Origin of the sequence: Klebsiella sp. HN106, from assembly GCF_051209435.1 — a bacterium.
Taxonomy (GTDB): domain Bacteria; phylum Pseudomonadota; class Gammaproteobacteria; order Enterobacterales; family Enterobacteriaceae; genus Klebsiella; species Klebsiella oxytoca.
In genome coordinates, this window is record NZ_JBLURD010000007.1 from 171,955 (window position 1) to 278,743 (window position 106,789).

Below are 106,789 nucleotides of genomic sequence, written 5' to 3' on the forward strand. Positions count from 1 at the left end.
GCGTATTCACCGGGGGCGCTAAACCAGGCGCGGGTTTCGGCTTTATCCGTCGCGCAGATATGGGCCTGCGCGTTGCCGCCGTTGCTCCAGCTCACCTTAACGTTGCCATCCGGCATCCCGTCATCGCGCCAGCTCGCGCTGAGCTGCACGCCCTGGTCCTGGCTGGTGGTGAGCGTTTCCACCAGTGTGACTTCCGGCGCCTGATTCGCCTGGGTGTGCTTCACGCTAATCACGTTCGAAGGCGATGAACTGCCGCTCTCGTTTTTAGCAATGACGCGGTAATAGTACGTATTCCCCAGTTGCAGACTGCGATAGTCATCGCGGAACAGATCCATTGTCTGCGGGTTCCACTCGTTTACGCCGTCCGAAATATCGCGCCCCACGATCTTCCACGGTCCGGATGCCGAATCGGCGCGCTCGACATCATAAGCGCGCCCTACCGCCGCCCCCAGCCAGTTGATCGCAAACGGTGAATCCGTCGCCCGCAACTTCGGCGCATCCGGCTTCGGCAGCGGCGGCGCTTTCTCCTGCCCGTTCATCTGCGCCGCGGCGGTCCGCACCAGATCGACCACCTCCATCTCCTGATTGGCTTTACCGTCGACCGGGAAGCCCGGCAAATGGTAGCTGTAGTGGCCGGTGGACTCTTTATGCCAGTAGAAACCGCCATCGTGACGATGACCGCGGAAGCCCCAGATTAAACCGCCCGCCGCCTGCGCGCCGTTGACTTCGCTATGGACGATCGACTGCATAATGGCGTTAAGCTGCTGCGCATCCAGCAGGCCAAATTCGCCCACCATGTAGACTTTCTTACCCGCGGCCGCCGTCAGGTCTTTTTTCACCTGATCGGGATGGTTGTTATCGGCATTGGTGTAGTAGTGGTTGCTGACGATATCGACATGGGGATCGTTAAGCGCAAACGCATTAATTTTCTTATAGGTGCCATCTACCACCAGCTGATGCGGCGCCCACTTTTTGATCCATGCGGCGGTCTGCTGAAGGAACGCCGCGTTGGTGTCTTCCAGCTCGTTGCCGGTCTCCCAGGCCATAATCGCTTTTTCGTCATAGTAAGGGCGCCCGGTCACGCTGTTGGTACGGGTGATAACCTGACGAATCACGTCCAGATAGGCCTTGAAGGTTTTACTGTCGGTACGGTAAAAATCCTCCGGCTTTTCGTGGTAGAACGCCGCCAGCTGCTCGCGACCGCCCCACCACCACCAGTGATCGATAAACGGCAGAATCAGGCGCAGACCCTGTTTGTCCGCCTCGGCGATCATGTTGTCGTACACCCGCATCGCCTTTTCGTTCAGGCGCGGCATGCCGTCGGCGGTTTCCGGGGCCAGAATATGGGTTTCGCGACCGCAGGCCTCGTCAAACGTCTGCTGCACCGAGAGCACGTATACCCGCTGCGCCCTGGCGCCGGTTTGCACCAGCGCTTTAATCCAGTTTTCCTGTTCCTCCGCCGTCGGCCAGCGGAAGTATTGCCCCCAGCCGCGCGAGTCGGCTTTACAGGTGCCGCGCGCGTCGTCTTCAATACGATGCAGCTCCGGCGCATGAATGCCCGCAAAGCGGAACACCTTGTCGCCATCTTTTAACGTCGCGCCGTCGCGGGTAATAAAGTGTTCAAAGTGCGACTGCTCCGCGGCCATCGCGCCTGCGCTTCCCAGCGCCGAAAGCAGCGCGACGAGCATCAGTTTTTTCACCGGCTTAATCATCGTATCTCTCCTCAGAACCAGACTTCGGCCTGCACGCCGAAGTTCAGCGTATCGGTGTCGCCGCTGCGCGAGTAGCTACCAGCGGAAAGGGTATTGGTGCTCCAGTCGTAGTTGCCGTCCAGCGCGTCGGAGACCCCCTTATCCCACTTCGCGTAAGTGACGAAGAAGCGCAGCTGCGGGCGCGTCCAGAAGCCGGAATCAAAGGTCAGGGTCGGCGCGATGGTCACTTTAGTCAGGCCGCCTTTGCCTTTGCCGTCCACGCCTTTGTAGTTTTTATCGTCGAGATATTCGTAGCCCAGCTCGTACTGCATGGCGAAGTTTTTGGTGATCTGCTGATACGGGCGGATCCCCGCCACCCAGCTGGTGCGCCCCCAGCCTTCGGCGTCTTCCGTCCACCAGCGGTAGTTTTTGTCTTTCTGATAGTAGGCAAACGTGGAGATTTCCCAGTCGCCGAGCGAGGCCATGTTATCCAGCACCACGCGCCAGGACTGGGTATCGTCGAGGTTTGCCCAGCCCCAGCCGTTTTTACCCAGCGAGTCTCCCGCCGCCAGGCCGCGTCCGTACTGGAAGACCACGCGAGAGTAGCCGCCGGTCAGGCCGTAGAAGCCGTCAAAGTTGTAAACGCCGGTCACGCCGTAGCCTTTTTCCGCCGAGGTCGGGTGCTTCTCGTTGCGGTTCATGTGGTGGCCAATCAGCTCAAGATCGAAGCCGGTGCCGCCGATCTTTTTCAGCCACAGGTTGAGCGAGTAGTCATCCGGATAGCCCTGATCGCCTTTGTCGACCGGGTAGGCTTTGGTTTCGTCCGTCGGCGAGAAGGCGTAAACCCCGGCATCGAAGCGCGCGAAGCCAAGATCCATATTGTCGAAGCCGCCGCCGGTGCCGTTGTACTGAATGTACTCCCAGTCAAACTGATGGCTGGAGGTGTTGGAGCTGCTGTAGCGCTTACCGGCCCAGAAGGTCATCTCCGGGGCAAAGTCGAGGTTGGACAGTTCGGCAAAACCTTCGCGGAACTGCACATCATGCCCGTCGTCGTCCTGACAGTTCCAGTCAGAGGTACATTTTGACTGATGGGTGATGTTGGCCTGGACTTTTGCCACCACGCCGCTGTCCGAGGTTAACGTCACCGTTGGGATCAGTTCGATCTTGGTATCTTCTTCGTTGCCCAGACGCCACTTGCCGTCCGGCATCAGGCCAACGGAGTCAGCGCGATTGCCGTCGGCGTTGGCAAGGATCCCTGAACGGATATAGCCATGCAGCATAAAATCGTACTTCGGATCGGCGCTGGCGCAGTCGCTCATCACCGCAAGGGCAAGTAAAGACAGAGGTATTGAATGATTTAGCCTGATCATTTTTTATCCTTGGTTATTTTTTTATTAACACTGCCTGAGAACGGGAGGAAATTTACGGATCAAAAAAGGAAATGTACATCCACAAACGGAAAGCGCTTTCCGTAATTGCCGGATGAGTTCACAAATTTAACGATAGCGGGCAAATATTCGTGATGGAGTTCACATATTCTGGCAGAAATAAAAAAGCCCGCGCAGGGCGGGCTGGGGCAGACAGGCGAAAAGCTTAGCGTTCAGCGTCGGCAAGCTGGCGTTCGTAGACCTTAAAGAACGGGCGATAGAGCATCCAGGCGTTAAAAATAGCGAACAGGCACATGCATAAGTTTTTCCAGCTACCGTTGGCTGACCACGCCGCGCCGAGCGGCGCCGGCATCGACCACGGCAGCATCGCCACCGCCCGGTCGAGAATCCCCAAATGGGTTAAATACCAGGCGATACAGGCATTTATCAGCGGCACAAAAATAAACGGCAGCAGAAAAACCGGGTTCATGATAATCGGAAAGCCGAACAATATCGGCTCATTAATGTTAAACAGCGAGGGAAGCAGGCCAATTTTCCCGACGCTTTTCAACTGCCGGGAACGGCTGCGCATCGCCATAAAAACCAGCGGCAGCGTCGAGCCGATACCGCCGATTAGCAGGTAGAAATCCCAGAATCCCTGCAGGTAAATATGCGGTAACGTGGCGGAACCGGCGGCCAGCGCCTGTTGGTTTTCAAACAGATAGGTCATCCAGAACGGGTTCATAATCCCGGTGATAATTAGCGCGCCGTGAATACCGACAAACCAAAGCAGGTTGCAGATAAATAACGATATTAAAACCGCGGTTAGGGTATCGGAGGCCACCACCAGCGGCCGCACCGCTTCGCTAATCAGCTCCGGTAAAATGCGCCCGGTGCTTTGCAACAGCAGCGCGTTAATGACGCTAATAGAGAGCATCACCACCAGCAGCGGAATCAGTAGCTGAAAGCCGTTACGGGTCATCACCGGTACCTCTTCCGGCAGGCGGATGCACCAGCCTTTCTTATAGAAAAAGCGTACAATTTCAATGGAGTAAGTACTCGATATCAGCGCGGTAAAAATCCCCATTCCGCCAAGAAAAATATTGGTCGCGCCGTTGTCGCGAAAGCCGATAAACAGCAAAAACGCCAGGCAGCCGGTCAGCCCGCAGAGCCGCTCCGGTAGCCGGTACTGCTTGGCAAGACTGGCGCTGGCGCCGAAGGCCACAATCAGCGCCACCAGCCCGATAGTCAGTTCAAAAGTCGGCAGCAGAATAGGCCGCAGCTGGAAATAGAACTGGCCAAAGGCCGATGCGCCGTCGATGGAAACGGGCGGAAACAAAATCGGCACCAGCAAACTTCCGACGATCACAAACGGCATCGCCAGCGCAAAGCTGTCGCGCATCGCCGTAATGTGGTTATTGCGCGTCAGAACGTTGGCCAGCGGTGCCAGCCGCTGCTCGATGATATCGACGGCAACATTCATTAACTGAATGTTCATAATCCTGCCTTTCAGAAGAGAGTAGTCGCCAGGATGATCGCGCACTCCTGTGTAAAGTAAAAGCCCGTCATAGGTGATCGTGGTCACAATAAATAAATCCACAAACGGAAAGCGCTTTCCGTTTTATATCCGTTGTGACTATAGTCGGCGCATCCCACTCATCAGGAGCGATATATGAAAAAGATAATGTTGTGCTGTTCCGCGGGCATGTCCACCAGCCTGCTGGTGAAAAAAATGATCGCCGAGGCCGAGCAGCGCGGGTTGCCGGTAGAGATCAACGCCTTTGGCGTCGCGGAGTTCGATCAACAGGTCGGCCATTACCAGGTGGTCCTGCTGGGGCCGCAGGTGAAATACATGCAGAAAGATCTGCAAAAACAGGCTGATAAATACGGGATCCGCGTGGAACCCATCAACATGATGGATTACGGCATGCAGAAAGGCGGCGCCGTGCTGGATTTCGCGCTTTCCCTTATCGATAACAAAAATTAAGGAAAGATCATGAGCTCTCTGTACGCGAAGCTGATCGCCGTGATTGAACAGAAGATCACGCCTATGGCGGGGGCGATCGGCCAGCAAAAATACGTCACCTCCATCCGCGACGGTTTCATTACCGCCCTGCCCTTTATGATCGTTGGCTCGTTTTTGCTGGTGTTTATCTTCCCCCCGTTCTCCCCGGATACGACGTGGGGCTTTGCCCGCGCCTGGCTGCAATTTTCGCTCGATCATCGCGATGCGCTGATGCTGCCGTTTAACTTCAGCATGGGGGTGATGACGCTGTTTATCGCCGTCGGGATCGCCGCCAGCCTGGCGAAGCACCATAACCTGGACTCGCTGACCGCCGGGATGCTGTCGCTGATGTCGTTTCTGCTGGTGGCCGCGCCGCTGAAAGATGGCCAGATCTCTACCGCCTACTTCTCCGGCCAGGGGATCTTTACCGCAATTCTGGTGGCGATTTACTCTACCGAGCTGTACGCCTTTCTCAAACGCCATAACATTACGATCCGTCTACCGCCTGAAGTTCCGGCGGGCGTGGCGCGCTCGTTCGAGATCCTGATCCCGGTGCTGGCGATCGTGCTGACGCTGCATCCGCTGAACCTGTTTATCGAAGCGCAGCTGGGCATGATCATCCCGGAAGCGATCATGTCGCTGGTGAAACCGCTGGTGGCGGCGTCCGATACCCTACCGGCGATCCTGCTGTCGGTACTGGTGTGCCAGGTGCTGTGGTTTGCCGGCATTCACGGGGCGCTGATCGTCACCGGGATTATGAATCCGTTCTGGATGGCGAATCTGTCGATCAACCAGGCGGCGATGGCCGCAGGCACCGCGATTCCACATATCTATGTCCAGGGCTTCTGGGATCACTATCTGCTGATCGGCGGCGTCGGCTCCACCCTGCCGCTGGCGCTGATGCTGCTGCGCAGCAAGGCCGTGCATCTGCGGACGATTGGCCGGATGGGCGTGGTGCCGGGCGTATTTAACATCAACGAACCGATTCTGTTCGGCGCGCCGATCATCATGAACCCGCTGTTCTTCCTGCCGTTCGTGCTGGTGCCGATGGTCAACGCGACCTTGGCCTACTTTGCGCTGAAGCTGGACCTGGTCAGCCGCGTGGTGTCGATGACGCCGTGGACGACGCCGGCCCCTATCGGCGCCTCCTGGGCGGCAAACTGGAGCTTTAGCCCGGTGATCATGTGCCTGATTTGTATGGCGACGGCGATGGTGATGTATCTGCCGTTCCTCAAAGCCTACGAAAAACAGCTGCTGGAGCAGGAGCACGCTAACGCCGCCGCCCAGGCTGAAGGCGCGCCGCAGTCCGCATAATTCATACTATTCAGAGGTTTGTCATGGAATTAGAAGAACAGGTGATGGGTATTATCATCAACGCCGGGCAGTCGCGCAGCCTGTGCTACGAAGCGCTGAGCTGCGCTAAAGCGGGAGACTTCGCCGCCGCCGATGAAAAAATGAAAGAAGCGGCGCATTTTGCCCGCGAAGCGCATCGGGTACAGACCCAGCTGATTGAAGCCGACGAAGGCGAGGGTAAAACCAAAATGACCCTGGTGATGGTTCACGCTCAGGATCATCTGATGACCTCGATTCTGGCGAAAGAGCTGATCGGCGAACTGATCGCCATTTACCGCTCGCGGCCGCTGCACGCGTAGGGCTCCCCTCTCCAGGGGAGAGAAGAAAACCGGCCTGCATCGCGGATGACGTAGCCCGGGTAAGGCGTTGACGCCGCAACCCGGGAAAACGGTAAATGCTCATGTCACCTGGCTGACTTCCCGGCTCGCGCTGCGCTTAGCCGGGTTACCCGGACTGCACGCGTAGCGCCCTCCCGGAGAAAACCGGCTGGCATCGCGGATAACGTCGCGGCCCGGGAAACCGTCGACCACGATTAAGGATAACTATGCTACATCTGGGTTTAGACATTGGCGGCACCAAAATGGAAGCCGTCCTGCTCAACGCGGCGGGCGAATGCGTCTATCGCCAGCGCCGTCCGACGCATAAAGAGAGCTATCAGGCGTTTATGCAGCAACTGCTCGGGCTGATTGCGACCGTCAGCGACTGGAGCGAACGGCCGTTTACTATCGGCATCGGCCTGCCGGGGGCTATCGACCCGCAAAGCGGCCTGATTAAAAACTGTAACTGTCTGGTGCTCAACGGCCACGACCTGCGTCATGACCTGATGCGGGAACTTGGTCAACCGGTATGGATGGCGAACGATGCCGACTGCTTCACCCTCTCTGAAGCGGTGGACGGCGCGGGCGCGGGGGCAACGACCGTATTCGGCGTTATTATCGGTACCGGCTGCGGCGGCGGCATCGCGGTGAACCAACGGCTACTCAGCGGGCCTAACGCCATCGTTGGCGAGTGGGGACACAATCCTCTGCCGGGCTATTGCCCCGAGCGCGACGGTCCGGCGCAGCCCTGCTACTGTGGCAAAGAGAACTGCATCGAAAGCTTTATTTCCGGCACCGGCTTTGCCCGCCGCTACGGCGAACAGGCGCCTGCGGAAGCGATTATCGCCGCCGCGCAAAACGGCGAACCGCAGGCGCTGGCCCACTGGTGGCATTTTATTGACGCTTTCGCCCGCAGCCTGGCCTCGGTAATCAATATCCTCGATCCGCAGGTGATTGTGTTGGGCGGCGGGCTCTCCAACGTCGGGCAAATCTACGAGCAGCTGCCGTCGGCCATCGTCCCGTATCTCTTTTCCGACAGCTGCCGAACGCAGATCAAAAAGGCGCGCTTCGGCGACGCCAGCGGCGTGCGCGGCGCGGCCTGGCTGCCGGTTCTGGCCGCTGCTGAAGGCCCCCGCCGGTAGACACTTTTTTCAGCAGGTATGCTAAGCTAGGCGAAAATATTCACACAGAAAAAGCCATGCCAACCATTGATGATGTTTCAAGATTAGCGAATGTCTCCCGAGCGACGGTATCCCGCGTGCTGACCGGCACCCGGGGCGTGCGCGAAGAGAGCCGGGAAGCGGTGCTGCGCGCGGTAGAAGAACTTAACTACCGCCCGAGCTTTGCCGCGCAAAACCTCGCCAGTCAAACATCCAATCACGTGGGGCTGGTGATCCCGGCAAACGATGAAAGCAGCGGCGCGCGCCTGCTGCCGATGCTTTCATTAGCGCTTAAGGGGCTGAATAAGAACCTGATTGTTCAGTACGTCACGGATGCGGCGGAACAGGCGGCGGTCGTCGATGATCTACAGCGTCAGTGCGTGGCGGTAGTGGTACTCGGCGCCGTCCCGGCGGATGCGCCGCGCAACGTGATCTCTTTTGACCGTTTCAGCATTGCCGGGGTCAATAATCAGGGCTATGACTACGCTTTTGCTACCGAAAGCGCCTGCCGCTACGTGATCGGCAAAGGCCATCGCAATATCGCTCTGCTTATTGATAGCGACAGCGATGACGCCAGCCGCCAGATGCTCGAAGGCTATCGCAACGTCCTGCAAAACTACTCCATCCCTTTTAACCGGCAGCTGATGCTGGCGGCCAACGACAACGTTGAACAGGCGCTGCTGACGCTGATCAACAGCTTCAGCAAATACTCGGTGATTATCGTGAAACGCGACCGCTACGCCGCCGAAGCGATGCGCCTGCTGCGCGAATTCAACATCGCCGTACCGCAGGAGGTTTCGCTGCTGAGCCTGGAGGATTCTCCCCTCGCCTCGCTGCTGAATCCGCCGCTGACCTGTATCTCCTGGCCGCTGGAGCAGCTGATGGAGAACTGCCTGCAGCGTATCCGCAACCTGATTGACGAGCGCCCCGCCTTCTCTCCCGAAGGGCGCACGCTGGCGGGCCGCCTGATCCCCCGCCAGTCGGTGGCCGATCTCTCCTGATTTTAGCGCCCGGCCCTTTGGCCGGGCCTTTTCCGCACGCGCCGCTGGTTTCAACGCTAATCATTCGCCTCACATCTAAATAAGAATTATTTTCATTTATAAATAGCTTATGCTATATAACATAGCAATGGCTATAAATGATGATTAATTAACCGCAACGTTGTGAGGGACCTTATGCTGCACCTGCCACCTTTGAAGCATCTGATGTTTGCCGCGACTCTGGCGCTGCTGGCCGTCGCCCCCGTCCAGGCCAAAGAGAAATTTAAAGTGATTACCACCTTCACGGTGATCGCCGACATGGCGCAAAACGTCGCGGGCGACGCCGCCGACGTCAGCTCCATCACCAAACCGGGGGCCGAGATCCATGAATATCAGCCGACCCCCGGGGATATCAAACGCGCGCAGGGCGCGCAGCTCATCCTCGCCAACGGCCTGAATCTTGAACTGTGGTTCGCCCGCTTCTATCAGCACTTAAACGGCGTACCGGAAGTGGTGGTCAGTAACGGCATTCAGCCGATGGGCATCAGCGAAGGGCCGTATAACGGCAAACCCAACCCGCACGCGTGGATGTCGGCGGACAACGCGCTGATCTATGTCGATAATATTCGCGACGCGCTGGTGAAATACGATCCTGCAAACGCCAACGCCTATCGCCACAACGCCGAAGCATACAAAGAGAAGATCCGTCAGACCATGGCGCCGCTGAAGGCGGAACTGGCGAAGCTGCCGCAGGATAAGCGCTGGCTGGTGACCAGCGAGGGCGCGTTTTCTTACCTGGCCCGCGATAACGGCCTGCAGGAGCGCTATCTGTGGCCGATCAACGCCGACCAGCAGGGTACCCCGCAGCAGGTGCGCAAAACCATCGACACCATGAAGAAAGAGCGCATCCCGACCATTTTTAGCGAAAGCACCATTTCCGATAAACCGGCGCGTCAGGTGGCCCGGGAAGCCGGCGCCCACTACGGCGGCGTCCTGTACGTCGACTCCCTGAGTACCGCCGATGGCCCGGTGCCGACCTACCTCGACCTGCTGCGCGTTACGACCCAAACCATCGTCCAGGGCATCAACGACGGACTAAGGAAACAGGCATGAGCCATGAGCAGCCGGGCCTCGCGGTCAACAACGTCAGCGTCACCTACCGCAACGGCCACACCGCGCTGCGCGATGCCTCGTTCTGCGTCCCGCGCAGCTCTATCGCCGCGCTGGTCGGCGTGAACGGCTCGGGAAAATCGACGCTGTTTAAAGCGCTGATGGGCTTTGTGCGCGTCGGAAAGGGCGATATTGCGATTCTCGGTCAGCCGGTTAATCGCGCTCTGCGGCAGAATCTCGTCGCCTACGTTCCGCAGGCGGAAGAGGTGGACTGGTCCTTCCCGGTACTGGTGGAGGATGTGGTAATGATGGGGCGCTACGGCCATATGGGCTGGCTACGGCGGGCCAAACCGCGTGACCATGAGATTGTCGACGCCGCCCTGGCGCGGGTCGGCATGAGCGAGTACCGCCATCGTCAGATCGGCGAACTCTCCGGCGGCCAGAAAAAACGCGTCTTTCTGGCCCGCGCTATCGCTCAGCAGGGAAAAGTCATCCTGCTGGATGAACCCTTTACCGGCGTCGACGTGCAGACCGAAGCGCGCATCATCGAGCTGCTGCGGGAATTGCGCGACGAAGGCTGCACCATGCTGGTTTCCACTCACAACCTCGGTTCGGTAAGCGAATTCTGCGACTACACGGTGATGGTCAAAGGTACCGTGCTGGCCAGCGGCCCGACGGAAAGCACCTTTACCGCTGAAAACCTCGAGCTGGCGTTTAGCGGCGTGCTGCGCCACGTGGTGCTGAGCGGCGCGGAAGAGCGGATTATTACCGACGATGAGCGGCCATTTATCAGCCGCCGGGCGGCGGGGGGCGAAAGATGAGCTGGCTGCTGGAGCCGTTTAGTTATCACTATATGCTGAATGCGATGTGGGTTTCGGCCCTGGTAGGCGGGGTGTGCGCATTTCTCTCTTGCTACTTGATGCTCAAAGGCTGGTCGCTGATTGGCGACGCCCTCTCCCACTCCATTGTCCCCGGCGTGGCGGGCGCTTATATGCTCGGTCTGCCCTTTGCGCTGGGGGCGTTTCTTTCCGGCGGGCTGGCCGCGGGCAGCATGCTGTTTCTTAACCAGCGCTCGAAGCTGAAGGAAGACGCGATTATCGGCCTGATCTTCTCCTCTTTTTTCGGTATTGGCCTGTTTATGATGTCGCTGAATCCGACCTCGGTGAATATCCAGACCATTATTCTCGGCAATATTCTGGCAATTGCCCCGGAGGATATTATTCAGCTGGCGGCGATTGGCTTTATTTCGATGGCGATTCTGCTGCTGAAGTGGAAAGACCTGATGGTGACCTTTTTCGATGAAAGCCACGCTCGTTCGATTGGCCTCAACACCAGCGGGTTAAAGCTGCTGTTCTTTACCCTGCTGGCGGCCTGTACCGTGGCGGCGCTGCAAACCGTCGGCGCGTTTCTGGTGATTTGTCTGGTAGTGACGCCCGGTGCCACCGCCTGGCTGTTGACCGATCGCTTCCCGCGCTTGCTGGCGATTGCCGTTGCGATTGGCAGCCTGACCAGCTTTTTCGGCGCCTGGCTGAGCTACTATCTGGACGGGGCGACCGGCGGGATTATCGTCGTCGCCCAGACGCTGCTGTTTTTAGCCGCTTTTGTTTTCGCGCCGAAGCACGGCCTGCTCGCCAGCCGTCGCCGCGCCAGGGAGGCCTCATGCTGAGCGCGCTGCTTGAACCTTTTCAGTTCTCCTTTATGGTCAACGCCATGCTGGTGTCGACGATCGTTGCCGTTCCCTGCGCGCTGCTGTCGGTCTTTTTGGTGCTCAAAGGCTGGGCGCTGATGGGCGATGCCATGAGCCACGCGATTTTTCCGGGGGTAGTGGTAGCGTATATCCTCGGTATCCCCTTCGCCATCGGCGCGTTTATCGCCGGGTTATTCTGCGCCATCGCCACCGGCTATCTCGACGATAACAGCCGCATTAAACGCGATACGATCATGGGCATCGTGTTTTCCGGGATGTTTGGCGCGGGCCTGGTGCTGTACGTGTCGATTCAGTCGGAGGTGCATCTCGATCATATTCTGTTTGGCGATATGCTGGGAATTTGCGCCGGCGATATTGCGCAAACGTCGCTGATCGCACTGGGAATAGCACTGATTATCGGGTTTAAGTGGCGTGATTTTCTGCTGCACGCCTTTGACCCGCAGCAAGCGAAGGCCAGCGGATTGCACTGCGGGCTGCTGCATTATGGGCTACTGTGCATGATTGCGCTGACCATCGTGGCGACGCTGAAAGCGGTGGGGATCATTTTGTCGATTTCGCTGCTGATAGCGCCGGGGGCGATCGCTCTGCTGCTGACGCGACGTTTTGTCAGCGCCCTGCTGCTGGCGGTGGCGATAGCGTTAAGCTGTTCGCTGGGCGGCGTGTGGCTGTCGTTTTATCTCGACAGCGCCCCGGCGCCGACCATTGTGGTGCTGTTTACCGTCCTGTTCGTTATCGCGTTTGTCTGGACGTCGGTTCGCGATAGTCAGACCACAGCCCGTTCCGGCGAGGCCCCGGATCGCGGCTGACGCCTTATCCGGCCTACCTCTCCCGTAGGACGTAGCCCGGACAGATGCGCAGCATCGCCTCCGGGGAAAATTCGCCATTTTTTAGGCCAGCGAGGCCCCGGATCGCGGCTGACGCCTTATCCGGGCTACAGACCGCACGAATTGTAGCCCGGCTAAGCGCAGCGCAAGCCGGGGAGTTTATTGCGGCTTTTTGGGTCGATACTTTTCCGGTAACTCCGGCACCGGGCGTTTATCATCGATCAGGTGGCGAATCGTCAGGATCGGATGCCGCCAGAGCATCCTCGGCCCCGCCCAGCGCATAATCTGCTTCATCTCTTCGCGTTTCGCGGGCTGATAGCAGTGCACCGGGCACTGCTTGCAGGCCGGCTTTTCTTCGCCAAATACGCACCTATCCAGCCGCTTGTCGGCATAGGCGTTGAGCGCCTGATAGTGTTCGGTATCGTCACGGGCCTCCGGGCAGCGGCGCTGGTAGAGCGCGATCATGCTGCTAATGGTCTTTTTTTCCCGCGCAATACGTTTGCCCGCCATCGCCTGTTCCTCCCGAAAAAGATGTATTCATAATACACATTCAGAGAGGGCGATGCAGCCCCATACTCCCTGAGGATTATGCCGGCTTGTCCAGGTGCCCCAGCGGTTTTTCCGGGAAGCATACATCGCGTACCCGGCGCTTGAGCTCCGCCGCATCGGGGAAACCTCCGTCCTGCTTGCGCTCCCAGATTTGCACATCATCAACGGCGACCACGAAGATCCCGCCGGTCCCCGGCACCAGCGTGACCGAAGCGATGTCGGTGCTAAAGCTGTGCAGCAGCTCCTGGGCCATCCAGCTGGCGCGCAGCATCCAGTTGCACTGAGAACAGTAGGTGATGGTAATCGCGGCTTTGTGGCTCATCGGCTTCTCGCTGTCAGTAAAAGGGCAAATTGTAAACAACTTGCAGATTAATTGAAGAATACATGATTATTTTGTTGCAAACGATAATACCTATCATTACCATTCGCAATCAACAAGCATGGAGAAAAAACGTCCAGTAACGGAATAACGGGACACACCTGCACTCTGGAAGTAACGCGTGAGCCAATACTAATAATTATCAAGGCGTGGCTACTATGTATAACTCCACTCAATCAACAGCATGGTTCAAGAAAAGCCTGCTGGTGACTTCTTTGCTTACAGCAATTTATCAGACTTCCGCCGGGGCGGCTGATACCACCGCGAAAATCACCAGCAGCGCATCGACTGATGACAGCTCGGAACGGATGACCGTTACCGCGCCGGCGCCGTTGCTGAAAGCGGGCAGCGAACATTCGATCAGCGCTCAGGAGCTGCAGGATAAAGGGGCCAACGACTTTGGCTCGATCATGCGCTACGAGCCGCTGATTAGCGCCACCGGCGCCAGCGGCGGTTCCGGCAACGGCAAAAGCGGCTTCGACCGCGGCGGCTATACCGGCTACAATATTCGCGGCATGGAGAGCAACCGCGTCGGGATCGACGTCGACGGCATTGCCCAGCCGAACGCCACCGGACGCAGCTACGCCAGCCGCGCGGGCCTCAATACCTTCGGTATGGGTCGCGACTATATTGACCCCTATATGTACGGCAGCATTGATATTCAGTCCGGGGCGACATCAACAGAAACCGCCAACAGCGCCATCGGCGGCAACGTCTCTTTCCGTCCGAAATCTGCGGATGACTATCTGCATCCGGGCAAAACCAGCGCCTTCGGCTACCGCAGCGGCTACGACTCATCCGATCGCAGCTGGCACAACGGCGTCACCGTTGCCGGCGGCGACGAGACCCTGCGCGGGATCTTCGTCTACAGCCGTCGCGACGGTCAGGAGACGGAAAATAACAGCGGGACCGTTGATTCCTATCCGGCAAACTGGCACTCGGACGCCTTTATGGCCTCCGGGATCTGGCAGCCGAATGACGAGCATAAGTTCACCAGCACCTTCGATTATTACCATAAAACGAACCACACCCATTACGACGCCTGGGACTCCAGCGGCAACAGCGTTATCGGCACGTCAAACCAGACCAGTCAGACCCGTCGCTGGGGCCTGAGTCTGAAAGATGACTGGACGCCGATGAATGATTATATCGACAGCGTATCGACTAAAGTCTACTACCAGCATACCGAGGCCCACGACTGGACCTATATGCCCGACAGCATCACCCGCGCGATGCAAACGGTGAGCTCCGACTATGACACCGACACCTGGGGTATTCAGAGCGCGCTGGCGAAATCGATAGGCCGCCACGATCTGAGCGCCGGTTTTAACGCCAGCACGACGAAAACCCAGCGGCCGTTAACCCAGTCGCCAACCCCGAGCGCTTATAGCCAGATTATGCAGCCGGACGCCGATAGCCGCGGCTATATCGTCGCCGGCTTCCTGCAGGACAAAATTAACTTCGATCTCGACGGCCATAACTTTGCGGTTATCCCGGGCATTCGTGTGATGCATCAGTCGACCAAACCGGAAAACGTCTCCGATTTGGCCAACAACAGCAGCGTACTGACCGGTTCCGACGTGTCAAATCTGTACGGTAAGAACGCTGATACCCAGGCGCTGCCGTCGCTGGTCTTGCAGTACGATATCACTCCGCGCCTGATGACTTATCTGCAGTATCAGCGCGGCGCGCAGTTCCCTAACGCCAGCCAGCTGTACGGTTCCTGGAACCTCGGCTCCAGCTACGCCGGACGCGCCCAGTATGCGCTGATCGGCAACACCGATTTGAAAACCGAAACCAGCGATAACGTTGAGTGGGGGATGAAAGGCGAAGTGACGGAAGGCATCACCATGCGCACCGCGCTGTTCTACAACACCTATAAGAACTTTATCGCCTATACCCGCTACACCCGCGCCAATAATCCGCTGCAGTTCGCCAGCGTTCCGTCGAACATCTACACCATTTACCAGGCGGAAAACCGCGATAAAGCCTATATCTACGGCGGCGAAATCAGCGCTAAATTCAACTTTGGCACCTGGTTTGAAGAGGTTAACGGCCTGAGCGCCACTCTCGCTTACGGTTATAGCGAGGGGCAATCGAAATCCAGCTACAGCGGCGACAAGTACGTTGACCTCGATAGCGTCGCGCCAATGAAGGCTATCGTCGGCGTGGCGTGGGACGATCCGGCAAAAGTGTATGGCACCGCGCTGACCGCCACCTTTGTTAAGGGCAAGCGCGCCACCGCCACCAACCGTGAAAGCTATACCAACACCGGTTCCGCCATTACCGATTCGACCAACGAATATATGCGCGTTCCGGGCTACGGCATGCTGGACTGGACCGCGTACTGGCAGGTCGCGAAGAACGTGCGCCTGAACGGCGGCGTTTACAACATTACCGATCGTAAATACTGGGATTATCTGAGCAGCCGCAATATCGAAACGGCGACGAATCAGGACGCCAACGACAGAGCGCTGGCGGTGATGCCTGGCCGTACCTGGCAGTTGGGCGTGAACGTCGATTTCTGACCGGCCAATAATAAGAAACCTGCTCCCCGGCCGCGCGCCGGGGAAACTCATCGTAGAGAAGGATGTGAATTATGCAAAACACCCAACCGCAACATGCCCCGCTGTGGCAACGCTACCTGACCACGAAAGCGCAATCTTCCGCGAAATACGCCCGCGATATCGCCGCCGAAATGGGGATTAGCGAAGCGGAGCTAACCGAAGCCCGCCTGGGCTACGACGCCGTACGTCTGCAGAACGACGCCCGCGCCATCCTGACGGCACTGGAAGCCGTGGGGGAAACCAAATGCATCTGTCGCAACGAATACGCGGTGCATGAACAGGTCGGCGAATTTACCCATCAGCATTTAAGCGGCCACGCCGGACTGGTGCTAAATCCGCGCGCCCTCGACCTGCGCCTGTTTCTGAGCCAGTGGGCCAGCGCTTTTCGCCTGAACGACAACGGCCGCCAGAGCATCCAGTTCTTTGATCCGCACGGCGACGCGCTGCTCAAGGTTTACACCACTGAAAATACCGACATGGCGGCCTGGGATGCGCTGATTGTCGCGCAGACGCAGCAATCGCCTGCCCCGCTGGCGATTCGCCCGGCCGATCCGCTGAAATTTGCCGACTCCGCCGACGGCGAGGCGCTGGAAAACGAATGGCGCGCCATGACCGACGTCCACCAGTTCTTCGGCCTGCTGAGAAAATATAACCTGTCGCGCCAGCAGGCTTTCCGCCTGGTCAGCGACGACCTCGCCTGCCGCATTGACAACCAGACGCTGCCGGGCCTGCTGGAAACCATCCGCCAGGACGGCAACGAGATCATGATTTTTGTCGGCAACCGCGGCTGCGTGCAGATCTTCACCGGCGCGCTGGAAAAAGTCGCTCCGATGCGCGGCTGGCTGAATATCTTCAACACCGCTTTTACCCTGCATCTGCGCGAGGAGAGCGTGGATGAAATCTGGGTGACCCGCAAACCGACCTCTGACGGCCACGTCACCAGCGTCGAGCTGTTCGCCAAAGATGGCACGCAGATCGCACAGCTGTTCGGTCAACGCAGCGAAGGCCATCCGGAGCAGGCGCAGTGGCGTGCGCAGGTCGATCGTTTGACTACCGAAGGACTCATCGCATGAAGCGCTGGCTGATATTGCTTGCGGCGTTCCCGCTGTTGGCCAGCGCCGCCGCCGAGCGCATTGTGTCACTCGGCGGAGACGTCACGGAGGTGGTTTACGCCCTCAACGCCCAGCGGCAGCTGGTGGCGAAAGACAGCACCAGCACCTGGCCTGCCGCCGCGCAGAGCCTGCCGGATGTGGGTTATATCCGCCAGCTGAATGCCGAGGGCATCCTCTCCCTGCGCCCGACGCTGGTGCTGGCCAGCGCCCAGGCGCAGCCCTCGCTGGTGCTGAAAAAGGTGGCAGAGAATAAGGTTAAGGTCGTCAACGTGCCGGGCGGCTACGACCTTCCGGCAATCGAAGCAAAAATTGACGTGATTGCCGACGCCCTCGGTAAGCAGAGCGAAGGAAAAGCTCTGCGCCACAAGCTTCTTCAGCAGATCGCGCAAATTCCTTCCCAGCCTGTAAACAAGCGGGTGCTGTTTATCCTCAGCCACGGCGGCATGAATACCATGGTGGCCGGGAAACAAACCGCAGCGGATGGGGCAATCAGGGCGGCCGGGTTAGAGAATGCCATGCAGAGCTTCGACCATTATCGCAGCATGTCGCAGGAGGGCGTTATCGCCAGTAAACCGGACCTGGTGGTGATCTCCGCCGATGGGCTGAAAGGCATGGGCGGCGAAGCCGGGCTCTGGAAACTGCCGGGACTGGCGCAGACGCCAGCGGGGCGCAATAAGCAGGTGCTGGTGATAGATGATATGGCCCTGCTCGGCTTTGGCCCGCGTACCCCGCAGGCGGTGCTCGCGTTACGGCAAAAAGCGGAGCATCTGCCCTGATGCGCACCCACCCTGCCCGTCATCTGTGGTTAATGACGCTGCTGCTGATTGTCCTGACGCTGCTCGCCACGACCCTGGGCGCAATGCGCCTGCCATTAGCCAGCCTGTTGCCCTCCGGCGATGAAATCCTGAGGAGTATTTGGCTGACCATTCGTTTGCCGCGAGTGCTGCTGGCGCTGCTGGTCGGCGCCGCGCTGGCGCTTTCCGGCTGCGTGATGCAGGGGCTGTTTCGCAACCCTCTCGCCGACCCCGGGCTGCTAGGCATTAGTAGCGGCGCGGCGCTGGCGGTCGCCTGCTGGCTGGTACTGCCCCTGTCGGTGCCGGCGCTCGTGGCGCTGTACGCCCCGATGCTGGCGGCGTTTATCGGCAGCATGGCGGTGATGGTGGTAATTTTTATTCTCAGCCGGGCGGGCGACGCCTCGCTTTCGCGCCTGCTGCTGGTCGGCATCGCCATTAATGCCCTGTGCGGCGCGCTGGTCGGGGTACTTTCGTGGATCAGCAATGATACCCAGCTGCGCCAGCTTTCCCTCTGGGGGATGGGCAGCCTCGGGCAAGCGGAATGGTCGACGCTGCTGGTGGCCGCCACGCTGATGATCCCGGCCTCGCTGGTGGTGTGGGCGATGGCTTCGCGGCTCAACCTGCTGCAGCTGGGCGATGAAGAGGCGCACTATCTCGGCGTCAACGTTCGCGCCCTGCAGCGGCTGCTGCTGCTGTGCAGCGCATTGCTGGTGGCGTCGGCGGTGGCCATCAGCGGCATTATCGGTTTTATCGGACTGGTGGTGCCGCATTTGATGCGGATGTGGCTGGGGCCGGACCACCGCGGCCTGGTCCCCGGTTCGCTACTGTGCGGCGCAATGTTGCTGCTGCTGGCCGACACGCTGGCGCGCACCGTTGCCGCTCCCGCCGAGATGCCGGTCGGGCTGTTGACCAGCGTACTCGGCGCGCCGTGGTTTCTGTGGCTGATTTTTCGTCGGGAGAAAGGGGCTCATGGATAACCGCTATAGCGCGCGTTCGCTTTCGCTGCGTCTGGGTAACCGGCTGATTATTCATGATGTTTCGCTCCAGCTTTGCGGCGGCGAGATGACGGCATTGATTGGCCCCAACGGCGCCGGTAAATCGACCCTGCTGCGCCTGTTGACCGGTTATTTAACGCCCGACGAGGGCGAACGGGTGGTGGAAGGCCGACCGCTGGAGAGCTGGTCGGCAGAAACGCTTTCGCGCCGCCGGGCGGTGATGCTGCAACGCACCCAGTTGCACGCAGACTGGCCGATAGAAACGATTATCGCTATGGGGCGCTCGCCGTGGGGCGGCGCGATAAACCAGGAGATGATCTGCCTGGTAATGAAAGAGACCGGGTGCGATCATCTGGCCGGAAGACGCTACCCTACCCTCTCCGGCGGCGAGCAGCAGCGGGTGCAGCTGGCCCGCTGCCTGGCGCAGCTTTGGCGCGACGGCGCCCCCGAGGGCTGGCTGTTCCTTGATGAACCCACTTCGGCGCTGGATCTCTATTACCAGCAGCACCTGCTGCGCCTGCTCAAACGCCTGACCCGCAGCCGCCGCCTGCACGTCTGCGTGGTACTGCACGATCTGAACCTCGCAGCGCTATGGGCCGATCGGATTCTGCTGCTGCATCAGGGGAAACTGGTGGCTCAGGGCACGCCGCAGGAGGTGATCCAGCAGCCGATTATCAGCCGCTGGTACGGCGCGGAGGTCAGCACGGGCAAACATCCCGATGCGGCCGTTCCGCAGGTGTATCTGGCGCCGTGAGCTGAGGAAATGATTGTGCCGGGCGTAGGCTAACGCTCTGCCCGTCCTGTGAAAACGTTCCTTGATAAACAACGAAGCCGATACCTTTACCGGCTTCGTTGTGATTGGCAAATTAGAAGATCTGCCGATAGAGCGCTTTAATCTCTTCCAGATTGGTATCGCGCGGGTTGCCGCCGGTACACACGTCCGCCAGGGCCGCGGCGGCCAGAGCATCAATATCTTCTTCTTTCATTCCCACGTCGCGCAGGCGCGCCGGAATATTGACGTCGCGATTCAGCTGCGCCACCGCCTCAATTGCCGCGGCACGCGCTTCGGCAATCGGCAGGGTTGCCGCCGACTTGTTACCAAGCGCAACCGCGATGTCGCGATACTTCTCGCCGGTAAATTCGGCGTTATAAGCCATAATATGCGGCAGCAGCACCGCATTAGCCACACCGTGCGGCGTGCCGTAAAAAGCGCCCAGCGGATGAGCCATACCATGAACCAGCCCCAGACCGACGTTGGAGAAACCCATCCCGGCAATATATTGCCCCAGCGCCATCCCTTCCGCGCCCTGCGCGTCGCCCTGTACGGAAGCGCGCAGCGAGCGGCCAATCACCTCGATGGCCTTCAGATGCAGCATGTCGGTTAATTCCCATGCGCCTTTAGTGATATAGCCTTCAATGGCGTGGGTCAGGGCATCAACGCCGGTGGCCGCCTTCAGGCTGGCAGGCATGCTGCTCATCATTTCGGCGTCGATGATCGCTACCACCGGGATATCATGCGGGTCGTAGCAAACAAACTTGCGGCGATTCTGTACGTCAGTTATTACGTAGTTGATGGTGACTTCCGCCGCGGTACCGGCGGTCGTTGGGATGGCAATCATCGGTACGGCGGCGTTTTTCGTATCCGCCCCGCCTTCGAGACTGCGAACGTCGGCAAATTCGGGGTTATTAATGATAATGCCTATTGCCTTACAGGTATCCTGCGGCGAGCCGCCGCCGATCGCGATCAGGTAGTCGGCGCCTGACTGTTTAAACGCCTCTACGCCCTGCTGCACAACCTCAATCGTGGGATTCGGGACCACTTCATCAAAGACGCTGTAGGGCAATCCGGCGCCGTCGAGGATAGCGAACACCCTGGTTGCTACATCAAAACGAATAAGATCCTTATCCGTGACCACCAGCGCTTTTTTGAAGCCGCGTTTTTTAACTTCATCTACGATACAACGAATCGAACCTGGGCCAAAATAAGAGGTTTCGTTTAAAATCATTCTGTAAGCCATTTGTGCTCCCTCAATTCGAGTGTTTGATAACCATAATATTTAGCCCTACAGTAACGTGACTGACGCAGCCATTTTATTATTTCATATCAAATAACACCCTAATTGCTCTGCACGTTGGCGCAGTAAATTCACGTATCGGTCATATACAACAAAGTGAGTCCAGTATATTGGACATCAGCGACTCCCTGCGCTTAATCGAGTGATAAGCTTCGCCCCTCAATATAAGCAGCAACCAACCACTATTCTCAGATAAATATTATTGAACTGGATCACATTATTTTGTTTTCTATGATCAACATCGCTTCCCGGGAAAATAGATATTTTATCAGCAAGTGCCAAAACAGGAATGAGGACGCCACTCAACCGAAGTACATAAAGAAGAGCCAGGATCGGGATTTTCATTTTTCTACCTTTGCTACCGGCATCCTTAGCTCATTGCGCTCTGTCGTTATGCTCATCTGACAACCCGGCCGCCAATTTAACATATCAGAAACAAGCGTGTCATTTCATCAACAAAAAAAGCCCTCCTGCGATCATCGTCCTTCGCTCAAATGACCCTCTAAGAATTATCTATCATCGCTGATAAAAATTTATCACCCTCTGAATAGCGAAATGACTTGTTACGAGTAAGAAAAAAATATCAGCATTAAGAACTTTCTCTATTATTTGCGAGATATCGACTCTCAAAAAACCTTAAAAAAAACAAAAAACGCCTAAGATTTCTATATTTATTGCAAACATCACAGCCTCTTGTTAGTATGACCTTTAGTCAATATGTTTATTATAAAAATACCACTTATGATGTTTGTTAACCTTTATTCTGATCACCTGACCATACTTCTCTAACGGCAGTAGTAAATGTCTGACCTTATATATTGACATTTCGCACCTGTCCGCTAACTCACGAGTAAGTAACCCCTCAGGCTCATGTTCTTTCAATACATAAAGAATATACTCCTGCTCTGGTACGTTCACCCCGGAGAATTTATTGATGCCCATTGTGGTCATCAATGTTCTTAAACTCTCAACTGCGGTTAGCGAACCATGATGTGAATCTGGCGTACTGGGTGAAATTGCAATCTTCATGAGTCAGCTCCTTCTGTCATTCAGTGCTTGGGAGTATGGGATGACCCCATAAAAACGGCAACATTAACTTTAAATTTCAACTTAAACAGTACATTTATCTGAAATTCACTTTTTTTTATGATAAAAAACCTGATATAAAGAGTGAATTTTTAATTCCGTGTGGAGATAAAAATGCGGTTCGATATAGAGGGATTTATTACATTTGATACTGAGGAGGCCTCTCTGGTCAATCTCTTGACCGGCGATTGTATTGAACTCTCCGCCACTTCGACTCGCCTTCTTACTAGTCTGTTGCAATACCGGGGGGATATTATTTCGCGGGTTGATATTTTCCAGACGGTGTTTGAAAAATATGGCGCGAGGCCATCTAATAGTAATCTTAATCAGTACATCTCAACGCTGCGTCGCAGCCTTGCGGATCTGGGTATTGAAAAGAATGTGATTATTACGGTACCGCGAATTGGCTTTAAAATTTCTGAGGATGTCATTATCACTACCGACAATGATTACTCTTCCTCTATCACACTGCCAACCCTTTCTCCACAGCTGCCTGAGCGTAACTTGCTGCAACAACATTGCAAAGCGGCGATGTTACTGATCGCGTTCGCAGCAGTCGCGATGCTGCTCTCTTATTTTTTTATCTATAAAAAACAAACAGCTAAGCTCATGTTCACCCAAGATAAATGCACTATTTATGGTTCCGAAGCTATCCCGGTGACAGAAATACTCAGGAATAAAAAGCTCTTTACCTCGGGGCTGGACTGTTCCACGCCAAAGAAAATCTACTTCTTTAACCGACAAATGAATCAGGAGCAGGGATTAGGTATTTACATGGATATCTTCATGCTTGAGTGCGACATTAAAGACCAGCAATGCCATAGTTATTACTATAAGGAAATAAAAAATGCGTAAATATGCCTTGATATTTTCCGCCTGTTCGTTCGCGCTGATACTATTTTCAACCCTGTACCTAAACTTCAGTTCTGAGGACTCATTTTCCTGTGAATCACGCTACGATTTGACGGAGAATATAAATGAGAACATTCTTCGCTCCCAAGGATTGCTATCCGCAGAACTTTTCAAAAACCATCTTTTAATCAATCTGGAGGGTTTACTCACCAGCAATGGCGATAAATATATCGTCTCACGCACTATCGCCATCACATTAAAAAGAAACATCGTTCCCAGCCATCTTTTTTATATAAAAGACTCGCAAGTCATTCGCCACCACGCTGATAATACGCCAGAAGATATTGCGCAAAAAAATCTCTTTGGAAGCCGAACTAATGATAAAATCATCTATATAAATCACGTCAATGATGATACTATTTTGTTAGGCACCCAAAAGTTTCCACAATATGGTTGTCGCCGTCAGAAAACCATCATTGATTGAGATTCATCTCATTAATTTTAATTAAAACGATATCATGACGATACATTTACTTCCGACATTAGCCAGCATCGCCAATATCATTGATATGATTAACCCCCGGCTGAACCTGCACCATGTCAGAACGGCGTTTATCGCATCACATCTGGCTAATTTAGTGGAGTTCTCTCCGGCCCAGCGGCGTAAAACCATTCTGGCGGCGCTAATTCACGATGTCGGTGGGTTAAATGAAAAATCACGTCTTGAGCCGCTAAATTACATCGATAACGAGCATAACAACCACGCGCTTATCGGCAGCGAATTGCTTAGCCGCATCCCGTTGTTTCGTCCTCTTAACAGGATTGTTCGCTATCATCACACCCACTGGCGCAACGGTCTTGGACATTATATTGAAGGAGAACTGGTCCCCGAAGAGAGTCACCTGCTGTTCTTCGCCGACCGGCTGGATGTACTTTATTGCCAGCACCGTACCAGTCATATCGCATTTTTAAGCAAAAAGCTGGTCGACATCGTCGCCGCCGGGGCGAATATTCTCTATAAACAAGAGTACGTCCAGGCGTTCAGAACGCTTTCCGCCGATGAACATTTCTGGTCAGTCATGGCCTCCACCGACTATCGCGATTACATCAAAGCGATTCCTGGCGTGCATAACGATACCATCTCTTTACATAACCTCCGCGATATTGCTGAACTGGTCTCTTTTATTGTCGATCAGTTCAGCCAGCAGACGCCGTGGCACTCCGCGGCCGTCGGCCATATTGCCGGCTATCTGGCGACCACCATGGAAATGAGCGCGACGCAAACGCTAAAAGTTGAGATTGGCGGATTGCTGCATAATATCTCCTGCCTGGATCATAGCCCGCCGCCAGCGAGATCCGCTTCGCCAGGCAGAGCAGAAGCCTCTCTCTATAGTATTGAAGGAATTGATGATATTACTGAATGGATAGCCATGCAAAATCGTAATGCGTCCTCTAAATGGCACGCTGAATCGCTACAAACGGAAGCCCTGCTCATTACGGTTAGTCGACTGCTGGTCCATGCCCTGAGCGGGCCGAAGGGAGAAGAAAAATCGCTGGCCCAGTTAATTAAAAATAACCCGGGAAATGAAATTCCCTCGTTTATGCTGTCGCCTATCGCGCAGCACGCTTCACAAATTATTCAGATCTATCGCGCAACTGCGGGAGAAATAAAAGAGCTGGTGAATCGCGTTGAGCAACTCACCAGCTCCGCGTAAAGAGCCACCCCGCCTGAACGTCCTCAGGCGCTTAATCCGCCGTCCAGAATCAGAGTTTGTCCGGTCATATATTCACTCCCCTCGCCGATTAAAAACGCCACGGCCTTCAGTACATCATCCGTTTCGCCCAATCTGCGCAGAGGTATCGACTGGCGCATCTCTTTCAATTTTTGCGCGGGTATCTCTTCCAGCATCTCCGTGCGGATCAGGCCCGGCGCCAGGCAGTTTACCCGAATGCCGAAGCGCCCGATCTCCAGCGCCAGCGAACGCGCAATGCCGCTCATCGCCGCTTTACTCGCCGCATACGCCGTCTGCCCGACGTTACCCTTGAAGGCGCTGACCGACGACATCATCACGATGGAGCCGCGCCGCTGCATCAACATCGCCGGCAGCAGAACCCGGTTCCAGTTCATCATTGAGATAACGTTGGTGTCCAGCACCTCGCGCCATAGCGCGGCGTTCTGGTGAATATGCAGGCCATCGCGAGCCATTCCGGCATTGTGAATAATTGCCTCCGGTGCGCCCCGCTCGGCCAGCAGCGCCTGAGCAAGTTCTTCAACCCGCGACTCGTCGTTGCCGTCGCAGGCGTATCCTTGCACCTGATACGATGAATTTTCACACTCCGCCAGAGTGGCGTTAATCGCCGCTTCATTGCGCCCGGTAAACACCACGTTCCCGTTTTGCGCCAGGCCGGCGACCAGCGCCCGGCCTATCCCCCGGCTGCCGCCGGTAATCAGCACCCATTTTTGCGCCATATCAGCTGCCTGACTCTTTGCTGATGTGCTGACACAGTTCACCCAGCGTGATCCCCGGATTTTGAATAAACCAGTCCGCTTCCAGGGTAATATTGAATTCACGTTTTGCCAGCACCATCAGCTCGACGTAGTCCAGACTATCTAACTTTAAGCGAACCAGCGGCGTATTCTCATCCACCTCATCCGGCTCCAGGTCCTTGGCGTCACAAATCATTTCACACACTTTTTGCAGAACTTCATCATAGGGAATCATAAATTATCCTTAATTATCAATTGGTAACTGGGCCAACTTTTAGCGTAATCACATTCGTTATGACCTGATCATCCAGCTGCGCCGCCGCTGCAATACGCACCAGCGCGCCCTGCTCAGCCTGGCCGACCACCAATGAAGGCAACAGCCAGAGCGACAGCGAGTCGGGTTGGACCGGCGTCCCTTTGCCTGCCAGATGAGCATCAAAAACCACTTCCTGATGGGTTTGCAGCACCGGGTAGCGGGAAAAAATTTGCTGCAGCGAGGTTTCCCCCGGTCCGAGCAGGGCGGCAATATTCTCCTGGCGCAGCAGCGCCTCATCGCAAATCAGCTGACGGAACAGCAGCGCATCAAGGAACTGCCACTGCGCCAGGTCGGGCCAGGCGCGGTTGAAATGGGATTGCAGCGCGAGCAGCGTCGTGGGCGCCAGTTTGCTGGGCTGCTTACCCTCCAGCGATTCCGGCTCAGCCGCCAGGCTCATCTGGCATGACAAACAGATTTCGCCATTCTGCGGGTGGCTAACCGATGCGGCGGAGAGAATCCGCTTTTTCGCCGTCCCGGGCGTTAACAGCCAGTCGGTATCGCACCATAGCGGCCTGCGCAGGCGGACCTGGCATTTTACGTATCCCTCCGGGCGGCACAGCCGCGATTGGACATCGCGCTTCACGTCCAGCAGCGCGCGCATTCCGTGGACGCTCAGCTGCCCCGCCCCCATCGCGCGCGCTGCCGCGTAGTCGAAGTGAATGGGGTTTTCATCGCCGGAAAACGCCGCCCACTGCTGCGCATCGGCAAGGGTGTAGCGCAGCAGCGTCACGCGTGTTTCTCCAGTACCAGCGCGGCGTTCGCGCCGCCGAAACCAAAGCTCAGATTCAGCGCCCGACGGATCTCTCCCTGACGATGCCCTTCGGCGATATAGTCGAGATCGCACTGCGGATCGGGCTGCGTCAGATGCGCCGTCGCCGGCATGATCCCCGCCGCCATCGCCTGCAGGCAAACAATGGTCTCGAAGCTCCCCGCGGCGGCGATCAGATGTCCGGAGTAGGCTTTGGTACTGGAGACCGGGATCCGGTACGCCTCGTCGCCGAGCGCTTTTTTCAGCGACTGCGTTTCATTCATATCGTTGAGCGGTGTGGAGGTGCCGTGAGCGTTGATATAATCGAGATCGGCAGGCTGCAGGCCCGCGTCGCGCAGCGCCCAGCGGATAGTCTGTTCACGGGCCACGCAGTCTTCGGCCGGTGAGGTAAAATCCACCGCGTCGGAGAAATTGGCATAACCGGTGACCTCCGCGAGGATTGTCGCGCCCCGCGCCAGGGCGCTTTCGCGCTCTTCCAGGCACAGCACCGCGCCGCCTTCAGAAAGGACAAACCCGCTGCGCTGCAGGCTGAACGGGCAGCTGGCCCGCTCCGGCGATGACGATTCCCTGCTCAACGCGCCAAGCACATCGATATTCCAGATAGCGCAAACGCTGTTTAACGACTCCCCGGCCCCGGCGAGCATCATGCTGGCCCGGCCAAAGCGAATCGCATCATAGGCCTCGCCAATGGCGATAGTGCCGGTGGCGCAGGCGGCGACCGGAGTATTTTGATAACCGCGCAGATTCCACAGCTGACTACAGGCCGCGGTGGTCACGTTCGGCATCGAAAAGAAGCAGCTGAAGGGCGAAGAGACGCCCGTTTTCTCAAACTCCGGTACCGCCAGATAGCTTTCATCCAGCCCTGCCCAGCCGGAGCCGATAATGGCGCCACACCTCAGCGGGTCATAAGCATCGGTGGGTGGTTCGCCAGCAAAGGCCATCGCCACCGCCTCCCGCGCGGCGGCCAGCGCCAGGCGAGCGTGACGCGGCAGACGCCGACGAATAGCGGCGGGAACCCCCTTGAGGCTGGGTTCATTCTCTACCTGACCGATAAAATGGGTGTGGATGCCGTTAGCGGAGAGATCCACATAGCGGTAACCGCGTCGATAATCCATGATCGCCTGCCAGCTTTCGGCAGCGCTATCGCCAAGGGGAGTCACCGCGCCATAGCCGGTTATCACCACGCGATAAGGGGGTTTACTGTGACTCATTCTGGGAAATCCTCTGTTGCGGGTTATTGCCTCCCTGCGCCAGCCAAAGCTGCAAAGTGGCATAAAGATAGTCGTACTGGTTCTGCGCCAGGCTGTTCTGTACGTCGAGCAGCGCGTCCTGTGCGTTCAGCAGGGTCTGGTAGTCCACCGCGCCCGCCCGATAGCGGCTTTCGGTGAGCGTCAGGCGCCGCTGGCCCAGCTGCAGCGATTGCAGCAGGCGCACGCGCTGCTCGTCGGCGTTAAGCCGCTTTTCCATCGCATCGTCCACCTCCGACAGCGCGGTGTAGGCCGTACGGCGGAAGTTCACCGCCTCCTGCTGCACCTTTACGCTGGCCTGCTCCACGGTAAGCTGTACCGTGTTCCACTGGATAAAGGGCGCGCCGACGCTGCTTCCGACGGTACGCAGCGGGTCGTTAAACCACTGGTGAAAGATCTGGCTGCCGGCGCTCAGCGTCCCCTGCAGCGAGAGCGTGGGATAAAAGCTCAGCCGCGCCGCATCGGAACCCGCCAGCGCCGCGCGCAGCCGCGACTCCGCCGCCTGCAGATCGGGCCGGCTGGCGAGCGCGGCCAGCGGCGTGGCGCTGGCAATGGCGACACGCTGATGGACGTCAAGCGCCGGTGCTTCATCGCTATGCTGCGCGGGGGGCCTGTTGAGCAGCAGCGCCAGCGCGTTGCGGGAGATCGCCCGCTGCTGTTTCAGGCTTAGCAGCTGATTCTGGCGACTGATGACCGTCTGCCGGGACTGCAGAACGTCAAGCAGCCCTACTTTCCCCGCCCGCTGCCAGGACTCAATCTGCGCCAGCGTCTGCCTGGCGATATCCAGGCTGGCGGCCTGATAAGCCATTTGCTGATTCAGCAGCGCGATATTCCAGTAGAGCTGCGCGGTAGTATCAATCGTCGACAGGATCGTCGCCCGATAGTCCTGTTCGCTGGCAATCGCCTCCCACTCGCTCTGTTCACGAACCCGCGCCAGCTTGCCCCACAGATCCAGCTCATAGCTCAGGGATAACGAGGCGCTATAGCTCTCCTGCGAACCTCCGCTATTGAGCGGCTTTGAGTTACTGCCGGCGCCGTTTAGCGTCGCGTCGGGAGAGATATTGGTTCGGGCCAGCCCGGCGGAAATGCGCGCCTGCCGAAGGGTTAAGGCGGCAGCGGCCAGATCGTTATTGCTTTCCAGAACCTGCCCCATCACCCGCGACAGACGTTCATCGCCGAAACGGTCCCACCAGCGACCCGCTTTCTCCGACGCAAGCTCGGCGCTTTGCCCTTCCGTTCGCTGCCAGTTCTCCGGCACCGACAGCAGCGGCCGCTGATAATCGCTGCGGGTCAAATTTCCACAGCCCGTCAGCAATACAATTAACGATAATAAAGTCAGCGATCTCATTCGCGGGCCAGCGCCTCCGTCGGGTTTAGCCGCGCCGCACGACGCGCCGGGAAATAGCCGAACGTCAGGCCTATCAGGGCGGAAAAGCCGCAGGCCATCGCCACCGGCAGCCAGGTAAAGACCATGGAAAACTCCTGCGTCAACAGGGCAAACAGGTTACCGGCGGCCCATGAGCCCAGCACTCCCGTTAAGCCGCCGAGCGCGCAGATCATCACCGCCTCAATTAAAAACTGATGCATGATGTCAGTAGGGCGGGCGCCGACCGATAGCCGAATGCCAATCTCATGAGTGCGTTCGGTAACGGAAACCAGCATGATATTCATCACCCCCACGCCGCCGACCAGCAGCGAGATGGCAGCAATAGCGGTGATCAGTAGCGACATGGAGTCGGAGGTTTTTTGCAGCGCTTTGGCGAGCTGCTCATCGGTCTGGACAAAGAAATCTTTTTTGCCGTGCTCGCGGATAAGGTGCCTTTCCGCGCGCCGCGCTGCTTCCTGCGGCGACAGCGTTTCCTGGAAGCGCAGCGTCAGCGCCTCCAGCGGCTTATCGCCGGAAATCCGCTGCAATAGCGAACTATAGGGGATCCACGCCGACATAAACCCGCTGACCACCTTTGGCCCGGGCTTGCTGGCAATGCCGATTACCCGCCACGGCGCGCCGGCAATCTGCACAATTTTACCCAGCGGATCTTCATTGCCGGGAAACAGCGTCTCCCTGCTGGTTTCATCCAGTACCAGCACCGGTTCGCGATCCTCGACATCGCGGCGGGTAAAACCGTTGCCCTGAATAAAACGAATCCCCTGCAGCGAAAAGTAGTCTGCGGAAACGCCGGAAAGAATTATCGAAGAATCAAAGCCCTGACGTACCGCGGTGGTCATGCTGGAAACAATCGGCGATACCCCCAGAACCCAGGGCTGCCTGCCGAGGCTGGCGATATCATCCAGCGACAGCGCCCGCTCCATATCCGGACGCTTGCTGCCCCAGCCGGTACCCGGGCGGATTTCAAGCGTGGTATTTCCGAGCTTACCAATCTCGTTCATGATGCTCTGCCGGGCGCCTTCCCCCACCGCCATGGAGGAGACCACGGACGAAATGCCGATGATTATCCCCAGCATCGACAGAAAGGCGCGCATCCGATGTCCCAGTAAGGAACGCCAGGCCATCCGCACCGACTCTCCGATACTGCGCGACAGCGAGGCCCGACCATTATCCTGTACTGCGGGAAGGCGCTGAATGCCGCGATTATCACGAACGCCGTGGGTACTGTCGGCAACCACCTGTCCGTCGCTGATCTCGACGATCCGCTGCGCCTGCCGCGCCACCTCGCGATCGTGAGTCACGATGATGACCGTGTGCCCGTCGGCGTTCAGCTGGTGCAGAACATCCATTAGCGCCCGACCGCTGACGCTATCCAACGCCCCGGTGGGCTCATCGGCGAGAATAATCTGCGCGCCGTTGATTAACGCCCGGCAGACGCTGACCCGCTGCTGCTGGCCGCCGGAAAGCTGAGCGGGTTTGTGCTGTAACCGCGCATCAATGCCCAGCTTTTCAGCCAGTAGCGCAATGCGCGCCTGGCGTTCAGCGGCGGGCATCGCGGTATAGAGCGCGGGGATGGCGATATTCTCTTCCGCCGTCAGATAAGGCATCAGGTGGTAGCGCTGAAAAATAAACCCCAGCCAGCGGCTGCGCAGCTCGGCCAGCGCCGCGCTATCCGCCCGGTGAGTGGGGATCCCGTTGATATAAACCTCGCCGCTGCTGGGCTTATCCAGGCAACCAATAATGTTCATCAACGTCGATTTACCCGAGCCGGAAGCGCCCATAATCGCCACCATTTCGCCGGGCATAATGGTCAGAGAGACGGATTTTAGTACCGGAATAATCTGCGTCCCGGCGGTAAAATGACGCGTGACATTGTTCAGCACGATCAGCGGCTCAGCCATCACACAGACCCCGCGTCCTGCGGGATCACCACCCGCTCATCGGGCCGTAATCCTTCCAGCACCTGCGCGTACTGACGATCGTTAATCCCGATACGGACGGTGCGCTCCTCGCTACCGTTCGCCGTTTGCACCATCACAATGTAACGCTCATCACCGAGCGAACGCCCCAGCGCGGCGACCGGCACGCGCAGCGCGTCTTTTACCTGCGCGATACGGATAAACACCTGGGCGGTCATTGAGGTTTTCAGCAAGCGCTGGTGGTTATCGACTTCGAAGGTACCGTTATAGTAAATGGCGCTGCTCTGCTGATTACCGGCAGAAGCTCCGCCGTTTTGTTCCTCCAGCGCCTCCTGCGGCGCGGGCTGGACGTAGCCCAGCTCCCCTTCATAGCGCGTCTGCGGATCGGCGATGACGTAAAACCACAGCGGCTGACCGGGATGGATTTTCTGAATATCGGCTTCGGAAATGCGCGTTTGCACCTGCATTTTATCGAGGTCGGCAAGCACCAGAATCGTCGGCGCGATTTGTGAGGAGACGATGGTTTGCCCCTCACGGGTGACGATGCCCAGCACTTCACCATCCACAGGAGCAAGGATGCGGGTGTAGCCGAGGTTGGCGTTGGCGGTCTGCACGCTCATTTCCGCCTGTACGATCTGCGCTTCGTTAACCGCAATCTGCTGGACCTGCGCGCTATACTGCGCCTGCGCCTGCTCAAGATCGCTACTCACTCCCGAACCATCGCGCTGCATCGCCTGCTCGCGCGCCAGCGCTTTGCGGTACTGTACCAGCGTGGCCTCGGAAGCCAGCTTTTGCGCCCTGGCGCTGGCCAGCTGCGCGGTGGCGTTGCGTAAATCGGAAAGCTGCAGCGTCGGGTCAATTTCGGCTAACAGCTGCCCCTTACGTACCCGCTCGCCCTGGCGCACGTACAGCTTACGTAGCTGGCCGCTGACCTGTGCGCCGACGCTCACCTGGACGGCAGGTTTAATAGTCCCGCTCGCCAGCACTACTTTTTCGATATCCCCGCGATCGAGCGCAACGGTGTAGAGCGACTCGGCCTGGGCCGGAAGCGAGCGCTGATAAAAAACGGCGGCGATAATGGCCAGGATCGCGACCAGCGCAAGTAGCCACGCTTTACGGCGGCGTAAAAATTGTCGCCTCATTGGCCCGGCGCTCCCTGTGCGATATCGCGCAGCTCGCCTTCATCCAGACGATATACCCGCGTGAAGTGATGCAGAATGGGCGCACTGTGGGTTACCACGATCAGCGTTTTGCCCTGTTCACGACAGTGCTGGCACAGCGCGGCGATCACCGTTTCCGCGGTTTCGTCATCAAGATTGGCGGTCGGTTCATCGCAGAGCAAAATAGGCCGGGCGCTGTAGAGCGCCCGCGCCAGCATCAGCCGCTGACGCTGGCCTAAAGAGAGCGCCGAATGGCTCTCGCGGATCAGCGCCTCCATGCCTCCCGGCAGCGCCTGAACGACCGGCCCCAGCGCCATTTTATCGACCAGCGCCTCCACTCGCCCGCGATCGCTGTCGCTGTACCACGGGTCAAACAGGGTGATGTTTTGCAGCACCGAGGCGTTAAACAAAATATCTTCCTGGCTCTGCAGCCATACCTGCGAGGCCAGCTGGCGGGCGGTCGCCTCTTCACCGTCCAGCAGAATGCGCCCATGCTGTGCGGTAAAAAGCCCGGCCATCAGCCGTAGCAGGGTACTTTTTCCGGCGCCGGAATCGCCGACAATCGCCACCCGATCGCCGGGTTCCAGCCGGAGATCAACGGCATTCAGCACCGGGCTTTGCGGAGCGTAATGAAAGCTCACTGCCTCAAACGCCAGCTGTGGAACCGCCTCCCCACGCAGCGGAGATAACTGAGGAGTTGCAGGTTCCTCACGGGTAAACAGGCCCTGCGCGCGGGTATCAATCACGTGCAGCTGCGATTTACGGATCACGGCATAGAATATCCGCGTGACGTAAGAGGTAAAAATCTGCCGTAAAAAGCTATAGGCAAAAAAGTCGCCCAGCGAGATAAGCTTTGCGCTCACCAGCGGCAGCACCACCAGCATAAAGACCACCATCTCGAGGCTGCCGGTGAGCTGATACAGACCTTCTTTTACCTGCTGGTAAACTTTCTGCCGCTGAAGGCAGGTGAAAAGGTCGTGTGACAAACGGGCAAACTGCGCTTTGCGCTGCGTTTCCAGTCCGGCAGTTTTAATGGTTAACACCCCCTGAAGGGTTTCCATGAAAAAGTCATTCAGCGTCGCGCTTTTCAACTGCAGCTGCTGCGTATACCAGCGGTCGCGGAATATCGCCCAGACGCTGATCAGCCCCATCACGACAATGCCCGCAGCGGAAATGAGCGCCAGCACCGGTGAGATCCAGAACATAATGCCGATAGCGATAACGCAGATTATCCAGTCCGAGCGGAGTCCGTTATCCAGCTCGATTTTTTGCAGCATCCCTCCCTGCCAGGCAATAAAGCGGCTGAAAACATCCCCCGGCGCGCGTTTTTCAAAAAAACGCAGCGGATTATTCAGCAAGCGGGAAAAACCGATATCGCTCTTGAGGAGGACAAAGCGGCGGATAAAGCGCTCGCTAATCACCCTCACCCCCAGCGCTAACAGCGTGGATATGACAAAAGCGAGGATGAACCATAAATAAGGAAACTGCGTATTCTGAACGTCTGAGAAGGCCTGGTTTATCGCCCGACTGACCATCGTCGGCATTAAAAACAGCGTTAGCGATACCAGGAAGGTTAATAGCATCAGTTTATAGATACCCGGTACCGCCGCGGTCTCCTTCAGGCTCATCGCGCGCGGCATCTCCTGCTGCGCCCCGGCAATAACCGGATCCGGACTGGCGATCGCGCCGGGAGATTCTTCGAGGATCAGCGCATAGCCGCTAATCTCTTTTTTTAATGCCGAGAAAGGCAGCCACTGCTGGCCAATCGCCGGATTCATCACGCAAACGTAATCCCCTTTGCGCCAGGCGAGCAGGACATAGTGGCTGGCGCCATAGTGCAGAATGGACGGGAACGGCAGCGCATGAAGTTCATCGTGGTCAAACAACACCGGCGCGGTGGCAATGCCGACCTGTTGCAGGATAACGGATAGATCGCTCAACGATGTCCCATGATCGGATGCGGGGAAAATTTCCCGCAATGCCGGGAGAGAACACGGAATATTCTGGGTCTGCGCCAGCATCGCAATACAGGAGAGGCCGCATTCATTGGTCTCTTCCTGGAAAACCATATCAGGGATAATCTTTTTCATGATGATGCATCAGTGATTAATAAAATAGAGCGAATGGCTGTGCCACAAAAGCCAGTCCTGCGGATAGTCACGCAGGGTGTTTTCAATCATCGTCGGTAGCTGTGCCGCGACCTCTTTTGGTCTCAGCGGAGAATAGATCTTTATTTTTATCCCCTGCTGATAATAGAGGTGATAAAAAACCACCTGCGCCGATACGATGCGAGAAAATCGCTGTACGCCGCTATGTAATTTCGCCGGGCGGCCAAAGAGTCGGCAGCTTATTTTCCCGGACTGCGCTTCATGGGTCTGCACGGTGTAATCGGCAGGAATGTCGGGGAAAATAATCATATTTTCCCGCCCTTCCGATACATTGGTCATTAACGCCATAAGCTCGCTGGCCAGCGACGTATTATCCTGGTGGATTGAGCAGTAAGAGAGCGCGACGCCGCCCATTTTTCGGCTGGCGACGGTGTAGCTTTCCGCGCTGGAGGAGACCACCACGCTGGCTTTTCCCGGCGTCACGCCGGCCCCGACCATCGCCGCTAAAATATCGGAAACGCAGTGCAGCGGCGCGAGGACGACCGGCGTCTTTTGCGCCACCAGAGGCGCGACAACGGCATCAAGCTCTCGCGTGCACGCCTGCATCTGGGCCAGCGTAGCCGGATGCTGTCCCCAGGTCGCGCCCATTTCAAGCAACTGACGGCGCATGGCTATCCATGCGGCATCGATTCGCCCGTCGGCGCCCGTCAGGCAGCGGTAGTTTTGCGTCGCCACGGCGGTACGGCCGCGGTAGTGTCGGCCCAATAACCGTAGCCGACATAGCGCGCGAATCGCTATCAACAGCAGCGGCATGGGGGTGAAACGCATGATCCTGCGCACCGCCTTTTGGCCATAGCCGGTAAAAGGCCGGTAGCGCCAGCTCAGCTGCGCGAACCATTTTCTTACGCTGAAAACGCTCCAGACGATGAGAAAACGCGTCACGCTTACTCCTTGTCCTGCGTTAACAGCTGGCGCATATAGTCAGCAAATTCAGGGAACTGGCGATCCTTCGCAACCACGTATTTTTTATTAACAATAAACAACGGCGTCGCATTAATGTCGTAGAGTTCGGTAATTTTCGCCATATATTCCAGGCGCTCGGCAACGGCCTGACTTTGGCGTATCTGATGGTATTTCTCGACATCGATATCATTTTTTTTCAGCCAGCCATTAAGCGCGTCATCATCCGCTAAATTAATACCGCGGGTCAGCACGGCGTTAAAAGCCCGATCGCGCATCTGGCGCTCAAGGCCCATCACCTCCAGCGTGGCGAAAACCGGCGCATAAATGGCCAGGCCGTTTCTTTCGGCCGTAATATGGATAACGTCAAAGGCGCTATCCGCCGGTAACGTGGCGGCGAATTTTTCAATCTCTTCTTCGTTCGACGCGCAGTAGTGACAGCCGTAGGACATCACTTCAATGATGCTTTTCTCATTCTTGATTGGGCTACTGGCAACGGTGGCGCTGTCAATTTCTCGCAGGGCCGAAGGCTGACTGCTATCCAGCGAAAACGTATTAAAAACAAAAATGTGATAGCACAGCACGGTAATTAGCGACGAAATTAACGCCACCAGAAATGTATAGCCAACAGCGGTAATAGGTTTTATCTTCATTTGATACCAGGCTCGCGAATACGGCAGAGAAATACATGGAGGGTTCCCCCTCCATGTACCGCATCAGAAATTACTGACGGATGCTATTCGGTACAACACACATACCGTCAGGCGCATCTTTGGAGGTCACGGTTGAGTTACCGTGCTTATCCGTACAGGTAGTCACTTGTTTACAGGTAGAGATACCGCCAACAACCACCGTCTCGTAAGAGCTGGTGCAAGTTTCCTTGCAGGTCCCGCCAATGATTGTTGATGCTTCAATCATGCTTAATTTTTTCATTTGTTAGATCCTTAACTATTTATATTGAAATGTATTTTCTTACACTTACCTACTGGCTTAAATACCTGCCAGTAATTCTTGCGATGTCATCGCTGGTACGTTATTAAACGCAGGGGGTAGCCACGATGCATTTGAAAATATTAAACAGTTCCACGTTATTTTTTACGTTTAATTTTTTCATCAGCCCGCGTTTACAGCGGCTCAATCGACGAACATCAATTTTTTGCTCAGAGGAAATTTGTGACAGCGTTTTCCCTTTGAATATTTCTTCCATTAACCACCAGTCATCGCTGGAGATGCTGTTGTTAAAATCCCTGGCTAGCCATTTCTGTCGAGTATAATTAATTAAGGATCGACTGAAGAAAATTTTCTTCGCCACCATGGCATCAGCGCTTTCGATAAATTTAAAAAAATTATCCAGCGATTCATTCTTTAATAGCCAGCTCGCTTCCGGCAGCAAAGAATGCAACGCAAAAAACAGAGAGATATTATTTTCTCCCAATAAAATTACCAGCTGCTGATTTTCCCGGCAGTAATACTCTTTAATGGTGTAGAGCGCATTAAAACGCTCATCCGGCAAACTGTCGACATCGCAGAGGATCCAGCGCAGTTCATCTTTTTGCTTTGGCTGACGCAGGGTATTGATCAGTTGTGAGAATTGGTCAAGCCTTGAGAAAGCGCAGTCGTCTTCATGCGCGGCCAGATCGGCCACCACCGAACGCACGCCTTCCGCGAAAAAGATGTTTTTATCGTAGAGAAAGAAATGACGGCTCATAGTTAATCATCCTTGATCTAATCTACTGGTAATTTATGGTGTAATTCGCAGTTGCCTGGAAGGCCCCGGTTTGCAAAGTTTTGTTACTCAAGGCATCCGGTTCCCCTTCCACAAAAGCTTTAAAATTTAACTGCATGGTGGCATTGGAAATGGCAACCGCGGTCGTTGGCGTATTTAGTGAAATCGCCGTACCATCATTCTCTTCAAAACCAATGCCAATACCGCTGGCGGAGTTAGGCGCTATCGGCGTTATCGCCAGACGGTCGCTCATATTGGCATTTTCCGTTCCGCTAAAGGTTACGGTAACGGAATTAAACACATCAGTACTGCAATCCTTAAGCTCAATCACAAAAGCTTTAGGTTGGGATTTTCTCTCCGCATAGAGCGTACGAGTGGAAATTTCGCCAAAATCTACGGCGATATTTTTTGACGAGGGAACGATACTGCAACCATGGGCAACGACGGTTCCCTTGAAGTTTAAATCGCCGCCGATCAGCTCCCCGATAGCCTGTGCCGGGGTGGCCGCCGATAGCGAACCTATGAGTACCATTGATGCGATAAATTGACGCATGCTGTCCCCTTACTGAAACTCAGCGACCACGGTGGCCGATGCCTGGAAATCCCCTTCGAGAACGTTGGTTCCTGCATTCGCAATCGGCGCGGCCGTCAGATTCCAGGTTCCCTGGTTATTGGTAAAACCCGGGACGTCATAAAACCTATTCGCCGCAACTAAATTGCCGCCCGAATCCTTGAGGATAATGCCAAGATTTGAGCGATCGACGGCGCCAGTCGTGCCTAAATAATCGCTATTAAAGCTGGCGGTATTGGCCTGCTGGATCCCCAGGCGAATATTCAGATTACCGGTTGCAAAGCTTCCCCCTTCGCATTTCACCTGGATTGGCACAGACTGGCTGTAGTTGTTGCCATTAAGCAGGGAACCCGCGCTGGGGATAGTATTGAAATCAACGGTGATCGGTGAGCCCGAATTGACAACACATTTATCCGGGACGGTAATCACCCCGGAATTAATTGAGATAATCGACATCGGCGTAGTGCCCATCCCTGCGCTGTAATTCCCCAGACGCCCATAAAGCTTTGCGATTTCTGTACCCAGCAGGTTCACGCCGTTGACAATCGGCTTGGTAATCATAAACGTTACCCGCCCCTGGGCGCCGGACTCAAAGTTATTAAACTGGGTGGTTGGCGGAACGCATTTGTTCTGATACGCTCCGTTCGTTTCATTATTAAAAGGAACGGCAAAATAATCCATCCGTTCACCGCGGATATAAATCTCTATTTTTACATCCATATAATCATTGAGTTTTAAATACCCTGGTGTACTTCCCTGCTGCAGTATTGATGCGGTAGCCGAGTAATATATAGCCTGATTTTCCATCGGAATCGTACAGCTGGCAACCCCAGAATATTGTCCACCCAGGGAAAAGACATAAGGAATGGTTGCTCCGGGGCTATTATTGGTAATATCCTGATTGGCCACGTCAATATTATACATTTTAGGCCCGCCGACCGGGGTAATTTCCCCTTCAACCGCCGCACCGACGTTCAGGGAATATAAACCGCCGCAGAGTAAAATAGTGACGCAAGATTTCCGCCCGATAACCCGCTTCGCCATCAGAGATACTCCATTTTTAAACGCAGCAGTCCGCTAAAATTACCCGCAGTCACGTTACGCGCGGTCGACTCCAGCACGGCAATAAACGTCAGGCTGCTGTCGCCGGTTTTCACAATAAACGGCGGCTGCGTTTGGTTAATATCCAGCGCCCGCTCTTTGATATCCAGCAGGCGAATACCGGCGCCAGAAATACTGCCGGTCAGGCGCAGCAGCTGGCGATTGTGCTCATCGGACTCGCCGATAAAGGTCAGCTGTACCGCCTGCTCGCCGGTGGTGTAGAGGTGCTTGCTATTGCCCGTCGTTCTTGATGCGATGCTGTCCCGCGCCTGCGATGCGCCCTTCAGACAATCCCTGAGCTCGACGCGAACCAGCACCGGCTGGCTGCGGTCGCCTGCCTGATGAAAACGACGGGCGCTAATTTCACCCATCTCAATTATCTGCAGACGGCTCTGCGGCGCCAGCACGCAAGGTGAGGCATAGACGGAGCCGTTGAATATGACGTTACCGCCATCTTCCCCCTGATGATCCCGGTTATAGTGCTGCGGCTGTAGCGGAATATCAGCCTCGGCCAACGCGGGCATACTGATACCGAATACAAACAGTGCTAAAAGCGATAAACGCGTTTTCATCATCAGGTTCCTCTTTAATTACCCTTGCTGCGATGGCGGCAGAGCTTTACAGGTATTTCCTTCACAGCGATATTTCAGTTCGGGATGACCGCCATAGTCATTCACATACATCATGGCAAACTCTCGCACGCCGCCATCGGTGACGCTGAATTCCAGGCTGGACTTCGGCGCAACCATGATCCCCGGGAATTTGGTGATTTTTTCACCCTTCACGCGGGATAAGCCAATGATGGTGATGTAATAGGGCGTCGGATTTTGCGCGGTCATCTTATTTCCGCTCTTTTGGAAGACGACCTGGTCCTGCCATATCTCGCTTTTGCTTTTGGGAATAATGGCGGTCGGGCGGAAAAATAATTTAATCCGCGACTGCATGGCTAACTGCAGGACATTAGCTTTATCCGGCTTGGGCGGAATTTCGCGTACGCTTAAATAAAACAGGCTTTCGCGATCCTGTGGTAATTGGTTAATCCCATCCGTTTTGGTGACCCGCGCCACCCCTTTTTGCCCGCCGTTGATACGCTGTAAAGGCGGTAGCACCACCAGCGGAGAGGTAATCTTATTGCCCTTGCTGTCCTCGACCCAGGATTGCGCCAGAAACGGAATATCCGGACTGGTGTTGGTTAAATTGGCGCTCGCCGAGCTGTCTTTACCGGTGATAATCAGCCGAGTGCGGTCCAGCGAAACGCCTGCCTGAGCGGTACCGCTTACCGCCGCCAGCATCAGAGCGCCCATCCAGCAGAGTTTGTTGCTTGTTATGCTCATTTTTGACCTTTTATTACTGTCACTGTCATTTACACGGCAATAGCGCGGCTGTCGCACGACGCTCTATGGTGGGCGGGATAGCGATCTGACACTGCTTCTTCCCGCCCCAAACGACGCTTAGCAGCTCCTGAGGATTAACCCCTGCCAGCCATCCCTGCCCGCCTTCCATAATCATGGATACGCTTACGCCATCGTCGTTAATCACCTCAGCGCCGAACGGCGGATAGGTGCCATCAGCCAGCCGAATAATGCCCATCATTTTTTCGCCCTTCGCCATGCCAAAGGTCTGATAGCCAATGGCGCCTTCGGTCAGCGTGGCGGTGCTGATAGCTTTTGCTGGTTCGATGGATTCCGACATCGCATCCACGTCGACTCGGGTGTCAAAGCTGTTGTAGCTCACGATGTCCGGAATAACGGCGATGCCGAAATTATTGGTTCTTGATTTACCGTCATTAAGCGGAACGTCGCCGATACCGTTGGTATTCACCATAACGCGGGCCGTATTGAGCGTCGCACCGCTGTTGTGGAGCGCCGCGCCGTGCCGTGTGGCGGTGAATCCGCCGCGCAGCGTGCTGCTCAGGGAGAGATAGTTATCCTGCTGATAGCTGGCGTTACTGTTGATTTCGGCATACTGCGAGCGGCGCTGATAATAGCCGTCGACGTTGGCATAACCGCTCTGGCTCGCTCCCGCACGCAGCCGCCACAGGTTGTTATAGTCGCTGCTATCGGTATACGAGAGCATCGGGCTGGTTTTACCGTTATTGGTCTGCACGTCCAGGCCGCTCCATTTACTATCGCCAACCGGAATAGAAAGTGAGAGAGCAATAGAGTCGTCCTTCCGACCTTCATAATCAGAACGATAGGCCGAAATATTGGTGGTGATCCCGCGAATATTACCGACGTTAAACGAGCGTCCTAACGAGATGCCGTAGCGATCCTGGCTGCTTCTGTTCCAGTAATTCTGGTGGGTATAGGTCAGAAAGACGGTTGTCGCCTTACCTGGCTCATCAGCCCAGAAAGTTTTATTACCGGTGATGGTATAAACTTCTTTTTCACGGCCAAGACTGTCGTACCCCTCATAACGCTCGTTGAGATACTGCGAGAAAGAACGGAAGTCCTCCTGCGAGAAGCGATATCCGGCGAAGGTAATTGAACTGTTATATTCGTCGAAGGTTTTCGCATAGCTCAGCTTAAACGAGGTTCCTTTCAGTCGCTTTTGGTTCGACTGCTGACTGTAAGATTCCGTGGCATCCAGCGAGAGCGCGCCGAAGACGCTGAGATCGCGACCGATACCGGCGGAAACCGCGGTATATTCGGCCCCTGCGCTCTGCAACCCGCCGTAGAGCGACCAGGCATTGGTGATCCCCCAGGAGAAATCACCGGAAGCGAAACCTGGCCCCTGAATTTTATGGCTATAGCGGGACGGCGCACCGATAGCGACGTTGTAGCGCACGTAGCCTGGACGCGTAAGATAAGGAATATTGGCAGTGTTAACCTGGAATGTGGAGATGGAGCCGTCCTGCTCTTCCACCTGAACATCCAGCGTACCGCGCACCGAGCTCCGTAAATCCTGAATATTAAACGGCCCGGCAGGCACCGTCGTTTCATAAATGATGCGTCCGCTCTGCTTCACCGTCACCTTAGCGTTGGTCTTTGCCAGACCGCGGATTTCCGGCGCGTAGCCCTGCAGGTTTGGCGGCAGTTGACGCTCATCGCTGGCGAGATTCAGCCCGGTAAAACGAACGGTGTCGAAAACCTGCGAATCAAGATAGATCTCCCCTGCCGTCAGTTTTGCCGCCATCATCGGCAGCGGACGATAGGCGTAGAACTGATTCATATCGAAATCAAATTGATGCGTCGCGCTGTAGTAGCTGGTCTGATATTCGCCGCGTACGCGCCAGCCGCCGAGGTTGAAGCCTGTCTGGCCATATCCGCTCAGGGTGCTGTAATCCTTGTGCATATCAAGCTGGCGGGTATATTGGCCGGTGAGGCTATAGTCGAGCAAAAATCCGCCGATCCCCTGGTCCCAGCGCTCAGGCGGCGTCCAGTTTGGATCGTTATATTTCATCCACGCTTGCGGAATGGTGATATCCAGCACCCCGGCGTAGTTACTGAGCGTGGCGCCCGGAAGGCTGAGGAGGTCATAACAATCGGCAAACGGCTGCGCGACCTTCTGCTGGGCTTCTTCTTTTAATGCCAATCTTGCAAGAATTTCGCCGTTAATGCAGGCCTGAGTATGCTTCTCGTCTTTGGAAGCCAGATAGCGAACCTTTTGCTGCCCTACAGCCTGACCATTTATTTTAATGTCTAATAAGTACTCGCCCGGTGGCACATAGTTGTCGGTGGCGAAACGCGTTAAATCGATATTGTCGCGGTCGGCGGCATCCAAGACGTCGGTGTTGAATTCCACATCAGTGGAGGCGCAAGCCACAGAAGCACAGCAGAAAAAAAGGATCTGAGAGAGGATTATTTTTATTTTTAGTTCTGCTGACATGACTATTCATCCCGAATCATTCAGTAAAATATCGTGCGCGACAAACAAGCTACAACAGCAATAGCTGGCTTATTTCTAGTTGTAATCCATAAAGAAACGAGTAACGGCGTAAAAATCTCCAGCCTTAATATGTTGCTGAACCGGAACCAACGAAGCGGTAAATTTCAGCGTATTATTCTCATCACTCAGAAGATACCCGGAAGAGGGTTCTCCAAAAGTTAAAATCTCCCCGTGGCGATCGCGAATCTGTATCCCAAAGCCTTTTCCCTCGCCATCCGGAATTAATACCGTCGGGTCTTGCGACGAAGCATTTCCGGTAAAGGTGATGGTGGCATAGGCACCGGGCGTTGATGGATTTTCGCTACCGAAAGAGGCGCAGCCGACTAAGCGCACCAGAAAAGGTCGGATCAGCTTACCTTCCTGGTCCATATTAATATCGCGAGCCGAGATATTACCGAAATCCACCCACAGTTCGCGCGAGTTGGGATCGATATCGCAGGCGGCAGCAACCAGCTCCCCCGAAAGCGCCAACTGTCCGGGCGTAAAATTAGTACTCAAAGCATGTCCGGAGAAGAGTAATACCGATACGAATAACGCCATCAGTCTCTTTTTCTCTGTATCCTTAACCATACTCAGAATTCCATATTATCTGGCACCCATTCCAATATCGCGGGGAGAAGTCTCCCCGCGAGCGATAATTCAAAATCGATTATTGATAATCGATAGTGAAGTTGATCGTTGACTGGAATGCACCCGCGGTAACGGTAGTGGTAGAACCGCTCGCAGCAGCTTCCGCTTTCAGGAAGGCCACGAAAGGAATGGTGTTGGTGCCATCAACCAGAGTGACCGGAGTCGTCTGCGCGCCCCAGGTCACAGTCTGGCTAGCGCTGTCTTTCAGGCCGATACCCGCGCCGGATGCGGTACCAGAAGTGAATGCAGCCAGAGTAGGATCGTTCGGGTTAACCGAAGTCGGGGTGTAGGAAACAACGGCGCTGCTAGCGATGGTGGTGTCGCAGTACTGCAGTTCGATGCTTTTAGCTTCAGTTGCCTGACCACCGCCCTGCAGCAGGGAAACTGGAACCTGACCAAAATCAACGGTTACCGGGCTGGACGACGGGGCCAAACCACAAGCAGTGTTCACCAGTTCACCCTGAAGCTCGATAACCCCGTTGGTTGTATCAGCAGCCAGAGCAGACATAGAGCCGAGAGCAGCAGTTAATGCCACAGCCATAGCAACTTTATTCAGTTTCATAGAAAATTCCTGCGTTATAAATTTTTATCCTAAAGAGTAAGGAGCTATAAAATTGCTGCGGTATATTCTCACAACAATCTGCAGCCCTCCGCATCACCGAAAAATCCGTTTCAATAATTAGACTATTAATTAATATTAATAATTTAATTAAATCCAGATCCCCTGGTCGGCAAAAATACTAACAAATCATTTTTGGGGTAAAAAGAAATACATTTAGCAGGGAATTAAAAAAAGATTTAACCTCGCGAACAATCCCGCGTTAGAAATTTAACTCGCAGAACACTGAGATATATCCTAAAAACAAATTACGCCAGGTAATTAATAAATTATAGATGCCATGAATTCACCGTAAAATAATTTTAACATAGATCACAATTTTTTAACAAAGAAGTTATCAGCTCTTTCTGCGGGTCATACGCAGACACAACCGGAGAATCTTTCCGCACCACGCCGTTGCCGCTTCTTGTTTTCCTGGCCAGAAGACTCCGTTATCATGCGGCTCATGAGTCAATGAAAAGAAAAGCACAATTTCACGGGAACCAATGAGCCGCAGCGTGACGTCATGAAAACAATAAAATCCGCTAACTCATTAAAACTTAAGTAAATGGACATCAAAACTGATGAGTACACTAGAGAATCTTGACGCCCATACGCCCATGATGCAGCAGTATCTCAAGCTGAAAGCCCAGCATCCGGAGATCCTGCTGTTTTACCGGATGGGTGATTTTTACGAACTCTTCTATGACGATGCGAAACGCGCATCGCAGCTGCTTGATATCTCGCTGACCAAACGCGGCGCTTCCGCAGGCGAACCGATTCCGATGGCCGGGATCCCGCATCATGCGGTGGAGAACTATCTCGCCAAGCTGGTTAATCAGGGGGAGTCGGTGGCCATTTGCGAACAGATTGGCGATCCGGCGACCACTAAAGGGCCGGTTGAACGCAAAGTCGTTCGCATTGTGACCCCCGGAACTATCAGCGATGAAGCGCTGCTGCAGGAACGTCAGGATAATCTGCTGGCCGCCATCTGGCAGGATAGTAAAGGTTTTGGCTACGCCACCCTCGATATTAGCTCCGGACGTTTTCGCCTGAGCGAACCCGCTGACCGCGAGACGATGGCGGCGGAGCTCCAGCGCACCAATCCCGCCGAACTGCTGTACGCGGAAGACTTTGCCGAATCCTCGTTGATTGAGGGGCGCCGAGGCTTGCGCCGTCGTCCGCTGTGGGAATTCGAAATCGACACCGCGCGCCAGCAGCTCAATCTCCAGTTCGGTACGCGCGATCTGGTCGGATTCGGCGTTGAAAACGCCCCGCGCGGCCTGTGTGCCGCCGGCTGCCTGCTGCAATACGTCAAAGACACCCAGCGTACGTCATTGCCGCACATCCGTTCCATCACCATGGAACGCCAGCAGGACAGCATCATTATGGATGCCGCTACTCGCCGCAACCTGGAGATAACCCAGAACCTGGCCGGCGGCTTTGATAATACTCTGGCTTCGGTACTCGACTGCACCGTCACTCCGATGGGCAGCCGTATGCTTAAGCGCTGGCTGCATATGCCGGCGCGCGACACCGCAGTACTGGTAGAGCGCCAGCAGACCATTGGCGCGCTGCAGGAGCATTACACTGAACTGCAGCCGATACTCCGTCAGGTTGGCGACCTTGAACGTATACTGGCTCGCCTGGCGCTGCGCACCGCTCGTCCACGAGATTTAGCCCGTATGCGTCACGCATTCCAGCAGCTGCCTGCGCTGCGTGCGATGCTGGCAGACGTCGACTGCGCGCCGGTACAGCGGCTTCGCGAGAAAATGGGCGAGTTTAACGAACTACGCGACCTGCTTGAACGGGCGATTATCGATGCGCCGCCGGTGCTGGTTCGCGACGGCGGCGTTATCGCCCCCGGCTACAACGCGGAGCTGGATGAGTGGCGTGGTCTGGCCGATGGCGCGACCGATTACCTCGACAAGCTGGAAATTCGCGAGCGCGAGCGTCTGGGGCTGGATACGCTGAAGGTCGGCTACAACGCCGTTCACGGCTACTACATCCAGATTAGCCGCGGTCAGAGCCAGCATGCGCCGATCCATTACGTCCGTCGCCAGACCCTTAAGAACGCCGAGCGCTATATTATTCCTGAGCTGAAGGAGTATGAAGATAAGGTTCTGACCTCCAAAGGGAAAGCGCTGGCGCTGGAAAAGCAGCTGTACGATGAGCTTTTCGATTTACTGCTACCGCATCTTGGCGACCTGCAGCAGAGCGCCAGCGCGCTGGCGGAGCTCGATGTGCTGGTGAACCTTGCCGAGCGCGCCGAGACCCTCAACTACTGCTGCCCGACCTTCAGCGATAAACCGGGCATTCGTATTAGCGAAGGCCGCCATCCGGTGGTTGAGCAGGTACTGAAAGAGCCTTTTATCGCTAACCCTCTGCACCTCGCTCCGCAGCGGAGAATGTTGATTATCACCGGCCCGAATATGGGCGGTAAAAGTACCTATATGCGTCAGACCGCGCTGATCGCCCTGCTGGCGTATATCGGCAGCTACGTTCCGGCGGATAAAGTCGAAATCGGCCCTATCGATCGTATTTTCACCCGTGTCGGTGCGGCGGATGACCTGGCCAGCGGCCGCTCAACCTTTATGGTAGAGATGACCGAAACCGCCAATATTCTGCATAACGCCACCGAGCATAGTCTGGTGCTGATGGATGAAATCGGTCGTGGCACCTCGACCTACGATGGCCTGTCGCTGGCGTGGGCCTGCGCGGAAAATCTGGCGAATAAGATCAAGGCCTTGACCCTGTTTGCCACCCACTACTTCGAGCTAACCCAGCTGCCGGAGAAAATGGAAGGCGTGGCCAACGTCCATCTTGATGCGCTGGAGCACGGCGATACCATTGCCTTTATGCACAGCGTGCAGGATGGTGCGGCGAGTAAGAGCTATGGCCTGGCGGTTGCCGCGCTGGCCGGTGTGCCGAAAGAGGTGATTAAACGCGCGCGGCAGAAGCTGCGCGAACTGGAGAGCATCGCGCCGAGCGCTGCCGCCACGCAGGTGGACGGTACCCAGATGTCGCTGCTTTCTGCTCCGGAAGAGACCTCGCCCGCGGTTGAAGCGCTGGAGAATCTTGACCCGGACTCGCTGACTCCGCGCCAGGCGCTGGAGTGGCTCTATCGTCTGAAAAGCCTGGTGTAGTTCCTTTTAAAGTGAAAAAACGGCAGCACTTTGCGGTGCTGCCGTTTTAACAAATGCAAACTGGGTGCGAGAGGATGCATCCTGACAACCAATACGCGGGGTTGCCCCCGCGCTGATGCTATTTCTTCGATTCGTAAGCGAGAACAGCTTTAAACTCCATACTACGCTCTTTAATACTGAGTTCGCACAGCGAGCTGCGCACCAAAAGCGTAAATCCCAGTACCGTAATACACAGTACGACGATTGCCACAAGGGCATATTTTGTCAGCATGTCTTGCCTCCCTGCAAAGAAGAGACTAACATCTGAATTGTTCAGGTTCATCCGTCAGCCTCAGTTGATAGAAATATCTCCTGGGGCTTTCGTCTATCTGAATCCTTGTCAATGCTCAAAGCCAGATAGCCTCAAGCACCCGCCGCTATTCTATATTTCCCCGGCCGCAAAACTTATCGGTAATTTATCAAACCCGTTGATTTTATTATAAACTGGAAGAAGGCTCGCAAACGTATCTGCTCTATCAACCATTTTGACATTTGAAAGATTAATTAATAAATATTTTGCATTGATTAACCAAACAAATAAAAAAGGCCCGACTGAGCGGGCCCGTTTATTTTATCGTTTATCTTCCGCCAGCAGCGGCGGAATACTCGGCACCATCGGCGATTCATCAATATCCTTCTGCGTCATGCGAAACGCTTCCGGATAATGTTCGCGGCTGGTGCGGCGTAGCGGTTCAGTATCGCGCCAGGTATAGAAACAGTGCTGGCACTGAAATACCGTCCAGACATCTTTTACCGGCGATTTTGCCAGCACTTCAATATGTTCATCGGCGCAACGTGGACAAATCATCTTTTCCTCCTTATTTACGGTTGGCCAGCATGGCGGTCAGTTTTTCAGCCCAGGCTTTGGTTTCAGGAAGATCCTGTACCGGCTGGCTGTAGTGGCCGCGGAGATCCGGCGCAACCGGCGTGGTGGCGTCGATAATTAATTTGTCGGTAATTCCCGCCGGGCTGGAGCCGGGATCAAGCTCAAGTACCGACATATTCGGTAACTGCACCAGGTCCCCCGCCGGGTTGACCTTTGAAGAGAGCGCCCACATCACCTGCGGCAGGTTGAACGGATCCACATCTTCATCAACCATAATCACCATCTTCACGTAGCCCAGGCCGTGCGGGGTGGTCATCGCGCGCAGGCCAACCGCGCGGGCAAAGCCGCCGTAGCGTTTTTTGGTGGAGATAATCGCCAGCAGGCCGTGGGTGTACATTGCGTTGACCGCCTGCACTTCGGGGAATTCGGCCTTCAGCTGCTGATACAGCGGCACGCAGGTGGCCGGGCCCATCAGGTAGTCAATTTCGGTCCACGGCATACCAAGATAGAGCGACTCAAAAATCGGTTTGCTACGGTATGAAACCTTATCGATACGCACCACCGTCATATTACGGCCGCCAGAATAGTGGCCGGTAAATTCACCGAACGGACCTTCGATTTCACGCTTGCGGCTCTCAATCACCCCTTCGAGGATGACCTCTGAGCCCCACGGCACGTCAAAGCCGGTCAGCGGCGCGGTGGCGATAGGGTACGGGCTTTCCCGCAGCGCGCCCGCCATCTCATATTCCGACTGATCGTATTTCAATGGCGTAGCGCCCATCAGAGTAATAATCGGATCGTTGCCCAGGGTAATGGCGATCGGCAGATCTTCACCGCGCTCTTCCGCTTTGTGCAGATGTAAGGCGATATCATGCATGGGCACCGGCTGGAGGCCGAGCTTACGTTTACCCTTCACCTCCATACGGTAAATGCCGACGTTTTGCTTGCCAAAATTATCCGGGTCGAGGGGATCGCGCGAAACCACGCAGGCTTTGTCGAGATAAAAACCACCGTCGCCGTCGTTAAGACGGAACAAGGGCAGAATATCAAACAGATTAATGTCTTCACCGTCGACGCTATTTTCCGCCCACGCCGGATTTGCCCGCCGCTCCGGCGTTACCGGAAACTTATCCCAACGGCGAATAAACTCGTCGATCTGCTTTTTCACCGGCGTATTCGGCGGCAAGCCCAGCGAGATAGCGTGGTTCTGCCAGGAACCGATAGTATTCATTGCTACGCGAGCATCGGTAAATCCGCGAATATTATCGAACCAAAGCGCCGGCGCGCCATCGCCGATGCGTCCGGTGGCGTTCGCCGCGGCGGCCAGATCCGGTTCCGCGTTAACCTCTTCGCTAATTTTCAGCAGTTGCCCCTGGTCGTCCAGCGCCTGCAAAAAGCTGCGCAAATCATCAAAAGCCATTATTCATTCTCCTGTGAAACATTCTCTACCGCCCGTAACCCGCTCCAGCGGCGCGCTTTGTGATACTCCAGACCGAACTGATCCAGCACTCGCGTGACAACGTGGTCCGTGACGTCCTCAATGGTTTTAGGATGGTTGTAATAAGCGGGCATGGGCGGCACCATTGCCACCCCCATGCGTGACAGGGCCAGCATGTTTTCCAGATGGATGGTGCTTAACGGCATTTCGCGCGGTACCAGTACCAGCTTACGCCCCTCTTTCAGCACCACGTCCGCGGCCCGGCCAACCAGCCCCTCGGCATAACCGGCACGAATACCCGCCAGCGTTTTCATACTGCAGGGAATAACAATCATGCCGTCGGTGCGAAATGAACCTGATGAGATGACGGCGGCCTGATCCGCCGGGCTATGGGAGAAATCGGCCAGTGCGGCGACTTCACGGGCGCTGTAAGGCGTTTCCAGCTCAATGGTCGTTTTGGCCCACTTTGACATCACCAGATGCGTTTCCACTTCCGGCATCTCACGCAGCGCTTTAAGCAGCGCAACCCCCAACGGAGCGCCTGTCGCTCCGGTCATCCCAACAATTAGCTTCATCATCGCCTCATATTTTGTTCGTATACGAACGTTTTTATTAAAGCTACTCTTGTAGGGCTATCCATGCAAGTTCGTTCGTATACGGCCGCATTTTTAATCAAAAAAGGAAAAATGCTAAATCCCCGTGCGAACGGCTATCATAGAATCGACGGTTTGATTACGGAGTTGTCATGGAGTTAAGAAACGAGGCGTTCCACCTGTTGCGCCAGCTTTTTCAGCAGCACACCGCTCGCTGGCAGCACGAACTGCCGGACCTGACCAAACCGCAGTATGCGGTAATGCGTTCAATTGCCGAGCATCCCGGCATCGAACAGGTGACGTTAACGGAAGCGGCGGTCAGCACCAAAGCGACGCTGGCGGAAATGCTGAGCCGTATGGAAAGCCGGGGGTTGGTTCGTCGCGAACACGATCCGGCGGACAAACGCCGGCGGTTTGTCTATTTAACCGCCGAAGGCGAAGCGCTTCTGGCAAGCTCTATGCCGCTGGGTAACGCCGTTGATGAAGAGTTTTTAGGCCGTCTCAGTGATGAAGAGCGCCGCCAGTTTTCGCAACTCATCCATAAGCTGATGGCGCAAGAGCAAGAGCGTTAACCCAAACGCTCGCGGAGAAAATCAATAAACGCCCGAACCCTGGCGGGAACATGCTGCGCGTCCGGATAAACCGCATACACTCCCTGAGACGGGAAGCGGAATTCCGGCATAATCCGCACGAGGGCGTTATCCGCCAGCGCAGCGGCCGCCAGCCATTCGGGGAGCAGCGCGACGCCGCTCCCCGCCAGCGCAAAAGCCATCAGCGCGCTGGCGCTATCCGCCGATATCCGTGGTGCCTTTTTAATTTCAAACGGGATACACCGTTCCTGCGGCCCGCTGAGCTGCCAGCGCAGCGGCGTCGTCAAACGTTCATGAATAATCCACGCGGAATGGGCCAGATCCTCTAGCGTCTTCACCGGATGCTGCGCCAGCCACGCCGGAGAGGCGACTGGTACGATAGCAAAGCGCGAGATCAGCGCCGCGCGGTAACGTGAATCCGCCAGCGTCCCGAGACGAATCGCCACATCAACACGATCTGAGATTAAATCCGCGTGGTGAGAAGAAGAAACGTGCCGCACGCGGAGCGCTGGATGCGGCAGGCTGAACGACGCCAGCGCCGGAACAATCACCTGGGCACCATATTCTGCCGTGGTCGCGACCCGCAGTTCGCCGCTCAATCCCACATGGCTGCCCCGGACGTCGTCCTGCAGATTTTCCGCTGCCTTCAGCAGCGCGAGGCCACGCTGATAAAACAGCGACCCGGCTTCAGTCAGCGTAAGCCGTCGGGTCGATCGCAACAGCAGCGTAACGCCCAGCTCGCTCTCCAGCTGCCTGACGTTAAAACTGACCACGGCCTTGGTTTGCCCGAGGGCCGCCGCCGCCGCGGTAAAACTGCCGCTCTCCACCACCGCCACAAACATGGTCATCCGCTGCAGGTTCAACATCATATCGCTCATTGTCAAAAAATTTCAGACAGTATATATCCGAATGTCGCGTTTATTCGCCCTGATGCTGAGGTTTACAGTAGCGGCCTTCATGGGGAGAGTAATCAATGACGTATCGCATCAAGGTCGCAACCCTTTTTCTGCTGGGTTTCTTTCTCGACTTAATCAATATGTTTATCGCCAGCGTCGCTTTTCCGGCGATGAGCCGGACGCTGCACGCGTCGCCAGGCGAACTGGCGTGGGTCAGCAATGGCTATATTGCAGGACTCACCCTGGTGCTGCCGTTTAGCGCCAGGCTCAGCCAGCGGTTTGGCGCCCGACGGGTGTTTCTGCTTTCGCTCAGCCTGTTTAGCATCGGCGCGCTGGCAACAGGGATGGCCGACTCATTGCTAAATCTGGTTCTGTGGCGCGTCCTGCAGGGAATGGGCGGTGGACTGTTGATTCCAATAGGTCAGGCATTAACCTGGCAGCAGTTTAAGACTCACGAGCGGGCAAAGCTCTCTGCCGCGGTGATGCTGGTCGGGCTGCTGGCGCCGGCGTGCTCCCCGGCGCTGGGAGGTCTTCTGGTGCAATCACTTAGCTGGCGCTGGGTCTTCCTTGCCAGCCTGCCGATAGCCCTTCTGACGTTAGCGCTGGCAGCGTTGTGGCTAAAAGAAGAGAGAAGCGTTGTGCGAGCGGGAGGTTTATTACCGCTCGCTTTACTGCGTGACCCGCTGCTGCGTTTTTCTATGCTGGTGTATCTCTGCGTGCCGGGGACGTTTATCGGAATTAACGTCGTCGGGATGTTTTATTTGCAAAGCGTAACGGGGTTGTCACCCTCCGCTATCGGCGCCCTGATGCTGCCCTGGTCACTGGCCTCTTTCGTGGCGATCGTCACGACCGGTCGCTATTTTAATCGTCTCGGCCCCCGCCCTCTGATTGCGGCCGGCTGCCTGCTTCAGGCCGCCGGGATCGTCGCGCTGGCCAGCGTTAATTCACCAACCGCCAGCAGCACGCTGATCGCGGCATTTGTCTTAATGGGCGCAGGCGGCAGTCTGTGCAGCAGTACGGCCCAAAGCAGCGCGTTTCTTAATGTGGCTAACTGCGATATGCCGGACGCCAGCGCGCTGTGGAACCTCAATCGTCAGCTGAGTTTCCTGATTGGCGCTGCGCTGCTGGCGGGGTTATTGAGCGCATTTTTGCTTTACTGGCCAGCACCGCAGGCCTGGCGTGGCGTGTTTATCGCCGCCGCTATTTTTACGCTGCTGCCGCTGCTGCGCTGCCTTAGATTTGATAACCGGGCGATAATCATGCGCCTGCACGGTAAAACGGAGAACAAATGAGTCGCTATATTGAAGAAGTCATTGCCGCCCATGTGGCCATTGAAGCCTGGCTGAATCAGGGAACTGGCAGCATCGAAGGGTTAATGCAGCGCTTCAGCGCGGAATTTACCATGATCCCGATTAACGGGACACGCATGGACCAGCAGGCGGTCAGCGCTTTTTTCAAGGGGCTCGCGCCAGCCGCCCCGGCTTAAAAATCGTCATTGATAGCGCCGCGATGCTTGCCGAATGGCACGATGGGGCCGCGGTGATATATCGGGAAACGCACGTTTTACCCGGCAAAGCGGATACGGCGCGCTGGTCAACGGCGCTTTTCCGCCAGCAGGAGGGGGAGATAAGCTGGCTGCATCTCCACGAAACGGCCCGGATATAGAGAGCAGACGCTGAAAAAGAAAAAGGCCCAATCGAAAAACGATTGAGCCTTTTTAACGAAAGGTGTCTTACTCGCGGAACAGCGCTTCGATGTTCAGCCCCTGGCTTTGCAGAATCTCCCGCAGACGGCGGAGACCTTCAACCTGGATCTGACGCACGCGTTCGCGGGTCAGGCCAATTTCACGGCCAACATCCTCAAGCGTCGCGGCTTCATAGCCCAGCAGGCCAAAGCGACGAGCCAGCACTTCACGCTGCTTGGCGTTCAGTTCGAACAGCCATTTGACGATGCTTTGTTTCATATCATCGTCCTGCGTGGTGTCTTCCGGGCCGTTGTCTTTTTCATCGGCCAGGATGTCCAGCAGCGCTTTTTCCGAGTCGCCACCCAGCGGAGTATCCACTGAGGTAATGCGCTCGTTCAGACGCAGCATGCGGCTTACGTCATCAACTGGCTTATCCAGCTGTTCGGCTATCTCTTCGGCGCTCGGCTCGTGGTCCAGCTTGTGGGACAACTCGCGCGCGGTACGCAGATAGACGTTCAGCTCTTTGACGATGTGGATAGGTAAACGAATGGTACGGGTTTGGTTCATAATTGCCCGTTCAATCGTTTGGCGAATCCACCAGGTCGCGTAAGTTGAAAAACGGAACCCACGTTCCGGGTCAAACTTCTCAACTGCGCGAATCAGCCCCAGGTTACCTTCTTCAATCAGGTCCAGCAGAGCCAGACCACGATTGCCGTAACGGCGGGCAATCTTGACAACCAGACGCAGGTTACTTTCGATCATCCTGCGGCGTGATGCAACGTCACCACGCAGCGCGCGACGGGCAAAATAAACCTCTTCTTCGGCAGTCAGCAGTGGGGAATAACCAATCTCTCCGAGATAAAGCTGCGTCGCATCAAGCACCCGTTGGGTTGCTCCCTGCGAAAGAAGCTCTTCCTCAGCCAGATCGCTATCACTGGGTTCCTCTTCAACTAAGGCTTTCTCGTCAAAAACCTCGACTCCGTTCTCATCAAATTCCGCGTCTTCATTTAAATCATGAACTTTCAGCGTATTCTGACTCATAAAGATGGCTCCTACCCGTGATCCCTGAGCAAAGCACTTTGGCTAAATATCACTCGAAGGACGCCCGGACGATAACCTTTATGCCCCGTTAAAGAAGACATCGTTGCCGCCCTGGCGCCTTTCTTAGCAATACTGAGCTATCCGTACTTTGCCAAATTATCGCTGCGGTAAATACTGCAGCGGGTTGACGGATTTCCCCTTGTAACGAATTTCAAAATGCAATCGTGTCGAACTAGTACCTGTGCTACCCATGGTAGCGATCTTCTGCCCCGCCTTGATATCTTGTTGCTCTTTTACGAGCATCGTATCGTTATGGGCGTAGGCGCTCAGGTAATCATCGTTATGTTTGATGATAATAAGATTACCGTAACCGCGCAGTGCGTTACCGGCATAGACGACGCGCCCATCTGCGGTCGCGACAATAGCCTGTCCTTTACTGCCTGCAATATCAATACCTTTATTGCCACCTTCGGCCCCACTAAAGTTCTCGATAACCTTGCCATCAGTCGGCCAGCGCCATGAAGAGATCGGCGAACTGGTAGACGTACTGCTTGCAGTCGATTGGGTGGTGCTGACAGCTGGAGCCGTAACTGGCGCGACGGTTGTCGTCGTCGCGGGCTTGTTGTTCGGCAACATCTTATTAGCACTCTGTTCACCTGAAGATTCAGAATACGTAATAGTTGGTTGTGACGCAACTACCGCGGTGGATTTTTGTGCAGAATTTGCGCTCAACATTCCACCATTACTGGCCTTCACGCTCGCCTGGGCAACAGGATTATCACCGGTAATCGGCTGGCCGGATGCATTGCCAACCTGTAACGTCTGACCGACGTTCAAAGCGTACGGTGCCGGGATATTATTGCGCTGCGCCAGGTCGCGGAAATCGTTCCCGGTAACCCACGCAATGTAGAATAGCGTGTCGCCGCGTTTAACAGTATAGGTGCTGCCGCCGGTATAGCTACCTTTCGGAATATCCCCATACTTACGGTTGTAGACGATTTTGCCGTTTACCGTTTGCACAGGCTCCTGAGCCATCGGCTGGATCTGCACAGGCTGCGTCTGTACCGGCTGAGTTTGTACCGGACGAGCCTGCGGCGCGGTATTGGTCGGAGGCGTAATCAGCATCCCGGAATTGGTGCCCGAAGACGAAGCCCCGCCAGCCGTGCTGACCGGCGCAGGCGGATTGTTGGAACTGCTGCAGCCTGCCAGCCAGAGTGACACCAGTGACAAAGCCGCAATGCGGCTTAAGGTAAATTTTGGGCTTCCCGCGCTCATTTATCCCCCAGGAATATGTTAACTACCAATATCTTGCTCACCGGACGGTGCCCGGCCAGGACACGAAAAATGCGTCCACCCTATGCCTAAATGCAGGCAAAAAAACCTGGAATAATCCGGTTCAGGCCAGCTCCCCTTTAACGAGGGGAACAAAGCGCACGGCCTCGACGGTGTCAATGACAAACTCATTGCCGCGTCGACGGATGCGCTTTAAAAACTGGTGCTCTTCGCCTACCGGCAGCACCAGCACGCCGCCATCGTCTAATTGCGCCAGCAGTGCGGCCGGGATTTCCGGCGGCGCTGCGGTCACAATAATCGCGTCAAACGGCGCGCGTGCCTGCCAACCCTGCCATCCATCACCGTGACGGGTTGAAACATTATGTAAATCAAGTTGTTTCAGACGACGGCGCGCGTGCCACTGCAGGCTCTTAATACGCTCGACCGAGCAAACGTGGTGCACGAGGTGCGCCAGAATTGCCGTCTGATAACCAGAGCCGGTGCCGATTTCCAGCACCCTTGACTCCGGCGTAAGCGTCAGAAGCTCGGTCATCCTCGCCACCATATAGGGCTGCGAAATAGTTTGCCCCTGGCCAATCGGCAATGCCGTGTTTTCCCACGCCTTATGTTCAAAGGCTTCATCAACAAACTTTTCTCGCGGCACCTGCGCGATAGCGTCCAGCACGCGCTCGTCGACAATGCCCTGAGTGCGAAGCTGATTGAGAAGACTTTCAACACGTTTGCTTACCATTGTGTATCAACCCCAACGCGATCGAGCCAGCCGCTAACCACCTCATGCGCGCTGTGGGCGGTTAAATCGACATGGAGCGGCGTGACCGAGACATAGCCTTCATCCACCGCGGCAAAGTCGGTATCCGGACCGGCGTCGTACTTTTCCCCCGGAGGACCGATCCAGTACAGCGTATTGCCGCGCGGATCTTTCTGCGGAATGACCTGATCGGAAGGATGGCGGCTGCCGCAGCGGGTAACGCGAATACCTTTTATCTGATCAAGCGGAAGATCCGGCACGTTGATATTGAGAATGCGCCCGGTACGCAGCGGTTCGCGGCTTAATGCCCGGAGAATCGAGCTGGTGACCGCAGCGGCGGTCTCATAGTGTTGGTAGCCGTTTAGCGAAACGGCCAGCGCCGGAAAGCCCAGATGACGGCCTTCCATGGCGGCGGCAACGGTGCCGGAATAGATGACGTCGTCGCCAAGGTTGGGCCCGGCGTTAATGCCGGAGACCACAATATCCGGACGCGGCCGCATCAGGGCGTTGACGCCGAGGTAGACACAGTCCGTCGGCGTGCCCATTTGCACGGCGATATCGCCGTTGTCGAAAGTGAAAGTGCGTAGCGAAGACTCCAGCGTCAGGGAATTCGACGCCCCGCTGCGGTTACGATCGGGTGCAACTATCTGAACCTCAGCGAATTCCCGTAAGGCCTTCGCCAGGGTCTGAATGCCCGGCGCGTGGATCCCGTCATCGTTACTCAGCAATATTCGCATAGTCACCCGTTGTATTGATAAGCTCCCTTACTACGCTGGTGGCGAAGCTGCCTGCGGGCAGCCAGAAACGCAGTTCAACGGTAACGTCATCCCACCAGTTCCAGCTCATCTGCTGGGGATAAAGCAGCATCGCCCGGCGTGCGGCCTCTACTTTTTCACGCACCAGCAGCGTCTGTAGCTGCGTCTCTTCAACGACGGCCGCCTGTTCGGCGGCCAGCGCGTCCCGCTGGCTGCCCCAGTCGCCGCTACCTACAAGCGCAGCGGTAATCATCAGTTCGCGATTATTTACCCGCGCCTGGAGCTCCGTCAGTTCTTCAGAGGTCGCAACGAACCAGCTTCCGCGCCCCGCTAATTGTAGCGCATCGCCATCAACAACCTGATTAAATTCCGGTTTTTTTAATCTAATACCAACCTGTTGATTAAACAATGCGCTGCGGGCCGCCGACAAACAAAAACTGCGTTTATTGCGATCGCGCACCGGCGCGCCGCTCTCGGCCCAGCGCAGCGCCCCCAGCAGGTTACTGCCGCCGATACCGAAGCGCTGGGCGCCAAAATAGTTGGGTACGCCATGCTCAGCAATCGCCTGTAAACGCGTTTCGACATCGTCGCGATCGCTGATTTCGCGCAGCACCAGCGTAAACTGGTTCCCCTTCAGCGCCCCGAGGCGCAGCTTGCGCTTATGGCGCGCGTACTCCAGTACCTGACAGCCTTCAAGCTGGAATTTGCTCAGGTCGGGCATCTCTTTGCCCGGCACTCGGGCGCACAGCCACTGTTCAGTCACCGCATGTTTGTCTTTCTGCCCGGCAAAGCTCACTTCGCGCGCATGAATTTTAAGGAATTTGGCCAACGCGTCAGCGACAAAACGGGTATTGCAGCCGTTTTTCAGAATACGCACCAGCACATGTTCGCCTTCGCCATCGGGCGCAAAGCCGAGATCCTCAACCACCACAAAGTCTTCCGGATTGGCTTTTAGCAGCCCCTGGCTCAGCGGTTTTCCATGCAGATAAGTGAGTTCGTCAAAAGCGATCATTTCTCAGCCTTACGCAGCAGCGCCACCGCTTCACAGGCGATGCCTTCGCCACGGCCGGTAAAGCCCAGCTTTTCAGTGGTGGTGGCTTTGACGTTAACATCGTCCATATGGCAGCCGAGGTCTTCAGCAATAAAGATGCGCATCTGGGGAATATGCGGCAGCATTTTCGGCGCCTGGGCGATGATGGTGACGTCAACGTTGCCAAGGGTAAAGCCTTTTGCCTGGATGCGCCGCCACGCTTCGCGCAGCAGTTCGCGGCTATCGGCCCCCTTAAAGGCCGGGTCGGTATCCGGGAACAGCTTGCCGATGTCGCCCAGCGCCGCCGCGCCCAACAGCGCATCGGTCAGCGCGTGCAGCGCGACGTCGCCGTCGGAATGCGCCAGCAGCCCTTTTTCATAAGGTACGCGCACGCCGCCGATGATGATGGGGCCTTCACCGCCAAAAGCGTGTACGTCAAAACCGTGTCCAATTCGCATTAAGCCTTCTCCTGGTGTCGGGAACGGGTAAGGTAAAATTCGGCCAGCGCCAGGTCTTCCGGGCGCGTCACTTTAATATTATCAGCTCGTCCGGCGACCAGCTCAGGATGAAAGCCGCAGTACTCCAGCGCCGAGGCTTCATCGGTGATGGTCGCCCCTTCATTAAGCGCCCGCGTCAGGCAATCAACAAGCAGTTCGCGAGGGAAAAATTGTGGCGTCAGCGCATGCCATAAATCGTTGCGTTCGACGGTATGGGCAATAGCCGCCCTGCCCGGCTCCGCGCGTTTCATGGTATCGCGAACCGGGGCGGCCAGAATGCCGCCCGTTCGGCTGGTCTCACAGAGTTGAAGCAGGCGGCTGAGATCGTCCTGGTGCAGGCAGGGGCGCGCAGCATCGTGTACCAGCACCCAATCGGCCTCGCTAAGAGCCTTCAGGCCCGCAAGGACGGAGTCCGCACGTTCTGTACCGCCATCAACAACGGTGATCTGAGGATGATTCGCCAACGGCAGCTGGCTAAAGCGCTCGTCTCCCGGGCTGACGGCAATCACCACCCGCTGTATACGCGCGTTTGCCAACAGCGCGGCGACCGCGTGTTCGAGAATCGTTTTGTTACCGATAGAGAGATATTGTTTCGGGCATTCCGTTTGCATGCGGCGGCCAAAACCGGCTGCCGGCACCACGGCGCAAACGCCCGGAAAAGTGGCTGCCATGTTGTAATCCTGGGCCTGTTTATCGATTATTCTGCTGTTGCCCCGCGGCCTGGTTGCGTTTCGACGCATCCGGCACCAGACGATAAAACGTTTCGCCCGGGCGGGTCATACTGAGTTCATTGCGCGCGCGCTCTTCGATAGCTTCCTGGCCGCCGTTGAGATCGTCAATTTCGGCGAACAGCTGATCGTTGCGTGCTTTTAATTTAGCGTTAGTTGCCTGCTGCGCGGAGACATCGTCATTAACCCGGCTATAGTCATGCAGACCATTTTTGCCGAACCACAGCGAGTACTGTAGCCAGACCAGCAAAGCCAATAACAGCAGCGTTAGTTTACCCATCCTGCCCCCTGAAAAACGGCATCATCATCCCATAACTCGCCCGAGTTCTCTACTCTGGCGCGCGGACGACGCCGCGTAACGCGGGGACTGTACCACATTTTTACCGTTGATACCCAGGCCAGATTCATTCGTGAAAAGACTACCCCAGTAGCCAGAGGAACAGCAGACCGAACATCAGCCCGACGGTCAGAATCGTCGCGCAGACGCTGTACTGAAGTTTGCCGTCCAGCAGCGAATGCAGCGCAATGCCAACCACAACGGCAACCGGCATCAGCGCCAGGAAGAACGGCCAGGTGTAGAGGAGAAAAAATAGCGTGTTACTGCCATAGATCAGGAAGGGAATACCCAGCGCCAGCAGCCATGAAATAAAGCCCACGGCCGCCCCCGACAGAGACCACGTGGTCTCGTCGCTGGCGGCCGGCGGCGGTTCTGAACGAATAATACTGAGGTTCTGGGTATTGCGCATATCGAATCCTGTTGACCTGGCGACCGGCATCATTCGCTGATACCGCCGCCGTTTCAGGATCTGATAATATCGCTCTGTCGTAGCAGGTCTAATAGTTGGTGCACCAAATTTGTTACCAATTGTTCACCGTCGAGGTGAATTTCTGCCCTCTCCGGGGATTCATACACTGAATCGATCCCGGTAAAGTTGCGCAATTCCCCGGCCCGCGCCTTCTTGTACAGGCCCTTCGGATCCCGCGCTTCGCAGATCGCTAACGGCGTATCGACAAATACTTCGATAAAGCGCCCTTCCCCTATACGTTCGCGCACCATTTGTCGCTCTGCGCGATGCGGAGATATAAACGCCGTCAATACAACCAGCCCGGCATCGACCATCAGCTTCGCCACTTCCCCCACGCGGCGAATGTTTTCTTTGCGGTCGTCGTCGCTGAAGCCAAGATCGCTGCACAGGCCGTGACGCACATTATCGCCATCCAGTAACCAGGTGCTCACGCCGAGCCGATGCAGCTCCTCTTCCAGCGCGCCGGCAATGGTTGATTTTCCCGAACCGGAAAGTCCCGTAAACCAGACCACTGCGCCTTTATGCCCATGCAGCGCTTCTCGATCTTTACGTGTTACCTTATGGTCATGCCAGACGACGTTTTCGTCATGTCGGGCCATTACTTGCCTCCCAGCAGGTCGCGAGCGTCCCAGTGCGGGAAGTGCTTGCGAATAAGCTGGTTCAGCTCAAGCTCAAACGCGCTGCACTGTGAAGCGCTCGCCTGAACCCGTTCATGGGGTTCATGAACCATACCTGCGCCAACGGTGACGTTGGTCAAACGGTCGATAAAGATCAGGCCCCCGGTAACCGGGTTATCCTGGTATTTATCCAGCACCAGCGGCTCGTCAAAAGTGAGATCGATCAGCCCGATGCCGTTCAGGGGCAGCGTTTCCACTTCGCGCTGGGTCAGGTTGTTGATATCCACCTGGTAGCGAACGCTATCAACGCGGGCGCGAGTTTTCTTACCGGCGATTTTAATGTCGTAGCTTTGGCCCGGGGTCAGCGCCTGCTCCGCCATCCATACAACATCAATGCTGGCGCTTTGTACTGCGGGCAGAGAAACTGCCGCATCGACCAGCAGATCGCCACGGCTGATATCAATTTCATCCTTCAGCACGAGGGTGATCGCTTCCCCGGCCGCCGCTTCTGGCAGATCGCCGTCGAAGGTGACGATGCGCGCAACGGTGGATTCCACTCCGGACGGGAGCACCTTAAGACGCTGCCCTACCCTCACGCTACCGGAGGCCACCGTCCCGGAAAATCCGCGGAAGTCGAGGTTCGGGCGGTTAACGTACTGTACCGGGAAGCGCAGCGGCTGGCTTTCCACCACGCGCTGAATCTCAACGGTTTCCAGCACTTCCAGCAGCGTCGGACCGCTGTACCACGGCATTTTCTCACTCTGGCTGGCGACGTTGTCCCCTTCCAGGGCAGAAAGCGGAACAAAGCGAATGTCGAGATCGCCAGGCAGCTGCTCCGCAAAGGTCAGATACGCTTCGCGGATGGTGTTGAAAGTCTCTTCGCTAAACTCGACGAGATCCATTTTGTTCACCGCCACCACCAGGTGTTTGATCCCCAGCAGTGTCGAAATAAAGCTGTGACGACGGGTTTGATCGAGCACGCCTTTGCGGGCGTCGATCAGCAGGATCGCCAGTTCGCAGGTTGATGCACCGGTCGCCATATTACGGGTGTACTGCTCGTGCCCCGGCGTATCGGCGATAATAAACTTGCGCTTCTCGGTAGAGAAATAGCGATAGGCGACGTCGATGGTGATGCCCTGCTCGCGCTCGGCCTGCAGGCCATCCACCAGCAGCGCCAGATCCAATTTTTCGCCCTGCGTACCGTGACGTTTGCTGTCATTATGCAGAGATGAGAGCTGATCTTCGTAAATCTGTCGGGTATCGTGCAGCAATCGACCAATCAGCGTGCTTTTACCGTCATCAACGCTGCCGCAGGTCAGAAAGCGCAGCAGGCTTTTGTGCTGCTGGGCGTGCAGATAGGCTTCTACGCCGCCTTCATCAGCAATTTGTTGTGCAATCGTAGTGTTCATGGCGGCTCCTTAGAAATAACCCTGACGTTTCTTCAGCTCCATGGAGCCTGCCTGGTCGCGGTCAATCACGCGCCCCTGTCGTTCGCTGGTGGTCGACACCAGCATCTCTTCGATGATCTCCGGCAGCGTTTGCGCATTGGACTCCACCGCGCCGGTCAGCGGCCAGCAGCCAAGGGTACGGAAGCGCACCATCTGTTTTTTGATCATCTCGCCGGGCTGCAGATTAATGCGATCGTCATCGATCATCATCAGCATCCCGTCGCGCTCCAGCACCGGACGCTCTGCCGCCAGGTACAGCGGAACAATTTCAATATTTTCCAGATAGATGTACTGCCAGATATCCAGCTCGGTCCAGTTGGAGAGCGGGAACACGCGGATGCTTTCACCTTTGTTAATCTGGCCGTTATAGTTGTGCCACAGTTCCGGGCGCTGGTTTTTTGGGTCCCAGCGATGGAAGCGGTCGCGGAAGGAGTAAATACGCTCCTTGGCGCGAGATTTCTCTTCATCGCGACGCGCGCCGCCGAACGCGGCATCGAAGCCGTATTTGTTCAGCGCCTGCTTAAGGCCTTCGGTTTTCATGATATCGGTATGTTTGGCGCTGCCGTGAACGAACGGGTTAATCCCCATCGCCACCCCTTCCGGATTTTTATGCACCAGCAGTTCGCAGCCGTAGGCTTTAGCGGTACGGTCGCGGAACTCATACATTTCGCGGAATTTCCAGCCGGTATCAACGTGCAGCAGCGGGAACGGCAGAGTTCCTGGATAAAACGCTTTACGCGCCAGATGCAGCATTACGCTGGAGTCTTTACCGATGGAGTACATCATCACCGGGTTAGAGAATTCGGCGGCCACCTCACGAATAATATGGATGCTTTCCGCCTCCAGTTGCCGCAGGTGAGTAAGTCGTTTTTGGTCCATAACCGTTCCTTAAGCCAGATTTACTACAGAAGCCTTAAAGGCGTCTGAGGATGAGGTGTGTTGAAACCAGGCAAGCTGATGATGTAATCGCACCACTTCGCCCACTACCAGCAGCGCGGGCATCGGGGCATCTTTCGCCAGGTTTTCGAGTTGTTGTAATGTGCCGGTCCGGGTTTGCTGATCAGCGCGAGTACCCCGCGAGATCACCGCCACCGGGGTGTCGCCCGCGCGACCGTTAGCGATCAGCTGAGCGCTGATTTCCGCCGCTTTCAGGCTGCCCATATAAATCGCCAGGGTCTGGCCGCTTTGCGCCAGCCGAGTCCAGTTGAGCGGGGAGTTTTCCGCACCGAAGTGCCCGGTAATAAAAGTTGCGCTTTGCGCGTAATCGCGGTGGGTCAGCGGGATCCCGGCATAAGCCGTGGCGCCAGCCGCTGCCGTCACGCCCGGGACAACCTGAAACGGAATACCGGCTTCAGCCGCAGCCTGCAGCTCTTCGCCGCCGCGCCCGAAAATAAACGGGTCGCCGCCTTTCAGGCGAATCACCGTATTGCCCGCTTTCGCCGCCTCTACCAGCATGCGGTTAATGTCCTGCTGCGGTACGGAGACGCCGACGGCGCTTTTGCCCACGCAGATTGTCTCCGCGTCGCGACGCACCAGCTCGCGGACTTCCGGCGTGACCAGATTGTCGTAAAACACCACATCCGCCTGCTGGATAGCCTGCAGGCCGCGCAGGGTCAGCAGTCCGGCATCGCCAGGCCCCGCGCCGACGAGGATAATTTCACCGAGCCGCTTTTCCGGCTGTCGGAGCTCATCTTCCAGCGCCTTTTCCGCTTCGGCTTTATTGCCCGCCAGCATCAGGCTGGCAAAGCGGCCGGTAAACACGCGTTCCCAAAAACGACGGCGTTCGGCAGTGGTTTTCAGATGGGTTTTAATATGATGACGCCAGTAGCTCGCCGTTTCGGCCAGCCGCCCCAGGTTGGTGGGCAGCAGCGCTTCGATTTTTTCGCGCAAAATTCGCGACAGCACCGGCGCTTTGCCGCTGGAAGAGATAGCCACCAGCAGCGGAGAACGATCGACGATTGACGGGAAAACAAACGAGCACAGCGCCTGATTATCAACCACGTTGACCAGCCGGTAGCGCGCGTTGGCCGCGGCATAAACGCGCAGGTTCAGCGCGTCATCTTCGGTAGCGGCAATCACCAGGAATACGTTATCAAGCTGCTGCTCTTCAAATTCGGTGGCCCGCCACTGAATTTCCTGACGCTCAACCTTGCCGGCAAGTTCCGGAATTAGCGCGTCGGCGACAATCTGTACCTTCGCTTCAGCACGCAGCAGAAAGGTGATCTTGCGCGCGGCAATCTCGCCGCCGCCGATCACCAGTACGGGTCTCTCTTTCACTTCGGCAAATATCGGCAAGTATTCCACTGCGCAACAACTCTCTTACAATCAGCAATAGAGCGACTATAGGGTGCGGTTTAGAGCAAATGAAATTACGAAATGGAATGAGTTGTGACTCAAAAGAATAACGGCCTGGAAAAGCTAATATCAAAAAGTGCTTAACACGCGGTTTTTCCACCATTTAAGAGCGATTGAAATTGTTTAACCCCGATCACAGTTTCATACTACGCGGGTGAAATTGTTTTAAGTGCTAAAGGACCCCCCTATGTTTTCCGCATTGTGCCGTCGCCTGCTTCCCCTGGCGTTGAGCGCAGGTTTTGTCTTCACCGCCGCCCCGGCAATAAGCGCTCTGGGCGACACCACCAATGCTCAGGCTCGTCACATCGCTACCTTTTTTCCCGGAAGAATGACCGGTTCGCCCGCCGAGATGCTGTCGGCTGATTATTTGCGTCAGCAGTTCACGCAAATGGGCTACGAGAGCGATATTCGCAGTTTTAATACCCGATACATTTACACCAACAACGATAATCGCAAAAACTGGCAAAACGTCACCGGCAGCACGGTTATCGCCGCGCATGAGGGGAAAGATCGCCAGCAAATCATCATCATGGCCCATCTAGATACCTACGCGCCGCAGACCGATGCCGACATAGAAAATAACCTCGGCGGCCTGACGCTGCAGGGCATCGATGATAACGCCCTCGGTCTGGGGGTCATGCTGGAACTTGCTGAGCAGTTAAAGAATATCCCTACGCGTTATGGTATTCGCTTCGTCGCCACCAGCGGTGAAGAAGAGGGTCGTCTGGGTGCGCAGAATATGCTTAAGCGTATGAGCGACGCGGAGAAGAAAAATACCCTATTGGTCATTAACCTCGATAATCTGGTGGTGGGCGATAAGCTCTATTTTAATAGCGGCCGCAGCACGCCATCCTCGGTGCGCAAGCTCACCCGCGACCGGGCGCTGGCTATCGCTCGTAGTAAAGGTATTAGCGCCGCCAGCAATCCTGGCCTGAATCCTGACTATCCAAAAGGGACCGGCTGCTGTAATGATGCCAGCGTATTTGACGAAGCCGGGATCCCGGTATTAACCGTCGAAGCCACCAACTGGTCTCTGGGACGCAAAGATGGCTACCAGCAGCGCGCCAAATCTCGTTCGTTCCCGGACGGTACCAGCTGGCACAACGTTCAGCTGGATAACCAGCAGTATATTGATAAAGCCCTGCCGGGCCGTATTGCTCAGCGCAGCCGCGATGTGATGAGGGTTATGCTGCCGCTGGTGAAAGAGCTGGCGAAGGCGGAGAAGAGACCCGCCTCAAAATAGACTAACGATAAAATGCGGCAACAAGGACTGTCGCCATGATGCTTTAATACCGTTGTTCCTGCTACTGGCTGTCAGCATGCGCTCCATCGCCGACAGCCAGGTCTATATCTGGGGAGCTGAAAAAACGCTGCCCCGAACCTGTTCAGATAACAAATACGCCACCACTGACCTCTCACCTCTGTCAAATTACACCTGAGGTGAATGGAGTATTTCGGAGTCCCATAAGGCGTTGAGCGCATTTGCGATGCGCTCGCGCCTGGCCGTTTCCGTTGCCTGCTGGCGCTGTTTAACCAGGGGTTTAAGCTGCGCGATAAACTCATGCGTGGGCGCTGGCAGACTGCTTTCGTCAACGGGAATTTCTTGCCCGGTATCACGGTTAAAGACCTTTACACCGTAGGTTGGCACATGAGCAAAAATGGCCTTATCCTGCAGCGCCTCGCTAATACCTGACATCGTTTGCCCATCAAAGCGCAGCTGGACGGCCTTGCTCCACTTATCGCCAAAATAGATCATTCTGGATAAAAAGTAGCTGCCAAAAGGCTCTCTGACGCCGCTTTCCGAGTGCATAAACCAGGCCCGGGAATCATGGATATAGTTATCATACAGAGTGATCAGCCCGCTGATTTTATCGTTCTGCTCTCGTTTCAACAGGCACGGCTCAATATGCTGACGGAATCTGTACTCGCCCGCCTGCTTAAATCGCAGATATTCATAGGCTTCATTCTGATGGGTATAAAAGTAGGCCGCCTGGGCGAGCAGTGGATCCAGTATCTGTAGATTTGCCGCCGTCGTGCTTATCTCCCATGAAAAGCCGGTTTCGGCACTTGCGGCAATAGTGCAGGTGGCCGAATCGATCGCCCCCTGCGCTTTCTGCTTCATCGCCGGTTTAAACAGCGCCTGGGGGCGAGCTTTACGCATGTAGTCCGCCGCAAACTCGGTGGCGGCTTCCCAAAGCTGACCGCGGGCGTTGTTGGCATCGAACAACGGTTGCCCAACAAGCTCCGGGCCAGGGAACCAATTTTCATCGCCCCTGTGTCTGGACGCCTCTTTATTACGCGCCTGCGCTATCGCCTCAGCTTTGCATTGCAAAAGCGACCACTCACGGGCAAGGGCGCGCTGCGCCTGTTGGCTGAACCCTGCCGCATACGGCTGGGCGGTAATCTCCGGGTGCTGGGCCGCATGCTGGAAGAAGGGCTGCGACGTGAGATTTATTGGCGATGTCCTGGGTGAAGCAAAACGTGCGATACGCCAGCCGGTCATCCAGATCATTTCCGCTTCCAGCATCTCTTCCAGACAGACTGACTCAAAACGAAACGGCGCGTAGATAGCATCGTCAGACAGCGGATCCTCCTGCTGATTGTCAAGGGAGAGGGTCGATCGCCAGTTGTTAAAGGTGTCTACCAGTCCGGGATAAAAATCAAATTCCCCAACTGAAGCAAAACTCATTTCCCGAAAGATATACATTTGCCTGAAATCCGGGTGCAACAGGGCAAAAACATCAGGATGAAACGACAGCGGCGCCCCGGCATCCATCGCGGCAGCATACATATCATGCAGAGTAATTTGCGATAACAGATCGCCCGCACCGCCCCGGCCCTTGCCCTGATCCCCACAGGGGTATCCCCCGCCAACGTCGGAGTGCATACCGGGGTAGACCACTTCCTGAGTCTGGGATAAATAGCTGCCAGCGGCGGTACGGATGGAGTCCAGCGAAAATGCCTGACGCTGCTCGTGAGCAGCCACCAGATGATAGCAGCGCTTGATTAACCCTGACTGCGTCAGCGGCTGCGTCTGCTCCGCCCAGCCGTTGTGACCGGTAAAGCCCGGAACCACATTGGCAATTCCCACTGCCGGCACGGTATCAAAGAGGCCTAAAAATTCCACCGAAACCTTCACGCCGAGCAGCGTTCCTGCCGGGAAACCGAGTAGTCCTTCGGCCAGCGCTTCATCCAGCCAGCTGACAAAAGCGCGGGCTTCTGCCGCGCCGCGGGAAAAACCGTACACAAACAGCTTTATCGCTGCCGTCTTGCACTGCGCGCGCACGAATTTTTCCTGCACCAGCCTTAAGAGTTGTTCAAACATACGCAGCCGCATCCGCATCTGACCAGGCATTGTCTTCCGCGAGTCCAGATAGGCCTGGTTTACTTTTTCACGGTTGTAAGACATCGCCGCGCTGCCAGCGAATAACCCCAGTTCCACAGCCGCCGAAGTGCTGGAGCTGTTCATCGCCTGAACCGCCCTTTTCATTATGCCGTTGCCGAGGAAATTTTTTGTCACGGTATGGTTCAGGGCATTACAAAGCTGCACCATCCCCCAGTTGATACGGTCCTCGCCGCCGACAGCAAACTGCAGTCCCGACGAATAATAGTCATAGGTACCAATCTGCGGAAAAGGCGTACCAACGCCGGGAATATAGAAGGCGTAAAATCCACGCTCATTTGCCATGAGATCATCAGGCGCGCAGGCACGGTATAGTTTTGCCACGTTCGACGGGTGCGGCGGCATGCAGGCGGTATCTTTTAGCGCATTATTATTGGTACCGTCAAAAAACAGGCTGATATGCAGGCTCTTACAGCAGGGGCTGCTTTTTTGCCGGCGGGACTCCTGGCGAAATAATGCCTCCTCCCTGTCGATTTTGATTATATTGGCGTTGACCTGCCGCTGGCTTAAAAGCAACCGGCCCTCTTTCGGAAAAGCGGGAGGAACCCAGCACGGATCGCCCGTAGTGGTAAGCTGATGATTGCCAAAATGTTTCTTAAAAGATTCGGTTATTGGGGACATTGGGCAGGCTCCGACTGACGGTAGGGATCTTTTATCGGGTGATCAGGATGGGTCGGCCCGTGGCAGGTGGCCGTTACTTTAATCTGCTGACAGGGCAAGAAATGCACCTGCAGGCCGCAGGAATCTTCATATTCGGGAATAGTGGCCACCGCTTTATAGTGGCGATAATTTGCTTCATGATCTTTCGCATAATCACGAAATTCTTTTGTTCCCATTGGGGGCATATTTTTGGGAAACGGGACAGGATCCACCTCCCACTCCACTACCACCTGCATATTGGGCCGCCATTTTTCCGGCAGCGATATACAGCAGGTAAACCCCCCGGCGTGTCCCCGGTAGCCGTTGACGGAGAACCAGTTGATATTCGTGCCTGCCATATGGTTATAGCCCAGCAGATTAGCCGCTACGTAGCTGCTCTTCCCGCTGCCGCGCGGTGCTTCTTTTTCTGCCGGATCACAGCCCAGCAGTAAAAAACATAACAGCGGCACTGCTTTAACTATTCCCTGCATAGTATGAACTCCGTTTCATGTCACACTGAAGGCGCAGCCTCTGCTGCGGTTGATAACGCCCAGCTCACAACAATAAAATCATGGCGTTTCTGGCGGGCACTGGCCAGGCTCCGGCAGATCGAAAGGTTCTTTAATCGGGTGGTCAGGATGAGTCGGCCCGTGGCAGGTGGCCGTTACTTTAATCTGCTGACAGGGCAAGAAATGCACCTGCAGGCCGCAGGAATCTTCATATTCGGGAATAGTGGCCACCGCTTTATAATGGCGATAGTTAGCCCTGTGTTTTTCTATATATTCATCATACTTAGGGTCGCTGAATCTGGGGATATCCTTCGGAAACGGGTCAGGATCCACCTCCCACTCCACTGCCACCTGCATATTGGGCCGCCATTTTTCCGGCAGCGATATGCAGCAGGTAACCCCCCCGGCGTGTCCCCGGTAGCCGTTGACGGAGAACCAGTTGATATTCGTGCCTGCCATATGGTTATAGCCCAGCAGATTAGCCGCCACGTAGCTGGTCTTCCCGCTGCCGCGCGGTGCTTCTTTTTCTGCCGGATCACAGCCCAGCAGTAAAAAACATAACAGCGGCACTGCTTTAACTATTCCCTGCATAGTATGAACTCCGTTTCATGTCACACTGAAGGCGCAGCCTCTGCTGCGGTTGATAACGCCCAGCTCACAACAATAAAATCATGGCGTTTCTGGCGGGCACTGGCCAGGCTCCGGCAGATCGAAAGGTTCTTTAATCGGGTGGTCAGGATGAGTCGGCCCGTGGCAGGTGGCCGTTACTTTAATCTGCTGACAGGGCAAGAAATGCACCTGCAGGCCGCAGGAATCTTCATATTCGGGAATAGTGGCCACCGCTTTATACTGACGAAAGGTAGCCTTATATTTTTCCATATAATGTTTATAGTTTGGATCATCGAAGTGGGGGAGATCCTTCGGAAACGGGTTAGGGTTAACCTCCCACTCCACTGCCACCTGCATATTGGGCCGCCATTTTTCCGGCAGCGATATGCAGCAGGTAAACCCCCCGGCGTGCCCCCGATAGCCGTTGACGGAGAACCAGTTGATATTCGTGCCTGCCATATGGTTATAGCCCAACAGATTAGCCGCCACGTAGCTGCTCTTCCCGCTGCCGCGCGGTGCTTCTTTTTCTGCCGGATCACAGCCCAGCAGTAAAAAACATAACAGCGGCACTGCTTTAACTATTTCCTGCATAGTACGAACTCCGTTTCATGTCATACCTATCCCGTGTGTATCCTTTACCGTCTCCACGGCTTACATCCGCCAGAAAAGATCCTTCTGCCATTGCAGAAGCGCCAGTCATAATTGCGCTTGCTGGCCAACCTGCAGGTGAGAAAGGGCATTTACTGTCCCTCTGGCAGGGCTGCGTACCCTTCTCTGGCCAATGAAAGCACGCCACGACAATCCACGTAACCGATCCGGTGGGTTTTGTTAGTACGATTCGAAAAAATCTTTAGATATGCCCGGAAAGCTCATCCCTGACAGTATCCACCCCGCCGCCGAAAATAACATGCGCAGCAAACGTTTTACGCAATAACCAGAGAGCAAATAGCTCGGAAAAACCGGATGCAGATGGTAAATCAATAAAACGCGCGCAGGCATTGTATGCCGCTGGAAATGCGTCTGGAACCAAAACGCAGTGACGGTAGAGCGAACTGCAGAAGCGGTGATAGTTGTAGCGTGATGGTTCAGGTAAATCATATTTATATCCATTTCCTGTGAGGCAGCCATACGATCTGCCTGGGTAGTCGATATCGCACTGCGTTCCATTTTTAATAATCAGTAACCTTTCCGCGCTATTCTTAAGTTTCTCGTTTATGTTTTCGACGGCCCAATTTTTCCTGGTTCACTCGTAAATAATCATTAATTTATCGCGTATGATGAGAGAACATTCCTTCTTAATCCCTTCAATTTACGCAGAAAATTGTTCTGTCGTTTGCTTTTCTGATGTCTTCTCGGTTGAGGGAAAGTGCTGCTTTCTTGAGAACAGGCAGTTCCCGGTTCATCTACCAGAATGCCGCAAAAAAGTTTGAAAATTCTTTGATATTTACTGATAAGGTTTGTTCTGAAAGAAACTGCATCAGATAGTGTGTCGAATGCAAACTCGTCCGTACCAGATTGCTGAATGAAATGTTCATCTTCGAGATATATACATCGTTTACCGGCACTTTTGGCGTAACAGCGTTCAATTAACCCTTCAAGGGAGATATAATAATTGTCTTTTGTAACTATTTCCTTTTCAAAGAACATGACGCTACCTTGCGCTTTATTTAAGATAAATATCCCCAGCAGACATAAATACAGAGAGGCATAAGCAAGGCGTTCAGAAAAACATTACGGTATTCATATGGTGCAAGAAAATGTGAAATTTATTCGTTCTGTATTCGCCCTGAAGGAAAAAATATAAATATAATTCGTAGTCTGTGTCAAGCCGGGAAGAAACAAGAAATTAGCGCGTAGCGGATAATTATTAGATAAGCTCGTAATAAAACATGAATCACTTACGTTGTTCATCCATGCCGGCTACACAACTAACAATAAGAATATATGAATCAATAATGAATTCATAAAATGAGATTCTTAGTTGCAGCAAAACCCAGGAAAGCCCAGGCTTGTGTTGAACACGGGCCGCAGAAAATTGAGTCGAATCCCGGCAGCTTATCTTTCGGCCTTCCCATGCCAGTTTCAGCACCCGGTTGTGTTGAAGGAGCTACGGTTATGCCTAAAATACGGTGCTGCTCAGCCGATTAAGCGATCGCAGCACCATCTTACTGTTGATTTTTCGGGATGGCAGAAGCCAGGAGCGTGATGGCCATCATGCCCTGGCCACCGCTAAACAGAGCTCTGCTATTTTACCCCGCTTTTATGGGAATACGCAGGGCAGCGCCGGGACTCATATTAACCTTCGTGCAACCCGCACTCTCTTTTCAGGCCAAAGAAGCGCGTTTCTTCCTCCGCCATCCCCGGCTCCCATTTGCGCGTGGTGTGGGTATCTCCTACCGACAAATAGCCCTGATCCCAAAGCGGATGATATTTCAGGCCGTGCTTTTGCAGATACTGGTAAACCGTGCGGTTATCCCAGTCGATGATCGGCAGCACCTTAAACACGCCACGCTGGATCGCCAGCACCGGTAAGTGGGCGCGACTGCCGGATTGCTCGCGGCGCAGGCCCGCAAACCAGGTTTGCGCGTTCAGCTCTTGCAGTGCCCGGTTCATCGGCTCAACCTTGTTGATGTCATTATATTTTTCAATGCCCTCAACGCCCTGCTCCCACAGTTTACCGTAGCGCGCTTCCTGCCAGGCGGAGCTCTCCTTCGCCCGATAGACCTTCAGGTTCAGGTTGAGTTTGTCCGTTAACTCATCGATAAACTGGTAGGTTTCGGGGAACAGATAGCCGGTATCGGTCAGAATAACCGGGATATCCGGGCGCACCTGATTGACCAGATGCAGGCTCACCGCCGCCTGAATACCAAAGCTCGAAGAGAGCACGTATTCCCCCGGCAGGTTTTCCAGCGCCCACGCAACGCGCGCTTCCGCGCTCAGCTTTTCCAGCTGACTATTGGTTTCCGCTAGCTGTAAAACGCGATCGACCTTCGGTAATGCGTTCAGCGCGTTTAAATCGAGTACGGACATAAGAACCTCATTTGCCTGTTTTTACCGGGGGCCCTGCGTTTACCCGGTCGACAAGACCCGCAGGCCCGGTAAGCGAAACGCCACCGGGCAGCGGGATGTTATTCCCAGAAATCCCGGGCTGGATCGAGCACCGGACGAATAATGCCCGCACGCACCGTAAAGTCGCCGAAGCCTTCACCCGCTTCTCGCTCTTTCGCCCAGCGCCCTACCAGTTCGTCGATTGAGTCGAGAATTTCCGACTCGGTAATGTTTTCCCGGTACATGCGCGGAATCCGCGTCCCGCTACGGTTGCCGCCAAGGTGCAGGTTGTAGCGGCCCGGCGCTTTACCCACCAGGCCCACTTCCGCCAGCATCGCGCGACCGCAGCCGTTCGGGCAACCGGTGACGCGGGTAACGATATGCTCGTCGCCAACGCCATGTTTGCTCATCACCGCCTCGACTTTATCGATGAATGACGGGAGGAAGCGCTCGGCTTCCGCCATCGCCAGCGGGCAGGTCGGGAATGAGACGCAAGCCATCGAATTTTCGCGCTGCGGCGTAACGGCGTTCATCAGGCCGTGCTCGCGGGCCAGCTTCTCGATCTTCGCCTTCTGATCTTCCGGTACGCTGGCAATAATCAGATTCTGATTTGCCGTAATACGGAATTCGCCCTTATGGATCTTCGCGATCTTCAGCAGACCCGTTTTCAGCGGGCGGCCCGGATAATCAAGGATACGTCCGTTTTCAATAAACAGCGTCAGATGCCAGTTATTGTCGATACCTTTCACCCAGCCGATACGATCGCCGCGGCCGGTGAACTCGTATGGACGAATCGGTTCAAACTTGATGCCCGCCCGACGCTCCACTTCTGCTTTAAAGGTCTCAACGCCAACGCGCTCCAGGGTGTATTTGGTTTTCGCATTTTTACGGTCGGTACGGTTGCCCCAGTCGCGCTGGGTCGTCACCACCGCTTCCGCTACCGCCAGGGTATGCTCCAGCGGCAGATAGCCAAACTCGCTCGCCGTACGAGCGTAGGTTTTCTTATTGCCGTGCTCAATCGATAAACCGCCGCCCACCAGCAGATTAAAGCCCACCAGCTTGCCGTTTTCAGCAATAGCCACGAAGTTCATATCGTTCGCGTGCAGATCGATATCGTTCTGCGGCGGGATCACCACGGTCGTTTTGAACTTACGCGGCAGATAGGTCTGGCCGAGGATCGGTTCTTCATCGGTGGTGGCAACTTTCTTTTGATCCAGCCAGATCTCAGCATAGGCGCGAGTGCGCGGCAGCAGGTGCTCGGAGATCTTCTTCGCCCATTCATAAGCTTCGGCGTGCAGCTGAGACTCGTTCGGGTTGGACGTACAGAGCACGTTACGGTTCATGTCATTAGCGGTGGCCAACGCATCCAGTCCGACCGAATGCAGCATCTGGTGCACCGGCTTGACGTTCTTCTTCAGAATGCCGTGAAACTGGAAGGTCTGACGGTTGGTCAGACGGATACTGCCGTAGATGGTGTTATCGGCGGCGAATTTATCGATCGCCTGCCACTGTTTGGTGGTGATCACCCCGCCCGGCAGGCGGCAGCGCAGCAGCATCGCGTGACGCGGCTCCAGCTTCTGCGCCGCACGTTCGGCGCGGATATCGCGGTCATCCTGCTGATACATACCGTGAAAACGGATCAGCAGAAAGTTATCGCCTTTAAAACCGCCGGTCAGGCCGTCATTCAAATCTTCCGCAATGGTGCCGCGCAGGTAGTTGCTTTCGAGCTTCATGCGCTCGGCGTCAGTCAGTTTACCTTCGACCACCAGCGGGCCTGGATGTTTTTCGCTCATTAGTAGACATCTCGCTGATAACGGCGCTCTACGCGCAGCTCACTTAAAAATTCGTCCGCCGCTTCGGCGTCCATCGCGCCGTATTCGGCAATCACTTCCAGTAACGTCTGCTCAACGTCTTTTGCCATACGATTGGCATCGCCGCAGACATAAATATGGGCACCGTCGTTAATCCAGCGCCACAGTTCGGCTCCCTGCTCGCGCAGTTTGTCCTGAACGTAGACTTTTTGTTGTTGATCGCGGGACCAGGCCAGGTCGATGCGGCTCAGCACGCCTTCTTTGACGTAGCTCTGCCACTCCACCTGATAGAGGAAATCTTCAGTAAAGTGCGGGTTGCCGAAGAACAGCCAGTTCTTACCCTCTGCGCCTTCCGCCGCGCGCTGCTGCATAAACGCGCGGAAAGGCGCGATGCCGGTACCGGGACCAATCATGATCACCGGCGTTTCCGGGTTCGCAGGCAAACGGAAGTTATCGTTATGCTCGATAAAAACGCGAACTTCGCCGTCTTCTTCGACGCGGTCGGCCAGGAAACTGGAAGCGCCGCCGGCACGAGCGCGACCTTCAATATCATAACGCACTACGCCAACGGTGACGTGGACTTCGCTTTCCACTTCCGCCTGCGAAGAGGCGATCGAGTACAGCCGCGGCGTCAACGGGCGCAGCAGGTCAACCAGCGCCTGGGCATCCAGCTGCGCCGGCGAGAAACGCACCATGTCGACGATCGGCGTGGTTGCGGCGTAGTGCTGGAGCTGTGCCTTATCGCCCACCAGCGGCAGTAAAGACTCGCTGCGGGTTAAGGTGGCGTAGTTTTCCACGATATTGCCGGTGTTGACCGTCAGCTCAAAATGCCATTCCAGCGCTTCAGCAAGCGGTAGCGTTTTGCCGTCGACCGTGACCGGTTCCGTACCTGTTAGCCAGAGCAGCTCCACCAGCTCCTTCACCAGCGCCGGATCGTTCTGATACCAGACACCCAGCGCATCGCCCGGCTGATAGCGCAGGCCGGAGTCGCCGAGGTCGATTTCAATATGGCGCACATCCTTTTCTGAATCACGGCCGGTGATTTTCTGATTCACCGCCAGCGTCGCAGTCAGCGGCGCCTCTTTGGTATACGGGCTGGTGTGGATTTCATTCACCGCCCCGCTGGTCACCAGCTGAGACGGAGAAGCAGCAGGCGCGCGCGCTTTCAGCACCTCAACCACGCGGGCGCGCCATTCGGCAGCGGCGGTCTGATACTCCACATCAGCGTCAACCCGATCCAGCAGGCGTTCACCGCCCAGCTCGGCCAGCTTGTTATCAAAATCCTTGCCGGACTGGCAGAAGAATTCATAGGAGGTATCGCCGAGGCCAAACACGGCAAATGCCGTATCGGTCAGCTTGGGCGCTTTCTTCGAGAACAGGAACTTATGCAGTGCGACGGCTTCTTCCGGCGGCTCACCTTCGCCTTGTGTTGACGTCACGACGACCAGCAGTTTTTCGGTGGCAATTTGTTTAAATTTATAGTCGCCTGCGTTAATCAGCTTCACATTCAGCTGCGCCGCCTGTAGATCGTCACGCAGCGCTTCAGCGATGCGGCGGGCATTGCCGGTTTGCGAGGCCGAAATCAGCGTGATGGACGGCACTTCAGCCGCCTGGGCTGGCGCAACAACCGCCGCGCCGGGCTGCTGATTCAGCATCCCCCAAAAATAGCCGGAAACCCAGGCTAGCTGGGTAGGCGTGAAGTCAGTCGTGGCCGCCTGAAGGCGCGCCATTTGCTCCGGACTCAGCGGTAGCAAATTGGAAGGTGGGGCCTGTGTCGTCATGCGTCGTTATGTTCCAGTAAGCAAAGCTGTGATTCACGCCCTGTCAACGTGATAAAACAGAAGAGAATAGAAGGTTAACGGCGCAGATAGTAACAATTAAAGAAGGGATGGAAATAACAAATAACCAAATGGACTAACCTGTTTTAGTTATAGTTATTAACAACAAAATCGATTAAATAAGTTGCTGTAATATAAAGATATAATTCCCATAAACCGCATGGATATGTCCATTTTGTGTTCAGGACCGTTTTAGTTAATGATAAAAAATGTACTTTCCGGTACCCTACGGCGGTTTTTTTGCCATATTGAGAATAAAAGATGTCCACCACGCTGTTTAAAGATTTCACTTTCGAAGCCGCTCACCGCCTGCCGCACGTACCGGAAGGCCATAAGTGCGGACGCCTGCACGGTCACTCTTTTATGGTGCGCCTGGAGATTACCGGTGAAGTCGATCCCCATACCGGGTGGATCATGGATTTCGCCGAGCTGAAAGCCGCATTCAAACCCACCTACGATCGCCTGGATCACTACTATCTGAACGATATTCCGGGACTTTCCAATCCTACCAGCGAAGTCCTGGCAAAATGGATCTGGGAGCAGATGAAGCCTTTGGTTCCGCTACTCAGCGCGGTGATGATCAAAGAAACCTGCACGGCGGGCTGCGTCTATCGCGGCGAGTGATCCCTTTCGCCATCGCGTAGGTCGCCTGTTAGCGGCGCGATGGCCTTTTCGCCTCTCGCCGTTTCTCGCCTCGCATGGGCTAGTTCGCGGCTAGCGCACCAGATAACCGCCATCTACCGCCAGGATATGGCCATTCACGTAATCCGAGGCCCGGCTGGCCAGGAAGACGACTGCGCCCATCAGATCCTGCGCCTCACCCCAACGGCCGGCCGGAATATGCGCCAGGACGCGCCTGTTTTCCTTAGGCGTGTTGCGGACGATCGCCGTCATGTCGGTCTCATAATAGCCGGGGGCAATACCGTTAACCTGAATGTTATATGGACCGAGCTCTTCACAATAGGCTTTGGTTAACCCCGCGAGGGCATGTTTGGTTGCTGCATAAGCCGGCGACCAGCTGCCGCCTAAATAAGAAAACACCGAACAGATATTGATAATTTTGCCACAGCGGCGGGGAACCATTATTTTCGCCGCCTCATGGCTGAGCTCGAAAGCCGCCGTCAGGTTGGTCTCAATCATCGGGTCCCAGTCGGCGCGGCCAAAGCGCAGGACCTTATTCAAACGGCAAATACCGGCATTGTTCACCAGGATATCGACCGTGCCGAAACGCTGGCAGCAGGCGGCGATAATGCGCTGCGGCATGCCGTTGTCGGTAATATTCGCCAGCATGAACTCCACTTCAGCGCCCTGCTGCTCAATGCGTTCACGGGTTTGCGCATTATCGACGCGTCGTCCGGGAATAAACAGATTGGCTCCCGCCGTGGCCAGAGCAAGGGCAAGAGCCTGCCCCAGTCCGCTATTCCCCCCGGTGACAATGGCGGTTTTCCCTTTGAGGGAGAAGAACTCCATAGAAAAAGCATGGGATGGCTCAATTGGCTGCATGTTTAACTCGATCCTTAAGTCAACATATCGACAGCGCGCCGGGGCGGCTGATGTACGAATCGATTATACCACCGCAGGTATGAGCGAGAATCTTAACTAGTACGCTGAAGCGAGGGGGCTTGATGAATTCATATATGAATAAAGTGCTTGCCGGACAGCTATCAGCCAGCCCGGCAAAAAAGAAGGGATCAGGCGATGTTCAGATACTTATGCGTCTGCATAGATAAACGCCAGTTGCGCGCGATGCAGGTTTCGATGCACAGGCGCGTCGCGTCCTCTTTCTGGCTAATTGGCTGCAGCGCGATGATGCGCGGCTTGTCGTCAGCCAGCGTCTCCAGCAGTTCATCGAGCGCTTCGATATCGCGCACGCGTCCAACAGGATGTTTTATTTCATCAGCTCGCTGCAGCGCCTGAGAAAGGACATCATAGCCGCCGCGCATATTCACCTTCGGCGATACCGTCACCCAGGTATGAGGCGTACAGCGAACTTCGTGAGTGCCGCTGGTTTCAATCTGGCAGCTAAAGCCGTTTTGCTCCAGCAGCAAGGTCAGCGGCGTTAAATCATGAATACAGGGTTCGCCGCCGGTAATCACCACGTGACGAGCAGTCCAGCCCTGACGCCCGATGATGGCCAGCAGATCTTCGCTACTTGCCGGGCCCCATTTATCGCTCTCTTTGGTTTTTGCCAGAATGCTGAACAGAGAGACTTCTCGATCGGCAAGTTTATCCCAGGTATGTTTGGTATCGCACCATGCGCAACCAACCGGGCATCCCTGTAAACGAATAAAAATGGCGGGAACGCCGGTGAAGTAACCTTCGCCTTGCAAGGTCTGGAACATCTCGTTAATCGGGTACTGCATAATCATCTCTGTATTGGGTTAAGAGCGCGCATTATCGCAGATTTACTCGCGCAGATCTTGTCCTGCGCTGCGCCGCGAGGTGGGTAAGCCTAATCCTTATTGATAAACGTCCGTCAGTTGGTCGATATCCCTATCCAGGGGCGGCTGATTTAACTAGCCTGATAATAATAAGGCTACTATTAAGCGGCATAGCTGAAATTTTGGTGTAACAAAACATGTATCACCCTGAAAGCCAAAAATAAAATAACAAATTTAAAAATAATAAATTTCAATGATGTACAAATGGATACACGAAATAATGAATTTATTGCCATAGCGAAGGGTCAAATTCGATCCACGACGTAAAAAAAACCTTAAAATAACCTTAATAAACCGTACGTTATGATCTTCACCCATTTAATATCCGTTTAATTTTTTGCGCCTAGAATCCAGTCCACCAACCATAATGAGACTGCATTCATGAATACATTATTAATTACTGGCACGACCGGATTTCTCGGTGGAGCAGTGTTAGAAAGCATTCTGAATAAAAAGAATGCGCCTAATCTATTACTGTTAGTTCGTGCAGATAATAGTGTAGCTGCCGTAGAGCGGGTAAAGGAAAATCTGCGAAAATTCAATATTAGCGAAGAGAGACTAACGGCCCTGACGCCAGGCAACATTCTGCTGGGGGATCTGGCCAATCCGCAGCCCTTTCTCGACGACCCGCGCCTGAATCAGGTTACCCACGTGCTCAACTGCGCTGCCGTCGCCTCATTTGGTAACAACCCGCTTATCTGGAAGGTCAACGTCGAAGGTACGCTGCAGTTTGCCCGGCGGATGGCTCAGGTCAGCCGCCTTGAGCGCTTTCTGCACGTCGGCACCGCGATGTCCTGCTCGCCAGATCCCGATTCTCTGGTAGCGGAAAGCACAGCGTTTCGTGAACGCGCTGCGCATCTGGTCGAGTACACGCACTCTAAATCAATGATTGAGCGTCTCATGCGGCAGGAATGCTCAACCCTACCGCTGGCGATCGCCCGTCCCTCTATTGTTGTTGGCCACACTCATCACGGCTGTCAGCCCTCCAGCAGTATTTTCTGGGTATTCAGCATGGGGCTGATGCTGCAAAAATTTATGTGTTCGATGGAAGACCGCATTGATGTGATCCCCGTCGATTACTGTGCCGATGCGCTGCTGATGCTGCTTGTCAGCCCGCTGGCGCGCGGAGAAGTGGTGCATATTTCTGCGGGGGAAGAAAACAGCGTAAGGTTTGCGGATATCGATAACGCAATGGCCTCCGCCCTCGAACAGGCGCCGGTCGGCGATAAATACGCGCAGGTCAGCTATGAAACGCTGGTCAAAATGCGTCGTGAGCTGAAGGCTATTTTTGGCCCCTGCAACGAACGGCTGATGCTAAAAGCCATGCGCCTTTACGGCGCCTTCGCCACGCTCAACGTACGATTCAGCAACGACAAGCTGCTCAGCATGGGTATGCCAAAACCGCCGCGCTTTACCGATTACATTGACCGCTGCGTACAGACCACGCGCGGGCTTTCTATCCCGCAGCAAATGGCGGTAGATTTTAAGTAGCCACTTTTGTAGAGATAAAAAAAGCCAGCCCGTAGGCTGGCTTTTTCATATCAGATTAAGACAGGCTTATGCCTGACCTTTGATCTCTTTACGACCGTTGTACGGCGCTTTTTCACCCAGCGCTTCTTCGATACGAATCAGCTGGTTGTATTTAGCAACGCGGTCAGAACGGCTCATAGAACCAGTTTTGATCTGGCCTGCAGCGGTACCAACAGCCAGGTCAGCAATGGTAGCGTCTTCAGTTTCGCCAGAACGGTGAGAGATAACGGCAGTGTAGCCAGCGTCTTTCGCCATTTTGATCGCAGCCAGAGTTTCGGTCAGAGAACCGATCTGGTTGAATTTGATCAGGATGGAGTTAACGATGCCTTTCTCGATACCTTCTTTCAGGATCTTGGTGTTGGTTACGAACAGATCGTCACCAACCAGCTGGATTTTGTCGCCCAGTACTTTAGTCTGGTATGCGAAACCGTCCCAATCAGATTCGTCCAGACCGTCTTCGATAGAAACGATCGGGTACTGTTTGGTCAGCTCTTCCAGGAAGTGAGTGAACTCTTCTGAAGTGAACGCTTTGTTGCCTTCGCCGGCCAGAACGTATTTACCGTCTTTGTAGAATTCAGAAGCCGCGCAGTCCATCGCCAGAGTGATGTCTTTGCCCAGCTCGTAGCCAGCGGCTTTAACGGCTTCAGCGATAACAGCCAGCGCTTCAGCGTTGGAACCCAGGTTCGGCGCGTAGCCACCTTCGTCACCAACAGCAGTGTTCATGCCTTTAGCTTTCAGAACTTTAGCCAGGTTGTGGAACACTTCAGAACCCATACGTACGGCTTCTTTCAGGGATTTAGCGCCTACCGGCTGAATCATAAATTCCTGGATGTCGACGTTGTTGTCAGCGTGCTCGCCGCCGTTGATGATGTTCATCATCGGAACCGGCATGGAGTATTTGCCCGGAGTGCCGTTCAGCTCAGCGATGTGCTCGTACAGCGGCTGACCTTTAGAAGCAGCGGCAGCTTTGGCGTTAGCCAGAGAGACGGCCAGGATAGCGTTCGCACCGAAGTTAGATTTGTTTTCAGTACCGTCCAGGTCGATCATGATTTTGTCGATGCCAGCCTGATCTTTGGCATCTTTGCCCAGGATTGCCTGAGCGATCGGGCCGTTTACCGCAGCAACAGCTTTCAGTACGCCTTTACCCATGAAACGGGACTTGTCGCCATCGCGCAGTTCCAGCGCTTCGCGGGAGCCAGTAGAAGCACCTGACGGAGCAGCTGCCATACCGACGAAACCACCTTCCAGGTGTACTTCGGCTTCAACAGTCGGGTTACCACGGGAGTCGATGATTTCACGACCGATGACTTTAACGATTTTGGACATTAGGTTTTCCTCAGTACAAGTTAAACTAAAACTCCAGACAAACAATGCACCCGGATGGGTGCATTGCCGTTCTAACTCTTTTACTTCGCCTGACGCTTCTGGTACTCGCCAGCGGCTTTCACAAAGCCAGCAAACAGCGGGTGACCATCACGCGGCGTCGAAGTAAACTCCGGATGGAACTGACAGGCGACGAACCACGGATGGTTAGGCACCTCGATGATCTCGACCAACTGATCATCCCCGGAACGGCCCGCAATGCGCAGGCCCGCATTTTCAATCGGCTTCAACAGCATGTTGTTGACTTCGTAGCGGTGACGATGGCGCTCAGTAATGGTTGGTTCGCCATACAGCTGGCGCACCAGGCTATCTTCAGCCAGCTGGCACTGCTGTGCGCCGAGGCGCATCGTGCCGCCGAGATCGCTCTTATCAGAGCGAACTTCGACATTACCGTCTTCATCACGCCATTCGGTAATCAGGGCCACGACCGGGTACTTACAGTCTGGCACAAATTCCGTTGAGTTGGCGTTTTCCATCCCCGCTACGTTGCGCGCAAACTCAATCAGCGCAACCTGCATACCCAGGCAAATACCCAGATATGGAATGTTGTTTTCACGCGCATAGCGCGCGGTAGCGATCTTACCTTCGACGCCGCGATAGCCGAAGCCGCCAGGAATCAGGATAGCGTCTAAATTCTTCAGAATTTCGACGCCGCGCGTTTCCACATCCTGCGAATCAATCAGCTTGATATTGACGGTAACGCGATTTTTCAGACCGCCGTGTTTCAGCGCTTCAATCACTGATTTATAGGCATCCGGCAGTTCAATGTACTTGCCGACCATACCGATAGTGACTTCGCCTGCCGGGTTCGCTTCTTCGTAGATAACCTGTTCCCATTCGGCCAGGTTCGCTTCCGGACAGTTTAAGCTGAATCGTTTACAAATATAATCGTCCAGCCCCTGAGATTTCAACAGGCCCGGAATTTTATAAATGGAATCGACGTCTTTCATCGAAATAACGGCTTTTTCTGGCACATTGCAGAACAAAGCAATTTTGGCGCGTTCGTTCGCCGGAATGGCGCGATCGGAGCGGCAAACCAGAATGTCTGGCTGAATACCGATGGAGAGCAGCTCTTTTACGGAGTGCTGGGTCGGTTTGGTTTTGACTTCGCCCGCGGCGGCCATGTACGGCACCAGGGTCAAATGCATAAACAGGGCGTTTTCACGACCGATATCCACCGCCAGCTGCCGAATCGCTTCAAGGAACGGCAGCGACTCGATATCGCCTACGGTACCGCCGATTTCAACCAGCACCACATCATGACCTTCGCCGCCCGCCAGCACGCGCTCTTTAATCGCGTTGGTGATGTGCGGGATCACCTGCACGGTCGCGCCCAGATAGTCGCCACGACGCTCTTTGCGCAGGACATCAGAGTAGATACGGCCGGTGGTGAAGTTGTTGCGACGAGTCATCTTGGTGCGAATGAAGCGCTCGTAGTGACCTAAGTCCAGATCGGTTTCAGCGCCGTCTTCGGTAACGAACACTTCCCCGTGTTGGATTGGGCTCATGGTACCCGGATCGACGTTGATGTACGGATCCAGTTTCATCATGGTCACGTTAAGCCCACGGGCTTCAAGAATGGCTGCGAGGGAAGCTGCGGCAATGCCTTTACCCAGAGAGGATACGACCCCGCCGGTCACAAAAATATAGTTCGTTGTCATGCTGAACCTGAGAAGTTAGGTTTAAAAGACGATGGAATAACCAGGACGGGAAAGCAGTATACCCGATCATGACTGACGCCACAAACTTTCATTATCCCTCCTTTTCATCAGGCCCACACAAACGCGGGGAGTGAGAAAATAGCCGCTTTTGGCGAAATGTTTTTGACGTAAATCAAGCGCTTGTTATTTAAAAAATCACACAAATAGCGCTTGATCACGAAAACTCTTTAGAGATCAGTTTCCTGGCGTTTTACTTCCTGCCACACCTGCTCCATAGTATCGAGGTCGACGCCGGTCATTTCCAGGCCGCGCGCGGCGACAATCCGCTCAACTTCACGGAAGCGACGTTCAAATTTGAGATTGGCTTTTTGCAACGCAACCTCGGCTTTGACGCCTAAATGGCGGGATAAATTGACCGTTGCAAACAGCAGGTCGCCAACTTCCTCCTCCAGTTTAGCTTCATCCACCACGGCCTGCTGCGCTTCATGCATCACTTCATCTATTTCTTCATGAACTTTATCCAGCACCGGTCCGAGAGAGGTCCAGTCAAAACCCACCGCCGAGCAGCGTTTTTGGATTTTATGCGCGCGCATCAACGCCGGAAGGCTATGCGGAATATCGTCCAGCGCGGAGTGCTGGGACTTTTCCGCTCGCTCAGCGCTTTTGATCTGCTCCCAGCGGGCCAGCGCTTCGCTGCTGCTACCGGCGGAGGCATCGCCGAAAATATGCGGGTGGCGGCGCTCAAGCTTGTCGCTGATAGCGGCGCAGATATCGCTGAAATCAAAGCGCCCCTCTTCCTGCGCCATTTGAGCGTAGAAGACAACCTGGAACAGCAGATCGCCCAACTCGCCGCGTAAATCGTCAAAATCTTCGCGGGAGATGGCGTCGAGCACTTCATAGGTTTCTTCAAGCGTATAGGGAGCGATGGTGGCAAACGTCTGCTCTTTGTCCCACGGACAGCCGTTTTCCGGATCGCGTAGCCGCTGCATAATGCCGAGCAGCCGTTCCATCTCATTATTTGCCTTCATAGTTATTGATCCTGCACTTTTCATCATTTCAGTCACGCCATTCGCGTTTCGGTTTTGGCAAGCCGCCGCGTATTACAAAAACATAAACTATGCCGTGCAGCACGATAAATACCAACGCCAGCATGCGCACCGGGTCGTCAATATAGCGGATTTGCGACGAAAGCATGTTAAAAGGAAACTCCCCTTTCACCGTCACGCAAAGCTGCACAAACATGGCAAGGGCATTTACAGCGCGGCATATCAGGTGTGAACTCAAGGATCCGTCTGGCGAATAAACGATAAAAAACAGCCAGATTTGCACAGCGATCAGCGTGAGGGATGAGAGGAGATAAAGAATAAAGAAACTTAAGCTCAAATCCATTGAAGCCTATCCAGTAAGCCAGCACCCGTCGGGGAGCTCCATGGCTATCAGGGTAAAAACGCAGCTGTTAGCTGAGCTGCGTTTTTACCGTTTTCCTTTTAACCGCCGTGCAGGCGACGGGCGTCGATGACGTCCGGAACCTGATTCAGCTTGCCAAGTACCCGGCCCAGAACCTGCAGGTTGTAGATCTCAATGGTCATATCGATGGTTGCCATCTGCTGCTTCGTATCGCTGCGGCTGGCAACGCCCAGCACGTTGACCTTCTCATTGGCGAGAATAGTAGTGATATCGCGCAGCAGGCCGCTACGATCGTTGGCCTGGACCCGCACCACCAGCGAGTAGCCCGCCGAGTAGCTCTCTCCCCACACTGCGTCAACGATGCGCTCCGGAGCATGAGACTGTAGCTCCGCGAGCTGATCGCAATCCGCCCGGTGCACCGAGATCCCTCGGCCCTGGGTGATAAAGCCCACAATCTCGTCGCCGGGGATCGGCTGGCAGCAGCGCGCAATGTGGTGCATCAGATTGCCGACGCCTTCCACCACCACGCGACCATTGTCTTTGCTGCGATTCTGCGGAGTATAGGTTTTCTGCTGCAGCTGCTTAAGTGCTGCCGCATCCTGCTCCGCCGCGCTGGGCTTATTAAACTGCGCCTGCAGGAAATTAACCATCTGGTTGAGGCGAATATCGCCGCCGCCAATCGCCGCCAGCAGTTCGTCCTGCTCATTAAAGTTGTAGCGCGGCAGCAGATACTTTTCCGCATCCTTCAGGCTGATGCCCAGATGCTCCAGCTCATCATCGAGGATCTGCCGTCCGGCAAGAATATTCTTGTCGCGATCCTGCTTGCGGAACCAGGCATGAATTTTAGAACGCCCGCGGCTGGTAGTGACGTAGCCAAGGTTCGGATTCAGCCAGTCACGGCTTGGGTTAGGCTGCTTTTGAGTGATGATTTCAATCTGGTCGCCCATCTGCAGCTGATAGGTGAACGGCACAATACGTCCGCTGATTTTCGCCCCGATGCAGCGGTGACCGACATCGCTGTGAATATGGTAGGCAAAATCGAGCGGAGTCGAACCCGAAGGTAAATCCACTACGTCACCCTTCGGCGTAAAGACATAAACCCGGTCGTCAAAGACCTGGCTACGCACTTCATCCAGCATCTCGCCGGAATCGGCCATCTCTTCCTGCCAGGCGATCAGTTTACGCAGCCATGCAATGCGATCTTCATAGCCGCGTCCGCCGCTGGCCCCCGCGCTGGCGCCCTCTTTGTACTTCCAGTGCGCAGCCACGCCCAGCTCGGCATCTTCATGCATCTGGCGGGTACGGATCTGAATTTCGATCGTCTTGCCGCCGGGACCAAGCACGACGGTATGAATGGACTGGTAGCCATTGGGCTTAGGGTTGGCGACGTAATCATCAAACTCATCCGGCAGATGGCGGTAGTGAGTATGCACTATCCCCAGCGCGGCATAGCAGTCCTGCAGGCGCTCGGCGACAATCCGCACCGCCCGCACGTCAAACAGCTCGTCGAAAGCGAGATGTTTTTTCTGCATTTTGCGCCAGATGCTATAGATATGCTTAGGACGACCGTAAACCTCAGCCTTGACGCCCTCGGTTTTCATTTCCGTGCGTAAGTGGCTGACGAACTCGTCAATGTAATGTTCACGATCGATGCGCCGCTCGTGCAACAGCTTAGCGATGCGTTTATATTCCGCCGGGTGCAGATAGCGGAAGCAGTAATCTTCAAGCTCCCACTTAAGCTGGCCGATCCCCAGACGGTTGGCCAGCGGCGCGTAAATATTGGTGCACTCTTTCGCCGCCAGCACGCGCTCATCTTCCGGCGCATCTTTCACTTCACGCAGATGGGCAATACGCTCGGCGATTTTAATCACCACGCAGCGGAAGTCATCAACCATCGCCAGCAGCATGCGGCGAATGTTGTCCACCTGTTCAGAGGAGACCGAATCCGTATGGGTGGCTTTAAGCTGACGTATCGCGGCCATATCCCGCACGCCGTGGATCAGGGTGACGACGGATTTCCCGACGCTCTCCTGCATGATTTCTTCGCTGACGACGTTGCCATCCGCCAGCGGGAATAGCATCGCCGCTCGCAGCGTATCGATGTCCATACTGAGCATGGAGAGAATTTCTACCATCTCCACGCCGCGCCATAGCAGGAGATCGGCCTGCGGGTGTCCCTGCGTTTTCTCTCGACAATAATCCCAGGTTTCGGCTAAGCGTTCACACGACTGCTGGCTGGAAATTCCCAGACTCGCGATCCATTTCTTCGGGTCAAATTCACCAGCTTTATTTAAATGTGCACTTCTTACCGCAACCATTGTCCTCTCCTTAAGGGACCGCCTGCCGAAGTCGGCAAGCCTCAACTTTTACACTTCATCCTTCAAACCGCATCAACGTTGGCGTTCGTCTTTTATCTCAGTCGCCTGCGCCTGTGGATGCCGCTGCACTGCGATTTGAATGATTCTTGTGCTCAAACAACACCATTGATTCCAGATGACCGGTATGCGGGAACATATCCAGCATCGCCAGGCGTTGAATGGTATATCCCGCCTGCAATAAAACGTCGCTATCGCGCGCCAGAGTCGCCGGATTACAAGAAACATACACCACCCGACGCGGCGCTAATTTTATTATATGTAACATAACGCCCGCCGCACCGGCGCGCGCCGGGTCGAGCAGAACTTTATCAAAACCGTGCTTCGCCCACGCCTGGCGGGTGACGTCCTCTTCAAGATTTTCATGAAAGAACGTCACATTATGCAACGCGTTCAGCGCCGCGTTTTCTTGCCCCTTCGCCACCAGCGCCGGAACACCTTCAACCCCCACGACCTGCGCCGCGCGCTTTGCCAGCGGCAGGGTAAAGTTGCCCATGCCGCAAAAGAGATCCAGCACGCGATCCTGAGGCTGGATATCCAGCCATTCCAGCGCCGTATGCACCATGAGCTGGTTTACGCCGTCGTTGACCTGAATAAAGTCGCGCGGACTGAACACTAAGCGTAGACCGTCGGACGTATACCAGGGCGCTTCCCCGCGAATCTGTTCCAGTATCTCGCTTTGCGGGGCGAGATACAGTGAAAGACCGTGAGATTGCGAAAAACGTTCCAGCTTTTCTTTATCTGCAGCCGGAAGGGCCGCGGTATGGCGTAAAACCATCAGCGGGCCGTTGTCAGCCTGCACCAGCTCCACGTGGCCAAGCTGACGCAGCGATTGCAATCCGCTGAGACATTCTCGTACCGCGGGCAGTAGCGCACCAAGAGTGGGCACCAAAACAGGGCACTGCACCACATCAACAATTTCGCTGGAGTTGGCCTTCCGGAAGCCTATCTGTAATTGTTGGGTCTTTGGCTGATAATTCAAGCTCAGACGCGCCCGACGGCGATAGCCCCACGGCGAAGCGGCTATAATGTCATCAACCTCGCGCTTCATTAACCGCGCGAGGGCGGCGCGTTTGCTCTGCTGCTGCAGCTCAACGCTGGCGTGCTGCTGCTGACATCCGCCGCAGATACCAAAATGCGGACAGCGCGGCGCCTGCCGCTGCGGGCTGTCGCTAAGACGGCGTTTAACCTGCGCGCGGGCATACTGTTTTTTATCCTCGACCAGGACCACTTCGGCCTGCTCTTGCGGTAATAAACCGCTAACAAACAGCGCCTTACCCTGGTGACGCGCAACGCCCTGCCCAAAGGGATCAAGGTCATTTACTGTAACGGTTATGATCTGGCGCGTCGTCACACGCCGTTTTGCAGAGTAGAATTGCGCCATCGTAGAGATTTGTCTCAATTAAATATACTGACTCTATACACGAGTTCTTTCAGGGTGAGCCAGCGTAACCAATGCCTCAGCAGCCTGTAAGGATGATGTATATATTCTCCCATAATGGAACCGCATGACCAACTACAGCCTTCGTGCCCGCATGATGATTCTTATTCTGGCGCCAACCGTTCTGATCGGTCTGCTGCTCAGTATATTCTTCGTCGCACACCGCTATAACGACCTACAGCGCCAGCTGGAAGATGCCGGAGCCAGTATCATCGAACCGCTGGCGGTCTCCAGTGAATATGGCATGAATTTGCAAAACCGCGAGTCAATCGGGCAGCTGATCAGCGTGCTGCATCGCCGCCATTCCGATATTGTGCGCGCCATTTCCATCTATGACTCGCACAACAGGCTGTTTGTCACCTCCAACTTTCAGCTCGATCCCGGCGAACTTCAGCTACCAAAAGGGGCGCCTTTTCCCCGCCGTTTAAGCGTGATTCGTCACGGCGATTTGATGATTTTGCGCACCCCAATTATTTCAGAAAGCTATTCACCGGATGAATCACCGGGAAGCGATGCCAAGATGCCGGACAATATGCTGGGCTACGTGGCGCTGGAGCTGGATCTCAAATCGGTGCGGCTGCAGCAGTACAAAGAGATCTTCATCTCCAGCGTGATGATGCTGTTCTGCATCGGCATCGCGCTGATCTTCGGCTGGCGACTGATGCGCGACGTGACCGGGCCGATTCGCAACATGGTGAATACCGTTGACCGCATCCGCCGGGGCCAGCTTGATAGCCGCGTGGAAGGTTTTATGCTCGGCGAACTGGATATGCTGAAAAACGGGATCAACTCCATGGCGATGTCGTTGGCGGCGTATCATGAAGAGATGCAGCATAACGTCGATCAGGCCACCTCCGACCTGCGTGAAACGCTTGAACAGATGGAAATCCAGAACGTTGAGCTGGACCTGGCGAAAAAACGCGCGCAGGAAGCGGCGCGAATCAAATCCGAATTCCTCGCCAATATGTCCCACGAGCTGCGCACTCCGCTTAACGGCGTCATTGGCTTTACCCGCCTGACGCTGAAAACCGATTTAAATACCACCCAACGCGATCATCTGACCACCATTGAGCGTTCAGCGAACAATCTGCTGGCCATCATTAATGATGTTCTGGACTTCTCTAAGCTCGAAGCCGGGAAGCTCATTCTGGAGAGCATTCCGTTCCTGCTGCGAAATTCGCTCGACGAGGTGGTCACGCTGTTGGCGCATTCGGCGCACGATAAGGGGCTGGAGCTGACCCTGAACATCAAAAACGATGTGCCGGATAACGTGATTGGCGACCCGCTGCGCCTGCAGCAAATTATTACTAACCTGATGGGCAACGCCATTAAGTTCACCGAACATGGCAACATTGACGTGCTGGTGGAACAGCGGGCTATAAGCAATTCAAGAGTGCAAATCGAAGTTCAGATCCACGATACCGGCATCGGTATTCCCGAGCGCGACCAGTCGCGTCTGTTTCAGGCTTTCCGCCAGGCAGACGCCAGTATTTCCCGTCGCCACGGCGGAACCGGGCTGGGTCTGGTTATCACCCAGCGGCTGGTAAAAGAGATGGGTGGCGATATTTCCTTCCATAGCCAGCCTAATCGCGGCTCGACGTTCTGGTTCCATATCAGCCTCGATCTCAACCCTAACGCGGTACCCGACAGCGTACCGACCCAATGTCTGGCGGGTAAAAAGCTGGCCTACATTGAGGCTAACGCAGCGGCGGCGCAGTGCACCATGGAGCTGCTGGCGACAACGCCGCTGGAGGTGGTCTACAGTCCGACGATGACTGCCCTACCGGATGCCCATTACGATATCCTGCTGGCGGGCATTCCGGTGTCGATACGCGATCTGAACCAGCATCGCGATAAGCTGGCCAGAGCCCGTAAGCTTGCCGATCATCTGCTGCTGGCGCTACCGTGCCACGCCCAGGTGAGCGCCGAAACGCTTAAACACGACGGTATCGCAGCCTGTCTGCTTAAGCCCCTGACCTCAACGCGCTTGCTTCCGGCGCTGACGGCCACATGCCAGACCCAGCCGACGCTCCTGCTGCCGCGCTCCGGTAGTACAAAGCTGCCCATGACGGTAATGGCCGTCGATGACAATCCGGCGAATCTTAAGCTCATCGGCGCTCTGCTTGAAGATTTAGTCCAGCATGTCATCCTCTGCGACAGCGGCCAGAACGCCGTTGAACGAGCCAGAGAAATGCAGCAAGATCTGATTCTGATGGATATTCAAATGCCGGAAATGGACGGCATCCGCGCCTGCGAATTGATCCATCAGCTCCCTCATCAACAGCAAACGCCGGTGATCGCCGTGACGGCCCATGCTCTGGAAGGGCAGCGAGAGAAATTGCTCAGCGCGGGGATGAACGACTATCTGGCGAAGCCCATTGAGGAAGATAAGCTCTACAATCTGCTGCTGCGCTACCAGCCGGGACAGGCCGCTGCGCCGCAGGCCGCGGCGGAGCCGGTTGACCTACCGGTTAACCATGACATCACCCTCGACTGGCAGCTGGCGCTACGCCAGGCGGCGATGAAACCGGATCTGGCGCGGGAAATGCTGCAGATGCTGCTCGCTTTTATGCCGGAAGTGCGTAACAAGGTGGAAGAACAGCTGGTGGGAGAGCAGCCGGAAGGCCTGCTGGATCTTATTCATAAGCTGCACGGCAGCTGTAGCTACAGCGGCGTGCCGCGCCTGAAGAAACTCTGCCACACTCTCGAGAGCCAGCTGCGCGCGGGCACCGCCGCCGAGGAGCTGGAGCCGGAGCTTCTGGAACTGCTGGATGAAATGGACAACGTCGCGCGGGAAGCCTGTAAGCTGCAGGGAATCTAAAACGCCTGCCCCGGCTCGCGCACTGCGACCGGGGGAGAATCTATAATACCTGGCCCATTTTCAGCACAGCGGCGACGTTTCTCGCCGTCATGCGCACATTTTCGGCGGCATTTTCCAGCGCCTCATCCAGGGTGCAAATGGAATAAATAACGCTGAATACCGCATCCAGCCCGTGCTCATGGACTACGCCGACGTCCGCCGTCAGGCTCCCGGCAATCGCGATAACCGGCAGATTATAGCGTTTTGCCACCCGCGCCACGCCAACCGGCACTTTGCCGTGAATCGTCTGGCTGTCGATGCGCCCTTCGCCGGTGATCACCAGATCCGCATCCGCCACGATATCGGCAAGATGCAAAGCGTCGGTCACGATCTCAATGCCCGGCCGCAGCTTAGCCCCGCAAAAGGCATACAGGCCCGCGCCCATGCCGCCCGCCGCGCCGCCGCCTTCAAGATGCAACACATTAAGCTCTAAGTCGCGATGGATAATCTCAGCAAAATGGGCCAGCGCCTTATCGAGGCTGGCGATCATCTCCGCCGTCGCCCCTTTCTGCGGGCCAAATACTGCCGTCGCGCCCTGCGGGCCCGTCAGCGGATTGGTGACATCGCAAGCGACGTCAATGCGGCATCCGGCGAGGCGCTTATCTAACTCGCTCACGTCGATGCGCGCGAGGCTCTCCAGCGCTTGTCCGCCGGCGCCAATCTGCTGGTTATCCCGGGTCAGCAGTTTCGCCCCCAGCGCCTGCACCATCCCGGCGCCGCCATCGTTAGTCGCGCTGCCGCCGATGCCGATAATAATTTGCCTGACGCCCGCGTCCAGCGCATGGCGAATCAGCTCGCCGGTACCCCATGAAGTCGTCAGAAGAGGGTTACGTCGCGCCGGCGGTACGCTCTCCAGACCGCTTGCCGCCGCCATTTCAATAAACGCGCACTGCTTATCGCCCGAAAGACCAAAAAAAGCCTCTACGGGCTCGCCGAGCGGACCGGTGACGGTGACCGCTATCCGGCATCCCTGGGTCGCGGCAACCATGGCTTCAACGGTTCCTTCGCCACCGTCGGCGACCGGCAGTTTGACGTACTCCGCATCGGAATAAACTTCCCGAAAACCTTGCTCTATCGCGGTTGCAACATCCAGCGCACTCAGGCTCTCCTTGTATGAATCCGGTGCGATCACTATCTTCATATGCTGTCCTTAAAATGAACGATTACCCGACGCCGTGCAGGAAACCGGCCCCCGAAGGGACCGGCATCTCCTTAGCGCACCATGCACGGACGCTTGTTATCAAACGTCCAGTTCGGGATCAAATACTGCATTCCCATCGCATCATCGCGCGCGCCCAGACCGTGTTTCTGATACAGCTCATGGGCTTTCATCACCTGATCCATATCGAGCTCCACGCCCAGCCCCGGTTTCGCCGGTACCTGTACCATCCCGCCTTTAATTTCAAACGGTTCTTTGGTCAGGCGCTGGTTGCCTTCCTGCCAGATCCAGTGCGTATCAATAGCGGTAATTTTACCCGGCGCGGCTGCCGCCACGTGGGTAAACATCGCCAGCGAGATATCAAAGTGGTTGTTAGAGTGCGAGCCCCAGGTCAGGCCGAACTCGTGGCACATCTGCGCCACGCGGACGGAGCCCTGCATGGTCCAGAAGTGCGGATCCGCCAGCGGAATATCCACGGATTGCAGCGACAGCGTGTGGCCCATCTGACGCCAGTCGGTCGCGATCATATTGGTCGCCGTCGGCAGTCCGGTGGCGCGGCGGAACTCCGCCATCACTTCACGCCCGGAGAAGCCCTGCTCGGCGCCGCACGGATCTTCCGCATAGGCCAGAGATCCTTTCAGGTATTTACCAATTTTGATCGCTTCATCCAGCGACCACGCGCCGTTCGGATCGAGGGTCACGCGCGCCTGCGGGAAGCGCTTAGCCAGCGCGACGATAGACTCCGCTTCCTCTTCCCCGGCCAGTACGCCGCCTTTCAGTTTAAAATCGTTAAAACCATATTTCTCATATGCGGCTTCCGCCAGACGCACCACCGTATCCGGGGTCATCGCCTCATCATGACGCAGGCGATACCAGTCGCACGGGTCATCCGGCTGGCTCTGATAAGGCAGCGGTGTAGCTTTACGATTGCCGACGAAGAACAGATAGCCCAGCATTTCCACTTCGCTGCGCTGCTGTCCATCGCCCAGCAGAGACGCCACGTTCACGCCCAGATGCTGGCCCAGCAGGTCAAGCATCGCCGCTTCGATCCCGGTCACTACGTGAATTGTGGTACGCAGATCGAAGGTCTGCAAACCGCGTCCGCCGGCATCCCGATCGGCGAAAGTATTGCGTACGGCGGTCAGCACGTTTTTATATTCACCCAGCGTTTTACCGACCACCAGCGGGATCGCGTCCTCAAGGGTGGTGCGGATTTTCTCTCCGCCGGGAATTTCGCCGACGCCGGTATGGCCGGAATTATCTTTGATTACCACGATATTACGCGTGAAGAACGGGGCGTGCGCGCCGCTCAGGTTCATCAGCATGCTGTCGTGACCCGCGACCGGAATGACCTGCATAGAAGAAACAACGGGGGTCGAAAATTGTGCGCTCATAATTTAGTCCTTATTCAAATCAGTGACGGCCGAAAACGGGGCGTTTACGGTCAAAAGTCCATCCGGGGATCAGGTACTGCATTGGGCCTGCGTCATTACGCGCGCCGCCGGGCAGCTTTTTATACGCCTCATGCGCTTTCTGCACCTGCTCCCAGTCCAGCTCGACGCCGAGTCCAGGCGCGTCCGGAACAGCAATTTTTCCGTGCTTAATCTCCAGCGGATTCTTGGTCAGGCGGCAATCTCCCTCCTGCCAAATCCAGTGGGTATCGATGGCCGTGGGGTTGCCCGGCGCCGCTGCGCCGACGTGGGTGAACATGGCCAGTGAAATATCAAAGTGGTTATTGGAATGGCAGCCCCAGGTCAGGCCCCAGTCATCGCACAGCTGCGCCACGCGCACCGCGCCGGAAAGGGTCCAGAAGTGCGGATCGGCCAGCGGAATATCCACGGCATTCAGCATCACCGCGTGGCCCATTTCGCGCCAGTTAGTGGCGATCATATTGGTTGCCACCGGCAGACCGGTGGCGCGGCGAAACTCCGCCATCACTTCACGGCCAGAAAAGCCCTGTTCGGCGCCGCAGGGGTCTTCCGCGTAGGTCAGCACCTCGTTCAGCCCTTTACACAGGGCGATGGCTTCATCCAGCAGCCAGGCGCCGTTGGGATCAACCGTAATACGCGCATCGGGAAAACGCTTTTTCAACGCGCGGGCGGTTTCGATCTCCTGCTCGCCGGGCAGCACGCCGCCTTTCAGTTTAAAATCTTTAAAGCCGTAGCGGTCCTGTGAGGCCTCCGCCAGGCGCACCACCGCCTCGCTGTTCAGCGCTTCCTGATGGCGTAGACGATACCACTCATGGTTGCCCGGCGTGCTTTCCAGATAGGGCAGATCGGTTTTGGTGCGATCGCCCACGTAGAACAGATAGCCCAGCACGGTCACCTCATCGCGCTGCTTGCCCGGCCCCAGCAGCTCGCAAACCGGCACGTTGAGCGCCTTGCCCAGCAGATCCAGCAGCGCAGCCTCCAGCGCCGCCACCGCGTTCACCCGCAGCTCGAATGTCCAGGCGCCTTTACCAAAAGTATCAAAGTCCGCGGCCTGGTTGCCTTTATGCACCTGCTGAACCACTTTGTTCAGGCGGGCGACTTCCTGGCCTAATACCGTCGGGATGGCATCCACCAGCGTCTGATAAATCACTTCGCCGCCCGGTGCTTCGCCGACCCCGGTATTGCCGGCGTTATCGGTCAGCACCACAATATTGCGGGTAAAGTACGCATTATGCGCGCCGCCGATGTTAAGCAGCATACTGTCCTGCCCGGCCACCGGGATAACCTTCATATCGGTGATAATAGGGCTCGATTGCGTTGTCATGATGATTTTCCTGCGACAGGTTTCAGTTCGATACGTTTAATATCGCCCACCAGTACCAGATAGCTCAGCACCGCCACCAGCGCATGAACGCCCACATAAATCAGCGCGCCGTTAAACGAACCGGTGGTGCCAACGATGTAGCCGATAGCAATGGGCGTCACGATACCGGAGATATTGCCGAACATGTTGAACAGACCGCCGCTCAGGCCGCTGATCTCTTTCGGCGCCGTATCCGCCATAACCGCCCAGCCCAGCGCACCGATGCCTTTACCGAAGAAGGCCAGCGCCATGAAGCCGATAATCATCCACTCCACGTTGACGTAGTTACAGAACACCATCACCATCGACAGCAGCATCCCCATGACGATAGGCGTTTTACGTGCGATGTTCAGCGAGCCGGTACGACGCATCAGCCAGTCGGAAATAATCCCGCCGAGAACCCCGCCCGCGAAACCGCAGATCGCCGGAACCGACGCGACAAAACCGGCCTTCAGGATCGACATGCCGCGCGCCTGCACCAGATAAACCGGGAACCAGGTGATAAAGAAATAGGTCAAAGCGTTAATGCAGTACTGGCCGATATAGACGCCAATCATCATGCGAGAACCCAGCAGCTGCTTGATTTGCCCCCATTTTACGCTAAACGGCACCTTAGCTTTGGCCGCCGCCTGATCCATATTGATCAGCGCGCCGCCTGCGGCGATGTAATCGAGCTCTTTTTGGTTTACACCCGGATGCTGGTTAGGTTCATGAATCACCTTCAGCCAGACAAAGCTGATGATAATGCCGAGACCGCCCATAAAGAAGAACACGTGCGACCAGCCCACCTCATGCGTCAGCCAACCCATGATCGGCGCAAAAATAACGGTGGCAAAATATTGCGCGGAGTTAAAGATAGCCACCGCCGTGCCCCTCTCCTGCGCCGGGAACCACGCCGCGACGATCCGGCTGTTGCCGGGGAAGGAAGGCGCTTCGGCCAGGCCGACAAGAAAACGCAGGGTGAACAGCGCGACGATAATGCCGAAGCCGCTAAAAATATCGACGAAACCCTGCAGCAGGGTAAACATGGACCAGATAAAAATGGACCAGAAGTAGACGCGTTTAGAACCGAAGCGGTCAAGCAGCCAGCCGCCCGGGATCTGGCCGATCACGTAGGCCCAGGAGAACGCGGAAAAGACGTAGCCCATGCCAACGGCATCAAGACCAATATCTTTGGCCATCTCCGAACCGGCAATGGATAAGGTGGCGCGGTCGCCGTAGTTGAAGGATGTGACGATAAACAACATCACCACTATCCAGTAGCGAGCATTGGTGCGCTTTTCCGCGCCGCCTGCCGCCTGACTTAATGAACTCATTGTTGCACTCCTGAATCATAGCGTTAGCTACGTTCATTCTGAACAGCACAACCTGTAGGGTACTCAGAATGACGTGTTAGTGTTTTTCATAATTTTCGTTATATCTGGCACTGCATTTTTAACTGGCAGGAAAAGTATAAAAAGAGGGGCTGACGGGCTCACCGTGCAAATACACAGCTTTCGCCGCCTGAGTAAATCTGATTTATGGCTTATGCCTAATGAGATGGGGGATGGTTCACGGAAATGAAAAGCCGCGCCCGTTCATAGACGCAAAGCGCGGTGCAAAAGACAGGAGTGTGAATCAACTCTCTTGACCCCGTGAAATAGCCCGGTAAAGACCATGGCATTACACAGGTTTTAAGGCAAATGCCCGAAGCCGTGCGCCTGAAGAATTGCTACGATGATTTTGGCCGTTTATCTGGCCACTGGCATTTAACATCAGTAAAGAAAGGGGCGCCCTCTAGTGTAGGGAGAGGGCGAAACTTTTAGGAGCTGTGCCGCCAGGGTATTAGCCAAACAGTCTGAGCACCGCCCGAGGGCAAAATGGCAAACAAAATAGCCCTGATGGAATTAGGTTGTTAATCAAGCAGCGACGCCCACTGCGCTACCCATGGGTTAGCAACGCTTTCAGGTTCCGGATCTTCGCTGGCATCGATCGTCAGCATATCGCCAACGCGCGTGCCGCCCTGTTCCTGCAATAACGCATCAAACTTCAAACCGCCGCCGCAGAAGTTAGCGTAGGTGCTATCGCCCAGGGCAATAATTCCATAGCGCAAATGCGGCTGATACATATCTTTGATGCCTTCGTATAAAGGCACAATGCTGTCCGGTAAATCGCCCTGCCCGGTGGTCGATGTCACCACCAGCGCATATTTTCCGGTATACGACTCCCAGTCTTTGACTTCGGGATCTTCAAAGACTTTCGCCTGATGCCCCAGTCCGCTCAAAATAGCCTGCGCCTCTTCGGCGACCAGGAGCGAATTTCCATACATCGTACCGACAAAAATTCCGACTTCTGCCATGACTATCTCCCTGAAGTGACCTGTATCTCTTCATCCTGACCGCAGTCGTCGGCAAACTCAACCCTTTCATTTAACGGGAGAAGGCCGCGCCAGCCAAACTGCGACAGCGCGCGCATCCAGACGTCGTCAAGGCCAGCGCGAATAACCAGCGGTACACCGGTAAAAGGATGCGTTAACGATAGCTGGCTGGCATGAAGCATTAGCCGATCGCAGCCAAAGTGTTCGGCCGCGCTGCGATTCTGCCGCAGATCGCCGTGTTTACTGTCGCCGATAATCGGATGGCGAAGATGGGCAAGATGACGGCGCAGCTGGTGCTTACGTCCGGTTTTCGGTTCCAGCTCCACCAGGCTATAGCGGGTGGTAGGATAACGTCCGGTCGCCACCGGCATTTCTATCGTCGCCAGGCCGCGATAATGGGTGACCGCCGGCTGCGGATCTTTATTTTCGCGGGCGAACTTATCGGCAATTTTATCCAGCTCCTCAACCAGAGGATAATCAAGCTCCGCTTCTTCGCTCAACCAGCCGCGGGCTATCGCATGATAGCGTTTCTGCATTTGATGCTGCTCGAACTGCTGCGACAACAGTCTTCCCGCTTCGCTCGACAGTCCCATTAGCAGCACGCCGGAAGTCGGCCTGTCGAGGCGGTGAGCGGTGAACACGTGCTGGCCTATCTGGTCGCGCACGGTCTGCATCACCACCACTTTTTCATCACGATCCAGCCAGCTACGATGCACCAGCCAGCCCGAAGGCTTGTTCACCGCTACCAGCCACGGGTCCTGATATAAAATCTCCAGCATCAGGCGTCGCCGCCGGCAAACAGCGCATCCAGCAGAAGCAGCTCGGTAAGCACCCGCTCGCGCACGGGATGAGCATTATCCAGGGCCATCTCATAGTAGGGGGCAACGGCGAAATTTTGCGGCAGCGGCATGCCGCTTTCCAGAAGCTGATGCATGCGCGGTATTAATACCCACTGCAGCCATTCAAGCGGCTCCATGGTGTCGAGGCAAAACGGCTGTTCGCTGGCAAACGCGCGGCTGTCGGGAGCGCTATCCTGCCAGTGTTCCGTTTCGCGCAGCAGCGCTTCAATGGCGAGCAGGCGCTCGCGCACGCGATGGTCAAGAGTCATGGGAAACCTCGATGAGTTGAAAACCGGCGCAGAATAGCAAATTCAGAAGAGAAATAAAAAAAGGGAGCACTGTATAAACAGTGCTCCCGGTTCGTTTTGCAGCAATCCAGCTACATTGGTGCTCCCTGCTCGTCCTTGAAAACTTTTCCTGAGGTCTCCTGACCATGTTCATCCGTAAACTGTTGCATCCTGCTTTCACACCACCCCGATGTGAAATAACTCATCCGTAAGTCTATCCCGATCTTCCTGATCCACCGGGCATCCTGACCGGCTCTCTTTCTCCTTCCTGGAGGTGTCCTTTACGCAATCCTACGCTATCCTGTGCTTCATCCTGAAGCCTGTCCTTGCGACGCCGTCCTGGCGGGTCCTCTCGAAGCGTCATCATCCTGATGTTCACTTCATTTATCGACTCCCTGTCGACGTGTATAGAATCCCTGATTCCGCCCCGTCTTACAACCCTTGTTAAGACAATATCTTAAGATTTATCGTCTTCATGATGAATCATAAAACCATTAACCATTTGAAATTAATGTATTTTATTGAAATAGTATTTGCAGGGGATCGCCTCAAATGATGACGATCTCTTACAGGTCTTGTAAGAGATCTCTCACAAAAGCTCAGGAACTTTAGATTACAGAACGGGCTTAAGGGAATTAAGGAAACTCGCAAGCGAGGGAGAAAGGGTCGTACGTTTACGGGTCCCGAGCGTTTCTTTGATCACTTCGCCGCTCATATTACAGACCGAAATGACGTCCAGTTCGCTGTCCAGCGTGGCGATAAACAGCGTGGGAGACAGCTTCAAACGCTTTTGCACCAGCAGATGGCCAATCAGATTTTCCTGCACCCGCTGGAAGTCGTCCGGACTCCAGGTTTGCAGCAGCGTCATGCTCTCATCGGCAAAACGTGCCTGCATATCGCCGGCAAACTGAGTGGTATAATAAGCATGAAGCGGTTGTTGTACCACAATCTCCAGCGCCCGTTCAACCGCGTTAATGTTTTGTTCTAAAGAAAACGGCTGCGGCTGCCAGAAAACGCCATCATCATCCGTGGCGCTGATGCACGGCGACGGAATGCCGTAAAGCTCTTCGCTACGCGGCAGGCTGGAGCGCTGCTGCTGCCACGCCTCACAATAACGTTGGGTAAATGCTTGTAGCGCTTCTGCGGTTTGCTGATCCACCGGTTTCTCTCTTCACGTTAGACAGGATACACTTGGCATATAGTGTAACCGCTTTAACTATGGTGAAACATGTCTTCTTACGATAACCACCAGGCGCTCGCCGGCCTGACGCTCGGTAAATCAACCGATTACCGCGATACTTACGACGCCAGCCTGCTTCAGGGCGTACCGCGCAGCCTGAACCGCGATCCGCTGGGCCTGCACGCCGATAGCCTGCCGTTTCACGGCGCCGATATCTGGACGCTGTATGAACTCTCCTGGCTGAATGCGAAAGGCCTGCCGCAGGTTGCCGTGGGCCACGTTGAGCTCAGCGACACGACCGTGAATCTGGTGGAATCAAAAAGCTTTAAGCTCTATCTCAATAGCTTTAACCAGACGCGTTTTGCCGACTGGCAGGAGGTCGAGGCGACGCTGGCGCGCGATCTCAGCGCCTGTGCGCAAGGGGAAGTCAAGGTGTCGCTGTATCGCCTCGATGAACTCGAAGGCCAGCCGGTGGCGCATCTGCACGGCACCTGTATTGACGATCAGGATATTGAAATTGATAACTATCAGTTCAGCGCTGATTACCTGCAGGATGCCGCTGGCGGTAAAGTGGTTGAAGAGACGCTGGTCAGCCATTTACTGAAATCCAACTGCCTGATTACCCACCAGCCCGACTGGGGTTCGGTACAGATCCGCTATCGCGGGGCAAAAATCGATCGCGAAAAGCTGCTGCGCTATCTGGTTTCGTTCCGCCATCACAACGAATTCCACGAACAGTGCGTAGAGCGCATCTTCAGCGATATTCAGCGTTTCTGCCAGCCGGAAGCCCTTTCCGTTTATGCGCGCTATACGCGGCGCGGCGGCCTGGACATCAACCCGTGGCGCAGCAACACCGATTTTGTTCCGGCCATCGGCCGCCTCGCTCGCCAATAGTAAACATTTTCACAATTTGCGTGCGTTAACCCGCGCGCAAGGTTGTGAAAACGCCATCAGCAGGGCTATTGTAATCACAGGAAGACGATAATCGTCCTGTAAGGAGTTCACTTGATTACACATGTTAGCCCGCTTGGTTCAATGGATATGCTGTCGCAGCTGGAAGTGGATATGCTTAAACGCACCGCCAGCAGTGACCTGTATCAACTCTTTCGTAACTGCTCGCTTGCTGTGCTCAACTCGGGGAGCCTGACCGATAACAGCAAGGAGCTCCTGTCTCGTTTTGAAAACTTCGATATTAACGTGCTGCGTCGCGAACGCGGCGTGAAGCTGGAACTGATTAACCCGCCGGAAGATGCTTTCGTTGACGGGCGTATTATCCGTTCCCTGCAGGCCAACCTGTTTGCCGTACTGCGCGATATCCTGTTTGTCTACGGCCAGATCCATAACACCGTCCGCTTCCCGAATCTCGATCTTGAAAGCTCGGTGCATATCACCAACCTGGTGTTCTCTATTTTGCGCAACGCCCGCGCCCTGCACGTCGGCGAAGCGCCAAATATGATTGTCTGCTGGGGCGGCCACTCGATTAACGAAAACGAATATCTCTACGCTCGCCGCGTCGGCACTCAGCTGGGCCTGCGTGAGCTGAATATCTGTACCGGCTGCGGGCCGGGCGCCATGGAAGCGCCGATGAAAGGCGCAGCCGTCGGCCACGCGCAGCAGCGCTACAGAGACAGCCGCTTTATCGGCATGACCGAGCCGTCCATTATCGCCGCCGAGCCGCCTAACCCGCTGGTCAACGAGCTGATCATCATGCCGGATATCGAGAAACGTCTGGAAGCCTTCGTGCGCATCGCTCACGGCATTATCATCTTCCCGGGCGGCGTAGGTACAGCGGAAGAGCTGCTCTATCTGCTGGGCATTTTGATGCATCCGTCGAACAAGTCGCAGGTTCTGCCGCTGATTCTTACCGGGCCAAAAGAGAGCGCCGATTATTTCCGCGTGCTGGATGAGTTTATCGTCCATACGCTGGGCGAATCCGCCCGTCGCCACTATCGCATTATCGTTGACGACGCCGCTGAAGTAGCCCGCCAGATGAAAAAAGCAATGCCGATGGTGAAAGAGAATCGTCGCGAGACCGGCGATGCTTACAGCTTCAACTGGTCGATGCGCATTGCTCCGGATCTGCAGATGCCGTTCGATCCTACCCATGAGAATATGGCCAATCTCAAACTCTATCCGGACCAGCCGGTAGAAGTGCTGGCAGCGGATCTCCGCCGCGCCTTCTCCGGTATCGTCGCTGGTAACGTCAAAGAGGTGGGCATCCAGGCTATCGAAAAATTCGGTCCGTATAAAATTCACGGCGACCCGGCAATGATGCGCCGCATGGACGATCTGCTGCAGGGCTTCGTCGCTCAGCATCGTATGAAGCTGCCGGGCGGCACCGCCTATATCCCCTGCTACGAAATCTGTTCCTGAGTTCTCTTCTGTTCTTCTCCCGGGCAGCGGTTCGCGCTCTGCCCGGGCAACGCTTCCTCGCCAGGCCACAGTACTGCTGCCTCGCTCATCACTCAGCGCGTATTATTTCCAAATGATTCATTTACTTTGTGAATTTTCCAGATGCATTTTTACAAAGCCAATCGTTTGCGTTTCCAAATACAGCAATAAATATCACCAGGAAAAACGCCTTTTAACGTAAAAATGTCGATAACATCGCATTTTTACAGTAAAAACCTCGTTATTACGTCACACCACTATTATCTCATATGCTGAAAATGATAGCCTCCGCGCCACAATTCTCTGGCTGATCACCAGAAACAGGCTGTTGGACTAAAAATACGCACATTAAAAGTGGATTATTGCATTTGGGATCGCGATCACTGATGCATTCACCATATAAATGTATCTTCCCGCACCAATTGTTACGGAGAAAATGCCTAAAAAACCGTACACAAACGAATTTCATATTATTTAGTCGTTTTTTTTCATTAGATTTTGTTGCTTCCTCCAGGAGATACAGATGGAAACCACTCAAACCAGCACCATCGTTACGGATGCTACCCGTAGCGGTTGGCGTAAGACGGACACCATGTGGATGCTGGGCCTGTACGGCACGGCTATCGGCGCGGGCGTACTGTTCCTGCCGATCAACGCCGGCGTCGGCGGTATGATCCCGCTGATCATCATGGCGATTCTGGCCTTTCCGATGACCTTCTTCGCCCACCGCGGAATGACCCGTTTCGTGCTGTCCGGTAAGAACCCGGGCGAAGACATCACCGAAGTCGTCGAGGAGCACTTCGGCGTCGGCGCAGGTAAACTGATTACCCTGCTTTACTTTTTCGCCATCTACCCGATTCTGCTGGTATACAGCGTGGCGATCACCAATACCGTCGAAAGCTTTATGGCGCACCAGTTGCACATAACGCCGCCGCCGCGCGCCATTCTTTCCCTGATTCTGATTGTCGGCATGATGACTATCGTGCGCTTCGGCGAGCAGATGATCGTCAAAGCGATGAGCGTGCTGGTATTCCCGTTCGTGGTCGCGCTGATGATTCTGGCTCTGTACCTGATCCCGCAGTGGAACGGCGCGGCGCTGGAAACCCTCTCCCTGAGTAGCGCTACCGCCACCGGCAACGGCCTGTGGATGACCCTGTGGCTGGCAATACCGGTGATGGTATTCTCTTTTAACCACTCGCCGATCATCTCCTCCTTCGCCGTTGCTAAACGCGAAGAGTACGGCGAAGGCGCTGAGAAAAAATGCTCCAGCATTCTGGCCCGCGCGCACATTATGATGGTGCTGACCGTTATGTTCTTCGTCTTCAGCTGCGTACTGAGCCTCTCCCCGGCGGATCTGGCGGCGGCAAAAGAGCAGAACATCTCGATTCTGTCTTACCTGGCGAACCACTTTAACGCGCCAATCATCGCCTGGATGGCGCCGATCATCGCGATGATCGCCATCACTAAATCCTTCCTCGGCCACTATCTGGGCGCTCGCGAAGGCTTTAACGGCATGGTGATTAAATCCCTGCGCGGTAAAGGCAAGTCCATCGAAATCAACAAACTGAACAAAATCACTGCCCTGTTCATGCTGGTCACCACCTGGATTGTGGCAACGCTGAACCCAAGCATCCTCGGGATGATCGAAACCCTGGGCGGCCCGATCATTGCGATGATTCTGTTCCTGATGCCGATGTACGCCATTCAGAAAGTCCCGGCTATGCGCAAATACAGCGGCCACGTCAGCAACGTTTTCGTGGTGATTATGGGCCTGATTGCTATCTCCGCGATTTTCTACTCTCTGTTTAGCTAATATCCCCGCGCCGCCTGACGGCGGCGCTCCCGACAGCACTGGATGCATCATGATCAGCGTATTCGATATTTTTAAAATCGGCATTGGCCCTTCCAGCTCCCACACCGTTGGACCGATGAAAGCGGGCAAACAATTCACGGACGATCTTATTGAGCGCGGGCTGCTCTCCGAGGTGACCAAAGTCATCGTCGATGTCTACGGCTCCCTTTCCCTGACCGGTAAAGGCCACCATACCGACATCGCGATTATTATGGGCCTGGCGGGCAACCTGCCGGATACCGTCGACATTGACGCTATCCCCAGTTTTATCCAGGACGTCAACACCCATGGCCGCCTGATGCTGGCAAACGGCCAGCAGGAAGTGGCGTTCCCGGTCGATCAGTGCATGAATTTCCATGCCGACAATCTGTCGCTGCATGAGAACGGCATGCGAATTACCGCCCTCGCCGGCGACCAGGTTCTCTACAGCCAGACGTACTACTCCATCGGCGGCGGGTTTATCGTCGACGAAGCGCATTTCGGCGTCACCCGCGAAGCGCCGGTCGCCGTACCTTTTCCATATAAAAACGCCGCCGACCTCCAGCGCCACTGCCGTGAAAGCGGGCTGTCGCTTTCCGGTCTGATGATGCAAAACGAGCTGGCGCTGCACAGTAAAGAAGCGCTGGAACAGCACTTTGCCGCCGTCTGGGAAGTGATGAGCAGCGGCATTGAACGCGGCATCACCACCGAGGGCGTTCTGCCGGGCAAGCTGCGGGTTCCCCGCCGCGCCGCCGCGCTGCGCCGGATGCTGGTAAGCCAGGACAACACCAGCAGCGACCCGATGGCGGTCGTTGACTGGATTAATATGTTCGCCCTGGCGGTTAACGAAGAGAACGCCGCCGGCGGACGCGTCGTGACCGCACCAACCAACGGCGCCTGCGGCATCGTGCCTGCGGTACTGGCCTACTACGACAAATTTATCCGCAAAGTGAACGCCAACTCGCTGGCGCGCTATATGCTGGTCGCCAGCGCCATTGGCTCACTTTATAAGATGAACGCCTCGATTTCCGGCGCTGAAGTGGGCTGCCAGGGCGAAGTCGGCGTTGCCTGTTCAATGGCTGCAGCCGGACTGGCGGAACTGCTGGGCGGCAGCCCGGGCCAGGTGTGCATCGCCGCCGAAATCGGTATGGAGCACAACCTCGGTCTGACCTGCGACCCGGTCGCCGGTCAGGTGCAGGTGCCGTGCATCGAGCGTAACGCTATCGCTGCGGTTAAAGCGGTCAACGCCGCGCGCATGGCGCTGCGCCGCACCAGCGAGCCGCGGGTGTGCCTCGATAAAGTCATCGAGACCATGTACGAAACGGGCAAAGATATGAATGCCAAATATCGTGAAACCTCACGCGGCGGCCTGGCCATGAAGATTGTCGCCTGCGATTAACACCCCCTCCCGGTATGCTGCGGCATGCCGGGTTTCCTTCCCCTGCCCTCCCCCTTCATTTATGTTATATAAATGATAATTTAGTTATTTATTAGTTATAAAGACGATTTGTTACCTTACGGTAAACCGCTCAAGGAGAACAAATCATGCTCAGACTGTCTCGTCCGGCGCTGCTGCTCATGCTGGCTGGCGTATCCGCTTCCGCGCTGGCGAAAACGCCGGAAACCGTCAATATCGGCTATCAGAAAGCCAATATCTTCGCGCTGCTGAAATATCGCGGCACCCTCGATGAAACGTTTAAAAAGCAGGGCATCGCCGTGCGCTGGATTGAATTCCCCGCCGGGCCGCAAATGCTGGAAGGGCTGAACGTCGGCAGCATCGACCTCGCCGCAACCGGCGATGCGCCGCCGGCCTTTGCCCAGGCGGCGAAGGCAGATCTGGTCTACTTAGCCCACTCGCCGGCGAATCCAAAAACCGAGGCCATCGTAGTGGCGGAAAACTCGGCGATTAAGAGCGTGGCCGACCTTAAGGGCAAGCGCGTGGGGCTCAACAAAGGCTCCGACGTAAACTACCTGCTGGTGGCTGCGCTGGAGAAAGCCGGATTAAGCTATAAAGATATCACTCCGGTCTATTTGCCGCCTGCCGACGCCCGCGCCGCCTTCCAGCGCGGCGCGATTGACGCATGGGTTATCTGGGATCCGTTCCTCGCCGAGGTGGAAACAAACGCCAAAGCCCGACAGATCCGCAATGCCGAAGGGCTGGTACCGCACTATACCTTCTACCTGGCCAGCCGCAAATTTGCCGACGCTTATCCTGAAACCGCGAAGCAGGTGGTCGATGAACTGGGTAAACTGAGCGAATGGGCCAACAGCCATCAGGACGATGCCGCCGGGATCCTCTCGGCTTCTACCGGGCTGGATAAGGCTATCTGGCTGAAGACGCTGGCGCGCCTGCCCTATGGCGCCGAACGGATGACGCCTGCAGTCTATAACGAGCAGCAGGCGCTGGCGGACACTTTCACCCGCATCGGTCTGCTGCCGGTGAAGGTGGACGTCCGCAGTGCGACCTGGTCACTGGATAAGCAGTAAGCTTTCCCTTCCCGGGTCCGGCGCCAGCGCCTTACCCGGGCTATCGATCCGCAGACATCGGTGGACCCGTAGCCCGATGTGATGGACACCTCCCCCTTACGGCATCAAAGTGCCAGACTGAGGTGTACCTACAGTTAACTGGAGGAGGTGTCCATCATGAATATTAAACGTATTGGTCTCGACCTGGCA

99 protein-coding genes and 1 pseudogene (1 of these 100 cut by a window edge) are annotated in these 106,789 nt (G+C 55.5%); 31 read left to right on the top strand and 69 right to left on the bottom strand.

The annotated features are described in order from the left end of the window. The 3 genes from ACSIPU_RS18060 to ACSIPU_RS18070 all read right to left on the bottom strand — a co-directional run. Positions 1 to 1,709, bottom strand: the 5' portion of a protein-coding gene (locus tag ACSIPU_RS18060) for a CBM35 domain-containing protein (protein ID WP_196557987.1). The gene continues 484 nt to the left of window position 1, outside the view; 1,709 of the gene's 2,193 nt are visible here — the first part of the coding sequence; the start codon lies at positions 1,707 to 1,709; its stop codon lies off the left edge, out of view. Between the two features lie 14 nt (positions 1,710 to 1,723). Further along, positions 1,724 to 3,061: a maltoporin gene (locus ACSIPU_RS18065; protein WP_004104869.1), complete on the bottom strand. Its 1,338-nt coding sequence runs from the start codon at positions 3,059 to 3,061 to the stop codon at positions 1,724 to 1,726. Positions 3,062 to 3,284: 223 nt separating this feature from the next. Next, positions 3,285 to 4,556 (bottom strand): PTS cellobiose transporter subunit IIC, encoded by a 1,272-nt coding sequence (locus ACSIPU_RS18070; protein WP_016809474.1) that lies wholly within the window; start codon positions 4,554 to 4,556, stop codon positions 3,285 to 3,287. Between the two features lie 174 nt (positions 4,557 to 4,730). Between ACSIPU_RS18070 and ACSIPU_RS18075 the strand changes: the two genes are divergently transcribed. The 9 genes from ACSIPU_RS18075 to sitD all read left to right on the top strand — a co-directional run bounded on the left by ACSIPU_RS18075 (position 4,731) and on the right by sitD (position 12,497). Beyond that, positions 4,731 to 5,045: a PTS sugar transporter subunit IIB gene (locus tag ACSIPU_RS18075; RefSeq protein WP_004104871.1), complete on the top strand. Its 315-nt coding sequence runs from the start codon at positions 4,731 to 4,733 to the stop codon at positions 5,043 to 5,045. A 9-nt stretch (positions 5,046 to 5,054) separates the two neighbouring features. Then, positions 5,055 to 6,377, top strand: coding sequence for a PTS cellobiose transporter subunit IIC (locus ACSIPU_RS18080; protein WP_004104872.1), 1,323 nt, complete (start codon positions 5,055 to 5,057; stop codon positions 6,375 to 6,377). 23 nt (positions 6,378 to 6,400) lie between these two features. Then, positions 6,401 to 6,715 (top strand): PTS lactose/cellobiose transporter subunit IIA, encoded by a 315-nt coding sequence (locus tag ACSIPU_RS18085; RefSeq protein ID WP_004104873.1) that lies wholly within the window; start codon positions 6,401 to 6,403, stop codon positions 6,713 to 6,715. 245 nt (positions 6,716 to 6,960) lie between these two features. Next, positions 6,961 to 7,875, top strand: coding sequence for an ROK family protein (locus ACSIPU_RS18090; RefSeq protein WP_004114773.1), 915 nt, complete (start codon positions 6,961 to 6,963; stop codon positions 7,873 to 7,875). Between the two features lie 56 nt (positions 7,876 to 7,931). Then, the gene (locus ACSIPU_RS18095) at positions 7,932 to 8,894 is read left to right on the top strand and encodes a LacI family DNA-binding transcriptional regulator (protein ID WP_004104875.1); all 963 of its coding nucleotides are present in this window, start codon (positions 7,932 to 7,934) and stop codon (positions 8,892 to 8,894) included. Positions 8,895 to 9,068: 174 nt separating this feature from the next. Then, a complete protein-coding gene (locus tag ACSIPU_RS18100) occupies positions 9,069 to 9,986 on the top strand; it encodes a metal ABC transporter substrate-binding protein (protein ID WP_024274611.1) in 918 nt (305 codons plus the stop codon). Next, positions 9,983 to 10,804: a manganese/iron ABC transporter ATP-binding protein gene (locus ACSIPU_RS18105; protein WP_004104877.1), complete on the top strand. Its 822-nt coding sequence runs from the start codon at positions 9,983 to 9,985 to the stop codon at positions 10,802 to 10,804. The genes ACSIPU_RS18100 and ACSIPU_RS18105 overlap by 4 nt, the downstream gene beginning before the upstream one ends. Further along, the gene (sitC, locus tag ACSIPU_RS18110; protein ID WP_024274612.1) at positions 10,801 to 11,649 is read left to right on the top strand and encodes an iron/manganese ABC transporter permease subunit SitC; all 849 of its coding nucleotides are present in this window, start codon (positions 10,801 to 10,803) and stop codon (positions 11,647 to 11,649) included. Before ACSIPU_RS18105 ends, sitC begins: the two co-directional genes overlap by 4 nt. Then, positions 11,643 to 12,497: an iron/manganese ABC transporter permease subunit SitD gene (gene sitD, locus ACSIPU_RS18115; RefSeq protein WP_024274613.1), complete on the top strand. Its 855-nt coding sequence runs from the start codon at positions 11,643 to 11,645 to the stop codon at positions 12,495 to 12,497. Before sitC ends, sitD begins: the two co-directional genes overlap by 7 nt. A gap of 177 nt (positions 12,498 to 12,674) precedes the next feature. On the opposite strand, the gene ACSIPU_RS18120 is transcribed toward sitD, so the two are convergent. Continuing rightward, positions 12,675 to 13,025 (bottom strand): nitrous oxide-stimulated promoter family protein, encoded by a 351-nt coding sequence (locus tag ACSIPU_RS18120; protein WP_004104880.1) that lies wholly within the window; start codon positions 13,023 to 13,025, stop codon positions 12,675 to 12,677. A 76-nt stretch (positions 13,026 to 13,101) separates the two neighbouring features. Beyond that, a complete protein-coding gene (locus tag ACSIPU_RS18125; protein ID WP_004104881.1) occupies positions 13,102 to 13,386 on the bottom strand; it encodes a SelT/SelW/SelH family protein in 285 nt (94 codons plus the stop codon). A 215-nt stretch (positions 13,387 to 13,601) separates the two neighbouring features. On the opposite strand from ACSIPU_RS18125, the gene ACSIPU_RS18130 reads away from it, so the two are divergent. From ACSIPU_RS18130 to ACSIPU_RS18150, 5 genes are all read left to right on the top strand, one after another. Further along, positions 13,602 to 15,971, top strand: coding sequence for a TonB-dependent receptor domain-containing protein (locus ACSIPU_RS18130; RefSeq protein WP_064343708.1), 2,370 nt, complete (start codon positions 13,602 to 13,604; stop codon positions 15,969 to 15,971). 71 nt (positions 15,972 to 16,042) lie between these two features. Then, positions 16,043 to 17,083 carry a hemin-degrading factor gene (locus ACSIPU_RS18135; protein WP_142471743.1) on the top strand — a complete coding sequence of 347 codons (1,041 nt, stop codon included), beginning with the start codon at positions 16,043 to 16,045 and terminating at the stop codon, positions 17,081 to 17,083. Next, complete coding sequence (locus tag ACSIPU_RS18140; protein ID WP_142471744.1) at positions 17,080 to 17,898, top strand: heme/hemin ABC transporter substrate-binding protein; 819 nt, start codon at positions 17,080 to 17,082, stop codon at positions 17,896 to 17,898. Before ACSIPU_RS18135 ends, ACSIPU_RS18140 begins: the two co-directional genes overlap by 4 nt. Then, positions 17,898 to 18,893, top strand: coding sequence for a FecCD family ABC transporter permease (locus ACSIPU_RS18145; protein WP_004104885.1), 996 nt, complete (start codon positions 17,898 to 17,900; stop codon positions 18,891 to 18,893). Before ACSIPU_RS18140 ends, ACSIPU_RS18145 begins: the two co-directional genes overlap by 1 nt. Then, a complete protein-coding gene (locus tag ACSIPU_RS18150; protein ID WP_142471745.1) occupies positions 18,886 to 19,665 on the top strand; it encodes a heme ABC transporter ATP-binding protein in 780 nt (259 codons plus the stop codon). Before ACSIPU_RS18145 ends, ACSIPU_RS18150 begins: the two co-directional genes overlap by 8 nt. A gap of 112 nt (positions 19,666 to 19,777) precedes the next feature. On the opposite strand, the gene fucO is transcribed toward ACSIPU_RS18150, so the two are convergent. Next, positions 19,778 to 20,929, bottom strand: a complete 1,152-nt coding sequence (gene fucO / locus ACSIPU_RS18155; RefSeq protein ID WP_004104888.1) for a lactaldehyde reductase — start codon at positions 20,927 to 20,929, stop codon at positions 19,778 to 19,780. A 765-nt stretch (positions 20,930 to 21,694) separates the two neighbouring features. Then, positions 21,695 to 22,015 carry a FaeA/PapI family transcriptional regulator gene (locus ACSIPU_RS18160; protein ID WP_004104889.1) on the bottom strand — a complete coding sequence of 107 codons (321 nt, stop codon included), beginning with the start codon at positions 22,013 to 22,015 and terminating at the stop codon, positions 21,695 to 21,697. 171 nt (positions 22,016 to 22,186) lie between these two features. Between ACSIPU_RS18160 and ACSIPU_RS18165 the strand changes: the two genes are divergently transcribed. Genes ACSIPU_RS18165 through ACSIPU_RS18175 form a run of 3 tightly spaced genes read left to right on the top strand, consistent with a single transcriptional unit; the run spans position 22,187 to position 24,639 of the window. After that, entirely contained in the window at positions 22,187 to 22,927 is a 741-nt protein-coding gene (locus ACSIPU_RS18165) for a winged helix-turn-helix domain-containing protein (RefSeq protein ID WP_004104891.1), read from the top strand. Beyond that, positions 22,920 to 23,408, top strand: coding sequence for a hypothetical protein (locus ACSIPU_RS18170; RefSeq protein WP_004104893.1), 489 nt, complete (start codon positions 22,920 to 22,922; stop codon positions 23,406 to 23,408). The genes ACSIPU_RS18165 and ACSIPU_RS18170 overlap by 8 nt, the downstream gene beginning before the upstream one ends. A 34-nt stretch (positions 23,409 to 23,442) precedes the next feature. Beyond that, positions 23,443 to 24,639 (top strand): HD domain-containing protein, encoded by a 1,197-nt coding sequence (locus tag ACSIPU_RS18175; protein WP_023321509.1) that lies wholly within the window; start codon positions 23,443 to 23,445, stop codon positions 24,637 to 24,639. A 23-nt stretch (positions 24,640 to 24,662) separates the two neighbouring features. Here ACSIPU_RS18175 and ACSIPU_RS18180 read toward each other — a convergent pair whose 3' ends face one another. The 19 genes from ACSIPU_RS18180 to ACSIPU_RS18270 form a co-directional block, all read right to left on the bottom strand. After that, positions 24,663 to 25,394, bottom strand: a complete 732-nt coding sequence (locus ACSIPU_RS18180) for an SDR family NAD(P)-dependent oxidoreductase (RefSeq protein WP_004114789.1) — start codon at positions 25,392 to 25,394, stop codon at positions 24,663 to 24,665. Position 25,395: 1 nt separating this feature from the next. Continuing rightward, positions 25,396 to 25,647, bottom strand: coding sequence for an acyl carrier protein (locus ACSIPU_RS18185; RefSeq protein ID WP_004104899.1), 252 nt, complete (start codon positions 25,645 to 25,647; stop codon positions 25,396 to 25,398). 16 nt (positions 25,648 to 25,663) lie between these two features. Next, positions 25,664 to 26,458, bottom strand: coding sequence for a MaoC/PaaZ C-terminal domain-containing protein (locus ACSIPU_RS18190; protein WP_196557954.1), 795 nt, complete (start codon positions 26,456 to 26,458; stop codon positions 25,664 to 25,666). Continuing rightward, the gene (locus tag ACSIPU_RS18195) at positions 26,455 to 27,708 is read right to left on the bottom strand and encodes a beta-ketoacyl-[acyl-carrier-protein] synthase family protein (RefSeq protein ID WP_024274620.1); all 1,254 of its coding nucleotides are present in this window, start codon (positions 27,706 to 27,708) and stop codon (positions 26,455 to 26,457) included. Before ACSIPU_RS18195 ends, ACSIPU_RS18190 begins: the two co-directional genes overlap by 4 nt. After that, positions 27,695 to 29,092: a TolC family protein gene (locus tag ACSIPU_RS18200; protein ID WP_195606310.1), complete on the bottom strand. Its 1,398-nt coding sequence runs from the start codon at positions 29,090 to 29,092 to the stop codon at positions 27,695 to 27,697. The genes ACSIPU_RS18195 and ACSIPU_RS18200 overlap by 14 nt, the downstream gene beginning before the upstream one ends. Next, positions 29,089 to 31,032 (bottom strand): ABC transporter permease, encoded by a 1,944-nt coding sequence (locus tag ACSIPU_RS18205; protein ID WP_004104905.1) that lies wholly within the window; start codon positions 31,030 to 31,032, stop codon positions 29,089 to 29,091. Before ACSIPU_RS18205 ends, ACSIPU_RS18200 begins: the two co-directional genes overlap by 4 nt. Then, entirely contained in the window at positions 31,032 to 32,192 is a 1,161-nt protein-coding gene (locus ACSIPU_RS18210) for an efflux RND transporter periplasmic adaptor subunit (protein ID WP_004104907.1), read from the bottom strand. Before ACSIPU_RS18210 ends, ACSIPU_RS18205 begins: the two co-directional genes overlap by 1 nt. Continuing rightward, entirely contained in the window at positions 32,189 to 34,300 is a 2,112-nt protein-coding gene (locus ACSIPU_RS18215) for a peptidase domain-containing ABC transporter (protein ID WP_024274621.1), read from the bottom strand. The genes ACSIPU_RS18210 and ACSIPU_RS18215 overlap by 4 nt, the downstream gene beginning before the upstream one ends. A 9-nt stretch (positions 34,301 to 34,309) precedes the next feature. Further along, entirely contained in the window at positions 34,310 to 35,260 is a 951-nt protein-coding gene (locus ACSIPU_RS18220) for an ABC transporter (RefSeq protein ID WP_435322254.1), read from the bottom strand. Between the two features lie 2 nt (positions 35,261 to 35,262). Next, entirely contained in the window at positions 35,263 to 35,931 is a 669-nt protein-coding gene (locus ACSIPU_RS18225; RefSeq protein ID WP_004104920.1) for a DsbA family protein, read from the bottom strand. 70 nt (positions 35,932 to 36,001) lie between these two features. Further along, positions 36,002 to 36,211 (bottom strand): DUF4762 family protein, encoded by a 210-nt coding sequence (locus ACSIPU_RS18230; protein ID WP_004104922.1) that lies wholly within the window; start codon positions 36,209 to 36,211, stop codon positions 36,002 to 36,004. 103 nt (positions 36,212 to 36,314) lie between these two features. Beyond that, on the bottom strand, positions 36,315 to 36,986 hold the full coding sequence (locus ACSIPU_RS18235; RefSeq protein ID WP_004104924.1) for a hypothetical protein: 672 nt from the start codon (positions 36,984 to 36,986) through the stop codon (positions 36,315 to 36,317). A 22-nt stretch (positions 36,987 to 37,008) separates the two neighbouring features. Continuing rightward, positions 37,009 to 37,557, bottom strand: coding sequence for a fimbrial protein (locus ACSIPU_RS18240; protein WP_004114804.1), 549 nt, complete (start codon positions 37,555 to 37,557; stop codon positions 37,009 to 37,011). 9 nt (positions 37,558 to 37,566) lie between these two features. Next, positions 37,567 to 38,619 carry a fimbrial protein gene (locus ACSIPU_RS18245; protein WP_023329985.1) on the bottom strand — a complete coding sequence of 351 codons (1,053 nt, stop codon included), beginning with the start codon at positions 38,617 to 38,619 and terminating at the stop codon, positions 37,567 to 37,569. Continuing rightward, positions 38,619 to 39,248 carry a fimbrial protein gene (locus ACSIPU_RS18250; RefSeq protein ID WP_004104936.1) on the bottom strand — a complete coding sequence of 210 codons (630 nt, stop codon included), beginning with the start codon at positions 39,246 to 39,248 and terminating at the stop codon, positions 38,619 to 38,621. The genes ACSIPU_RS18245 and ACSIPU_RS18250 overlap by 1 nt, the downstream gene beginning before the upstream one ends. Before the next feature lie 18 nt (positions 39,249 to 39,266). Next, positions 39,267 to 40,010 carry a fimbrial biogenesis chaperone gene (locus tag ACSIPU_RS18255; RefSeq protein WP_004104938.1) on the bottom strand — a complete coding sequence of 248 codons (744 nt, stop codon included), beginning with the start codon at positions 40,008 to 40,010 and terminating at the stop codon, positions 39,267 to 39,269. A gap of 25 nt (positions 40,011 to 40,035) precedes the next feature. Continuing rightward, a complete protein-coding gene (locus tag ACSIPU_RS18260; RefSeq protein ID WP_004104940.1) occupies positions 40,036 to 42,504 on the bottom strand; it encodes a fimbria/pilus outer membrane usher protein in 2,469 nt (822 codons plus the stop codon). Positions 42,505 to 42,579: 75 nt separating this feature from the next. After that, positions 42,580 to 43,134, bottom strand: a complete 555-nt coding sequence (locus tag ACSIPU_RS18265; protein ID WP_004104942.1) for a fimbrial protein — start codon at positions 43,132 to 43,134, stop codon at positions 42,580 to 42,582. A gap of 79 nt (positions 43,135 to 43,213) precedes the next feature. Beyond that, positions 43,214 to 43,756, bottom strand: a complete 543-nt coding sequence (locus tag ACSIPU_RS18270; RefSeq protein WP_004104944.1) for a fimbrial protein — start codon at positions 43,754 to 43,756, stop codon at positions 43,214 to 43,216. Between the two features lie 620 nt (positions 43,757 to 44,376). On the opposite strand from ACSIPU_RS18270, the gene mutS reads away from it, so the two are divergent. Then, positions 44,377 to 46,938 (top strand): DNA mismatch repair protein MutS, encoded by a 2,562-nt coding sequence (gene mutS, locus ACSIPU_RS18275; RefSeq protein WP_017145489.1) that lies wholly within the window; start codon positions 44,377 to 44,379, stop codon positions 46,936 to 46,938. 118 nt (positions 46,939 to 47,056) lie between these two features. On the opposite strand, the gene ACSIPU_RS18280 is transcribed toward mutS, so the two are convergent. From ACSIPU_RS18280 to ACSIPU_RS18295, 4 genes are all read right to left on the bottom strand, one after another. Further along, positions 47,057 to 47,209, bottom strand: coding sequence for a Hok/Gef family protein (locus tag ACSIPU_RS18280; RefSeq protein WP_009651623.1), 153 nt, complete (start codon positions 47,207 to 47,209; stop codon positions 47,057 to 47,059). A 339-nt stretch (positions 47,210 to 47,548) separates the two neighbouring features. Then, positions 47,549 to 47,785, bottom strand: a complete 237-nt coding sequence (locus ACSIPU_RS18285; RefSeq protein ID WP_004104951.1) for a non-oxidative hydroxyarylic acid decarboxylases subunit D — start codon at positions 47,783 to 47,785, stop codon at positions 47,549 to 47,551. Between the two features lie 10 nt (positions 47,786 to 47,795). Further along, a complete protein-coding gene (locus tag ACSIPU_RS18290; protein ID WP_004114871.1) occupies positions 47,796 to 49,223 on the bottom strand; it encodes a non-oxidative hydroxyarylic acid decarboxylases subunit C in 1,428 nt (475 codons plus the stop codon). Next, entirely contained in the window at positions 49,223 to 49,816 is a 594-nt protein-coding gene (locus ACSIPU_RS18295) for a non-oxidative hydroxyarylic acid decarboxylases subunit B (RefSeq protein WP_004104955.1), read from the bottom strand. Before ACSIPU_RS18295 ends, ACSIPU_RS18290 begins: the two co-directional genes overlap by 1 nt. Positions 49,817 to 49,986: 170 nt before the next feature. On the opposite strand from ACSIPU_RS18295, the gene ACSIPU_RS18300 reads away from it, so the two are divergent. Continuing rightward, positions 49,987 to 50,406 carry a MarR family winged helix-turn-helix transcriptional regulator gene (locus ACSIPU_RS18300; protein ID WP_016809803.1) on the top strand — a complete coding sequence of 140 codons (420 nt, stop codon included), beginning with the start codon at positions 49,987 to 49,989 and terminating at the stop codon, positions 50,404 to 50,406. Here the strand turns inward: ACSIPU_RS18300 and ACSIPU_RS18305 are convergent. Next, the gene (locus ACSIPU_RS18305) at positions 50,403 to 51,290 is read right to left on the bottom strand and encodes a LysR family transcriptional regulator (protein WP_196557986.1); all 888 of its coding nucleotides are present in this window, start codon (positions 51,288 to 51,290) and stop codon (positions 50,403 to 50,405) included. The two genes, ACSIPU_RS18300 and ACSIPU_RS18305, sit on opposite strands and share 4 nt — an antisense overlap. A gap of 107 nt (positions 51,291 to 51,397) precedes the next feature. Between ACSIPU_RS18305 and ACSIPU_RS18310 the strand changes: the two genes are divergently transcribed. Both ACSIPU_RS18310 and ACSIPU_RS18315 read left to right on the top strand, forming a co-directional pair. Beyond that, entirely contained in the window at positions 51,398 to 52,612 is a 1,215-nt protein-coding gene (locus ACSIPU_RS18310) for an MFS transporter (protein ID WP_196557952.1), read from the top strand. Next, a pseudogene (locus ACSIPU_RS18315) lies at positions 52,609 to 52,985 on the top strand (DUF4440 domain-containing protein). Before ACSIPU_RS18310 ends, ACSIPU_RS18315 begins: the two are co-directional and overlap by 4 nt. A 67-nt stretch (positions 52,986 to 53,052) precedes the next feature. Here the strand turns inward: ACSIPU_RS18315 and rpoS are convergent. Together rpoS and nlpD are read right to left on the bottom strand one after the other, a co-directional pair. Further along, positions 53,053 to 54,045, bottom strand: a complete 993-nt coding sequence (rpoS, locus tag ACSIPU_RS18320; RefSeq protein WP_004104962.1) for an RNA polymerase sigma factor RpoS — start codon at positions 54,043 to 54,045, stop codon at positions 53,053 to 53,055. Between the two features lie 156 nt (positions 54,046 to 54,201). After that, positions 54,202 to 55,266, bottom strand: a complete 1,065-nt coding sequence (gene nlpD, locus ACSIPU_RS18325; protein ID WP_230133338.1) for a murein hydrolase activator NlpD — start codon at positions 55,264 to 55,266, stop codon at positions 54,202 to 54,204. Here nlpD and ACSIPU_RS18330 point away from each other — a divergent pair. Further along, positions 55,208 to 55,342, top strand: coding sequence for a peptidase (locus ACSIPU_RS18330; RefSeq protein ID WP_224226457.1), 135 nt, complete (start codon positions 55,208 to 55,210; stop codon positions 55,340 to 55,342). The two genes, nlpD and ACSIPU_RS18330, sit on opposite strands and share 59 nt — an antisense overlap. 99 nt (positions 55,343 to 55,441) lie before the next feature. Here the strand turns inward: ACSIPU_RS18330 and ACSIPU_RS18335 are convergent, their stop codons facing one another. The 11 genes from ACSIPU_RS18335 to cysG all read right to left on the bottom strand — a co-directional run bounded on the left by ACSIPU_RS18335 (position 55,442) and on the right by cysG (position 64,262). Continuing rightward, positions 55,442 to 56,068: a protein-L-isoaspartate(D-aspartate) O-methyltransferase gene (locus tag ACSIPU_RS18335; protein WP_004104966.1), complete on the bottom strand. Its 627-nt coding sequence runs from the start codon at positions 56,066 to 56,068 to the stop codon at positions 55,442 to 55,444. Further along, positions 56,062 to 56,823 carry a 5'/3'-nucleotidase SurE gene (gene surE, locus ACSIPU_RS18340; RefSeq protein WP_004114878.1) on the bottom strand — a complete coding sequence of 254 codons (762 nt, stop codon included), beginning with the start codon at positions 56,821 to 56,823 and terminating at the stop codon, positions 56,062 to 56,064. The genes ACSIPU_RS18335 and surE overlap by 7 nt, the downstream gene beginning before the upstream one ends. Then, positions 56,804 to 57,853: a tRNA pseudouridine(13) synthase TruD gene (gene truD / locus ACSIPU_RS18345; protein WP_047720723.1), complete on the bottom strand. Its 1,050-nt coding sequence runs from the start codon at positions 57,851 to 57,853 to the stop codon at positions 56,804 to 56,806. Before truD ends, surE begins: the two co-directional genes overlap by 20 nt. Beyond that, positions 57,850 to 58,329 (bottom strand): 2-C-methyl-D-erythritol 2,4-cyclodiphosphate synthase, encoded by a 480-nt coding sequence (ispF, locus tag ACSIPU_RS18350; protein WP_004104972.1) that lies wholly within the window; start codon positions 58,327 to 58,329, stop codon positions 57,850 to 57,852. Before ispF ends, truD begins: the two co-directional genes overlap by 4 nt. Beyond that, the gene (gene ispD / locus ACSIPU_RS18355; protein ID WP_032728994.1) at positions 58,329 to 59,039 is read right to left on the bottom strand and encodes a 2-C-methyl-D-erythritol 4-phosphate cytidylyltransferase; all 711 of its coding nucleotides are present in this window, start codon (positions 59,037 to 59,039) and stop codon (positions 58,329 to 58,331) included. The genes ispF and ispD overlap by 1 nt, the downstream gene beginning before the upstream one ends. A 19-nt stretch (positions 59,040 to 59,058) precedes the next feature. Then, positions 59,059 to 59,376, bottom strand: a complete 318-nt coding sequence (gene ftsB / locus ACSIPU_RS18360; protein ID WP_004104977.1) for a cell division protein FtsB — start codon at positions 59,374 to 59,376, stop codon at positions 59,059 to 59,061. 139 nt (positions 59,377 to 59,515) lie between these two features. Next, the gene (locus ACSIPU_RS18365; protein WP_004104978.1) at positions 59,516 to 59,842 is read right to left on the bottom strand and encodes a DUF3561 family protein; all 327 of its coding nucleotides are present in this window, start codon (positions 59,840 to 59,842) and stop codon (positions 59,516 to 59,518) included. A gap of 53 nt (positions 59,843 to 59,895) precedes the next feature. Continuing rightward, complete coding sequence (gene cysC / locus ACSIPU_RS18370; protein ID WP_004104979.1) at positions 59,896 to 60,501, bottom strand: adenylyl-sulfate kinase; 606 nt, start codon at positions 60,499 to 60,501, stop codon at positions 59,896 to 59,898. After that, positions 60,501 to 61,928, bottom strand: coding sequence for a sulfate adenylyltransferase subunit CysN (gene cysN, locus ACSIPU_RS18375; protein WP_047720722.1), 1,428 nt, complete (start codon positions 61,926 to 61,928; stop codon positions 60,501 to 60,503). The genes cysC and cysN overlap by 1 nt, the downstream gene beginning before the upstream one ends. 9 nt (positions 61,929 to 61,937) lie before the next feature. After that, on the bottom strand, positions 61,938 to 62,846 hold the full coding sequence (gene cysD / locus ACSIPU_RS18380) for a sulfate adenylyltransferase subunit CysD (protein ID WP_004104981.1): 909 nt from the start codon (positions 62,844 to 62,846) through the stop codon (positions 61,938 to 61,940). Positions 62,847 to 62,855: 9 nt separating this feature from the next. After that, the gene (gene cysG, locus ACSIPU_RS18385) at positions 62,856 to 64,262 is read right to left on the bottom strand and encodes a siroheme synthase CysG (protein WP_163525304.1); all 1,407 of its coding nucleotides are present in this window, start codon (positions 64,260 to 64,262) and stop codon (positions 62,856 to 62,858) included. A 247-nt stretch (positions 64,263 to 64,509) separates the two neighbouring features. On the opposite strand from cysG, the gene ACSIPU_RS18390 reads away from it, so the two are divergent. Beyond that, positions 64,510 to 65,565 (top strand): aminopeptidase, encoded by a 1,056-nt coding sequence (locus ACSIPU_RS18390; protein WP_032745843.1) that lies wholly within the window; start codon positions 64,510 to 64,512, stop codon positions 65,563 to 65,565. Between the two features lie 186 nt (positions 65,566 to 65,751). Here the strand turns inward: ACSIPU_RS18390 and ACSIPU_RS18395 are convergent, their stop codons facing one another. The 9 genes from ACSIPU_RS18395 to cysJ form a co-directional block, all read right to left on the bottom strand. Next, positions 65,752 to 68,346, bottom strand: a complete 2,595-nt coding sequence (locus tag ACSIPU_RS18395; protein WP_004104986.1) for a T6SS phospholipase effector Tle1-like catalytic domain-containing protein — start codon at positions 68,344 to 68,346, stop codon at positions 65,752 to 65,754. Then, a complete protein-coding gene (locus tag ACSIPU_RS18400; protein WP_017145484.1) occupies positions 68,334 to 68,855 on the bottom strand; it encodes a DUF3304 domain-containing protein in 522 nt (173 codons plus the stop codon). Before ACSIPU_RS18400 ends, ACSIPU_RS18395 begins: the two co-directional genes overlap by 13 nt. A 78-nt stretch (positions 68,856 to 68,933) precedes the next feature. Then, positions 68,934 to 69,464 (bottom strand): DUF3304 domain-containing protein, encoded by a 531-nt coding sequence (locus tag ACSIPU_RS18405; RefSeq protein WP_017145483.1) that lies wholly within the window; start codon positions 69,462 to 69,464, stop codon positions 68,934 to 68,936. A 78-nt stretch (positions 69,465 to 69,542) separates the two neighbouring features. Next, positions 69,543 to 70,073, bottom strand: coding sequence for a DUF3304 domain-containing protein (locus tag ACSIPU_RS18410; protein ID WP_224227111.1), 531 nt, complete (start codon positions 70,071 to 70,073; stop codon positions 69,543 to 69,545). Between the two features lie 237 nt (positions 70,074 to 70,310). Further along, complete coding sequence (locus ACSIPU_RS18415; protein WP_004104991.1) at positions 70,311 to 70,610, bottom strand: hypothetical protein; 300 nt, start codon at positions 70,608 to 70,610, stop codon at positions 70,311 to 70,313. 132 nt (positions 70,611 to 70,742) lie between these two features. Next, positions 70,743 to 71,129 (bottom strand): hypothetical protein, encoded by a 387-nt coding sequence (locus ACSIPU_RS18420; protein WP_017145481.1) that lies wholly within the window; start codon positions 71,127 to 71,129, stop codon positions 70,743 to 70,745. A gap of 648 nt (positions 71,130 to 71,777) precedes the next feature. Beyond that, a complete protein-coding gene (gene cysH / locus ACSIPU_RS18425; RefSeq protein WP_004104993.1) occupies positions 71,778 to 72,512 on the bottom strand; it encodes a phosphoadenosine phosphosulfate reductase in 735 nt (244 codons plus the stop codon). Between the two features lie 98 nt (positions 72,513 to 72,610). Then, positions 72,611 to 74,323, bottom strand: a complete 1,713-nt coding sequence (cysI, locus tag ACSIPU_RS18430; protein ID WP_004104995.1) for an assimilatory sulfite reductase (NADPH) hemoprotein subunit — start codon at positions 74,321 to 74,323, stop codon at positions 72,611 to 72,613. After that, positions 74,323 to 76,122 carry an NADPH-dependent assimilatory sulfite reductase flavoprotein subunit gene (gene cysJ / locus ACSIPU_RS18435; RefSeq protein WP_024274627.1) on the bottom strand — a complete coding sequence of 600 codons (1,800 nt, stop codon included), beginning with the start codon at positions 76,120 to 76,122 and terminating at the stop codon, positions 74,323 to 74,325. The genes cysI and cysJ overlap by 1 nt, the downstream gene beginning before the upstream one ends. Positions 76,123 to 76,440: 318 nt before the next feature. Between cysJ and queD the strand changes: the two genes are divergently transcribed. Then, positions 76,441 to 76,803 (top strand): 6-carboxytetrahydropterin synthase QueD, encoded by a 363-nt coding sequence (gene queD / locus ACSIPU_RS18440; RefSeq protein WP_004104999.1) that lies wholly within the window; start codon positions 76,441 to 76,443, stop codon positions 76,801 to 76,803. A 90-nt stretch (positions 76,804 to 76,893) separates the two neighbouring features. On the opposite strand, the gene ACSIPU_RS18445 is transcribed toward queD, so the two are convergent. Beyond that, the gene (locus tag ACSIPU_RS18445) at positions 76,894 to 77,682 is read right to left on the bottom strand and encodes an SDR family oxidoreductase (RefSeq protein WP_004105001.1); all 789 of its coding nucleotides are present in this window, start codon (positions 77,680 to 77,682) and stop codon (positions 76,894 to 76,896) included. 188 nt (positions 77,683 to 77,870) lie between these two features. Next, positions 77,871 to 78,542, bottom strand: coding sequence for a 7-carboxy-7-deazaguanine synthase QueE (queE, locus tag ACSIPU_RS18450; protein ID WP_004114912.1), 672 nt, complete (start codon positions 78,540 to 78,542; stop codon positions 77,871 to 77,873). A 459-nt stretch (positions 78,543 to 79,001) separates the two neighbouring features. Here queE and ACSIPU_RS18455 point away from each other — a divergent pair, with 459 nt between their 5' ends. Beyond that, positions 79,002 to 80,111, top strand: a complete 1,110-nt coding sequence (locus tag ACSIPU_RS18455; RefSeq protein WP_024274628.1) for an SDR family oxidoreductase — start codon at positions 79,002 to 79,004, stop codon at positions 80,109 to 80,111. Between the two features lie 66 nt (positions 80,112 to 80,177). Here ACSIPU_RS18455 and eno read toward each other — a convergent pair whose 3' ends face one another. The 6 genes from eno to rlmD form a co-directional block, all read right to left on the bottom strand. Continuing rightward, positions 80,178 to 81,476: a phosphopyruvate hydratase gene (eno, locus tag ACSIPU_RS18460; RefSeq protein WP_004105008.1), complete on the bottom strand. Its 1,299-nt coding sequence runs from the start codon at positions 81,474 to 81,476 to the stop codon at positions 80,178 to 80,180. A gap of 80 nt (positions 81,477 to 81,556) precedes the next feature. Then, entirely contained in the window at positions 81,557 to 83,194 is a 1,638-nt protein-coding gene (pyrG, locus tag ACSIPU_RS18465) for a glutamine hydrolyzing CTP synthase (RefSeq protein WP_004105009.1), read from the bottom strand. 227 nt (positions 83,195 to 83,421) lie between these two features. Beyond that, positions 83,422 to 84,222 carry a nucleoside triphosphate pyrophosphohydrolase gene (gene mazG, locus ACSIPU_RS18470; protein ID WP_004105011.1) on the bottom strand — a complete coding sequence of 267 codons (801 nt, stop codon included), beginning with the start codon at positions 84,220 to 84,222 and terminating at the stop codon, positions 83,422 to 83,424. A gap of 28 nt (positions 84,223 to 84,250) precedes the next feature. Then, positions 84,251 to 84,523 (bottom strand): hypothetical protein, encoded by a 273-nt coding sequence (locus ACSIPU_RS18475; protein WP_224226622.1) that lies wholly within the window; start codon positions 84,521 to 84,523, stop codon positions 84,251 to 84,253. Positions 84,524 to 84,681: 158 nt separating this feature from the next. Next, entirely contained in the window at positions 84,682 to 86,919 is a 2,238-nt protein-coding gene (gene relA / locus ACSIPU_RS18480) for a GTP diphosphokinase (protein ID WP_004105015.1), read from the bottom strand. 97 nt (positions 86,920 to 87,016) lie between these two features. Next, positions 87,017 to 88,360 carry a 23S rRNA (uracil(1939)-C(5))-methyltransferase RlmD gene (rlmD, locus tag ACSIPU_RS18485; RefSeq protein ID WP_017145476.1) on the bottom strand — a complete coding sequence of 448 codons (1,344 nt, stop codon included), beginning with the start codon at positions 88,358 to 88,360 and terminating at the stop codon, positions 87,017 to 87,019. A 124-nt stretch (positions 88,361 to 88,484) separates the two neighbouring features. Between rlmD and barA the strand changes: the two genes are divergently transcribed. After that, positions 88,485 to 91,238 carry a two-component sensor histidine kinase BarA gene (gene barA, locus ACSIPU_RS18490; protein ID WP_004105019.1) on the top strand — a complete coding sequence of 918 codons (2,754 nt, stop codon included), beginning with the start codon at positions 88,485 to 88,487 and terminating at the stop codon, positions 91,236 to 91,238. 40 nt (positions 91,239 to 91,278) lie between these two features. Here the strand turns inward: barA and ACSIPU_RS18495 are convergent, their stop codons facing one another. The 8 genes from ACSIPU_RS18495 to syd form a co-directional block, all read right to left on the bottom strand. Further along, the gene (locus ACSIPU_RS18495; RefSeq protein ID WP_024274630.1) at positions 91,279 to 92,418 is read right to left on the bottom strand and encodes a glycerate kinase; all 1,140 of its coding nucleotides are present in this window, start codon (positions 92,416 to 92,418) and stop codon (positions 91,279 to 91,281) included. A gap of 71 nt (positions 92,419 to 92,489) precedes the next feature. Then, positions 92,490 to 93,830 carry a glucarate dehydratase gene (gene gudD, locus ACSIPU_RS18500; RefSeq protein ID WP_196557949.1) on the bottom strand — a complete coding sequence of 447 codons (1,341 nt, stop codon included), beginning with the start codon at positions 93,828 to 93,830 and terminating at the stop codon, positions 92,490 to 92,492. A gap of 19 nt (positions 93,831 to 93,849) precedes the next feature. Then, positions 93,850 to 95,190: an enolase C-terminal domain-like protein gene (locus ACSIPU_RS18505; RefSeq protein ID WP_004105029.1), complete on the bottom strand. Its 1,341-nt coding sequence runs from the start codon at positions 95,188 to 95,190 to the stop codon at positions 93,850 to 93,852. Further along, complete coding sequence (gene gudP, locus ACSIPU_RS18510; protein ID WP_004105031.1) at positions 95,187 to 96,545, bottom strand: galactarate/glucarate/glycerate transporter GudP; 1,359 nt, start codon at positions 96,543 to 96,545, stop codon at positions 95,187 to 95,189. Before gudP ends, ACSIPU_RS18505 begins: the two co-directional genes overlap by 4 nt. A gap of 578 nt (positions 96,546 to 97,123) precedes the next feature. After that, positions 97,124 to 97,567, bottom strand: coding sequence for a flavodoxin (locus tag ACSIPU_RS18515; protein WP_004105033.1), 444 nt, complete (start codon positions 97,565 to 97,567; stop codon positions 97,124 to 97,126). 2 nt (positions 97,568 to 97,569) lie between these two features. Next, positions 97,570 to 98,364, bottom strand: coding sequence for a tRNA pseudouridine(65) synthase TruC (gene truC, locus ACSIPU_RS18520; RefSeq protein ID WP_016807600.1), 795 nt, complete (start codon positions 98,362 to 98,364; stop codon positions 97,570 to 97,572). Beyond that, a complete protein-coding gene (locus tag ACSIPU_RS18525) occupies positions 98,364 to 98,693 on the bottom strand; it encodes a YqcC family protein (protein WP_017145474.1) in 330 nt (109 codons plus the stop codon). Before ACSIPU_RS18525 ends, truC begins: the two co-directional genes overlap by 1 nt. 631 nt (positions 98,694 to 99,324) lie before the next feature. Beyond that, a complete protein-coding gene (syd, locus tag ACSIPU_RS18530; protein WP_004105039.1) occupies positions 99,325 to 99,870 on the bottom strand; it encodes a SecY-interacting protein in 546 nt (181 codons plus the stop codon). 69 nt (positions 99,871 to 99,939) lie between these two features. Here syd and queF point away from each other — a divergent pair, with 69 nt between their 5' ends. The 5 genes from queF to ACSIPU_RS18555 all read left to right on the top strand — a co-directional run bounded on the left by queF (position 99,940) and on the right by ACSIPU_RS18555 (position 106,600). Further along, on the top strand, positions 99,940 to 100,785 hold the full coding sequence (gene queF / locus ACSIPU_RS18535; RefSeq protein WP_004114939.1) for an NADPH-dependent 7-cyano-7-deazaguanine reductase QueF: 846 nt from the start codon (positions 99,940 to 99,942) through the stop codon (positions 100,783 to 100,785). A 111-nt stretch (positions 100,786 to 100,896) separates the two neighbouring features. Continuing rightward, positions 100,897 to 102,264, top strand: a complete 1,368-nt coding sequence (gene ppnN / locus ACSIPU_RS18540) for a nucleotide 5'-monophosphate nucleosidase PpnN (protein WP_004105045.1) — start codon at positions 100,897 to 100,899, stop codon at positions 102,262 to 102,264. 541 nt (positions 102,265 to 102,805) lie between these two features. Next, positions 102,806 to 104,095: an HAAAP family serine/threonine permease gene (locus ACSIPU_RS18545; protein ID WP_004105047.1), complete on the top strand. Its 1,290-nt coding sequence runs from the start codon at positions 102,806 to 102,808 to the stop codon at positions 104,093 to 104,095. Between the two features lie 49 nt (positions 104,096 to 104,144). Further along, positions 104,145 to 105,512: an L-serine ammonia-lyase gene (locus ACSIPU_RS18550; protein ID WP_004105050.1), complete on the top strand. Its 1,368-nt coding sequence runs from the start codon at positions 104,145 to 104,147 to the stop codon at positions 105,510 to 105,512. A 146-nt stretch (positions 105,513 to 105,658) separates the two neighbouring features. Next, positions 105,659 to 106,600, top strand: coding sequence for a sulfonate ABC transporter substrate-binding protein (locus tag ACSIPU_RS18555; RefSeq protein WP_016809760.1), 942 nt, complete (start codon positions 105,659 to 105,661; stop codon positions 106,598 to 106,600). Positions 106,601 to 106,789: the final 189 nt, after the last annotated feature.

Coding starts and splice junctions, on each gene's coding strand:
- queF (WP_004114939.1), top strand. CDS start 99,940: ATGTCTTCTTACGATAACCACCAGGCGCTCGCCGGCCTGACGCTCGGT.
- ACSIPU_RS18095 (WP_004104875.1), top strand. CDS start 7,932: ATGCCAACCATTGATGATGTTTCAAGATTAGCGAATGTCTCCCGAGCG.
- ACSIPU_RS18140 (WP_142471744.1), top strand. CDS start 17,080: ATGAAGCGCTGGCTGATATTGCTTGCGGCGTTCCCGCTGTTGGCCAGC.
- ACSIPU_RS18150 (WP_142471745.1), top strand. CDS start 18,886: ATGGATAACCGCTATAGCGCGCGTTCGCTTTCGCTGCGTCTGGGTAAC.
- ispF (WP_004104972.1), bottom strand. CDS start 58,329: ATGCGAATTGGACACGGTTTTGACGTACACGCTTTTGGCGGTGAAGGC.
- ACSIPU_RS18550 (WP_004105050.1), top strand. CDS start 104,145: ATGATCAGCGTATTCGATATTTTTAAAATCGGCATTGGCCCTTCCAGC.
- queE (WP_004114912.1), bottom strand. CDS start 78,542: ATGCAGTACCCGATTAACGAGATGTTCCAGACCTTGCAAGGCGAAGGT.
- cysN (WP_047720722.1), bottom strand. CDS start 61,928: ATGAACACTACGATTGCACAACAAATTGCTGATGAAGGCGGCGTAGAA.
- ACSIPU_RS18310 (WP_196557952.1), top strand. CDS start 51,398: ATGACGTATCGCATCAAGGTCGCAACCCTTTTTCTGCTGGGTTTCTTT.
- pyrG (WP_004105009.1), bottom strand. CDS start 83,194: ATGACAACGAACTATATTTTTGTGACCGGCGGGGTCGTATCCTCTCTG.
- ACSIPU_RS18135 (WP_142471743.1), top strand. CDS start 16,043: ATGCAAAACACCCAACCGCAACATGCCCCGCTGTGGCAACGCTACCTG.
- ACSIPU_RS18415 (WP_004104991.1), bottom strand. CDS start 70,610: ATGGCTGCCTCACAGGAAATGGATATAAATATGATTTACCTGAACCAT.
- ACSIPU_RS18170 (WP_004104893.1), top strand. CDS start 22,920: ATGCGTAAATATGCCTTGATATTTTCCGCCTGTTCGTTCGCGCTGATA.
- cysJ (WP_024274627.1), bottom strand. CDS start 76,122: ATGACGACACAGGCCCCACCTTCCAATTTGCTACCGCTGAGTCCGGAG.
- truC (WP_016807600.1), bottom strand. CDS start 98,364: ATGCTGGAGATTTTATATCAGGACCCGTGGCTGGTAGCGGTGAACAAG.
- ftsB (WP_004104977.1), bottom strand. CDS start 59,376: ATGGGTAAACTAACGCTGCTGTTATTGGCTTTGCTGGTCTGGCTACAG.
- ACSIPU_RS18285 (WP_004104951.1), bottom strand. CDS start 47,785: ATGATTTGTCCACGTTGCGCCGATGAACATATTGAAGTGCTGGCAAAA.
- ACSIPU_RS18335 (WP_004104966.1), bottom strand. CDS start 56,068: ATGGTAAGCAAACGTGTTGAAAGTCTTCTCAATCAGCTTCGCACTCAG.
- ACSIPU_RS18545 (WP_004105047.1), top strand. CDS start 102,806: ATGGAAACCACTCAAACCAGCACCATCGTTACGGATGCTACCCGTAGC.
- gudD (WP_196557949.1), bottom strand. CDS start 93,830: ATGAGCGCACAATTTTCGACCCCCGTTGTTTCTTCTATGCAGGTCATT.
- ACSIPU_RS18230 (WP_004104922.1), bottom strand. CDS start 36,211: ATGAAAAAATTAAGCATGATTGAAGCATCAACAATCATTGGCGGGACC.
- ACSIPU_RS18210 (WP_004104907.1), bottom strand. CDS start 32,192: ATGAGGCGACAATTTTTACGCCGCCGTAAAGCGTGGCTACTTGCGCTG.
- ACSIPU_RS18455 (WP_024274628.1), top strand. CDS start 79,002: ATGAATACATTATTAATTACTGGCACGACCGGATTTCTCGGTGGAGCA.
- ACSIPU_RS18305 (WP_196557986.1), bottom strand. CDS start 51,290: ATGTTGAACCTGCAGCGGATGACCATGTTTGTGGCGGTGGTGGAGAGC.
- ACSIPU_RS18250 (WP_004104936.1), bottom strand. CDS start 39,248: ATGAAAACGCGTTTATCGCTTTTAGCACTGTTTGTATTCGGTATCAGT.
- rlmD (WP_017145476.1), bottom strand. CDS start 88,360: ATGGCGCAATTCTACTCTGCAAAACGGCGTGTGACGACGCGCCAGATC.
- mazG (WP_004105011.1), bottom strand. CDS start 84,222: ATGAAGGCAAATAATGAGATGGAACGGCTGCTCGGCATTATGCAGCGG.
- ACSIPU_RS18065 (WP_004104869.1), bottom strand. CDS start 3,061: ATGATCAGGCTAAATCATTCAATACCTCTGTCTTTACTTGCCCTTGCG.
- ACSIPU_RS18505 (WP_004105029.1), bottom strand. CDS start 95,190: ATGACAACGCAATCGAGCCCTATTATCACCGATATGAAGGTTATCCCG.
- ACSIPU_RS18395 (WP_004104986.1), bottom strand. CDS start 68,346: ATGTCCCCAATAACCGAATCTTTTAAGAAACATTTTGGCAATCATCAG.
- ACSIPU_RS18160 (WP_004104889.1), bottom strand. CDS start 22,015: ATGAAGATTGCAATTTCACCCAGTACGCCAGATTCACATCATGGTTCG.
- ACSIPU_RS18405 (WP_017145483.1), bottom strand. CDS start 69,464: ATGCAGGGAATAGTTAAAGCAGTGCCGCTGTTATGTTTTTTACTGCTG.
- ACSIPU_RS18180 (WP_004114789.1), bottom strand. CDS start 25,394: ATGGCGCAAAAATGGGTGCTGATTACCGGCGGCAGCCGGGGGATAGGC.
- ACSIPU_RS18255 (WP_004104938.1), bottom strand. CDS start 40,010: ATGAGCATAACAAGCAACAAACTCTGCTGGATGGGCGCTCTGATGCTG.
- ACSIPU_RS18525 (WP_017145474.1), bottom strand. CDS start 98,693: ATGACTCTTGACCATCGCGTGCGCGAGCGCCTGCTCGCCATTGAAGCG.
- cysD (WP_004104981.1), bottom strand. CDS start 62,846: ATGGACCAAAAACGACTTACTCACCTGCGGCAACTGGAGGCGGAAAGC.
- ACSIPU_RS18495 (WP_024274630.1), bottom strand. CDS start 92,418: ATGAAGATAGTGATCGCACCGGATTCATACAAGGAGAGCCTGAGTGCG.
- barA (WP_004105019.1), top strand. CDS start 88,485: ATGACCAACTACAGCCTTCGTGCCCGCATGATGATTCTTATTCTGGCG.
- ACSIPU_RS18105 (WP_004104877.1), top strand. CDS start 9,983: ATGAGCCATGAGCAGCCGGGCCTCGCGGTCAACAACGTCAGCGTCACC.
- ACSIPU_RS18270 (WP_004104944.1), bottom strand. CDS start 43,756: ATGAAACTGAATAAAGTTGCTATGGCTGTGGCATTAACTGCTGCTCTC.
- ACSIPU_RS18145 (WP_004104885.1), top strand. CDS start 17,898: ATGCGCACCCACCCTGCCCGTCATCTGTGGTTAATGACGCTGCTGCTG.
- ACSIPU_RS18280 (WP_009651623.1), bottom strand. CDS start 47,209: ATGCTGACAAAATATGCCCTTGTGGCAATCGTCGTACTGTGTATTACG.
- gudP (WP_004105031.1), bottom strand. CDS start 96,545: ATGAGTTCATTAAGTCAGGCGGCAGGCGGCGCGGAAAAGCGCACCAAT.
- ACSIPU_RS18410 (WP_224227111.1), bottom strand. CDS start 70,073: ATGCAGGAAATAGTTAAAGCAGTGCCGCTGTTATGTTTTTTACTGCTG.
- eno (WP_004105008.1), bottom strand. CDS start 81,476: ATGTCCAAAATCGTTAAAGTCATCGGTCGTGAAATCATCGACTCCCGT.
- ACSIPU_RS18400 (WP_017145484.1), bottom strand. CDS start 68,855: ATGCAGGGAATAGTTAAAGCAGTGCCGCTGTTATGTTTTTTACTGCTG.
- fucO (WP_004104888.1), bottom strand. CDS start 20,929: ATGGCTTACAGAATGATTTTAAACGAAACCTCTTATTTTGGCCCAGGT.
- ACSIPU_RS18090 (WP_004114773.1), top strand. CDS start 6,961: ATGCTACATCTGGGTTTAGACATTGGCGGCACCAAAATGGAAGCCGTC.
- ACSIPU_RS18235 (WP_004104924.1), bottom strand. CDS start 36,986: ATGAGCCGTCATTTCTTTCTCTACGATAAAAACATCTTTTTCGCGGAA.
- ACSIPU_RS18075 (WP_004104871.1), top strand. CDS start 4,731: ATGAAAAAGATAATGTTGTGCTGTTCCGCGGGCATGTCCACCAGCCTG.
- ACSIPU_RS18205 (WP_004104905.1), bottom strand. CDS start 31,032: ATGGCTGAGCCGCTGATCGTGCTGAACAATGTCACGCGTCATTTTACC.
- truD (WP_047720723.1), bottom strand. CDS start 57,853: ATGATCGCTTTTGACGAACTCACTTATCTGCATGGAAAACCGCTGAGC.
- sitD (WP_024274613.1), top strand. CDS start 11,643: ATGCTGAGCGCGCTGCTTGAACCTTTTCAGTTCTCCTTTATGGTCAAC.
- queD (WP_004104999.1), top strand. CDS start 76,441: ATGTCCACCACGCTGTTTAAAGATTTCACTTTCGAAGCCGCTCACCGC.
- ispD (WP_032728994.1), bottom strand. CDS start 59,039: ATGGCAGCCACTTTTCCGGGCGTTTGCGCCGTGGTGCCGGCAGCCGGT.
- surE (WP_004114878.1), bottom strand. CDS start 56,823: ATGCGAATATTGCTGAGTAACGATGACGGGATCCACGCGCCGGGCATT.
- ACSIPU_RS18165 (WP_004104891.1), top strand. CDS start 22,187: ATGCGGTTCGATATAGAGGGATTTATTACATTTGATACTGAGGAGGCC.
- mutS (WP_017145489.1), top strand. CDS start 44,377: ATGAGTACACTAGAGAATCTTGACGCCCATACGCCCATGATGCAGCAG.
- ACSIPU_RS18185 (WP_004104899.1), bottom strand. CDS start 25,647: ATGATTCCCTATGATGAAGTTCTGCAAAAAGTGTGTGAAATGATTTGT.
- cysI (WP_004104995.1), bottom strand. CDS start 74,323: ATGAGCGAAAAACATCCAGGCCCGCTGGTGGTCGAAGGTAAACTGACT.
- cysH (WP_004104993.1), bottom strand. CDS start 72,512: ATGTCCGTACTCGATTTAAACGCGCTGAACGCATTACCGAAGGTCGAT.
- rpoS (WP_004104962.1), bottom strand. CDS start 54,045: ATGAGTCAGAATACGCTGAAAGTTCATGATTTAAATGAAGACGCGGAA.
- cysC (WP_004104979.1), bottom strand. CDS start 60,501: ATGGCCCGACATGACGAAAACGTCGTCTGGCATGACCATAAGGTAACA.
- ACSIPU_RS18245 (WP_023329985.1), bottom strand. CDS start 38,619: ATGGCGAAGCGGGTTATCGGGCGGAAATCTTGCGTCACTATTTTACTC.
- ACSIPU_RS18085 (WP_004104873.1), top strand. CDS start 6,401: ATGGAATTAGAAGAACAGGTGATGGGTATTATCATCAACGCCGGGCAG.
- ACSIPU_RS18130 (WP_064343708.1), top strand. CDS start 13,602: ATGTATAACTCCACTCAATCAACAGCATGGTTCAAGAAAAGCCTGCTG.
- ACSIPU_RS18390 (WP_032745843.1), top strand. CDS start 64,510: ATGTTTTCCGCATTGTGCCGTCGCCTGCTTCCCCTGGCGTTGAGCGCA.
- ACSIPU_RS18125 (WP_004104881.1), bottom strand. CDS start 13,386: ATGAGCCACAAAGCCGCGATTACCATCACCTACTGTTCTCAGTGCAAC.
- ACSIPU_RS18290 (WP_004114871.1), bottom strand. CDS start 49,223: ATGGCTTTTGATGATTTGCGCAGCTTTTTGCAGGCGCTGGACGACCAG.
- ACSIPU_RS18080 (WP_004104872.1), top strand. CDS start 5,055: ATGAGCTCTCTGTACGCGAAGCTGATCGCCGTGATTGAACAGAAGATC.
- ACSIPU_RS18100 (WP_024274611.1), top strand. CDS start 9,069: ATGCTGCACCTGCCACCTTTGAAGCATCTGATGTTTGCCGCGACTCTG.
- ACSIPU_RS18420 (WP_017145481.1), bottom strand. CDS start 71,129: ATGTTCTTTGAAAAGGAAATAGTTACAAAAGACAATTATTATATCTCC.
- sitC (WP_024274612.1), top strand. CDS start 10,801: ATGAGCTGGCTGCTGGAGCCGTTTAGTTATCACTATATGCTGAATGCG.
- ACSIPU_RS18365 (WP_004104978.1), bottom strand. CDS start 59,842: ATGCGCAATACCCAGAACCTCAGTATTATTCGTTCAGAACCGCCGCCG.
- ACSIPU_RS18240 (WP_004114804.1), bottom strand. CDS start 37,557: ATGCGTCAATTTATCGCATCAATGGTACTCATAGGTTCGCTATCGGCG.
- ACSIPU_RS18195 (WP_024274620.1), bottom strand. CDS start 27,708: ATGAGTCACAGTAAACCCCCTTATCGCGTGGTGATAACCGGCTATGGC.
- ACSIPU_RS18175 (WP_023321509.1), top strand. CDS start 23,443: ATGACGATACATTTACTTCCGACATTAGCCAGCATCGCCAATATCATT.
- ACSIPU_RS18260 (WP_004104940.1), bottom strand. CDS start 42,504: ATGTCAGCAGAACTAAAAATAAAAATAATCCTCTCTCAGATCCTTTTT.
- ACSIPU_RS18215 (WP_024274621.1), bottom strand. CDS start 34,300: ATGAAAAAGATTATCCCTGATATGGTTTTCCAGGAAGAGACCAATGAA.
- ACSIPU_RS18120 (WP_004104880.1), bottom strand. CDS start 13,025: ATGGCGGGCAAACGTATTGCGCGGGAAAAAAAGACCATTAGCAGCATG.
- ACSIPU_RS18295 (WP_004104955.1), bottom strand. CDS start 49,816: ATGAAGCTAATTGTTGGGATGACCGGAGCGACAGGCGCTCCGTTGGGG.
- ACSIPU_RS18070 (WP_016809474.1), bottom strand. CDS start 4,556: ATGAACATTCAGTTAATGAATGTTGCCGTCGATATCATCGAGCAGCGG.
- ACSIPU_RS18555 (WP_016809760.1), top strand. CDS start 105,659: ATGCTCAGACTGTCTCGTCCGGCGCTGCTGCTCATGCTGGCTGGCGTA.
- ACSIPU_RS18515 (WP_004105033.1), bottom strand. CDS start 97,567: ATGGCAGAAGTCGGAATTTTTGTCGGTACGATGTATGGAAATTCGCTC.
- relA (WP_004105015.1), bottom strand. CDS start 86,919: ATGGTTGCGGTAAGAAGTGCACATTTAAATAAAGCTGGTGAATTTGAC.
- ACSIPU_RS18225 (WP_004104920.1), bottom strand. CDS start 35,931: ATGAAGATAAAACCTATTACCGCTGTTGGCTATACATTTCTGGTGGCG.
- ACSIPU_RS18445 (WP_004105001.1), bottom strand. CDS start 77,682: ATGCAGCCAATTGAGCCATCCCATGCTTTTTCTATGGAGTTCTTCTCC.
- ACSIPU_RS18200 (WP_195606310.1), bottom strand. CDS start 29,092: ATGAGATCGCTGACTTTATTATCGTTAATTGTATTGCTGACGGGCTGT.
- ACSIPU_RS18265 (WP_004104942.1), bottom strand. CDS start 43,134: ATGGTTAAGGATACAGAGAAAAAGAGACTGATGGCGTTATTCGTATCG.
- ACSIPU_RS18300 (WP_016809803.1), top strand. CDS start 49,987: ATGGAGTTAAGAAACGAGGCGTTCCACCTGTTGCGCCAGCTTTTTCAG.